Source organism: Shewanella sp. MBTL60-112-B2, assembly GCF_019655055.1.
Lineage (GTDB): Bacteria > Pseudomonadota > Gammaproteobacteria > Enterobacterales > Shewanellaceae > Shewanella.
On record NZ_BPFA01000002.1, the window covers coordinates 1 to 115343 of the forward strand.

At 44.1% G+C, this 115343-nt stretch carries 107 protein-coding genes and 10 tRNA genes (1 of these 117 running past the window's edge); 84 read left to right on the forward strand and 33 right to left on the reverse strand.

Annotated features, from left to right (window positions below; genetic code table 11):
* Window positions 1-373: 373 nt before the first annotated feature.
* From rlmC to K5Q73_RS01245, 3 genes are all read right to left on the reverse strand, one after another.
* Window positions 374-1510: a 23S rRNA (uracil(747)-C(5))-methyltransferase RlmC gene (gene rlmC, locus K5Q73_RS01235; RefSeq protein WP_220765265.1), complete on the reverse strand. Its 1137-nt coding sequence runs from the start codon at window positions 1508-1510 to the stop codon at window positions 374-376.
* 222 nt (window positions 1511-1732) lie between these two features.
* Window positions 1733-2902 carry an MFS transporter gene (locus tag K5Q73_RS01240; RefSeq protein ID WP_220765264.1) on the reverse strand — a complete coding sequence of 390 codons (1170 nt, stop codon included), beginning with the start codon at window positions 2900-2902 and terminating at the stop codon, window positions 1733-1735.
* A gap of 360 nt (window positions 2903-3262) precedes the next feature.
* Window positions 3263-4300, reverse strand: a complete 1038-nt coding sequence (locus tag K5Q73_RS01245) for a class I SAM-dependent rRNA methyltransferase (RefSeq protein ID WP_220765263.1) — start codon at window positions 4298-4300, stop codon at window positions 3263-3265.
* A gap of 239 nt (window positions 4301-4539) precedes the next feature.
* Between K5Q73_RS01245 and K5Q73_RS01250 the strand changes: the two genes are divergently transcribed.
* Window positions 4540-5115 carry a lipase gene (locus tag K5Q73_RS01250; RefSeq protein ID WP_220765262.1) on the forward strand — a complete coding sequence of 192 codons (576 nt, stop codon included), beginning with the start codon at window positions 4540-4542 and terminating at the stop codon, window positions 5113-5115.
* Between the two features lie 242 nt (window positions 5116-5357).
* On the opposite strand, the gene K5Q73_RS01255 is transcribed toward K5Q73_RS01250, so the two are convergent.
* Window positions 5358-6707 carry a HAMP domain-containing sensor histidine kinase gene (locus K5Q73_RS01255; RefSeq protein ID WP_220765261.1) on the reverse strand — a complete coding sequence of 450 codons (1350 nt, stop codon included), beginning with the start codon at window positions 6705-6707 and terminating at the stop codon, window positions 5358-5360.
* Window positions 6708-6709: 2 nt separating this feature from the next.
* Window positions 6710-7390 (reverse strand): response regulator transcription factor, encoded by a 681-nt coding sequence (locus K5Q73_RS01260; protein ID WP_220765260.1) that lies wholly within the window; start codon window positions 7388-7390, stop codon window positions 6710-6712.
* A 127-nt stretch (window positions 7391-7517) separates the two neighbouring features.
* On the opposite strand from K5Q73_RS01260, the gene K5Q73_RS01265 reads away from it, so the two are divergent.
* The 5 genes from K5Q73_RS01265 to K5Q73_RS01285 all read left to right on the forward strand — a co-directional run bounded on the left by K5Q73_RS01265 (window position 7518) and on the right by K5Q73_RS01285 (window position 13626).
* On the forward strand, window positions 7518-8555 hold the full coding sequence (locus K5Q73_RS01265) for a glycosyltransferase family 2 protein (protein WP_220765259.1): 1038 nt from the start codon (window positions 7518-7520) through the stop codon (window positions 8553-8555).
* Entirely contained in the window at window positions 8555-9973 is a 1419-nt protein-coding gene (locus K5Q73_RS01270; RefSeq protein WP_220765258.1) for a glycosyltransferase family 39 protein, read from the forward strand. The genes K5Q73_RS01265 and K5Q73_RS01270 overlap by 1 nt, the downstream gene beginning before the upstream one ends.
* Window positions 9958-10410, forward strand: a complete 453-nt coding sequence (locus tag K5Q73_RS01275; protein WP_220765257.1) for a GtrA family protein — start codon at window positions 9958-9960, stop codon at window positions 10408-10410. The genes K5Q73_RS01270 and K5Q73_RS01275 overlap by 16 nt, the downstream gene beginning before the upstream one ends.
* A 125-nt stretch (window positions 10411-10535) precedes the next feature.
* Window positions 10536-12059: an FG-GAP repeat domain-containing protein gene (locus K5Q73_RS01280; protein ID WP_374706783.1), complete on the forward strand. Its 1524-nt coding sequence runs from the start codon at window positions 10536-10538 to the stop codon at window positions 12057-12059.
* A gap of 199 nt (window positions 12060-12258) precedes the next feature.
* Window positions 12259-13626, forward strand: coding sequence for a DUF4397 domain-containing protein (locus K5Q73_RS01285; protein WP_220765256.1), 1368 nt, complete (start codon window positions 12259-12261; stop codon window positions 13624-13626).
* A 147-nt stretch (window positions 13627-13773) separates the two neighbouring features.
* On the opposite strand, the gene K5Q73_RS01290 is transcribed toward K5Q73_RS01285, so the two are convergent.
* A complete protein-coding gene (locus K5Q73_RS01290; protein ID WP_259650824.1) occupies window positions 13774-13989 on the reverse strand; it encodes a transposase in 216 nt (71 codons plus the stop codon).
* A gap of 457 nt (window positions 13990-14446) precedes the next feature.
* On the opposite strand from K5Q73_RS01290, the gene K5Q73_RS01295 reads away from it, so the two are divergent.
* Together K5Q73_RS01295 and K5Q73_RS01300 are read left to right on the forward strand one after the other, a co-directional pair.
* Window positions 14447-15121 carry an OmpA family protein gene (locus K5Q73_RS01295; protein ID WP_220765255.1) on the forward strand — a complete coding sequence of 225 codons (675 nt, stop codon included), beginning with the start codon at window positions 14447-14449 and terminating at the stop codon, window positions 15119-15121.
* Between the two features lie 253 nt (window positions 15122-15374).
* The gene (locus tag K5Q73_RS01300) at window positions 15375-16169 is read left to right on the forward strand and encodes a molybdate ABC transporter substrate-binding protein (RefSeq protein WP_374706784.1); all 795 of its coding nucleotides are present in this window, start codon (window positions 15375-15377) and stop codon (window positions 16167-16169) included.
* A gap of 186 nt (window positions 16170-16355) precedes the next feature.
* On the opposite strand, the gene mgtE is transcribed toward K5Q73_RS01300, so the two are convergent.
* The 12 genes from mgtE to K5Q73_RS01360 all read right to left on the reverse strand — a co-directional run bounded on the left by mgtE (window position 16356) and on the right by K5Q73_RS01360 (window position 25969).
* A complete protein-coding gene (mgtE, locus tag K5Q73_RS01305) occupies window positions 16356-17720 on the reverse strand; it encodes a magnesium transporter (RefSeq protein ID WP_220765253.1) in 1365 nt (454 codons plus the stop codon).
* 110 nt (window positions 17721-17830) lie between these two features.
* The gene (locus K5Q73_RS01310; RefSeq protein ID WP_220765252.1) at window positions 17831-18106 is read right to left on the reverse strand and encodes an HPr family phosphocarrier protein; all 276 of its coding nucleotides are present in this window, start codon (window positions 18104-18106) and stop codon (window positions 17831-17833) included.
* Window positions 18093-18947, reverse strand: a complete 855-nt coding sequence (gene rapZ / locus K5Q73_RS01315) for an RNase adapter RapZ (RefSeq protein WP_220765251.1) — start codon at window positions 18945-18947, stop codon at window positions 18093-18095. The genes K5Q73_RS01310 and rapZ overlap by 14 nt, the downstream gene beginning before the upstream one ends.
* A 229-nt stretch (window positions 18948-19176) precedes the next feature.
* Window positions 19177-19620, reverse strand: a complete 444-nt coding sequence (gene ptsN / locus K5Q73_RS01320) for a PTS IIA-like nitrogen regulatory protein PtsN (RefSeq protein ID WP_220765250.1) — start codon at window positions 19618-19620, stop codon at window positions 19177-19179.
* Window positions 19621-19622: 2 nt separating this feature from the next.
* Window positions 19623-19910, reverse strand: coding sequence for a ribosome hibernation promoting factor (hpf, locus tag K5Q73_RS01325; RefSeq protein WP_220765249.1), 288 nt, complete (start codon window positions 19908-19910; stop codon window positions 19623-19625).
* 30 nt (window positions 19911-19940) lie between these two features.
* On the reverse strand, window positions 19941-21404 hold the full coding sequence (locus tag K5Q73_RS01330) for an RNA polymerase factor sigma-54 (protein WP_220765248.1): 1464 nt from the start codon (window positions 21402-21404) through the stop codon (window positions 19941-19943).
* Window positions 21405-21540: 136 nt separating this feature from the next.
* Complete coding sequence (lptB, locus tag K5Q73_RS01335; protein ID WP_220765247.1) at window positions 21541-22272, reverse strand: LPS export ABC transporter ATP-binding protein; 732 nt, start codon at window positions 22270-22272, stop codon at window positions 21541-21543.
* Entirely contained in the window at window positions 22269-22808 is a 540-nt protein-coding gene (gene lptA, locus K5Q73_RS01340) for a lipopolysaccharide transport periplasmic protein LptA (protein ID WP_220765246.1), read from the reverse strand. Before lptA ends, lptB begins: the two co-directional genes overlap by 4 nt.
* Window positions 22809-22878: 70 nt before the next feature.
* On the reverse strand, window positions 22879-23436 hold the full coding sequence (gene lptC / locus K5Q73_RS01345) for an LPS export ABC transporter periplasmic protein LptC (protein ID WP_220765245.1): 558 nt from the start codon (window positions 23434-23436) through the stop codon (window positions 22879-22881).
* On the reverse strand, window positions 23433-23984 hold the full coding sequence (gene kdsC, locus K5Q73_RS01350) for a 3-deoxy-manno-octulosonate-8-phosphatase KdsC (protein ID WP_220765244.1): 552 nt from the start codon (window positions 23982-23984) through the stop codon (window positions 23433-23435). Before kdsC ends, lptC begins: the two co-directional genes overlap by 4 nt.
* A gap of 1 nt (window position 23985) precedes the next feature.
* Entirely contained in the window at window positions 23986-24963 is a 978-nt protein-coding gene (locus tag K5Q73_RS01355; RefSeq protein ID WP_220765243.1) for a KpsF/GutQ family sugar-phosphate isomerase, read from the reverse strand.
* 46 nt (window positions 24964-25009) lie between these two features.
* Window positions 25010-25969: a calcium/sodium antiporter gene (locus K5Q73_RS01360; RefSeq protein ID WP_220765242.1), complete on the reverse strand. Its 960-nt coding sequence runs from the start codon at window positions 25967-25969 to the stop codon at window positions 25010-25012.
* A 175-nt stretch (window positions 25970-26144) separates the two neighbouring features.
* Here K5Q73_RS01360 and mlaF point away from each other — a divergent pair, with 175 nt between their 5' ends.
* From mlaF to K5Q73_RS01415, 11 genes are all read left to right on the forward strand, one after another.
* A complete protein-coding gene (mlaF, locus tag K5Q73_RS01365) occupies window positions 26145-26957 on the forward strand; it encodes a phospholipid ABC transporter ATP-binding protein MlaF (RefSeq protein ID WP_220765241.1) in 813 nt (270 codons plus the stop codon).
* Window positions 26944-27729 carry a lipid asymmetry maintenance ABC transporter permease subunit MlaE gene (mlaE, locus tag K5Q73_RS01370; RefSeq protein ID WP_220765240.1) on the forward strand — a complete coding sequence of 262 codons (786 nt, stop codon included), beginning with the start codon at window positions 26944-26946 and terminating at the stop codon, window positions 27727-27729. Before mlaF ends, mlaE begins: the two co-directional genes overlap by 14 nt.
* 72 nt (window positions 27730-27801) lie before the next feature.
* The gene (gene mlaD, locus K5Q73_RS01375; protein WP_220765239.1) at window positions 27802-28272 is read left to right on the forward strand and encodes an outer membrane lipid asymmetry maintenance protein MlaD; all 471 of its coding nucleotides are present in this window, start codon (window positions 27802-27804) and stop codon (window positions 28270-28272) included.
* A gap of 32 nt (window positions 28273-28304) precedes the next feature.
* Window positions 28305-28976: a phospholipid-binding protein MlaC gene (locus K5Q73_RS01380; RefSeq protein WP_220765238.1), complete on the forward strand. Its 672-nt coding sequence runs from the start codon at window positions 28305-28307 to the stop codon at window positions 28974-28976.
* Complete coding sequence (locus tag K5Q73_RS01385) at window positions 28976-29269, forward strand: lipid asymmetry maintenance protein MlaB (protein WP_220765237.1); 294 nt, start codon at window positions 28976-28978, stop codon at window positions 29267-29269. The genes K5Q73_RS01380 and K5Q73_RS01385 overlap by 1 nt, the downstream gene beginning before the upstream one ends.
* Before the next feature lie 13 nt (window positions 29270-29282).
* Window positions 29283-29534, forward strand: coding sequence for a BolA family protein (locus tag K5Q73_RS01390; RefSeq protein WP_220765236.1), 252 nt, complete (start codon window positions 29283-29285; stop codon window positions 29532-29534).
* A 21-nt stretch (window positions 29535-29555) separates the two neighbouring features.
* Entirely contained in the window at window positions 29556-30818 is a 1263-nt protein-coding gene (gene murA, locus K5Q73_RS01395) for a UDP-N-acetylglucosamine 1-carboxyvinyltransferase (RefSeq protein WP_220765235.1), read from the forward strand.
* Window positions 30819-30961: 143 nt separating this feature from the next.
* Complete coding sequence (locus tag K5Q73_RS01400; protein ID WP_220765234.1) at window positions 30962-32359, forward strand: sensor histidine kinase; 1398 nt, start codon at window positions 30962-30964, stop codon at window positions 32357-32359.
* Window positions 32356-32994, forward strand: a complete 639-nt coding sequence (locus K5Q73_RS01405; protein WP_220765233.1) for a response regulator — start codon at window positions 32356-32358, stop codon at window positions 32992-32994. Before K5Q73_RS01400 ends, K5Q73_RS01405 begins: the two co-directional genes overlap by 4 nt.
* Before the next feature lie 190 nt (window positions 32995-33184).
* Window positions 33185-34861 (forward strand): Ig-like domain-containing protein, encoded by a 1677-nt coding sequence (locus K5Q73_RS01410; RefSeq protein WP_220765232.1) that lies wholly within the window; start codon window positions 33185-33187, stop codon window positions 34859-34861.
* A 176-nt stretch (window positions 34862-35037) separates the two neighbouring features.
* Window positions 35038-35202, forward strand: coding sequence for a hypothetical protein (locus K5Q73_RS01415; RefSeq protein WP_220765231.1), 165 nt, complete (start codon window positions 35038-35040; stop codon window positions 35200-35202).
* A 527-nt stretch (window positions 35203-35729) separates the two neighbouring features.
* On the opposite strand, the gene degS is transcribed toward K5Q73_RS01415, so the two are convergent.
* The 3 genes from degS to K5Q73_RS01430 form a co-directional block, all read right to left on the reverse strand.
* Complete coding sequence (degS, locus tag K5Q73_RS01420) at window positions 35730-36812, reverse strand: outer membrane-stress sensor serine endopeptidase DegS (protein WP_220765230.1); 1083 nt, start codon at window positions 36810-36812, stop codon at window positions 35730-35732.
* A gap of 136 nt (window positions 36813-36948) precedes the next feature.
* Complete coding sequence (locus K5Q73_RS01425) at window positions 36949-38304, reverse strand: DegQ family serine endoprotease (RefSeq protein ID WP_220765229.1); 1356 nt, start codon at window positions 38302-38304, stop codon at window positions 36949-36951.
* Window positions 38305-38520: 216 nt separating this feature from the next.
* A complete protein-coding gene (locus tag K5Q73_RS01430; protein ID WP_220765228.1) occupies window positions 38521-38880 on the reverse strand; it encodes a ZapG family protein in 360 nt (119 codons plus the stop codon).
* Window positions 38881-39171: 291 nt separating this feature from the next.
* On the opposite strand from K5Q73_RS01430, the gene zapE reads away from it, so the two are divergent.
* The 9 genes from zapE to K5Q73_RS01475 all read left to right on the forward strand — a co-directional run bounded on the left by zapE (window position 39172) and on the right by K5Q73_RS01475 (window position 49854).
* Window positions 39172-40275, forward strand: a complete 1104-nt coding sequence (gene zapE, locus K5Q73_RS01435) for a cell division protein ZapE (protein WP_220765227.1) — start codon at window positions 39172-39174, stop codon at window positions 40273-40275.
* Between the two features lie 365 nt (window positions 40276-40640).
* Window positions 40641-41072: a 50S ribosomal protein L13 gene (gene rplM / locus K5Q73_RS01440; protein WP_220765226.1), complete on the forward strand. Its 432-nt coding sequence runs from the start codon at window positions 40641-40643 to the stop codon at window positions 41070-41072.
* A 14-nt stretch (window positions 41073-41086) separates the two neighbouring features.
* Window positions 41087-41479: a 30S ribosomal protein S9 gene (gene rpsI, locus K5Q73_RS01445; protein ID WP_220765225.1), complete on the forward strand. Its 393-nt coding sequence runs from the start codon at window positions 41087-41089 to the stop codon at window positions 41477-41479.
* Window positions 41480-41917: 438 nt separating this feature from the next.
* Entirely contained in the window at window positions 41918-42106 is a 189-nt protein-coding gene (locus K5Q73_RS01450; RefSeq protein ID WP_220765224.1) for a DUF2065 domain-containing protein, read from the forward strand.
* 66 nt (window positions 42107-42172) lie between these two features.
* On the forward strand, window positions 42173-43468 hold the full coding sequence (locus K5Q73_RS01455; protein WP_220765223.1) for an adenylosuccinate synthase: 1296 nt from the start codon (window positions 42173-42175) through the stop codon (window positions 43466-43468).
* Between the two features lie 183 nt (window positions 43469-43651).
* On the forward strand, window positions 43652-44275 hold the full coding sequence (locus K5Q73_RS01460) for a tetratricopeptide repeat protein (protein ID WP_220765222.1): 624 nt from the start codon (window positions 43652-43654) through the stop codon (window positions 44273-44275).
* 42 nt (window positions 44276-44317) lie between these two features.
* A complete protein-coding gene (rnr, locus tag K5Q73_RS01465; RefSeq protein WP_220765221.1) occupies window positions 44318-46804 on the forward strand; it encodes a ribonuclease R in 2487 nt (828 codons plus the stop codon).
* Window positions 46805-47545: a 23S rRNA (guanosine(2251)-2'-O)-methyltransferase RlmB gene (rlmB, locus tag K5Q73_RS01470; protein WP_220765220.1), complete on the forward strand. Its 741-nt coding sequence runs from the start codon at window positions 46805-46807 to the stop codon at window positions 47543-47545.
* 221 nt (window positions 47546-47766) lie between these two features.
* Window positions 47767-49854, forward strand: a complete 2088-nt coding sequence (locus tag K5Q73_RS01475; RefSeq protein ID WP_220765219.1) for a prolyl oligopeptidase family protein — start codon at window positions 47767-47769, stop codon at window positions 49852-49854.
* A gap of 68 nt (window positions 49855-49922) precedes the next feature.
* Here K5Q73_RS01475 and K5Q73_RS01480 read toward each other — a convergent pair whose 3' ends face one another.
* Window positions 49923-50666 carry a YdiY family protein gene (locus K5Q73_RS01480; protein WP_220765218.1) on the reverse strand — a complete coding sequence of 248 codons (744 nt, stop codon included), beginning with the start codon at window positions 50664-50666 and terminating at the stop codon, window positions 49923-49925.
* Window positions 50667-51000: 334 nt separating this feature from the next.
* Between K5Q73_RS01480 and rpsF the strand changes: the two genes are divergently transcribed.
* From rpsF to rplI, 4 genes are read left to right on the forward strand one after another with little or no spacing between them, the layout of a single operon-like run.
* Window positions 51001-51414 carry a 30S ribosomal protein S6 gene (gene rpsF / locus K5Q73_RS01485; RefSeq protein ID WP_220765217.1) on the forward strand — a complete coding sequence of 138 codons (414 nt, stop codon included), beginning with the start codon at window positions 51001-51003 and terminating at the stop codon, window positions 51412-51414.
* Between the two features lie 6 nt (window positions 51415-51420).
* Window positions 51421-51726, forward strand: coding sequence for a primosomal replication protein N (gene priB, locus K5Q73_RS01490; RefSeq protein WP_220765216.1), 306 nt, complete (start codon window positions 51421-51423; stop codon window positions 51724-51726).
* An 11-nt stretch (window positions 51727-51737) separates the two neighbouring features.
* Window positions 51738-51965: a 30S ribosomal protein S18 gene (gene rpsR / locus K5Q73_RS01495; protein ID WP_005497284.1), complete on the forward strand. Its 228-nt coding sequence runs from the start codon at window positions 51738-51740 to the stop codon at window positions 51963-51965.
* 27 nt (window positions 51966-51992) lie between these two features.
* Complete coding sequence (gene rplI / locus K5Q73_RS01500) at window positions 51993-52445, forward strand: 50S ribosomal protein L9 (RefSeq protein ID WP_012278732.1); 453 nt, start codon at window positions 51993-51995, stop codon at window positions 52443-52445.
* Window positions 52446-52672: 227 nt separating this feature from the next.
* Here the strand turns inward: rplI and K5Q73_RS01505 are convergent, their stop codons facing one another.
* Window positions 52673-54892: a S46 family peptidase gene (locus tag K5Q73_RS01505; protein ID WP_220765215.1), complete on the reverse strand. Its 2220-nt coding sequence runs from the start codon at window positions 54890-54892 to the stop codon at window positions 52673-52675.
* 123 nt (window positions 54893-55015) lie between these two features.
* Between K5Q73_RS01505 and dnaB the strand changes: the two genes are divergently transcribed.
* From dnaB to K5Q73_RS01545, 8 genes are all read left to right on the forward strand, one after another.
* Window positions 55016-56422, forward strand: coding sequence for a replicative DNA helicase (dnaB, locus tag K5Q73_RS01510; RefSeq protein WP_220765214.1), 1407 nt, complete (start codon window positions 55016-55018; stop codon window positions 56420-56422).
* 92 nt (window positions 56423-56514) lie between these two features.
* Window positions 56515-57591, forward strand: a complete 1077-nt coding sequence (alr, locus tag K5Q73_RS01515; protein WP_220765213.1) for an alanine racemase — start codon at window positions 56515-56517, stop codon at window positions 57589-57591.
* A gap of 116 nt (window positions 57592-57707) precedes the next feature.
* On the forward strand, window positions 57708-58967 hold the full coding sequence (locus tag K5Q73_RS01520; protein ID WP_220765266.1) for a hypothetical protein: 1260 nt from the start codon (window positions 57708-57710) through the stop codon (window positions 58965-58967).
* 535 nt (window positions 58968-59502) lie between these two features.
* A complete protein-coding gene (locus K5Q73_RS01525) occupies window positions 59503-60270 on the forward strand; it encodes a helix-turn-helix transcriptional regulator (RefSeq protein ID WP_220765212.1) in 768 nt (255 codons plus the stop codon).
* Window positions 60271-60273: 3 nt separating this feature from the next.
* A complete protein-coding gene (locus tag K5Q73_RS01530) occupies window positions 60274-60948 on the forward strand; it encodes a response regulator transcription factor (RefSeq protein ID WP_220765211.1) in 675 nt (224 codons plus the stop codon).
* Entirely contained in the window at window positions 60935-62155 is a 1221-nt protein-coding gene (locus K5Q73_RS01535; RefSeq protein WP_220765210.1) for a HAMP domain-containing sensor histidine kinase, read from the forward strand. Before K5Q73_RS01530 ends, K5Q73_RS01535 begins: the two co-directional genes overlap by 14 nt.
* A gap of 426 nt (window positions 62156-62581) precedes the next feature.
* On the forward strand, window positions 62582-64258 hold the full coding sequence (locus K5Q73_RS01540; RefSeq protein ID WP_220765209.1) for an aromatic amino acid ammonia-lyase: 1677 nt from the start codon (window positions 62582-62584) through the stop codon (window positions 64256-64258).
* A gap of 193 nt (window positions 64259-64451) precedes the next feature.
* The gene (locus K5Q73_RS01545) at window positions 64452-66212 is read left to right on the forward strand and encodes a flavocytochrome c (RefSeq protein ID WP_220758916.1); all 1761 of its coding nucleotides are present in this window, start codon (window positions 64452-64454) and stop codon (window positions 66210-66212) included.
* 202 nt (window positions 66213-66414) lie between these two features.
* Here the strand turns inward: K5Q73_RS01545 and K5Q73_RS01550 are convergent, their stop codons facing one another.
* Complete coding sequence (locus tag K5Q73_RS01550; protein ID WP_220758915.1) at window positions 66415-68664, reverse strand: OmcA/MtrC family decaheme c-type cytochrome; 2250 nt, start codon at window positions 68662-68664, stop codon at window positions 66415-66417.
* Window positions 68665-69092: 428 nt separating this feature from the next.
* Here K5Q73_RS01550 and K5Q73_RS01555 point away from each other — a divergent pair, with 428 nt between their 5' ends.
* The 5 genes from K5Q73_RS01555 to K5Q73_RS01575 all read left to right on the forward strand — a co-directional run bounded on the left by K5Q73_RS01555 (window position 69093) and on the right by K5Q73_RS01575 (window position 73103).
* Window positions 69093-70058: a LysR family transcriptional regulator gene (locus K5Q73_RS01555; RefSeq protein WP_220758914.1), complete on the forward strand. Its 966-nt coding sequence runs from the start codon at window positions 69093-69095 to the stop codon at window positions 70056-70058.
* Entirely contained in the window at window positions 70055-71005 is a 951-nt protein-coding gene (locus K5Q73_RS01560; protein WP_220758913.1) for a LysR family transcriptional regulator, read from the forward strand. Before K5Q73_RS01555 ends, K5Q73_RS01560 begins: the two co-directional genes overlap by 4 nt.
* A 223-nt stretch (window positions 71006-71228) precedes the next feature.
* Window positions 71229-72215, forward strand: a complete 987-nt coding sequence (gene dusA, locus K5Q73_RS01565) for a tRNA dihydrouridine(20/20a) synthase DusA (RefSeq protein ID WP_220758912.1) — start codon at window positions 71229-71231, stop codon at window positions 72213-72215.
* Window positions 72216-72460: 245 nt separating this feature from the next.
* The gene (locus K5Q73_RS01570) at window positions 72461-72775 is read left to right on the forward strand and encodes a hypothetical protein (protein ID WP_220758911.1); all 315 of its coding nucleotides are present in this window, start codon (window positions 72461-72463) and stop codon (window positions 72773-72775) included.
* A 127-nt stretch (window positions 72776-72902) separates the two neighbouring features.
* Window positions 72903-73103 carry a PspC domain-containing protein gene (locus K5Q73_RS01575; RefSeq protein ID WP_220758910.1) on the forward strand — a complete coding sequence of 67 codons (201 nt, stop codon included), beginning with the start codon at window positions 72903-72905 and terminating at the stop codon, window positions 73101-73103.
* 193 nt (window positions 73104-73296) lie between these two features.
* Here the strand turns inward: K5Q73_RS01575 and K5Q73_RS01580 are convergent, their stop codons facing one another.
* Complete coding sequence (locus K5Q73_RS01580; RefSeq protein ID WP_220758909.1) at window positions 73297-74034, reverse strand: enoyl-CoA hydratase-related protein; 738 nt, start codon at window positions 74032-74034, stop codon at window positions 73297-73299.
* A 34-nt stretch (window positions 74035-74068) separates the two neighbouring features.
* On the opposite strand from K5Q73_RS01580, the gene K5Q73_RS01585 reads away from it, so the two are divergent.
* The 3 genes from K5Q73_RS01585 to K5Q73_RS01595 are packed head-to-tail and all read left to right on the forward strand — an operon-like array spanning window position 74069 to window position 76272.
* A complete protein-coding gene (locus tag K5Q73_RS01585) occupies window positions 74069-74548 on the forward strand; it encodes a copper chaperone PCu(A)C (RefSeq protein WP_220758908.1) in 480 nt (159 codons plus the stop codon).
* A gap of 12 nt (window positions 74549-74560) precedes the next feature.
* Complete coding sequence (locus K5Q73_RS01590) at window positions 74561-75532, forward strand: DUF2333 family protein (protein ID WP_220758907.1); 972 nt, start codon at window positions 74561-74563, stop codon at window positions 75530-75532.
* Window positions 75533-75534: 2 nt separating this feature from the next.
* The gene (locus K5Q73_RS01595; RefSeq protein ID WP_220758906.1) at window positions 75535-76272 is read left to right on the forward strand and encodes a TIGR04219 family outer membrane beta-barrel protein; all 738 of its coding nucleotides are present in this window, start codon (window positions 75535-75537) and stop codon (window positions 76270-76272) included.
* 135 nt (window positions 76273-76407) lie between these two features.
* On the opposite strand, the gene tolC is transcribed toward K5Q73_RS01595, so the two are convergent.
* A complete protein-coding gene (gene tolC, locus K5Q73_RS01600) occupies window positions 76408-77724 on the reverse strand; it encodes an outer membrane channel protein TolC (protein ID WP_220758905.1) in 1317 nt (438 codons plus the stop codon).
* A 292-nt stretch (window positions 77725-78016) separates the two neighbouring features.
* Here tolC and nudF point away from each other — a divergent pair, with 292 nt between their 5' ends.
* From nudF to parC, 7 genes are read left to right on the forward strand one after another with little or no spacing between them, the layout of a single operon-like run.
* Entirely contained in the window at window positions 78017-78628 is a 612-nt protein-coding gene (gene nudF, locus K5Q73_RS01605) for an ADP-ribose diphosphatase (protein ID WP_220758904.1), read from the forward strand.
* A gap of 52 nt (window positions 78629-78680) precedes the next feature.
* Window positions 78681-79115 carry a DUF1249 domain-containing protein gene (locus K5Q73_RS01610; RefSeq protein ID WP_220758903.1) on the forward strand — a complete coding sequence of 145 codons (435 nt, stop codon included), beginning with the start codon at window positions 78681-78683 and terminating at the stop codon, window positions 79113-79115.
* Window positions 79116-79136: 21 nt separating this feature from the next.
* Window positions 79137-79976, forward strand: a complete 840-nt coding sequence (gene cpdA, locus K5Q73_RS01615; RefSeq protein WP_220758902.1) for a 3',5'-cyclic-AMP phosphodiesterase — start codon at window positions 79137-79139, stop codon at window positions 79974-79976.
* Between the two features lie 27 nt (window positions 79977-80003).
* Window positions 80004-80576, forward strand: coding sequence for a YqiA/YcfP family alpha/beta fold hydrolase (locus K5Q73_RS01620; RefSeq protein ID WP_220758901.1), 573 nt, complete (start codon window positions 80004-80006; stop codon window positions 80574-80576).
* Between the two features lie 55 nt (window positions 80577-80631).
* Window positions 80632-82518 (forward strand): DNA topoisomerase IV subunit B, encoded by a 1887-nt coding sequence (gene parE, locus K5Q73_RS01625; protein ID WP_220758900.1) that lies wholly within the window; start codon window positions 80632-80634, stop codon window positions 82516-82518.
* Between the two features lie 38 nt (window positions 82519-82556).
* Complete coding sequence (locus K5Q73_RS01630) at window positions 82557-83699, forward strand: sorbosone dehydrogenase family protein (protein WP_220758899.1); 1143 nt, start codon at window positions 82557-82559, stop codon at window positions 83697-83699.
* Entirely contained in the window at window positions 83699-85966 is a 2268-nt protein-coding gene (gene parC, locus K5Q73_RS01635) for a DNA topoisomerase IV subunit A (RefSeq protein WP_220758898.1), read from the forward strand. Before K5Q73_RS01630 ends, parC begins: the two co-directional genes overlap by 1 nt.
* A 71-nt stretch (window positions 85967-86037) precedes the next feature.
* Here parC and K5Q73_RS01640 read toward each other — a convergent pair whose 3' ends face one another.
* Window positions 86038-86229: a bacterioferritin-associated ferredoxin gene (locus tag K5Q73_RS01640; RefSeq protein ID WP_220758897.1), complete on the reverse strand. Its 192-nt coding sequence runs from the start codon at window positions 86227-86229 to the stop codon at window positions 86038-86040.
* Between the two features lie 179 nt (window positions 86230-86408).
* Complete coding sequence (locus tag K5Q73_RS01645; RefSeq protein ID WP_220758896.1) at window positions 86409-87335, reverse strand: D-2-hydroxyacid dehydrogenase; 927 nt, start codon at window positions 87333-87335, stop codon at window positions 86409-86411.
* A 60-nt stretch (window positions 87336-87395) separates the two neighbouring features.
* Between K5Q73_RS01645 and K5Q73_RS01650 the strand changes: the two genes are divergently transcribed.
* A complete protein-coding gene (locus tag K5Q73_RS01650; RefSeq protein WP_259650672.1) occupies window positions 87396-87728 on the forward strand; it encodes a DUF3392 domain-containing protein in 333 nt (110 codons plus the stop codon).
* A gap of 83 nt (window positions 87729-87811) precedes the next feature.
* Here K5Q73_RS01650 and K5Q73_RS01655 read toward each other — a convergent pair whose 3' ends face one another.
* From K5Q73_RS01655 to rsgA, 5 genes are all read right to left on the reverse strand, one after another.
* The gene (locus K5Q73_RS01655) at window positions 87812-88507 is read right to left on the reverse strand and encodes a glycerophosphodiester phosphodiesterase family protein (RefSeq protein WP_220758894.1); all 696 of its coding nucleotides are present in this window, start codon (window positions 88505-88507) and stop codon (window positions 87812-87814) included.
* Window positions 88508-88531: 24 nt separating this feature from the next.
* On the reverse strand, window positions 88532-91720 hold the full coding sequence (locus K5Q73_RS01660; protein WP_220758893.1) for a mechanosensitive ion channel domain-containing protein: 3189 nt from the start codon (window positions 91718-91720) through the stop codon (window positions 88532-88534).
* Between the two features lie 70 nt (window positions 91721-91790).
* Entirely contained in the window at window positions 91791-92669 is an 879-nt protein-coding gene (locus K5Q73_RS01665; RefSeq protein WP_220758892.1) for a DMT family transporter, read from the reverse strand.
* A gap of 15 nt (window positions 92670-92684) precedes the next feature.
* Window positions 92685-93548 carry an archaetidylserine decarboxylase gene (asd, locus tag K5Q73_RS01670; RefSeq protein WP_220758891.1) on the reverse strand — a complete coding sequence of 288 codons (864 nt, stop codon included), beginning with the start codon at window positions 93546-93548 and terminating at the stop codon, window positions 92685-92687.
* 160 nt (window positions 93549-93708) lie between these two features.
* A complete protein-coding gene (gene rsgA, locus K5Q73_RS01675) occupies window positions 93709-94773 on the reverse strand; it encodes a small ribosomal subunit biogenesis GTPase RsgA (protein WP_220758890.1) in 1065 nt (354 codons plus the stop codon).
* Window positions 94774-94885: 112 nt separating this feature from the next.
* Between rsgA and orn the strand changes: the two genes are divergently transcribed.
* The 28 genes from orn to K5Q73_RS01815 all read left to right on the forward strand — a co-directional run.
* Window positions 94886-95431, forward strand: a complete 546-nt coding sequence (gene orn / locus K5Q73_RS01680) for an oligoribonuclease (RefSeq protein ID WP_220758889.1) — start codon at window positions 94886-94888, stop codon at window positions 95429-95431.
* Between the two features lie 114 nt (window positions 95432-95545).
* Window positions 95546-95621, forward strand: a tRNA-Gly gene (locus tag K5Q73_RS01685).
* A 48-nt stretch (window positions 95622-95669) separates the two neighbouring features.
* Window positions 95670-95765, forward strand: a tRNA-Gly gene (locus tag K5Q73_RS01690).
* 20 nt (window positions 95766-95785) lie between these two features.
* Window positions 95786-95861: transfer RNA gene (locus K5Q73_RS01695), tRNA-Gly, on the forward strand.
* Window positions 95862-95909: 48 nt separating this feature from the next.
* A tRNA-Gly gene (locus K5Q73_RS01700) sits at window positions 95910-96005 on the forward strand.
* A gap of 20 nt (window positions 96006-96025) precedes the next feature.
* Window positions 96026-96101: transfer RNA gene (locus K5Q73_RS01705), tRNA-Gly, on the forward strand.
* Between the two features lie 48 nt (window positions 96102-96149).
* A tRNA-Gly gene (locus K5Q73_RS01710) sits at window positions 96150-96245 on the forward strand.
* 20 nt (window positions 96246-96265) lie between these two features.
* Window positions 96266-96341, forward strand: a tRNA-Gly gene (locus K5Q73_RS01715).
* Between the two features lie 48 nt (window positions 96342-96389).
* A tRNA-Gly gene (locus K5Q73_RS01720) sits at window positions 96390-96465 on the forward strand.
* A gap of 13 nt (window positions 96466-96478) precedes the next feature.
* A tRNA-Gly gene (locus K5Q73_RS01725) sits at window positions 96479-96570 on the forward strand.
* A 47-nt stretch (window positions 96571-96617) separates the two neighbouring features.
* Window positions 96618-96693, forward strand: a tRNA-Gly gene (locus K5Q73_RS01730).
* Between the two features lie 541 nt (window positions 96694-97234).
* Window positions 97235-97690: a hypothetical protein gene (locus K5Q73_RS01735; RefSeq protein WP_220758888.1), complete on the forward strand. Its 456-nt coding sequence runs from the start codon at window positions 97235-97237 to the stop codon at window positions 97688-97690.
* Between the two features lie 196 nt (window positions 97691-97886).
* Window positions 97887-99365 (forward strand): NAD(P)H-hydrate dehydratase, encoded by a 1479-nt coding sequence (locus K5Q73_RS01740; RefSeq protein ID WP_220758887.1) that lies wholly within the window; start codon window positions 97887-97889, stop codon window positions 99363-99365.
* 80 nt (window positions 99366-99445) lie between these two features.
* Window positions 99446-99922, forward strand: a complete 477-nt coding sequence (gene tsaE, locus K5Q73_RS01745) for a tRNA (adenosine(37)-N6)-threonylcarbamoyltransferase complex ATPase subunit type 1 TsaE (RefSeq protein WP_220758886.1) — start codon at window positions 99446-99448, stop codon at window positions 99920-99922.
* Window positions 99906-101228: an N-acetylmuramoyl-L-alanine amidase gene (locus tag K5Q73_RS01750; RefSeq protein WP_220758885.1), complete on the forward strand. Its 1323-nt coding sequence runs from the start codon at window positions 99906-99908 to the stop codon at window positions 101226-101228. Before tsaE ends, K5Q73_RS01750 begins: the two co-directional genes overlap by 17 nt.
* Window positions 101229-101247: 19 nt before the next feature.
* Window positions 101248-103134: a DNA mismatch repair endonuclease MutL gene (gene mutL / locus K5Q73_RS01755; protein WP_220758884.1), complete on the forward strand. Its 1887-nt coding sequence runs from the start codon at window positions 101248-101250 to the stop codon at window positions 103132-103134.
* A complete protein-coding gene (gene miaA, locus K5Q73_RS01760) occupies window positions 103124-104050 on the forward strand; it encodes a tRNA (adenosine(37)-N6)-dimethylallyltransferase MiaA (protein WP_259650671.1) in 927 nt (308 codons plus the stop codon). Before mutL ends, miaA begins: the two co-directional genes overlap by 11 nt.
* A 93-nt stretch (window positions 104051-104143) precedes the next feature.
* A complete protein-coding gene (gene hfq, locus K5Q73_RS01765) occupies window positions 104144-104422 on the forward strand; it encodes an RNA chaperone Hfq (protein ID WP_028766005.1) in 279 nt (92 codons plus the stop codon).
* A 20-nt stretch (window positions 104423-104442) separates the two neighbouring features.
* Window positions 104443-105738, forward strand: coding sequence for a ribosome rescue GTPase HflX (gene hflX / locus K5Q73_RS01770; protein WP_220758883.1), 1296 nt, complete (start codon window positions 104443-104445; stop codon window positions 105736-105738).
* A 49-nt stretch (window positions 105739-105787) separates the two neighbouring features.
* Window positions 105788-106939 (forward strand): FtsH protease activity modulator HflK, encoded by a 1152-nt coding sequence (gene hflK, locus K5Q73_RS01775; protein ID WP_220758882.1) that lies wholly within the window; start codon window positions 105788-105790, stop codon window positions 106937-106939.
* A 3-nt stretch (window positions 106940-106942) separates the two neighbouring features.
* Window positions 106943-107821: a protease modulator HflC gene (gene hflC, locus K5Q73_RS01780; RefSeq protein ID WP_220758881.1), complete on the forward strand. Its 879-nt coding sequence runs from the start codon at window positions 106943-106945 to the stop codon at window positions 107819-107821.
* Window positions 107822-108665: 844 nt separating this feature from the next.
* Entirely contained in the window at window positions 108666-109256 is a 591-nt protein-coding gene (petA, locus tag K5Q73_RS01785; RefSeq protein WP_220758880.1) for a ubiquinol-cytochrome c reductase iron-sulfur subunit, read from the forward strand.
* Window positions 109256-110470, forward strand: a complete 1215-nt coding sequence (locus tag K5Q73_RS01790; RefSeq protein WP_220758879.1) for a cytochrome bc complex cytochrome b subunit — start codon at window positions 109256-109258, stop codon at window positions 110468-110470. The genes petA and K5Q73_RS01790 overlap by 1 nt, the downstream gene beginning before the upstream one ends.
* Window positions 110470-111165: a cytochrome c1 gene (locus K5Q73_RS01795; protein WP_012156732.1), complete on the forward strand. Its 696-nt coding sequence runs from the start codon at window positions 110470-110472 to the stop codon at window positions 111163-111165. The genes K5Q73_RS01790 and K5Q73_RS01795 overlap by 1 nt, the downstream gene beginning before the upstream one ends.
* 109 nt (window positions 111166-111274) lie before the next feature.
* Window positions 111275-111904: a stringent starvation protein SspA gene (sspA, locus tag K5Q73_RS01800; protein ID WP_012156731.1), complete on the forward strand. Its 630-nt coding sequence runs from the start codon at window positions 111275-111277 to the stop codon at window positions 111902-111904.
* Window positions 111904-112365, forward strand: coding sequence for a ClpXP protease specificity-enhancing factor (locus tag K5Q73_RS01805; RefSeq protein WP_220758878.1), 462 nt, complete (start codon window positions 111904-111906; stop codon window positions 112363-112365). The genes sspA and K5Q73_RS01805 overlap by 1 nt, the downstream gene beginning before the upstream one ends.
* 226 nt (window positions 112366-112591) lie before the next feature.
* Window positions 112592-113164, forward strand: coding sequence for an aminodeoxychorismate/anthranilate synthase component II (locus K5Q73_RS01810; RefSeq protein WP_220758877.1), 573 nt, complete (start codon window positions 112592-112594; stop codon window positions 113162-113164).
* Between the two features lie 378 nt (window positions 113165-113542).
* Window positions 113543-115343 carry the 5' portion of a prolyl oligopeptidase family serine peptidase gene (locus K5Q73_RS01815; RefSeq protein ID WP_220758876.1) on the forward strand. It continues 695 nt past the right edge of the window, so the window shows 1801 of its 2496 coding nt (coding positions 1-1801); it begins with the start codon at window positions 113543-113545; its stop codon lies beyond the right edge, outside the window.

A 115343-nucleotide genomic window follows, 5' to 3' on the forward strand; every position in this document is an offset into this window, starting at 1 on the left:
GCGATATCAAGACCAATTGTAGTAATGTTCATAGTGGACCCGTCCTCTTTCTGATGAGTTTAAGCAACTACATCGTGGCCCATTGCGAGGCCGATTAAAAGTGGATGGGTCCATTCCATTATCCATGTGGTTTGCAACGAGTGAAGAGCATAGTTGAACTAGGGTTAAGCTCCCTCTTGTTCATTAAGTGTCGCAGCATCAGAACCGCTAAAACTCGCCATTCTGGAGCGTTTTTGGCTGCCTACTTCTGCGTTGAATAGCTTTATAAGGGAATAACCATTATTGCAGCTATTCGCCTTGAATTAGTTTGCCAAAAATCGCTCTGAGTAGATCAAATTCTTATACTGATTGGTATAACTAGAGCTTTTAAGGATTAGCTTTGCTTGACCAGCATCACAAGGACTTCGAAGTGGTCGGTATGCGGGAACATATCGAATAGCTGTACCTTCTGAATTCGGTATCCCTGAATATGGGCTAAATCTTTGGCTAAGGTGTGTGGATTGCAGCTCGAGTACAAAATCGCCTTAGGAGCAAAAGCTGATAGCGACTGACACAAGCTTTCGCCAATTCCGCGCCTTGGTGGGTTGACTATGACCACATCAGGTTTATCGGTAGCAGCACAACCTTGGGCAAAATCGGTAGAGTCTAGTGCGGTGAAATCTACTTGAGTCAGCCCCATTGCTTCAGCTGATAGCTTGGCACAGGTGATGGCCTCGGCGGAGATCTCAATACCCGTTAAAGCTATCTCTTTCGACGCACAGTGTAGGCCAAACCCTCCTACGCCGCAGAATAGATCCCAGAGTGCATTGGGCTTAAGTTCTGCTACCCAATCTCTTGCGGTTTGGTAAAGCTTTGCGGCTATTTCAGGATGAGTCTGAAAGAAGCTCTTAGGGCGAATAAACAAAGGCACATCGTTAAATTGCTCTGATAAGCGGGTCTCTTCGGTTAAGAAGATCTCCTCCTCTCCTTCGAGAATTGCCATATGCACTGGCTGAATGTTCACCGACACCACTTTGATTTGCGGGTACTCGTTTAATAGCTTAGGTAGCTCGCGCTCTATGCGCTCGATAGACTTATGAGACTTGAGCACAAAGCGTAGTAGGTATTCGCCTTTGATTTGACTACGGGTGAGTAGGATAAATTTAAGCTCACCCTTGGCTTTATCAACATTATAAGGCGGTATGCCAGCCTGGCGCACAAACAGTTCTAGACGATGCAGCAGCTGCTGCATATCGTCTGGATACAAGTTGCAATCACATAAGCTGACAGGCTCACCTGTCGGGGTAACGATCCCGAGGATTGGCTGATGAGCGGCGCCGAGTGCGACCATTTTGGCCTTATTGCGAAAACCACTATCTGGGCCAAATACAGGCTGGTGCCATTGCTCCACGTCAAAACCACTCAGTAGTTGGCTTAGCACTTGCGATTTAGCTTCAACTTGCGCTGACATGGGTTGTTTAATATGACGGCAAGAAAGACACTGCTGCTGATCAAAGTAGGCACATTTCACTGATTGGATTCTCTAAAGCGTTGGGACGATAAGTTTGCTGATTTGGCTAGAAACGTTTTTGGCTAACGGTAATAGCTTATCTGTAATGGAAAACCATACAGGCCGTATTTTAGTGCTTTTTCACTAAAAAATCGCCCCTGTAGTCCCCAGAGATTTTTGAGCATAGTTTTTAGATAGCAAAAGCGCAGCTTTCGCTGCGCTTAGAGTGCTATTTAGTGGCGGTTAGCCAATAGCAGGGGTGTGGCCACTGCGGGTATTTTGTAGGCTTTTAATCAGCATATAAATCGACGTCGTCGTTAACACTACAGCTAAGTAAGTGATCAACGAATGCGCTGAAGTACTGCTGTGCTCCGCGATAACAGGGCCAAATACCGAACCGACACTATAGCTAAGTAGCATTAACTCTGTCGCCGCGACAATTTTCTCTAATGCCATGGTCTCACAGGCGAGGGTAATGGCAATAGGGTAAAGTGCAAAGCAACTTGCACCGAGCAAGAAATAACAAGTAGTAACAAAAGGCACTGAGGTGCCATCGGCAATACCCACGATACCGATTGTCCCTAACAAGCAAAACAGCGCCATCAATAAGCTCTTGCTGATCCGAGTCGATAAATAGCTCACCAAAGGCTGCACTAACATGCCGCCTAGAATAATGATCGCCATTAAGAATGCTGTACGCTCGTTACTGGCAAATTGGCCATTAATATAGCTTGGCATTAAACCGTAAATTGGGCCTAACAACATGCCTGACACTAAGCAGCCAATAACCGCAGGTAGGCTGATTTTCTTAACTTCACGCAAGCTGATCTTCTGGTGCGCTAATGCTTCTGGCTGGCCTTTTTTAACTAAAAGTGGTGGCAAGATAGCTAACATCAATAGGCCGATAACCCAGTAAAATGGGGTATTACCATTGACGCCTAAAGGTCCAATCGCTAGCTGACCTAATGCACTGCCACCGTAAAGTGAGGTCATATATAAGCCTAAACGCTTAGCTCTTTGCTTAGCGTTGTCAGCCATGAGTAACCAGGATTCAACGACAACAAATACACCTGCAACGGCAAAGCCTGCGATAAAGCGGGCGAGCAACCACACGGTTGATGTCGGCACGGCAAGCATGGCGACAATCGTCAGAGTTAGCATAGCTAAGAACAGCATCAAAGATATTCGGTGACCAAGTTTAGCCACGATATTTTGAATACAAGTTGTGCCAACTAAAATACCTAAATAGAAGATGCTCGCTAACCATGCGACCAATGAACTATCCATGCCAAACGATGCCAATGACAGTGGAATTAGACTCATTAAGAAGCCAGATGCAATTGCGAAAAATGATAAACCAGCAACAGGTACGAACGTACTGTTTTTGTATGGTTGGCAGGCAGAATTTTCCACCTCTATCTCCTATTGGTTGATACTTTTTAAGGTTTGATTGTTGATTTGAGGATGCGGATTTTATGCTTTTAATATAGAAAGTAAAGCTTAATTTATATACAAGATGATAAAAAACAACTTTTTATCAAATAATTGTTTTATCTCTCTAATAATAAAGGTTTTAATTTTATTTGGTGTGGCGGGGTGTGTTAAGTTTGATAGCTTGTTTTACGCTATTATTATCCAGCTTGAATTAAGCCGGTATTTTGGCTTTTTAAAATGTTTTAACTACTGGTTATAGCGGTTAGGTGGGGGGATTAGGTTGGCATGGTTAAAAATGCAGGTTTAACGCCTGCATTTTCAACGTTTTTTAAGCAGTAATTAGTTTAATTGTAGAGCCACAATTTTCAGTGGGTGGTTACCATCAAACGAAGGAAAATCTTCGTGGCAATCTAACCAGCTGTGCCCCGTGACTTTACGGCCTTGTTTTTCAACGCAGCGCACTAAGCTGTTAAACCATTCATCGCGATCAACCTTGGCAACGTTATTACAGCACACGATAGTGCCACCAGCTTTAGTTGTGAGTAGTGCAGGCTTAAATAGACCCTGATAGTCATTAACTAAGTCGACAATACCAAATGGGCTCTTGGCGTACCTTGGTGGGTCGAGAAAAACTAGGTCAAATTGAGTCGCACTCAGTTTCGGGTAGGCTGGTAATTTTTGATTTCGGCGTCCGCCGACTTTGAGTCCGGCTAGTTGCCTTAAAGCGGGAAAGGCGTCACTTTGAATAAATTCACACACATCTTCAGCTTGGTTGAGTGAGGCATTTTTACGTCCAGCAGCCAAAGCAAAAGAAGAGAAGTCGACGTTAACCACGCGTTTAGCCCCACCAACAGCGGCAGCGGTGCCGATACCACAGGTATAGGAGAACAGGTTTAATACACTCTTACCTTGGCTATTCGCTGCTACGTATTCGCGACCGATGCGCATATCAAGAAATAGCAGGGGATCTTGGCCTTCATGACGTAGCTTGCTAGTAAATAGGATGCCATTTTCTTGCATTTGCTGTTCACTCTCAGCAAAGGCTTGTTGCTCCTCTGATAATCGGTTCAGCACTCGAGAGTTTTTGTCTGAACGATCGTTATAGATCACGGCGAGTTCGGCAACTTGGGTTAGCAGCTCTGTTACCTCTTTTAATTCATCAACTGTAAGCGATTGATGGAAACTTTGAATGAGCCATGCATTGCCGTAGCGATCAATATTGAGTCCATTACAGCCTTCAACCGTACCGTGGAATATGCGATAACAGTCAGTTTGCTGGGTTGCAGAGTGCTGTAAAAAATCTGCACGCTTAGCTATGGCTTGAGTCAATGCTTGAGTAAGAGTTAAAGCTGCAGGGTCCGATTTAGTGATCGACATAAATATTGGGCTCATTTGAAATACTGTCAGAGGCGACGGCGCTAATGATAGCAAAAATGTACCAATAAATACCCTCAATCTTACTGATAAGTCGATAGGAGTAGGCTAAGACTAGAGCTAAGATTAAGGCTAGAACTACTCGCTAATCAGGGCTGATACGATTTGACTCTAGGGGATAATTGGCGCACAAATATGCACTGATAGTAAATCTTGTGTCAGCGTGTTGTTAGGAGTTGCGGATGAAAGTGGTGTTAGTGCATGGCATTTTTAATACCGGGCAAGTGATGCGCGTGCTGCAAAGGCGGCTACAGCAAGCTGGCCGCCAGTGCTTTTCACCCACGATTAGCCCCTTCGATGGTCGCCATGGCATAGAGCATGCGGCAAAAGAGTTAGGCCAACAAATTGATGCAGTCTTCGGCGTCGACGCTAACATTGTGCTGGTGGGGTTTAGCATGGGAGGCATTGTCGGGCGCTATTACATGCAGCGGCTAAATGGTGCTCGGCGAGTGAGCCAGTTTTTCAGTTTGTCGACTCCCCACAACGGCAGTTACTTAGCTTATCTACCTTATCCGTCAAAAGGCATTAAACAACTCAGGCCTAACAGTGATTTGCTTGTTGAGCTTGCGAGATCGGAAGCGGTTTTAGAAGGGGTAAAGCTTTACTCTTACTGGACGCCAATCGATTTTACTATTGTCCCCAGCTCTAGCTCAGTTTGGCGAGCCGCCGACAATAAAAGTTTTATCATTATATTGCACCTGTCGGTGATTTTTAGCCGACGCATTGCACAAGCTATCTGCGATGAGATTGATAAATAATCCTTTAATTAGATACTAAGTGACTCGCTAGGTCGTTATAGCGTTAATATGAACATGGCTCTTAGGTTGCTTATGATCCCGGATTGCTGCGGATCAAGTTGAGCAATTAGTTGATACTTTCTCTGTGGTAAATGGCCAAGAAGTGCAGGTTCACTCACCAAAGTTAGCTAGCCGTAATTGAGTTACAAAAGGGTTTAGCATCTATTGCTAAACCCTTTTGTTAGGTGTTGGCCAAGTAAGCGCTATAACTCTTCGGTTACAGGTAAAGTCAGTCGAGCACAGCAGCCCTTAGGTGCTATGTCGATAAGGCTAAATTGCCATTGATAGCGCTGGCATAGGCTATCGACAATTAGTAGACCAAGGCCGTGACCATCTTCACTTTTGTTTTCTGACGAACTCAGTCCACGCCCCATATCGATAATCTCTATCTGTTTTTTATCTACGCTAATGGTGATTTCGCCCGAGTCACTGGCATTGATGGCATTACTAATCACATTGCCAAGTAGCATCCTGAGCACGGCGGGACTGGGTTTTATTAACGGCGCTTGTTTGAAGTCGAGAATGATGTGGATATTTTTAGCATTAGCTAACAGCACTAATGGAGCGATTATCTGTTCGACCTCTTTGAGTTCAAGAGCTCTATAGTCATTACTTGCTGTGCCTTTTTCCTGTTTAACTATGCTCAGCAATGCATCGACGGTATGTTGCATCTCAAAGGCGGCACGTTGGATCCTATCTCGCTGGCGAGCCTGAAACTCAGGGGCATCATTGTGCTCTTGCAGTTTAGCGGCTCCGCTAATGACGGTAATAGGAGTACGCAGCTCGTGGCTGGCATAGCGAGCAAAGGCCTGCTCCTGTTTTATCATTCGCTCATTTTGTTGGCGATAATCATTAAGGCTATTGGCAAGCTCACTAAATTCAGCTGCTGACTGTGGTGGTACATTAAAGGTCTTGTGGGCTGATGGCGATTTTAACTGTTTACTGAGTTGCTCCACGGGCTCGACTAATCGACGGCTCAGCTTATGAATGGCGAAGCCAAAAAGTAAGAAGAGCACGCCGATAAAGCTGAGAACAAATAGATTAATCGATTGCCATTCACTATCGCTTAGCTCCACGCTCTCAGAGGGCATGATGAGGTAGAGAGGCTGCATGGTACCGTCGAGTTCAAATTCGCTGCGGTAGAGGAACAGCTCTTTGTTTACCCCAAGCGAATCACTATCTACCAAGCTAAAATTAGCAATTTCGTGCAATAGCCCACTGGCATTGCGATCGACAACCTCACCTGAGAAACCGTTTGGAAATTGGCTTAAGTCACCATAGAGCTTTGGGATAAGTTCTGCTGAATAGTAGGCCTCAACATGCAGGCCTATTCGCAAGGGTTGTTTGGCGCCCTGCTGAAATAGACTGATGGCAAAGGGAGCGCTGGACTCGAGTTCATGTTGGTTGACCTCATCTTCAATCCATTGCATTAGGCTAAGCATAGATATATAGAGAGTCAGTCCTATCATTAAGGCAATACTACTGAAATAGATCAGCAGCTTTTGCGGTAGTTTGGATGCCGATGGCACGCGGTTGAGTAAGTGCTTTAGCAAATCTATTCTCCCAGCTGTAGCCTAAAGCCAATTTTAGGTACTGTGGCAAGCATTGGCTGCTTAAAGGGTTTATCGAGCTGATTGCGAAGCTGGTACATATGACTGCGTAAAATATCGCTACTCGGCGGTGTTTGTCCCCAGATTTCTTCAATAATTTGCTCGCGTTTAACGATGTTGGGGGCGCTCTTTATCAGTAGCAACAAGATCTGGTAAGTGATGGGGGTGAGCGCAAGCTGCATATTTTGTCTTGATGCCTGGTGTTTAGCGATATTGATTTCGATATCGCCAAACTTGAGCACCCCTTGGGCGACTTGGCCGCGGTGACGCTTTATTAAAGCCTGCACTCGGGCATCGACAACATCGAGATCAAAAGGCTTACCTAGGTAGTCGTCGGCGCCACAATCAAAACCCGTAAGCAGGTCGCTTTTATTATCTAATGCCGTGAGCATTAAGATAGGCGTGCTACATCCCAAAGACCGCAAAGCTTTACACAGACTTAGTCCATCGAGTTTAGGTAGCATCAAGTCGAGAATAATTGCATCGAAGTCAAAAGCTTGCGCTAGAGAAAGGCCTAGTTCACCGTTATTAGCAAAGTCGAGTTCCATCCCTTTGGCTTCAAAGTAGTCGCCAAGGATCCCTGCTACATCGCTGTTGTCTTCAATAATCAGTAGTTTAATTGTCATTGCTTTAGGCTCATCACGGCATTTATAAGGTCGATTTTAGCATTTTTATGTGGAAAAAATGTCAATGACATTTTGTTCACTCCCACTTAGGCATACTAACTAAAAATAAGCCATTGCAGGATAAAACATGTCGTACTCCTCACCCGCTCAAACAAATGATCATACAGAGATCTGCCTGTCTGTTGTCGTGCCCTTATTTAATGAATCCAAAATGATAAAGCCGTTAATTGAACGCTTAACGGCGGTGCTTTCAAGGCTTGAAGATAGCAGTGAAATCGTGTTTGTCGATGACGGTAGTAGTGATGACTCTTGGTTACAGGTGAGTCAATTACCGCTCGTAGATAATGAATATCAGTGTATTAAGTTAAGCCGTAACTTTGGTAAAGAGGCGGCGATGTCGGCAGGGATCGAGCACGCCAGAGGTTTGGTGGTGATCATGCTGGATGCCGATTTGCAAGACCCACCAGAATTGATCCCGCAGATGTTGGCGCAGTGGCGAGCAGGGTACGATATCGTCAATATGAAGCGCAGAAAACGATTGGGAGAGACTTGGTTTAAACGTTTTTCTGCTGCTTGTTTCTATCGTTTGATGAATTGGGTATCTGACTCGCCAGTGCCTGAAAATGTTGGCGACTTCCGTTTAATGAGTCGTCAGGTGATTGACAGCATTAAAGCGCTGCCGGAGCGAAACCGTTTTATGAAGGGCCTGTTTAGTTGGCCCGGTTTTTCGCAAAAAACCTTAGAGTTTGACCGTGACCCACGTTTTATCGGGGAAACCAAGTGGAACTACGGCAAGTTGTTTGGTCTGGCGATGGATGGCATCACCTCTTTTAGCTTTAAACCTCTGAGATTGGCGACCTGGTGTGGAGTGATAACAGCATTATGCGCCTTTGGCTATGGTGGCTGGATAGTGATTCAGACCTTGATGTTTGGCGGCAGTGTTGCGGGTTACCCGTCACTGATGGTGGTGCAACTTGCCCTCGCGGGGATCCAGCTGTTAGCGCTTGGGTTGATTGGTGAGTATTTAGGGCGAGTGTTTGTAGAGGTGAAACAAAGGCCTCTGTACTTAATTGAAGAGGTTGCTCACCGAGAGTCTTTAGCACAAGTAAAGGCTAGAAATAGCGATGCAAAACTGGCTAATGTGAGCTACTTGGGGGCTAAATAATGTTGAGTATGCGCGATAGTCAAAAGGGGTTAGCGGTACTCTTGATTGTGGTTCTCACTCGGTTATTTCTATTGCCTTGGTATCCACTTATGGACACCACCGAGGCGCGATACGGCGAGATGGCGCGCCTGATGGTAGAGACGGGCAACTGGGTTACTCCACTGTTTGATTATAATGTACCGTTTTGGGGCAAGCCTCCTCTGCATACCTGGATGAGTGCAAGCTCTTTAGCTGTGTTGGGTAGCAATGAGTTTGCTGTGCGTTTTCCGCATTGGCTAGCAGCGATGTTTACCCTCGCGGTTGAGGGTTACTTTGCCAAGCGTCTACGTTTACCGGTTATGCAGGTGTTAATCATCTTGGCTTCTACTGTGGTGTTTACTATCAGTGCTGGCGCGGTAATGACGGATATGGCCCTTACCCTTGGACTCACCCTCGCTATGTGCGGATTTTATCTGTGCTGGCAAGGGGACAAGCTGTGGGGATATATTGCTTTTAGTGGACTCGCGATTGGCCTGCTTGCTAAAGGACCAGTGGCATTAGTCTTGTTCGCTATAGGCGCTGGGCTTTGGCTGAGCTGGCGCTATGGTCCGCACAAGAATGGCCCGATAAAAATGTGGCAGCTGTTATGGCAGCGAACACCGCTGGTGACGGGCACACTGCTGATGCTGGCGATTGCACTGCCTTGGTATGTGATGGCGGAGCGAGCGACTCCCGGCTTTTTAAATTACTTTATTGTGGGAGAACATTGGTCTCGTTTTGTCGATAGTGGTTGGACTGGCGATCTCTATGGTTCGGCGCATGATGAAGTTAGGGGGACGATTTGGGTGTACTTTGTTGTAGCAGCTATGCCTTGGTCACTGTTTCTACCTAGGGCAATTTATAAGCTAGTTAAACAGTCTAAAGCAGCAGCGACAGTGACCGGTAAAGGGGCGGAAGAAGGGCTGGCTAGCTACCTTATTTGCTGGATGCTAGCTCCTATGCTGCTATTTACTCTCGCGGGGAATATTCTTCCTGCTTACGTGTTGCCCGGGATCCCAGGCTTAGCTTTACTACTCGGTTTAGCATGGCGTAATAGCCGACTACCTGGGCTAAATATTATCGCCTTATGCATTCCTGCATTGTTATTGATCACCGTGGTTGTGCTGAACTTTGGGCCAGGGAAAGATAAGAGCGAGCGTTGGTTGCTGTCCCAGCGTAGCCAAGCTTTAGCGACATATTACTGGCAGAATCAACCGTTTTCGGCGCGTTTCTATAGCGCAGGTCAAGCAGATAAAATTGACCATTTAGATGAGGTGAACTCCAAGACAGACTATTACTTAGTCGCTAGCAACAGCTTACTTGCAGAGCCTAGCTTCTCTCACTGTGGTGAAGTGGCGCGAAATAAATATCGAGGGCTACTACTGTGTCATCGAGATTAGCCACTTTATCAGTACCCAGCTTGGAATCAATATGGCTTAAGCATGGGCAAGGCATACGCTTTTTACTGGTTGGTGGTGCAGTATTCGTATTTGATGCTGCGTTGTTTTATGGCTTGCTTAACGGATTTGAACTGCCCTTAATGCTTGCCCGTTGCTGTGCTTTTGTTTGTGCTGTCATCGTGTCTTGGCTGGCTAACCGCTGTTGGACTTTTGGCGAACGCAAACAAGCACCCAAATCTAAGCAGTTACTGATGTCTGTTGTCGTTTCAAGTCTAGGGGCATCGGTAAATTTAATGGTTTTCTATCTATGCTCCACGATGTTAAGCAATAGCCCGTTTAATACCTTGCTTAGTTTTAGCCTAGGCATATTGGCGGGGCTTTTCATCAATTGGTTCGGTGCTAACCGTTGGACTTTTAAGGCTGCTGCGGTTGAATAATTCTCAAAATGGCCAAGCTTATGTTACAAACTGTTAACTAGTGGTTTTACTCTTGCTCGAAAACCGCTAGTTTCACACTCTGGAGTAATAATGCTGAGGTAGTGGCTATGATGGGGTGTTTTAATATGAGATCGAGTTTAAACAGAAGCGGGGCAGCCTTGTTGGTGCTCAGTGCTATATTGCCACAGTCCGCTTTAGCGGCCTCGGAGGCAGCATTAAGTTTTACTGAGTCGACTATTGATGCGCCTTTTGAGCTGACTCACCCAATCATTGCTGCTGACTTGTTACCTGAGCCCGGTAAAGAGTTGGTGGTATTTGGTGTCGATGACTTAAGTTATCGTTGGATGGCCATTTACGCCTTTGATAAGGGACAATACCAACTGGCAATGAAGCGAGAGCTTCCTCAAGAGTTACACAGTTTCGATATCACAGAGTCTACAGCTGGTGAATTGCAGCAATTGTACTTCCTATCTCAAGATGAGCTTAAGCTCTTAGTCAGCAAGGAAAATAGCTCTGAGCTATATATTGAAACCGTGGCCAAGATTAATTCGTTATCTTTTAAAGACCGTCCCGACTTTATCAGTCGCGGTGAGTTTATTAAGGATCTTAATGGCGATAATAGTGATGACATCTTGATCCATGACTTCAATCAAGTGCATTTATTTCTAGCGGCAGAGCAAGGCTTTAAGCGTCAATCTCTGCCAATTAAGCCACAATCTCGATTATTTGATGATGGCGCCACCTATACCCAATCTAAACTCTATGTGTCAGACATCAACTTAGATGGCTTGGTGGATATCGTTAAGATAGGTGAGGGCGAGTTAGAGGTTTATAAGCAGACGCAGGCTAAAGACTTCAATCCCATTGCCGCGTTTATTTCAGTGCGTCAGCCCATTAGTGGGGTGGATTGGTGGAATAAACGCGATGCCTTTGGAGAGCAATTAGATCAGAGTGAACTGGTTTATCGTAAGGTAGAGCAGCTTAAAGATCTCAACGCCGATGGCATTACCGATATGGTGATCCGCTATACCAAAAGCAGCGGGGTGTTCGACAGGGTAAATGACTATGAGATCTATCTCGGCGAAAACAACAAGGGGTTGTTAGCTTTCCCTAAAGAGGCTAGCAGTGTGATCCGGGCTGAAGGCACTTTAACTGGGTTAGAATTTGTCGATATTGACAGTGATGATAAAGATGAAGTGATGGTCGCGGGCTTTGATATCGGTGTGTCGCAGATTATAGGTGCGTTGCTTTCGGGCAGTATCGACCAAGATGTGCACCTGTTTAAGATGGATTCTACAGGTCGTTTTAGCGACGATTCCAACGTGACAAAAGAAGTGGAGCTTAACTTTAGCTTTAGCTCGGGACAAGCTGGTAGTCCTGTGGTTAAACTTGCTGATGTAAATGGTGATGGGCTAAAAGATCTGTTGCTGTCAGAGGATGAGTCGACTTTAAAAGTCTATTTAGGTAAGCGTGGTGATTCGTTGTTTAGCCGCTCTCCCCAAGAGCATGAGCTGAAACTGCCAGTCGAAGGCGGCATGCTGAAGGCGGAGGATTTAAACGGTGATGGCAGAGAAGACCTGCTGATCAAGTATGGCCGCCAAGACGATAAAAAGCTCTCTAGGCAGTTTAAAGTGCTACTAGCCAGCTAGCTATTCCTTGCATTGAAAACTGTAAAAGCGACCCTAATCGGGTCGTTTTTTTTGAGATAAAATTATCTCTATATTTTTTTATTAACTCACACTAATTTACAAAGCTATTCATATCCTTGCCGTTAATTTCAATGTCTGACAGTTCTTGACGCAAATCACGGGTCATAAGAAGTGCGATTATTACCATTAAGGAAGATAGATGAAATTAACAACATGGCGAAATATAAGTTTGTCGGTGCTCATGTCAACACTTGTTGCTTGTAGTTCTGATGACAACGGATCCACGAGCGATAGTAGTTATATCCAATACTATAATGCCTCCCCCAATAGCACTTCAACGGTATTAGTTTTAGATGACTACGGTTACTCGGAGGTCAGCTTTTCTGATGCTTTACCTCGGTATGAATATGGAACGGGCTTGAGTGAACTTGAGATTACTGGGCTCGATGCCTCGGGTGAGGAGTTGACTCTTTATCAAGCGAGCGTAGAGCTTGCCAATACCGACAACCATCTATTTATGCTTGTGGGCGACTATAGTGAACCTGAGCTGCTTGATATTGTCTATCGCCGTAGCGAGATGGATGAGCTTAATAGTGATGAAAGTGGTGACTACAGCAAGATGCAAGTGCTCGTAGCCCATGCTGCGATGGGGGAGTCGAGCTTTGATGTATATTTTGGTAAACCAGCAGAAGGGTTTAGTTCGGCGACTATGCTGGCATCGCTCAGTTATAAAAGCTATAGCAACGAGCAGATGTTTGATACTGGCGAGTATGTACTGTATCTGACTGAGAGTGGCAAAACCGCCCCCATCTTTACCACGGCCACGCTGGAGTTGACAGCTAACACGGTATACAAGTTAATTGTCCGTAATAGCTTCGGTCCAGGAGTGCCAAAGCTTACGGTTGATAATGTCGACTCAACCGGGAGCCCTGAGCAATATAGTAATATTGATGCTAACGCCGAATACCGGCTATTTAATGGATTAACTAACACAGATATGATCAACGCTGAGCTAGTGAGCCATCAGGAGTCACAGTATCTGTATGAACTCAGTCAGAATCAACTAACAGAGTTTAAGGCGATAGGTTACAACGACTATGGGGTTAGCATTTCAGACAGTGCAACCAGTGATGTGCTAGCCAATAACCTACTGGTCACTTTCAATCAGGATGAAAGTAAGTCCATTGTGCTTTATGAGGATGAGTTAGGTGAAACAAAGGGGATGACGATTACCCATGATCATCGACCTAGAGCTTTTGAACATCAGATTAACCTTGCTAATCTAGTTGCTGACTTTGATGAACTGACCATCTATTTTGTGCGCTCGAGTGAGACTATAGAATCGGCTGAATATAAGCTTTCAGGGTTAGCCTTTACAGAGCTGGGGAATATTAGTTTACCCTCTGATGACTATGAAATAAGCGTCGTATTTAAAGACGACAATGACACGTTAACTTTAGTGTATCAATCGGATGTGGTGCCGTTTAGCCAAGCGGGGAATTACACCATGGTACTTAATAGCGACGACAGCCAACCTCTGGGTTATCGACTCACTACTTTTCAGTAGTTTGCATTGAACTCATAATGGGGTGCAGAGGCGAAATTCACATTAAGCGTATTTTATTTATATAGAGTTAGCGCGTTAATTTTTTGATTTCGTTTGGCGAAAAATAGTGTTTTCCGCCTCTGCTAACAGGGTACAGCCTGTTAATTTTTAGCGGCGACGCATTAACTGTTTTATGCGTAACCCTAGCAGTTTTGTCTGCTGAATAATGGGCAGTGAGCTTTTGATTGATTGCGGCTCGCTTTCATTGACTATCTGGTAAACCGTTTTAGTCGAAAGGCCATAATCTTTGGCTACATCTGATAATAGACGGCCTTTGTTTTTGACTTCATTAATCACTTTGAGGTTAAGGTTCATGGCATCCATCGGTATTCTCTCTATAAATTCTAATGTTTAAACATCAGTAGTTTGTACGTCTTTGAGCGTGGTGACGGATTTCCCTTGCCAGGGCGGAAAAGCTTGGCCCTGTCGTGACTCTCTGAGCATGGTTATTAATTTATTTTTATTACCAGCGAGTACTCAATAATGAGTATGCTTAAGCTGTGCCAACTTATCTATATGCATTAAATCATTATATTTCATGTGGTTAAAACCTGTAGTGCTAGCCTTTGGCTGAATTTCTCGAGAATCCTGCCCTAAAGTGGTGCACTGTGCACGATAGTGGTGCGTAGGCGGCGCGTGAAGTTGTCATCTCAGTGCTTATTTTTAAACCACTTAGAAGCTAGGCCATTGTCTAATTCACAGTGGTTTATATACTGCTAAAAAAATACAACTTATTTGTAGTCGCTTTTGTGACAGACAAAAGCAGTTAGGAGTGGTACACATGAGCGTTAAATCTAGTTCTATTCTTGCTGGTGGCCTTATCGCCGCCATGATGGTGTCTGGTTGCCAGACAACCAATCCTTATACCAACGAATCTCAAAATGGCAAAGCCACTAACGGTGCTTTGATTGGAGCTATTGCTGGTGCGGCGATAGGCGTTGCGTCATCAAGCAAAAGTGATCGCGGTAAAGGCGCCCTGATTGGTGCGGCATCTGGTGCGGCTTTAGGTGGCGGTATTGGCTATTATATGGATGTGCAGGAAGCCGAGCTTCGTAAGCAGCTGCAATCATCTGGCGTAAGCGTTACCCGTAGTGGCGATAATATTATTCTTAATATGCCAAATGACGTGACTTTTGGTGTGGATCAAACAGACTTGAGCCAACGTGCCCAGCAAGTGTTAAACAGTGTGGTGCTGGTGGCGCTTGAATATGATGAGACCAAGCTAAATGTGATGGGCCATACCGACAGCTCTGGTGCGGAGTCATATAACTTAAGATTGTCGCAAGTGCGTGCCAGTGAAGTGGCAAACTACCTAACACGTCAGAAGGTGCCTGCTCAGCGCGTGGCTTCTCATGGTATGGGCGAGTCAAAGCCAATCGCTTCTAATGAAACTAAACAAGGCCGTGCTGAAAATCGTCGTGTAGAGATTATCTTAAGCCCAATGCCAAACGCTTAACTATTTAGTTGCGCGATTCATGAAGCCACCCAAGCGTGGCTTTTTTGTTGTCCGCTTTATGAAGTTGATTGCCATGCTTTTATGAGTGGGACTATTTGTCTTTGCTATCCTTGGAGGGGGTGACTTAAGTCTCGGGGTTACTCTCTTGATACAAGCCACAGGGGTTAAGCCATTGTTATTCTTCAGCAGATGCTTTTTCATTGGGCAAAACCTTAATTCACCTGTGTGATAATAAATACTAACCATGGAAAAAATGATGAAAAAATGGATCCTCGTTTCGCTTTTAAGCCTACCTTTTGCGGTCAACGCCGAGCCTATTGAGCTGAGAGCCGCTGGCAGTTTAAAAAATGCCATGAATGATATTGTGACGGCTTACCAGCAAGCCTCAAACAAAGATGTTAATGCCGAGTTTGGGCCTTCAGGTTTGCTTCGAAAACGCATCGAGGATGGTGAAAAAGTGGGTGTGTTTGCGTCGGCAAATATGAAGCACCCACAGACATTACAGTCAGCGGGTCAAGGTGATAATGTGGTGATGTTTGCCCGCAATCAGATGTGCGCCCTTGCGCAGCCAAATGTAAAGATAGATAGTGAAGGTTTACTCGCTGTGATGCTCAATCCCGATGTGCGCGTGGGCACCTCTACACCAAAAGCTGATCCGTCTGGGGACTATGCGTGGAAAATCTTTGCTAAGGCTGACCATTTACAAGCTGGAGCCACTGGCAAGCTGGAAGCTAAAGCTTTGCAGCTCACAGGTGGCGAGAATAGTGCTAAAGCACCAAAAGGTCGTAATACCTATGGCTGGGTAATGGAGAACAAGCGTGCAGATGTTTTCCTGACTTACTGCACCAATGCTGTGCTGGCGCAAAAAGAGGTGAAAGAGCTGCAAGTTGTGCAGATGCCGGCGCCCTTGGCTGTTGGTGCTAACTATGGTTTGATTGTACTCGATGATGCTCAGCCGGATGCCTGGAAGCTGGCGATGTTTATTCTGTCTGAGCCAGGTCAGACGATCCTCGCTGATTACGGATTTGATGCACCACTTAAGCAATAGCAGATAGCAAACAGGGTACTGCAGATCACTAATGGAAGTTATATTAGAGAAACTCGATAACTTTCAAAGATAGGAATGAACCACAAAGGACACGAAGAGCCCAGTTTGTACTGGGCTCTTCGTTTTTATAATGGGGCTTGGGCTGAACTTACCGGCATTGCTAAGATAGCGGCCTTTTATACAGGTTTAGTTCATTAAGAAAATAGTCGCTAAACCAAGGAAGGCAAACAGACCAATAACATCGGTCACTGTGGTTAACACCATGCCGCCAGCGAGTGCTGGGTCGATGTTCATCTTCTTTAAAATGAGAGGAATACTGGCTCCTGCTAGTCCTGCAACTGTCATATTGATTAGCATGGCCCCCGCAATCAAGCCTCCCAAGGCGATATCACCTTTCCATATCCAAACAGCGGCAAAAACTAAAATGGACCACAGCAAGCCATTAAGGAAGCCAATGGCAAGCTCTTTACCAATCAGCCAGCGGGAGTTACTTTGGCCGATTTGACCGAGCGCAATACCCCGAATAACCAATGCCAAAGTTTGGTTACCTGCGACCCCGCCCATACTGGGCACAATCGTCATCAAAATCGCGATAGTAGCAAATTGCTCAATGGTGCCTTCGAACATATTACTAACTGAGGCCGCGAGTAAGGCTGCAAATAAGTTAACGGTTAACCAGAGTGAACGGCGGAAAGTACTTTTTAGTACCGGGCCAAAGGTATCGGTATCGTCATCCATACCTGCCATACCCATCATTGAGTGTTCGGCATCTTCACGAATAACGTCGACCACATCATCGATGGTAATACGGCCAAGCAGCTTGTCGTTTTCATCGATAACGGGAGCTGACATCCAGTCATGGCGCTCAAACAATTGCGCGACTTCACTGTCTGACATGCCTACCGGGATCGCTTCAAGATCTGACATCATGATTTCACGTACTGAAGCATTTGGGTCGCAAGTCAGAAGATCGGCAATTCGTACCCCACCTAGAACACGATCGTGTTTATCAACAACATAAAGCATATCGGTGGCATCGGGCAGTTCACCGCGAATTCTTAAATAGCGCAGTATTACATCGATATTGACGTCAGGCCGTAAGGTGACTGTATCGGTATTCATTAAACTACCAGCGGTGTCATCTGGGTATGACAGAGCTTGTTCGACTCGAACTCTGTCTTGCTTACTCATAGACTGCAGAACTTGTTTAAATACGCTATCTGGCAGGCTACGTAAAATATAGGCCAAGTCATCGGTGTCCATATTTGCGGCCGCTTTAGCGACGCGCTCAGGACTCATCTGGGTGATCAGACTATCTTTCAGCTCTTCTCCAAGTTCATCGAGAATTTCACCTGTGTGTTCTTGGTCAATCAGTTGCCATAGCACTTGACGGGTGCGAGGTGGAGAAGATTCGAGAATAAAAGCAATATCTGAAGCTGCCATATCCTGCAACATATTACGGACATGGACAAACATACCGCTGCCCAATGCTTTTGTTAGCTGATTGAGGCGTTGATCTGTTGTTTCATTGTCTAAGACTTCAATCGGCATGGCTCCCTCACAGGGTAGTTTTAAAGGCGCTTATCATAACTTAAGTGCTGGATATTGGTGTGTGATAGCTGACTTAGTAACTTAGTTAATAACTAAGGAAATAATGGTTATTAATTATCTTCGTCAAACTTAGCGTTAATTAGCTGACAAATGGCATCGAGCGCCTTTTGTGCATCGGTTCCCGTAGCAAGCAGTTGTACGGTCTTGCCCATGCCAGTTTCTAACATTAATAAGCCTAGTACACTCGTCGCTGAAGCTTGTTTTTCACCTTGGATAATGGTGACCTCTGCATCAAACTCAGAGGCTAACACAACCAGTTTGGTTGCGGCGCGAGCATGAAGGCCAAGCTTATTGCAGATGGTGACTTCACGCTTAATGGTTGGCATTAGTTAGCTCACGATGGCGGGCATTGACCTTATGCTTAGTTTTTTTGAAATGTGCCGCGAGGCGCTCAGTGATATACACCGAACGGTGCTGTCCACCTGTACAGCCAATCGCGATGGTCAGATAGCTGCGGTTATTACGTTCTAGATCAGGTAAACAGCTTTCGAGTAGCTCTTCAATTTGCTTAATAAATAGATTGACTCGAGGACGTTCGTTTAAGAAATCTTGTACTGGCTTATCTAGGCCTGTCATTGGCCGAAGATCTGGCTCCCAGTGTGGGTTTGGTAAAAAGCGCACATCAAACATAAAGTCGGCTTCAATTGGCATACCATGCTTAAAGCCAAATGACTCAAAGTTGATCATCAGTTCTTTATCAAGGTTACCTAGCAAGATCTCACGCACCTGATCGTTAAGGTCGTAGATGTTTAAGCTTGAGGTATCGATATAATGATCGACGATATTAGCAAGCGGTTCGAGCAAGCGGCCCTCTAACTCAATCGCCTCTTTTAGCGATACATTATCGTGAGATAAAGGATGCAGGCGGCGTGTTTCGTTATAGCGCTTAAGCAGCACTTCATCGGTAGAGTTGAGGAAAAAGCTTAGCAGTTCGACGCCATCAGGCAGAAAGGTAAGGTGCTTAGTCAGCTCACTCTCTTTCTCTGGAAGATTACGAATATCGACGCTGATCGCGACAAATTGAGTGTTACTCGACAACTCTTTTAGCAAAGTGCCCATCATAGGCAAAGGCAGATTATCGACACAATAGTAGCCGAGATCTTCTAGCATTCTTAATAGAACAGATTTGCCTGAGCCGGAGCGACCAGAGACTAAAACAAGCTTCATCGTATGACTACCTGATTGAGGTTAAACTAAGTGTTTGGGTTTTGTGACGATTCTGTATAAGTGTATAGATTAACTTTTTTAAGACCGAAAGCAAGAAATTGAGCAGATGATTATCAGAAATAATATTGCTGTAATAATTACTTAGGTCTTTAGAATCATCGCTGAAAAGCTAATTTCAGCGGCTATTCTAAAGACCTGAGTAAGACTCTAGTATGAACTTAGTAAGACGTTACTGGGTAATGACTTGGTATAGCTCTGATTCATTACTGGTTTTTCTCAACTGCTTAATTACTGCTTTATCGTTGAGTTTTTCAGCCATTAACGACAGTGTTGCTAAATGTTGTTCACACTGATCTGATGGCACCAATAGCGCAAATAGAATGTCGACAGGTTGTTTATCGATAGCGTCGAATGCGATTGGATCTTCACACTTAACTAAAACCGCAACTGGGCGCTCAATATTTGTCAGCCTTCCGTGAGGAATCGCTATACCGTTACCTATACCCGTGCTACCCATTTTTTCTCTCGCCAACAGACTTTCAAAAATCTCTTGTGAAGAAAGGGTAGGGTACTGGACAGCGGCAATATCACTGATTAACTCCAATACCTTTTTCTTACTGCCCGGAGTGGCGCAGGTAGTGCACTCCGGCTGCAGGATGGTACTTAGTTCCATCGTTAGTGTTTAATTAGCTTCTCTTTGTGTTTAATAACCTGACGGTCGAGCTTATCGATCAGGGAGTCAATTGCGGCATACATATCCGCATGTTCCGAAGTGGCAAATACTTCCCCTTTTTTAAGGTGAATTTTGGCTTCGGCAATCTGTTGCATTTTTTGTACATTCAAAATAACGTGCACATTATTGATCTGATCGAAATGTCGTTCAAGCTTTGTGAATTTCTCTTCCACATAACCGCGAAGTGAATCGGTAATTTCGACGTGATGTCCTGTCAGGTTGATTTGCATATATCGATCCTCCAAGTGCCTAATTTTGAGTTATAAACTCTTACGTTGGTTTGAGGGGGGGATCAGCATCGCTTCTCGATATTTAGCTATCGTACGTCTAGCAACTTTAATCCCTTGTTCTGCCAAAAGTTGCGCCATTTTGCTATCGCTTAATGGTTTCTTCTGGTTTTCAGCTGCGACTAACTTCTTAATGAATGCTCTGATTGCGGTCGATGAACACTCGCCACCATCGTCGGTTCCGACATGGCTAGAGAAGAAGTACTTTAGTTCAAAAATACCTCTCGGGGTGTGCATATACTTTTGCGTAGTAACACGCGAAATGGTCGATTCGTGCATTTCAACTGCTTCGGCAATATCGTTGAGTACCATTGGTTTCATGGCCTCTTCGCCATATTCGAAAAAACCTTGTTGGAACTTAACGATACAGTTGGTCACCTTCAACAAGGTGTCATTACGACTTTCGAGACTCTTGATAAACCACTTTGCTTCTTGCAGGTGACCACGAATAAATTGGCCATCGGCCTGATTAGTGGTGCTGCGTGCCATAGATGCATAATGTTGGTTAACATTAATCTTAGGCATGTAATCTGGATTAAGCTCAACCACCCAGCGGCCTTTTTTCTTGCAGACTGAAACGTCAGGAATAACATACTCGTCTTTACTACGAGCAATCGCTAGGCCTGGTCTTGGGTTTAGGGTTTGGATCAAGGTTATTGCATCACGAAGCTCATCTTCTTTGAGCTTAGTCTTACGCATTAACTGCCTAAAATCGCGACCTGCGATAAGATCTAAATAGTCTTTGATCAGCAATCTTGCGTTTTCAATATGCGGCGTATCGGCGGCATATTGCGCTAGCTGGATCAGTAAACATTCACTGAGGTTACGCGCGGCAACTCCAATAGGGTCAAAATGCTGGATACGCTTTAATACTGCTTCGACTTCGTCAAGCTCAGTTTCAGGATCGCCCATAGCCTCTAAAATATCGTCGCAACTTTGGGTTAGGTAGCCACGTTCGTCGATGGCGTCGATAATCGCAGTAGCGATTGCAAGATCGTTATCTGAAAACGGTGTGAGGTTCTTCTGCCACTCTAAATGCTCGTATAAGCCTTCGCTGGTTTCACCTTGAAATGGCATATCGTCTTCACGACTGACTCCAGAGCTGGAGTTTGATGAAACGGTATAAACTTCATCCCAGGTGGTGTCCATTGGTAACTCATCTGGCATGGAGTCTTGGGTGAGGGCATCGGAGGTTTCAACGCTAGCGCTATCTTGGATGAGTTCACTATTGGTATCGTTTGATGATTGGTCTTCGTTGTCGCCTAAATCACCGTCCGACTGCTCTTCATCTAATTCCAGCAGCGGATTAGAATCTAATGCTTGTTGGATCTCTTGTTGCAGCTCTAAAGAAGACAGTTGCAACAGGCGAATAGCTTGTTGTAACTGTGGAGTCATGGTGAGCTGTTGACCCATTTTGAGCTGGAGTGACGCTTTCATTTTACCGCTATTCCCTACACTGTAGTTAAACGTTAAAGCTCGCTGAACTGGCGAAAGAAGCTTGAAAACTCAACACGTTGATTTTATTTGGAAGTAAATCCATATTGAGTTTATAAGCTTCCATACTGTGAATTAACTATAGCCTGAATTGTTCACCTAAGTACACTGCTCGAACCTGTTGGTTGTCTAAGATTTCAGCAGGTGTACCTTCGGCAATGAGATTTCCGTGGCTTACGATATAAGCGTGCTCACAAACGTCTAATGTTTCGCGAACATTGTGATCTGTGATCAGTACGCCTAGGCCGCGGCTCTTAAGTTGCTCAATAATCTTTTTAATATCGATAACTGAAATCGGATCGACACCGGCGAACGGCTCATCTAATAAAATAAACTTTGGATTAGCCGCCAGTGCTCTGGCAATTTCAACTCGGCGTCGTTCACCACCGGATAATGCCATACCTTGGCTGTCGCGAATGTGGGTGATGTGGAATTCTTCGAGTAAGTGTTCTAGTTGCTCTTCACGTTGCTCGTTATTGATATCGTTACGGGTTTGTAATACCGCCATGATATTGTCACGCACCGACAGTTTTCTAAAAATACTGGCTTCTTGCGGCAAGTAGCCAATACCTTTACGGGCGCGAAGATGCATGGGATCTAGGGTGAGATCGTCGTCATCGATAAAGATCTTACCTTTATCACTCTGTACTAGGCCGACCACCATGTAAAAGGTTGTTGTTTTACCTGCACCGTTAGGGCCGAGTAGACCAACAATTTGTCCAGTCTTTACGGTAAGGCTAACATCTTGTACTACGGCACGGTTTTTATAGCTTTTAGCAAGATTAGCCGCTTTTAAGGTAATTTGGGTCATTGCTGTTCCTGCTTATTCACTGGCGCGTCAGGCTTATCTTCTTGGTAGGCTTCAGGTTGAATAATAGTGATAACTCTGTCATCGCCCTTACCAGTACTTTCAGCAATAAGCTGTTGCAGGCTAATGTTGTACTTAATGCGGTTACCTGTGACTTGGCTGCCGTCTTGCTCAAGAGTTGCATCACCCACTAAGGTGAGTGTGCGGGTTGCAAGTTCATAGCGGATCTCTTTTGCGCTAGCGGTTGCTGGACGACCATCTTCCATCATTTGGGTATAGGTGGCAGGGTTACCCGTTGCGACAAGTGTTTTACCGCTCTTATCTGCTTTTGAAAATACACGTAATTCATCGGCATTCATCTTAATTGAGCCCTGAGTCACTTCAACCGGGCCAAAAAAGATAACCTGATTATTTTTTATGTCGGCTTCTTGGCTTGCCGCTGCAATTTTCACTTCTTGCAATAAATCATCGACTTTAGCGACAGAGCTGAAACTTAGCAGGCAAAAAAGGCCTGCAAGGATAGATTGATTGTATTTCATAGTGTCCTTCTACTCAGCTAGGGTAATTCGTCTAGATAGCATGAGTGTAAAAATGTTCAATTTATGAGTGTTATTTAGCTTCGTAGATGCCTTCAACTTGGCTTACAAGCTTAACACTCTGGGCATTCAGGTCGGCGTATAAGCCTAAACCTTGAATGACGAATTCATTGCCTTTAACGTGGATCATTTCATCAGAGGTCATGATCATGGTATTCAAATCTAGCTCTAAATAGCTGGTGCTTAACGTCTGAATAGGCTCTTCAGGGCTTATTGAGTCGATCATAACATTGTTTTCTAAACTGACTTTGCCAGTGATATTATTATGGCTGCCTTTGGCGCTTTGTAGGCGCCATTGGGCCTGTCCGTCATCAGGATAGATAAGGTAAACAGGCTCAGTAAAATAGGTCATATTGATGCTATCAAAATGCTCCATGTGTTTAGCTGATACCTTGCTGTTGACTAACCCTAACTCGTTATATTCGATACTGCGTAGATCATCGATGATATAGTCGGGTCGTTGGCTCATATCGATATCCAGCTCTTGTTCGCTTTTTTTAGACTGTACCTGCCAATAAAGCAGAAGTGCAGTGCCAAAAAAAGCGATAATCGCTAGGGTAACGCGGTTCATATACTCATCCCATGGGCAGAGTCAAACTTGTCTTGGCTTAACAGCAGTAAGTCGGTTAGCTCTCTAAGGGCACCGTGACCACCTCTAATATAAGTCGTCATTTTAGCGTGTTGTTTCACGTAAGGGTGGCCATCTGCAACGCATACCGATAAACCCACCTGCTGCATAACCGGTAAGTCCACCATGTCATCACCAATATAGGCGACTTCTTCAGGGCTGACATTATAAAGTGCCAGTAACTCCTGATAGGGAGCCAGCTTATTGTCGACTCCTTGATAGATATGAGTGACGCCAAGCGCGGTAAATCTGTCTTCGACTATCTGCGATTTACGGCCAGTAATAATCGCTACCTGTATGCCGCTAGTGAGTACCGAGCGCACACCATAACCATCACGTGTATGGAAGGTTTTAAGCTCTTCACCGCTATTACTCATGTACACTAAGCCGTCAGAAAAAACGCCGTCAACATCGCAAACCAGTAGTTTGATCTTGCTTGCCGCTTGCCAAACATCATCGCTAATGGGTCCGTAGAAGCCTTGGTGAGACATATTAAATTACTCCCGCTTTGACCATATCGAGCATGTTTAATGCGCCAACAGGTTGCTGTTTGTCATTAATGACCACCAAACCGTTAATGCTCTTGGTATCCATGACTTTTAACGCTTCTGCCGCCAATACGTTTTCGGTAATGGTCACGCAACCTTTAGTCATCACATCGGCAATCGGTGTGGTTCTTAAATTAACATCTGCATCGATAACCCGGCGTAGATCGCCATCGGTAAAAATGCCGACTAAGGTGTTATCTGTGTCAACGACAGCAGTCATGCCTAAGCCTTTCTTAGAGATCTCGTATAAGGCATCTGTGATGCAGATATCATCTTGTACACTCGGTAGCTCATCGCCTTTATGCATCACATCACTTACTTTTAGCAGTAACTTACGACCTAGGCTACCGCCAGGGTGTGACAGTGCGAAGTCGTCTTGAGTAAAGCCGCGCGCTTGCAGTAATGCAACAGCAAGAGCATCGCCCATCACTAAGGTTGCCGTAGTGCTTGACGTTGGTGCTAATCCTAATGGACAAGCCTCCTCAGGCACTTCGATGCAAAGGTGTAGTTGTGCGAGCTTGGCCATATTGGAATCTGGCTTACCCGTTACCGAGATCATAGGTAATCCCATGCGCTTAATTACCGGCATCAGGGTTAAGATTTCGCTCGATTCGCCAGAGTTCGAAATCGCAAGTACGATATCATTTTCACTGAGTACGCCAAGATCGCCATGGCTAGCTTCACCAGGGTGAACAAAAAATGCAGGCGTACCTGTACTGGCTAATGTGGCAGAGATCTTATTGCCGATATGACCTGACTTACCCATGCCCATCACGATAACTTTACCAGTACATTGCAATATTAATTGGCAAGCCTGGGCAAATTCTGAAGAGTCGATGTACTGGTACAGATTATCGAGTGCTTGTTTCTCGATATCGATAACCTTAGTACCCCATTGGCGTAGTTGATTCTCATCTACCATTTCTTGGTCTCTCTTTAAATTTCTGCTTAACGTACCGCACCCACAGCTAAGATAGGAAAAGTAATGCTTGGTATGCGATAAATGTAATAAGTAATACTACGCCATGCCAGGGTTTTAACTGTCTAGCACGGCCAGATAATAAGATCAGTATTGCCAGTGCACTGCTAGTGGCAAGCACCATGTAAAAGTCCCGAGTACTCGCCGCTGCATCGACTGCCCCTGGCGCTATGATGCCAGGTATAGCAAGTACCGCGAGTATATTGAATAAGTTTGAACCAACTATGTTACCGATCGCAAGGTCGTCTTCCTTTTTTAAGACTCCGGCTACACAAGCCGCAAGCTCTGGTAAGCTGGTACCTACGGCAATAATGGTTAGGCCAATCACAAGATCTGATAAGTGATATGCCTTGGCTATCCCAACAGCACCTTGAACCATCCAATCAGCCGATAACGGTAACAATACCATGCCGACCACAAGCCATAAAATCGCTTTAGCTGTAGGCACATCTGCAGGGATCTCATTTTCAGCATCTACTGCTAAGGCATCACGATTTTTACTGAGAAATCCGTGCCAAATCAGATAGCCCATTAAGCCGATAAACAACACTAATAAGCTGATACCTTCGATACGGGTTAAAAAGCCATCGTGTAAGAAATAACCTACAATTACGGTGGCCACTAGCATTAATGGGATCTCTCGTTTCAGCGTCTGTGAACTGACTGAAATCGCTCCAAGTAATGCTGTAATACCTAAGATTAGTGTGATGTTAGCTATGTTAGAGCCGAGTACGTTACCGATTGCGGTATCTGTCATGCCTTCGAGCGATGCGGTGGCCGCAACAAACATCTCTGGAGCTGAGCTACCCATGGCGACAATCGTTAGACCAATTAACATTGGCGGTAAGCCAAGGTTACGAGCAAAGGCTGCTGCACCGTAAACAAACTTATCAGCGCTCCAAACGAGAGCCCCTAAGCCTGCGACTAACATAAAAATATTAAATAACATCGATTCTTAGTATTTTTGGGTATAGCCGGCTATTTTCGCTGTAATTGAAGAAAAATGAAAGTATTGAGGCGAGATAGTATCGATTTGGTTGTGCCTCTGTGGTCAATTACGTACAATTTCTCCCTTTCCGGTACGGAAAATGGAAGTTTCCATAATTTAGCTGCAGGGTGCGTGTATGACTCAACCCCAGAAAACACTGGTTAAAACCCAAAATATGGCATTTAGCCGTGGTGAGCATGTTATTTTTGAAGATGTGACCCTGTCTATTCCTCAAGGGAAAGTTACTGCGATTATGGGGCCAAGTGGTATCGGAAAAACGACCTTGCTTAAGCTTATTGGCGGCCAATTAACTCCCGACAGTGGCTCGGTATTATTCGATGGTATCAATGTTCATACTTGTAGCCGTAATGAGCTGTTTACGCTGCGTAAGCGTATGAGTATGTTATTTCAAAGTGGCGCCCTATTTACCGACATGAATGTGTTCGATAATGTCGCTTTCGCCCTAAGAGAACATTCAGGCCTTCCCGAAGCGATTATTCGAAGAATCGTTTTGATGAAGCTAGAGGCCGTAGGCCTACGAGGCGCGGCGCAATTGATGCCAACAGAGCTTTCGGGCGGAATGCAGCGCCGCGCCGCTCTTGCCAGAGCAATAGCATTAGAGCCTGAGATGGTACTTTATGATGAGCCTTTTGCTGGACAGGATCCTATCTCTATGGGGGTACTGGTAAAGCTTATTCGTGAACTTTCCGATGCGCTAAACCTTACATCGGTCGTCGTTTCTCACGATGTGGCAGAAGTGCTTGGCATTGCAGATTATGTTTATGTATTAGCTGACAAACGTATTATTGCTCATGGTACACCGGAAGAGCTGCGCTTATCGGATAATCCGCAGTTAAAGCAATTTATTGGTGGTGAACCAGACGGTCCGGTCCCCTTCCATTATCCAGCACAAGATTACAAGAAGGAACTTCTCCGTGAGCTTGATTGATCAAATTGCTCGACTTGGTAGAGCTGCAATTGAGTTAGTTATAGGGTTAGGACAAGCAGGTCTAATGCTGTGGGGCGCCATTGCACATCGTCCTAGATTTCGTAAAGGCACGCCGCTACTGCTAAAGCAGTTGTATGTGGTGGGCGTACAGTCGATGGTGATTATCTTAGTGTCGGGGCTGTTTATCGGCATGGTACTGGCGCTACAGGGCTATAATATTTTAGTAGGCTTTGGCACCGAAGAAAGCTTAGGCCCTATGGTTGCCTTGAGCTTATTGCGAGAATTGGGTCCTGTGGTTACCGCATTGCTATTTGCTGGTCGAGCAGGTTCGGCATTAACAGCTGAGCTCGGCCTAATGAAAAGTACCGAGCAGTTATCGAGTCTAGAGATGATGGCTATTGACCCATTAAGACAGATTATTGCACCGCGCTTTTGGGCGGGCGTTATCAGTTTGCCCTTATTAGCACTGATGTTTACTGCCGTCGGGATCTACGGTGGTCACATTGTCGGTGTCGAGTGGAAAGGCATTGATAGCGGTAGTTTTTGGTCAATACTTCAGGCTTCTGTTGAGTGGCGAGAAGATATCGTTAACTGCATTATCAAGAGTTTGTTATTTGCGGTAGTGGTAACTTGGATTGCGCTTTATAGAGGCTATCACGTGATCCCAAACCCTGAAGGGATTAGCAGAGCAACAACCCAAACCGTAGTGCAGTCGAGCTTAGCTGTTTTAGCATTGGACTTCTTATTAACGGCAGTAATGTTTGGTAGTTAATTAATACGACGAGTGTATATTTCTAGTTGTTAATTATTATTTAGATTTATTGAATAGAGTGGTAAATGAGTTATGTTGACAAGGAAAATTGAGATTCTAGTCGGTCTATTCTTATTGTCCGGATTGGCAGCTTTTCTAGTGTTAGTGTTTAACATTGCCAATGTTGAGGTCAAGTCCGGTGATAGTAGTTATACCCTGCATGCAAAGTTTAGTAATATTGGCGGCCTTAAAGTTCGCTCGCCAGTTAAAGTCGGCGGTGTAGTCGTTGGTCGTGTTAGTGCAATTAATTTAGACCCTGAAAAACTAGTACCGGTCGTCACCATTGCTATGGACAAGCGCTATCACTATTTTCCTGAAACAAGCACTTTGTCGATTTTAACTTCAGGCTTGTTAGGCGAACAATTTTTAGGTTTAACACCTGGTTTTATGGACGATGATATTGAGCTATTGACTGATGGTGACAGTATTCACGACACAAATTCTGCTTTGGTGCTAGAAGAGTTGATCGGGCAATTTCTGTATAGCACGGGTTCAAAGGATTAACCTCTTAGGGTAAGTAGTTGGAGTATTTAAAAATGTTTAAAGGTTTCTATCGCAGTGTCATGTTAGCCATTATTACGCTGTTAAGTGTTAGTTTTAGTGTTAGCGCTGATGCAGAGGCAAGTACAGATATCGATCAAACCAACCCTTTTACCTTAGTAGAGGCTGTTGCTAACAAGACCTTTGCGCGTTTCCATCAAGATGAACAGCTTATTGCCGATAACCCCGACCACCTAAAGGTTATCGTGACGGAAGAGTTGATGCCTTATGTAGATTATAAGTACGCCTCCTATAAGGTTTTGGGTCAATATCTACGTGATACCACTAAAGATCAGCGTGATCGTTTCGTTGAAGCTTTTAGGGGGTATTTGATTTCAACTTACGCCCAAGCATTTACAGAATATACCGATCAGACGGTACAATACGCCAAAGCAGGTGACTTTGCTGACGAGAAGTTTGTTAACGTCAATGTGCAAATCATCGAGCAGGGACGACCTGCCATTAAGTTGCAATTTAAAGCTCGCCGTTTAAAAAATGGCAATTGGAAAGCATTTGACTTAATTGCCGAAGGCGTTAGCTTGTTATCATCTAAGCAGTCTGAAATCACAAATCTTGTACGTCAACAAGGTATCGAGTCGGTGATTACTATGCTCAATGAGCGCACAAATCAACATATTGATTTAGATGCGAACGAGAAAAAGAGCTAGTGGTTTCATTTAAACAACAAGGGATTAATTGTGCCGTATCTGGGTGTTTAGACCAAGAGGCGGTGCGCAGTCTATGGAATGGACGCAGTAGTATTTTAGACCCAGACACCGCATTTTTGTGGCTTTCTGAAATTGAATATTGTGATAGTGCTGGCGTGGCATTTTTACTTGAGTTAGTCAGTACTTTTGCTGCCAAAGGCGCAAGCTTAAAGCTTGTATCGCCTTCAGAGCAGCTTAAGAAATTTATTGTATTATACGATTTAAACGACTTCTTTATCGAAGAAGCTAAGTAAGGTGAACTGTTCCATGGAATGTAAAGAAATTGAAACCATCCTTTTAAACGAGCTTTCTTTAGAGGAAGTTAAAGTGACTCAAGAAGGGACACACTACAAGATTGTTGCTGTAGGTGAATGCTTTGACGGTATGGGACGAGTTAAACAACAGCAAACAATTTACGGCCCATTAATGGCTCACATTACTAGCGGTGAGTTACACGCTATTACGATTAACGCATTCACGCCTACCCAATGGAAGCGTGAAAAAGTCTTTAATATGTAATTGCGGATTTAGAGAGTTAAAGTGGATAAATTAAAAATTGAAGCAAGTGGTGCACTTGCTGGAAACGTGGTTATCTCTGGCGCTAAAAATGCCGCTTTGCCTATTTTAATGGCGGGTGTGCTGGCCGAGACGGACTTCAATGTTTCTAACGTACCAAATCTAAGAGATGTGAATACCAGCTGCGAATTACTGCGCTGTTTAGGTGCCGAAGTGACTCGCTCAGGTACTGATAAGGTGTGCATCTCTACGACTAACCTTAATGAGTTTTGTGCACCGTATGAGTTGGTTAAAACCATGCGCGCATCGATTCTTATTTTAGGGCCTTTATTAGCTCGATATGGCACAGCCGATGTATCTTTGCCTGGTGGCTGCGCTATTGGTGCTCGTCCTGTAAACCTGCACTTGCAAGGTCTTGAGCAGATGGGCGCACAAATTGAAGTGCAAGAAGGCTACATTAAGGCTCGTGTTGACGGCCGTTTGAAAGGCGCGCATATCTTTATGGATATGATTAGCGTTGGCGCGACAGAAAACTTGTTAATGGCAGCATCTTTAGCGGATGGCGAAACCATTATCGAAAACGCTGCACGTGAACCTGAAGTGGTTGATTTGGCTAACTGCTTAATTGCAATGGGTGCAAAAATTGAAGGTGCGGGTACCGATACCGTACGTATTCAAGGTGTAGAGTCACTTAAAGGTTGCGATTACCGAGTGATGCCAGATCGTATCGAAACCGGTAGCTTCTTAGTGGCTGCAGCGGTGACGCGCGGTAAAATCCGTTGTACTCAGGCAGACCCTAAGTCGCTTGAAGCGGTATTAGCAAAGCTTGAAGATGCTGGTGCAAACATCACCACGGGTGATGACTGGATTGAGCTAGATATGCAGGGCAAACGCCCTAAAGCAGTAAACATCAAGACCGTGGCATACCCAGGTTTCCCAACTGATATGCAAGCGCAGTTTTGTGTACTTAACGCATTAGCTGAAGGTACGGCTACGATCACCGAAACCATTTTCGAAAACCGCTTTATGCATGTACCAGAACTTAGCCGCATGGGTGCAACCATGGAGCTGGAAGGCAATACTTGCATCATTCATGGTATTGAAAAGTTAAATGGTGCGCAGGTAATGGCAACAGATCTTCGTGCGTCAGCAAGCCTTGTGATAGCGGGTTTAGTTGCAGAAGGCACAACCATTGTCGATCGTATTTATCATTTAGATCGTGGTTACGAACATATCGAAGACAAGTTTAAAGGCTTAGGCGGACACGTTGAACGTGTGAAGTCGTAACCTTTAAAGTCTTACTAATAAAAAGCCACTTAAGTGTATTCACCTAAGTGGCTTTTTTGTTTTATGACTTAGCGCAAGTTTCGTTTCGATGAAATAAGAAGCAGATCAAACCAAGCTTAACTCTTGGGTGTTATGTTTGTGTAATGCCTGTATTTGTCACGTTTAACATCTACCTTTTCTACGGCCTCGTTTTTTTCTCGATGGGCTGCGCTGTAGTGTTTCGAAACTTTCGCTATAGCCAATTAAAGGTAGCTCCGACACTTTGGGCACTGGCAATATTTGGTTTTTCCCATGCCTTTCATGAATGGTCAGAGCTTTATGTTCTTATCTTTTCTGACCATATAGCCCCTCAATATCGCTTAATAACTCAGTGGCTCTGCTTGGTAAAGTTATTCTTATCCTACGCCGCATTAATGGTATTTGCGTGGCAGATATTAACCATTAGCAATAAACGTTTGGCGTATATTGGTCATGGACTGATTATCGCTCTACTTTTGAGTTACGGCTATCTAGTGATCCCTGACTTACATCATCTTGCAGTGAACAAAACCGGTTTTGAAGAAGCTAGTCGTTATACACGTAGTTTGATCGGATTTGGTTCCGCGGCCTTAGCGGGGATCGGTATGGTATTTTATGGCAATAGTTTACGCCAAGAGGAGCATGGGTATGGCTTGTACTTTTCTCTTTCTGGTATTGGCTTAATGATTTACGGCGTGCTGTCAGGCTTAGTTCCGACAGAGTCTCACCATAGCGTACCCGTTTTAAGAACTTTTGCTGGAGGCCTTATTTTAATTGCACTGTTTAAGGCGCTAAAGGTCTTTGATTTAGAAAAGGAGCAGGCCACAGAGGCAAAACTTAAGCGAGCGATTGAAGCAGATAAATATAAAGCGATAGGCCAGCTTGCTATGGGGGTGGCCCACGAGATCAATAATCCATTGGCATCATCTAGCTTGGCGCTCGATCTATGGGAGCGAAAGCATCCTGAGATCTCGAGCTCTGAAAGCAATTACCTCAGTCGTGTTCGCCTTGGTATAGAGCGTGCCTCGTCTATTAGTAAAGAGTTGCTTAACTACGCAAGGCCTGCATCGGCTAGGCGCAGTTTCGTTGCGCTTAGAGATATTTTAGACTCTGGCATAAAGTTGTTGTCGCATCGAACCAAGCAAAACCGTGTTCAGCTCGATTGTAGTGACTGTATTATTTTATATGGCGAGAGAATTAAGTTAGAAGAGCTGTTTATTAATCTAGTCTGCAATGCCATAGACGCATCTGTACCTAATAGCTTGATACTTGTGCGTGCAACTCAGGATGAACATAAGGTGTTTGTGATCGTTGAAGATTATGGTTGCGGCATGAGTGAAGAGGAATTAGCTCGGTCCACAGAGTTATTTTATTCCACCAAGGCGGTTGGGCAGGGAACTGGGCTAGGTCTGGCGATTTGTGAGCAGATAGTGTCACTGCATAATGGGAAAATGAATATTGTGAGTAGCGAAGGGAAAGGTACGCGAGTAGAGCTAACATTTTATCGGGAGCATCAATCATGACTGCAATCTTGTTAGCTGAGGACGATATAGAGCTTAGCCAAAATATGGTTGAAATACTTGAGCTTGAAGGTTTTAGCGTGACGGCTGTTGAAAGCGCGGAGGAGGCAATCCTTGCAAGTGAAAAGCAGCACTTTGATATTGCGTTGCTAGACTTATTGATGTCAGGTATGACCGGGGTTGAAGCCATTTCTAACCTGAGGCAAAACCAGCCCTTAATTGCCGTCATTATTATCACCGCCTACGCCACGGTCGATACAGCAGTGGATGCGATGAAAAAAGGGGCTGATAGCGTGATGACTAAGCCTTTTAAAAGTCAGGAGCTCATAGTCACCATAAGGCGAAGCTTAGCGGAGAAGCAACTGTTTAAGAGCCGTAGCGACCTAGATCCTGATTTAGTTTATAGCGCTTTAGCTAATCCCTATCGCCGCAAGGCTCTAAAAGTACTGGCAGTACATAAAGCACTTAAGTTTATGGATCTATGCCGTTTGGTTGAAATTGAGGACCATACTAAGTTTAATTTCCATCTGAGACAGCTCAAGAAGGCTGGGCTTGTTACGCAAAATGAGAGTAAGATCTACATTTTGACAAACACTGGTCAATTTGTGGTAACAAATCACAACATCTCCAGTGAGTAAAACATTATATTAAATAGTTAGTTATATGAAGGTTGATAACTATAGTTCACAACTATTTAATCTCCGTGAACTCTAGTTATCTATCTCTTTAGTGGTAACTCTTCAATACTTGTTTCATGCCCAAAGAGGCATATCAGTCGCCATTCCCTGCAACGTTGGCGATATGAATAGCAATGTTGAGGATGAACTTATGAACGCACAAATCCCCTGTAAAAAATTACTACTCGCTAGCATGATTACCATGTTGGTTGCTTGTGGTAGTGACAATGATGACGATACTAATTTACCTGTTGAAAATACCCCGCCAGTAGCTGTAGCAGATTTTGCTAATGTCTTAGCGCAAGACGTGGTGACAATTGATGTGCTTGCAAATGATACTGATGCCGATGGAGATACGTTATCTATCGTGTCAGTAGATTCAGAGAGCGCAGTGATTAAAGATGGCAAGGTTGACTTTACAGCTGGTACTGAAGCTGGCGAAGTGAAGTTTAATTACACTATCACCGACGGTACCGATGAAGCATCGGCGATAGTGACGGTAACTGTTGAGGCACAGCCAGTGCCCGAGCCGCTAACTTATGTTGGCAGCGCCGCTTGTGCAGGCTGTCATAGCGGTCAACATGAAACCTTTAGTAAGACAGGCCATAACTTTAAGATCCAAAAGATCGAAAATGGTGAGCAACCTACTTTCCCCTATACACCTGAAGCAACCATTACTGGTGCTATCGACTTGTTACAGTTTGCTGGACCGAATGGCGACGGTACGACAAATAATGCGCTAGGTGCGCCAACCAGCTACGATGATGTGACTTACGTTGTTGGTGGTTACCGCTGGAAGATGCGCTGGTTAGATGCTGATGGTTATATAGTCACTGGCACTAACGTGCAATATAACATTCGTAATAGTGCTGGTGAGTTGAACATCCCTGAAAATCACCTTAATGATCCTGATGTGATGGGTAATTATAAAACCGGTGACATGAACTATCAGTATAAGTGTGGTAACTGCCATACAACGGGGTGGAAGCGCACAACTACCGATGATAGCGATGTAAGAAATCTGGATAGACAGGATGATTTACCTGGAATGGGCGGCACCTTTGCCGAGCAAGGTGTGCAATGTGAAGCCTGTCATGGCGCAGGTAGTGACCATATTAAGGCGCCTTCAAAAGCTAACATCACTAAAATCGCTACGGCTCGTACCACAGACGACTTCCTCGCAGAAGATATGGCATTTGGTAAAGCGGTGACTTGTGCTGAATGTCATACTCGTGATGGCGAGAAGGATTATCCAACGTATGTGAGCGCCTATAATGCTGCCTTCCCTGATGGCAGCCAAGTGGGTGGACGCATTATTTCTAGTAGCGGTCTATCTAAGCATCACCAGACAGCCGATGAAATACTTGGTGTGGTTCCTGAAGCCCACGGTAGCCATCAAGCGGGTGACGAGATTGGTCCTAAGCGTAATATGAGCTGTACCACTTGTCATGACTCTCACAAGTCGACGGTCAATCAAGATAGTGCCGATGGCCTACATGCTGGAGCAGTGAAAGCCTGTACTGATTGTCACGATAAAGAGTTCACCGACGGTGGTGGTTCATTTGGTCATGCAAATATGGCTGAATGTACAACATGTCATATGCCAAAGCTTGCAAAGAGTGCAGTGACTCATCTAGGTAAAGACGGCACAACAGCTTTCGGTGATGTGAAGTCTCATCTATTTACTATCGACTTAGACCCAGCGGCCAAGCAGTTCACTGAAGATGGTAAGTTCCAGATGCCTTGGTCAACTGCGCAGTACTCTTGTGGTGAATGTCATGCAGATTATGCAGACAAAGCTGCGGCATTGCCTAAAATCCATAAATAACAATAAGCTCATCATTATTTAGTCCTGCCGACAAGCCGCGCTAATGTATTTAGCGTGGCTTTTATGTTCGAAGCACAGGTTTACTCTGGGGGCGTGTTAATTAAGTTTAATCTGAAATAGCTGAGTGATTGCAAGATGTTTGCTAGTGTTAGTCTAAATTAGCAACGGAGAGCATTATGGTATTATGGATGAGACTGACTATTTTAGCCGCCTTGATTAGCGCAGCGATAGGCTGTTATGCGGCGGGAATAGTACAAGGGGCGACGGGATTAGTTGTGATAGGCGTACTATTTGAGTTGGCATTTTGGGTCGGCCTGTTCAAGCAAGATCGAAGATGTTAGGAAAGGCAGAGAAAGGTCCTAGGTCCTAGGAAAAACAGGAAAGCTGAGACGGTATGGCTGAGTCGGTAAGGCTAAGACGCTAAGGCTGAGACGGTAAGGCTGAGACGGTAAGGCTGAGACGGTAAGGCTGAGACGGTAAGGCTGAGACGGTAAGGCTGAGACGGTAAGGCTGAGACGGTAAGGCTAAGACGGTAAGGCTGAGACGGTAAGGCTAAGACGGTATGGCTAAGACGGTAAGGCTGAGAGGATGAAGCGGGTAACAGAGGCCGTCGTTTTAGTAAAAAAGTCGAATGAAATGAAAAAGGCAAAACAGCTGATACTGTTTTGCCTTTTCGCGTTTTATGTTTTGCTAGCAGCTAGAATCAACTAACACTCGTACCTAGCACCGAGAACGCTTCGCGGCTAGAGCGGACAGCGTCTTGGGATACAATCAAAAGCGGTGCTCAGCTCTTATCTTTCAGCCTTTGATTTTCCGTCTTTACCGTCTTATCTTGTATCGTCTTTTTCGTCTCAGCTTTTCCTAAAACCTAATTATAATGAACCGGCTTCTCGGCTATAACTACAGGTACTTCGTAAGACTTACCATCTCGAATAACTGTAATCATGACCTTTTTTCCTGGTGTGGTTTCAGCAATTCTATCCATCAGCATTTCGACACCAGGAATAGACTCACCTTCATACTTGGTGATCACATCACGGGGTTGAAGCTTAGCCTGCGCAGCCGGGCCATTACGGTCAATGCTAGTAATAACCACGCCAGTTAGGTCTGGTAGGTTTAAAATCTGCGCCATAACAGGGCCTACGGGCTCACCGCCAATACCAAGGGCACCACGAATAACACGGCCATTCTTGATTAGTTTACCCATGATGCTATGGGCCAACTTAATTGGAATCGCGAAGTTAATACCGTGACCACCACCTTCACCGCCAATTTGAAAAGCTGCAGTGTTAATGCCAATAAGCTGGCCTGTGGTATCGATTAGTGCGCCACCCGAGTTACCAGCATTAATTGCTGCATCGGTCTGTAGGAAGTCTAAGTAACCAGAACTTAAGCCGTTGCGGCCCGTCGCACTGATTATGCCTTGGGTTATGGTTTGGCCAAGGTTGTATGGATTACCAATAGCTAGAACGACATCACCAACACGCGCGGGGATCTCTAAGCTGACAGGCACAACGGGAAGGTTATCACCTTCAACTTTGAGCACGGCTAAGTCGGTTTCGGGATCGGAACCCACAACTTCAGAGGTGAACTTACGGCCATCTTGTAGAGCGACGACAATTTCATCGGCCTTCTTAATAACGTGATAGTTGGTAAGAATGTAACCCTCTTTACTCATTATCACGCCTGAACCTAGTCCTTGAAGGGAACCTGGGTTTAACGGTTTAGATTGATCTATGCTCAAGCTATAGATGTTGACTACAGCTGGTGCAGCTCTGCGCACAGCTTTAGAGAAAGAGAGCTCGCTGCTACTTGTCGAAACTCGGCTAGTGATGCCATTGGTTAAGCTCTGGCCGGTAATAAGTGGCAAAACAAAAATAATAACTGCAGCCATGATAAGGCCAAATAGAATGGCTTTACCGACATATATGAGAGTGTCTTTAATGATCATGTCTGAGAATAAATACTGAAAAGATGAAATATATTAACATGATTGTACTAGCTTGTACGCAATCATGATAAAGCGCTTTAAATCCTAAAAGAGAGCCGAGCAAATAGCTCGGCTCTTTAGTTAACTATTGCAGTGCTTACCTAAGGATTAAATACAAGCTAGTGTTATCACGCTTAATCTTTAGCGCCACAGAGCCTTTTTGATCTTCAAGCGCAGATTTAAGAGCTTTAAGACTTTTTACCTTAGTGCGGTTAACACCAACAATTATGTCCCCTTTTATTAAGCCACTTGCAGCAGCAGGAGAGCCTTGAGCAACATCGGTGATTTCAACTCCTGACGAGCTTGCCGTTTCCAGTTTTGCTCCTTGTAACATAGGGTGTACTGCGCCCGCTGCCGCTTCAGCAGCTTGGGTCGACTCACCTAGTACCGCGGTAACCGTTTCTTCGTCACCATCACGGATTAAACCAAATTCCACTTTACTACCCGCGCCCATAGTCGCGACTTTTGCACGTAGCTCCTGGAAGCTCTTAATGCTGCGCCCATTAACGCTAACAATAATATCACCGACTTTTATTCCTGCTTTAGCTGCGGCGCTGTCAGGCATCACTTCGTTGATAAAGCCACCATGTTGGGTTTCGATACCGAAACCTTTGGCGAGTTCGCTGGTAAGATCTTGACCCATTACACCAAGCACGCCGCGGCGTACTTCACCGTGTTCGATGATTTGCTGCACAAGGTTGTTGGCCATATTGGCCGGTATCGCGAAGCCTATGCCGACGTTACCACCTCCTGGCGCCACAATCGCTGTGTTAATACCGATTAGCTCACCGTTTAGGTTAACTAGCGCACCACCAGAGTTACCGCTGTTGATCGCAGCATCGGTTTGAATAAAGTTCTCTAGCATTTCAATGCCAAGGCCACTACGGCCCATGGCACTGACGATACCAGAGGTAACTGTTTGGCCAAGGCCGAATGGATTACCAATGGCTACAGCAAAGTCACCGACTTGGAGTTTATCTGAGTCGGCACGTTTCAATGCGGTTAAGTTCTTGGCTTTTATCTGTAATAAAGCAATATCAGATTCTGCATCTGCACCAATCAGTTTTGCTTCGACTTCTCGGCCATCATGGAGACCAATAAGTATTTCATCAGCCCCTTCAATCACATGGTTGTTGGTGACGATATAACCTTCGTCGGCATCAATAATAACCCCTGAACCCAGTCCTTTAAATGGACGCTCCTGTACTTGTTCTCGAGGCGCGTTAGGACCGAAGAAGTAACGAAATGCGTCAGGCACTTTTTGCTTTGATACGTGAGTACCTGAGACGGCAACCGCAACCACAGCAGGTGTAGTTTTTTGAAGCATGGGTGCTAGGCTTGGTAACTCTTGACCATCAACAGCCAAAGGAATCGCGGCTTGAGAGGCCACTGGAGCGAGTGTCAGGGTTGCAGTTAATATCGCTGCAGAAAGTAAGGATAATTTAGTCTTCATCTATAATGCTCCATTTTCAAAACCTAATTTTTCAAATCTAATAATTAAAATCTAAGTTTTAAAACCAAAATTGTAAAAACGATGAGAATGGCTACTTATAGCCATTTCGCTAGATACTGAGGATCAGTACGTGGTTTCATTCAATAATGATTCGGACTCAAGTGAGTATCAAAAAGTTCATCAATTATTAACAAAGGTTAATTTATCCCCATACATCTATACAGCAACCAGCTTTTGTTCCTCATGAGACTCAGGTTGTTCATGACACTTTTCTGCTGTATTTTGAACGCCTAATTCAGGTAGTTGCTTATCAGTTATTGGCGATGTAAATAAGCTGGCTGATGCATTCCACTGTTGATTGACCCTATTTAACTGGGCAGTGAGTTCTGCCAACTGCTTATAATGGTCATCGAAATGGTCTGACACTTCTTGTTTATATTGACTGAGCTCTAATTGCGTTTGCTCTAACTGTTCATTGTTGCTTTTGTGGCGATTGTTTTTAGCTAATAAAGTATGGCCCACATAGCCAAATACGCCACCAATCACAAATGCGGCAAAGGTTAATGCCCACTCCATATAGACTCCTAAATTTACTTATATGATGCTGATTGAACCAAATATACATCGCGAATTTCTGCCGCGGTACTGTTTACTTCAAAATATACCCGCAAATGGCTTAAATTGCGCTGAACTGTATTTATCCTTTACAAAAATTGAATGATCTATGTATCAGACTTGCTGATGTATTGTGGGTTTCTAGCGTGATACCATTGACTTATAATGATTAAAAAAACCTCGTCAAATGGTCCTATCTTTAGTTTAAGTGGGCTGATTTGTGTATTCCCCTACATATAGAGAATGGTTTACGTGTCGCAATTAACCCCATGGCAGCATTATCAGCAAGATTTAACTCGAGATGACTTTTCACATGACGCCGCTCAAGAGTTGGCCGTAAAACAGTTACAGCGGGTCTATGATGATCTGATAGCGTTAAATGCAGATCAGAGTAAGGGCTTATTTTCGTTATTTAGCAAAAAGCGTAAACAAGGCGTTCAAGGTTTATATTTATGGGGTGGGGTAGGTCGCGGTAAGACCTATCTAATGGACACTTTCTTCGATGCCTTACCCGGTGATAAAAAGCTGCGTGCACACTTTCATCGTTTTATGCATCAACTGCATATCGATCTAGCTGAGTTACAAGGACAAAGAGATCCACTAATTGTGATTGCGAAGAAAATGGCTACACAATATCAGGTGATCTGTTTTGACGAGTTCTTTGTATCTGATATTACTGATGCCATGTTGCTCGGCACCTTGTTTGAGTCACTCTTTGCCGAAGGGGTAGCATTGGTTGCAACCTCTAATATCATTCCAGATGAGCTTTATCGTAATGGGCTGCAGCGTGCGCGCTTCTTGCCAGCGATAGCTGCAATTAATAAACACTGCGAGATTTTGAATGTCGACTCTGGTGTTGACTATCGTTTAAGAACCCTAGAGCAGGCTGAGATTTTCCATTCACCTTTGGACACCAAGGCTGAGCAAAATTTACAAGAATACTTTCAGAAGCTAGCACCAGAGTCAGAGGTCTCGACCCAAGGCTTAGAAATCGATAATCGAATCATCAATATTCGTCAGCAGGCGCAAGGGGTGTTACTCATCGATTTTAGAGCTTTATGCGATGGCCCTAGAAGTCAGCGAGATTATATGGAAGTGGCAAGGTTATACCATACGGTGCTATTGAGTAATGTAGAGCAGATGGGCGAGCATTTAACTGGAGATGATATCGCGCGTCGCTTCCTAGCTATGGTGGATGAGTTTTACGAGCGCAATGTAAAGCTGATTATCTCATCGGCGGTTCCTCTTGAGGATATCTATACTGAAGGCTTATTAAGCTTCGAGTTTAGACGCTGCCGCTCTAGGTTAATTGAGATGCAATCACATGATTATCTCGCTTTGGAGCATATTCCGTAGATTTTCTGTTTAAAATTAATAGAAAACTGCAGCAGGATCGCTTATTGTTCGCGGCCAAAAATGTCTGTAGCGACATTAAAGAGCCTTACTAGAAGGATCTTTCACCAGTTTGCTTGGTATTTTTTGCAATGAGTGCATAAAAGGCGGCGGAATAAATTAAAACTGATAAGAATTAATCTAAAAAATTAGGTGATTTTTAACTCAGCTTTGTCTATAATCCGCAACCTGCCCTCGTTATCCACCAATTAGGTGGAAGTTGTAAAGCTTATTCTTTGCTCGAAGGGGCGGGGAATGGCACTTTTTGTGTTTTTGCCAATGATGGCATAAACATGTGAGACAGAATTTTAACATTGGGTTTTTGTAAAATGAAGACTACTTTTACTGCTACACCAGAAACAGTCACTCGTGATTGGTTCGTCGTTGACGCCGAAGGTAAAACTTTGGGTCGTATCTCTACTGAAATCGCTGCTCGCCTACGTGGTAAGCACAAGCCTGAGTATACGCCTCATGTAGATACTGGTGACTACATCATCGTTATTAACGCTGATAAAGTTGCTGTGACTGGTAACAAAGCTAAAGGCAAAGTTTACTACTCACATTCAGGTTTCATCGGTGGCATTAAGCAGATCACTTTTGAGAAGCTACAAGCTCATAAGCCTGAAATGATTATCGAAAAGGCTGTTAAGGGTATGCTACCTAAAGGTCCATTGGGCCGTGCCATGTTCCGTAAGCTTAAAGTTTACGCTGGTACAGAGCATAACCACGCTGCACAACAACCTCAAGTTCTTGATATCTAAACGGGATTATAGCAATGGCTGCAACTCAATACTACGGCACTGGCCGTCGCAAAACATCTACTGCTCGCGTATTCGCTAAAGTAGGTACTGGTAACATTATCGTTAACAAGCTACCTCTAGACGAATACTTCGGTCGTGAAACTTCTCGCATGGTTGTTCGTCAGCCTCTAGAGCTAGTTGAAATGACTGAGAAGTTAGACATCATGGTAACTGTAAAGGGTGGTGGTAACACTGGCCAAGCAGGTGCAATCCGTCACGGTATTACCCGTGCGTTGATGGAACTTGACGAGTCTCTACGTCCTACTCTACGTGCTGCTGGTTTCGTTACCCGTGATGCTCGTAAAGTTGAGCGTAAGAAAGTTGGTCTACGTAAAGCACGTCGTAAGCCACAATTCTCAAAGCGTTAATTTTCGCTTTCAGAGTTCAAAAAACCCAGCTATATGCTGGGTTTTTTATTATCTAAAATCTGCTATGTTGTATTAATACCAACCAGTATAAAAATTTGTTCGCCATTTGGAGCGTTTTGGGCTGCCTACTTCTGCGTTGAACAGCTTCACAAGTGCACAACCATTCTTTCAGTTATTCCCTTTGAATTAGTTTACCAAAAAACGCTCTGAGTAGATCTGAGTAGATCAGCTTCTTATACTGATTGGTATAATCCCGAGACTCTGCTAATCGATTTGAATTAGTCTTTCAAAAAACACTCTGAGTAGATCGACTTCTTATACTAATTAGTATTAATTTGTGAGCCATAATAGCGAGACTCGGTCGCATCGCTTTGAGCTGCTTAAGTTCAGATTTTAGGTTTTATTCGCTAGATTGTTCACCTACAGGAACACAATGTTATGTCATTTGAGTTAATCATGCTGTCATTAGGTTTGGTCTTAATAATTGAAGGAATTGGTCCTCTTTTGTTTCCAAATCGTTGGCGGGCCTATCTAAAAGAAATTTCCAATCAAAATCAGCAGCTTTTGCAAAGACTTGGTGGTTCCTTAGTCACTGTTGGCATAGTGTTGGTGATTATTTTTTCATAAATTACTTGCCTATAGCCCCCATAGATCTGCTAAAATCCCGTTTTAACCACTACCGTGCAGCAAATAATGGGCAAAAACGTTGTAGTTCTCGGCACCCAATGGGGTGACGAAGGAAAGGGTAAGATAGTCGATCTTCTTACCGAACAGGCTAAATATGTCGTTCGTTACCAAGGTGGCCACAATGCGGGTCATACTCTAGTAATTGATGGCGACAAAACCGTTCTTCATCTTATTCCATCAGGGATCTTACGCGATAATGTTAAGTGCATTATTGGTAACGGCGTGGTGCTAGCACCTGACGCGCTGATGACAGAAATTAACATGCTTAAAGAGCGTGGCGTACCTGTAGAGGAACGTTTATTAATTTCTGAAGCATGTCCTCTAATCCTACCATTCCACTGTGCTCTTGATATTGCTCGCGAAAAAGCGCGCGGCAACAATGCAATTGGTACAACGGGTCGTGGTATTGGTCCAGCATACGAAGATAAAGTTTCTCGTCGCGGTTTACGTGTAGGCGATCTGTTTGATGCAGAATTGTTTGCAGTAAAACTTAAAGAAGTAATGGCTTACCATAACTTCATGCTGACTGAGTACTACAAGTGTGATGCTGTTGATTACGAAGAGACATTGAAAGATGCTCTAGCAATCGCTGACTACTTGAAGAGCATGTGCACTGACGTTTCTGAACTTCTTGATCAGGCGCGTAAAGCAGGTGAACCAATTCTATTTGAAGGTGCTCAAGGCACGTTACTAGATATTGACCACGGTACTTATCCGTTCGTAACCTCTTCTAATACTACCGCAGGTGGTGTTGCAACAGGTTCAGGATTTGGTCCACGTCATCTAGACTACGTTTTGGGTATCATGAAGGCATACACCACACGTGTTGGTGCAGGTCCTTTCCCAACAGAATTGAAAAACGAAATCGGCGACTACTTAGGTACTAAGGGTCACGAATTCGGTGCAACTACTGGTCGTAAGCGTCGTCCAGGTTGGTTAGACATCGTCGCTATGAAGCGTGCGGTTCAAATCAACAGTGTTAGCGGTTTCTGCTTAACTAAACTAGACGTTCTAGACGGCCTAGAAGAAGTTAAGATCTGTGTTGGCTACCAGTATCCTGATGGAACTGTAGCGACAACAACTCCTCTAGCGGCTGAAGGTTACGAGAAGGTTACTCCTGTTCTTGAAACTATGCCTGGTTGGAGCGAGTCAACTTTCGGCGCAACTTCTGTTGAGCAATTGCCACAAGCGGCATTGAACTACATTAAGCGTCTAGAAGAGTTGCTAGAAACGCCAATCGATATTATCTCAACGGGTCCGGATAGAAACGAGACCATGATTCTAGTGAATCCGTTCAGTTAATAGAAAAGGCCGCAATTAGCGGCCTTTTTAATGTCTTGCTGTAAGAGCAGTATCAGTTCTAGCTGGACTCAAGAAATACGTTATACTGCCGATGACATTAATAGAGTATATTCAAGTTATCCTTTATTATTGGTAGCTTGATGAAACGGCTATTAGATTAACCCACTGTCATTGAGAATCCTTATGCTGCGTTATGTATTGATTACAATCTTGTCGATATTGTCTCTACCAAGTTTTGCTATGCCTAAAGCAGTTGATGTCTATACTCAGGAGCAATTGGTTGACCTGATTCGAACAAAACGTTATTTGACGCAAGTTAAAGGCGATGACTGCCAGATAGTGCAGGATATTGAAGCAAGGGCTGAGGTGCTAAAGCAGCCTTTGTATCAGTATCTTTGGGCGGAAATGCTCAATTATGGCATCTGCGTTAAGGCGAATCCGCCGCGCGGGATTGCTATGTTAAAAACCTCTGCTGAGCAGGGGAGTGCTGAAGCCATGGTTAGAATGGCTGAGTATTATCACGATGGTAAGTTTGTCATCGAAGATAAACAACGCGCTGTGCAATATACATTGCCAGCTGCCGCGACAGGTGATTTGCCTGCTCGCATGATGTTGGTTCGGTTATTTGGTGAGGGCTATGGTAGTCCTCGAGATTACGAAGTGGGTTTTCATTGGCTATACAATGAAGTGTTTAGTGATGAAACCACCCAAGCCGAAGCAATTAACTTGTTAAAGGTGTTAGAGGCAAAGATGCCGCCCAGCGCAGTTGCTAGGGCAAAGAAAGAACACCTTAGAACGCCACAATAAGCATGTCCTAGAACGTGGGCATGTCAATAATTTGGAAAATGAATGATACAAGATCCGCATATTAAGCGTGAGCAAGAAAAATACGAAAACCCAATTCCAAGCCGTGAGTATATTTTAGATTACTTGCGCTCACAAAAGTCCCCGTTAACCAGAGAGCATATTGCTACCGCCCTAAAAATTGAAGGTGAAGAGCAATTAGAAGCTATTCGTCGTCGCCTGCGTGCGATGGAGCGTGATGGTGAGTTAGTCTTCACCCGCGGTCAGTCCTATGGCTTGCCAGAGAGAATGGACTTATTAACCGGTACCGTGATTGGTCACCGAGATGGCTTTGGCTTCCTGAAATTAGAAGAGGGCGGCGACGACCTCTACATCAATAACCGTGACATGCTGATGTATTTCCACGGTGACAAAGTGCTAGCGCAAAAAGCCGGTGTAGACCGTAAGGGTCGCCGCGAAGCACGTATTGTACGTCTAGTTGAAGAGCGCAGCGCAGCATTGGTTGGCCGTTTTCACTTAGATGCAGGTATGGGCTTTGTGATTGCCGATGACCGCCGTATTACTCAAGAGATCCTGATCCCTGAAGAAGATCGCAAAGGCGCACGCCAAGGCGACATCGTCGTGCTTGAGCTAACTCGTCGACCAGGCCGCTACGTAAAAGCTGCGGGCAAGGTTACTGAAGTTCTTGGTAAAGAGATGGCACCAGGGATGGAGATTGAAATTGCGCTGCGTAATTACGATCTACCGCACACTTGGTCAGGCCTAATTGAGAAGAAACTACGTAAAATCCCAGACGAAGTAACCGAAGCCGATAAAGCGGGCCGCGTTGACTTACGTAACTTACCATTAGTAACGATTGATGGTGAAGATGCTCGTGACTTTGATGACGCGGTTTACGCTGAAAAGAAAAAGTCAGGTGGTTGGCGCTTATGGGTAGCGATTGCTGATGTGAGCCATTACGTTCGCACAGAGTCTGCACTCGATAAAGAAGCGCGCGCTCGTGGTAACTCGGTATACTTCCCATCGCAAGTGATCCCTATGCTGCCAGAGAAGATCTCTAATGGTCTATGCTCGTTAATGCCTAAGGTTGATCGCCTATGTATGGTTGCTGAGATGACTATTTCAGCGGCAGGTAAATTATCAGGTTATAAGTTTTATCCTGCAGTGATGCATTCACATGCACGTTTAACCTATACCCAAGTGGCTGACATGCTAGAAGGTGGAGAGGTGAGCGAAGAGCTCAAGCCTATTTATCCTCATCTAGAGACATTGCAGTCGCTATACCTGACATTAGAAGAGACTCGCGCTGAACGTGGTGCGATTGCGTTTGAAACTACTGAAACGCAATTTATTTTCAATGAGCAGCGTAAGATCGACAAGATTGTGCCGCGTAACCGTAACCAAGCACACAAGATCATTGAAGAATGTATGATTTTGGCTAACGTTGCGTCAGCTAAATTTGTTAAAAAGCACAAAGGTGAAGTGTTATACCGTGTGCATGAGGCGCCTTCAGAGCAAAAGCTAACCAACTTTAAGGATTTCCTTAAAGAGCGCGGCTTAACGATGGAAGGGGGCTTAGAGCCAGAGCCTAAAGATTACCAAGCGGTAATGGAGCAGATTGCTGATAGACCAGACGCTGAGCTTATTCAGGTGATGTTGCTACGCTCAATGCGTCAAGCAACGTATACCCCGGATAACGAAGGTCACTTTGGTTTGGCATTAGAGGAGTATTCACACTTCACATCGCCAATCCGTCGTTACCCAGATTTGATTTTGCACCGGGTGATCCGTTATTTACTTGCTAAGCAAGAAGGTAACTTAACCGAACAATGGACTGCCGATGGCGGTTTCAACTATAAGATTGAAGAGCTAGATCAGCTTGGCGAAGAGTGTTCAACCACTGAGCGCCGTGCAGATGAAGCAACTCGTGATGTAAACGACTGGCTCAAATGTGAGTTTATGCAAGATCATGTGGGTGACACCTTTGAAGCGGTAATTGCTTCTGTGACTCACTTTGGCATGTTTGTGCGTCTTAATGACCTATTTATTGATGGTCTTGTGCATATCTCAAGCTTAGGCAGCGACTATTACCAATATGATAATATGCGCCAGCGCTTAGTAGGTGAAGCATCGGGTCAGGTATACCAAATCGGTGATACGGTAACGGTCAAGGTTGCAGGTGTTAATCTTGATGATCGTCAAATTGACTTGATGATGGAAGGTGACTCTGCTGGCGGTAAGCGCCGCAGACCAACCAAGCCATTGACTGCTCGTGAGCGAGTGAATCGCGAAGGGGCCAAACTAGGTAATCGACGTGACTCTTCACATGGTCAGAGTGCTGAAGCGGGCTCAGATTCAGAATCTGGTGCAAAGCGTAAGCCTAGCAAGAGTCGTTCTGGCGGTAAGTCGAGCGGCGGTAAATATAAGAGCGGCAGCAGCGCTGCAGCTAAAAAGACAAAGACAAAAGCTTCGGCCAAAAAATCTTCAGCGAGTAAAGCTAAGTCAGCCAAGCGTAAAGCGAGTAAGAAATAGATGAAAAAGCAAGATATGACCTTTGGTTTACACGCTGTTGAAGCGGTGCTTAAAAACAATCCTGAGCGTGTGATTGAGATGTGGGTGCTCCAAGGTCGTGATGACGCGAGACTGACACCCATTCTTGAAATCGCTGCTGAGTGGGGCGTCTCAGTACAGTATGCTTCTCGTAAAGCGTTAGATGAAAAGTCTGATGGCGGTCAACACCAAGGTGTAGTTGCTAAAGTTAAGCCAGCAAAAATTCTTAACGATAACGATTTAGCTGCAATGCTTGAAAAGACTGAAGTGCCATTCTTACTGATTTTAGATGGTGTGACCGATCCGCATAACTTAGGCGCATGCCTACGTAATGCTGACGCTGCAGGTGTTCACGGCGTTATCGTACCTAAAGATAACTCTGTTGGCTTAACGCCAGTGGTGAGTAAAGTAGCTTGTGGCGCAGCAGAAGTGGTACCACTATACCAAGTGACTAACCTTGCGCGCACCATGCGTAGCCTGCAAGAGAAAGGCATTTGGATTATTGGCGCAGCCGGTGAAGCTGATTGTGAGCTATACCAAGCTAGCCTAACTGGCCCGTTAGCTATCGCAATGGGCGCAGAAGGCAAGGGTCTTCGCCGTTTATCACGTGAGAGCTGTGACACTTTAGTGTCTATCCCAATGGCGGGTAGCGTATCAAGCTTAAACGTGTCGGTAGCAACCGGTGTTTGCTTATTTGAAGCCGTGCGTCAGAGACTAGCGTAACGTAAGAGTCTGTTGTTTTGACTTAGGCTCAGATTTTAAATGCCGATAAGGTTAATGCTTTATCGGCATTTTTGTGTCTGCAACTTCTCAATTAATGTCTACAAAACGCCGAAGGAAACCCCTTGTTACACCTTAGCCTGCACAGTATTTATAGGCTCTATTCAATTGCCGGGCAATATAAAGTAGCTTAAGGTCACAAATTCTAATAACAGGATGTTTACATGCGTAATCCACTTTTATCTTTGTGTGTTCTGGGCGCGATGACTGCCGCGCCGGTTTGCGCAGAAGAGGATAACTACCTTTGGCTAGAAGATGTCGAAGGGGCAAAGCAGATGGAATGGGTTAAACAGCAAAATGCTGTTTCAGCCAAAGAAATTAAGGCATTCGAAAACTTTGATGATTTAGTGAGTAATAGTCTGGCCATCCTCAACGACAAAGAGCGCATCCCATACGCGAGTCGTATTGGCGATTACTTATATAACTTCTGGAAAGACGAGAATCACGTTAGAGGGATCTACCGCAGAACCACAATGGAGGAGTATAAGAAGGCTTCGCCTAAGTGGCAAACCGTACTCGATATCGATAAGCTAGGTAAAGATGAGGGGGTTAACTGGGTCTATAAAGGATTTAACTGCCGCTACCCTGAAAATGATCGTTGCTTCGTATCCCTTTCTCGTGGCGGCGCAGATGCTACTGAGGTGCGAGAGTTTGATCTCAATACGCTCGCCTTTGTTGATAGTAAACAGCAAGCATTTTTTCTAGAAGAAGCTAAGTCTAGCTTGAGCTGGATTGATAAGAATAACGTCTTTGTTGGCACTGATTTTGGTGACAATAGCATGACGGATTCTGGCTATCCGAAAATTGTAAAACAGTGGCAGCGTGGTACGCCTTTATCGAGCGCTAAAACTGTGTTTAGCGGTGATCAGAGCTCAGTTGCTGTATCTGGCTATGTATTATTTGATGGTGATAACTCGCTTGAAATCGTTACCGAGTCATTAACGTTTTATACCGCGGATCATTACGTATATCGTGATGGCAAACTGGTACAGCTACCTTTGCCAAAAGATGCAGAGTTAAAGGGCTACTTTAACGGTCAACTATATGTCGAGTTAAAAAGCGACTTAGCGCAAGGCGCTAAGCAGTTTAAGCAAGGCAGTATCATTTATACGCCGATTGAGCAATTGATTGCACAACAGCCAACATTTACCACTTTAGTTGAGCCATCGGCCACAGCGTCTATTTCACAAGTGAGCTTTACTAAAAGCGCTATTTTAGTGACTTGGTTAGACAATGTTAAAGGTAAGCTTGTACGTTATACCCAAGCGAAAGATGGCCAATGGAAAAGTATGCAAGCACCGTTTGATGCTAATGGCACCATAAGCGTATTTGATGTTGAACGTGACAGCGATGAGTTCTTTGTTAATTTCACCAGCTTCTTGGAGCCTTCAAGCTTATACAGCTTTAATGCTGTGACCATGAAGGCTGAAAAAGTGAAAGGCATGAAGCAGCAGTTTGCTGCTGATAAGTTTGAAACTAAGCAGTACTTTGCCACCTCTAAAGATGGCACTAAAGTGCCTTATTTTGTGGTGATGGCAAAAGATCTAAAGCGTGACGGTACTAGCCCTACTTTGCTTTATGGTTATGGTGGCTTTGAGGTTTCGCTACGTCCTTATTACTCGGCAACGATTGGTAAGAACTGGTTAGAGCAAGGCGGGGTGTATGTTTTGGCTAATATCCGTGGTGGTGGCGAATATGGCCCAGCTTGGCATCAGGCAGCATTGAAGCAAAATCGTCACAAGGCTTATGAAGATTTTGAAGCTATCGCAGAAGACTTAATTGCTAAAAAAATCACCTCAAGTGAGCATTTGGGCATTCAAGGTGGCAGTAACGGTGGCCTGTTAATGGGCGCTGCGTTTACTCGTAAACCAGAGCTCTATGGCGCAGTCGTGTGTCAGGTGCCATTGCTGGATATGAAACGCTACAATAAATTACTGGCTGGAGCGAGTTGGATGGGGGAGTACGGCGATCCGGATATTCCAGCTGAGTGGGATTATATTAAGACGTTTTCGCCATACCATAATCTAAAAGCTGATACCGCTTATCCAAAGGTGTTTTTCACCACCTCGACCCGTGATGACAGGGTTCATCCTGCTCATGCGCGTAAGATGGTTGCCAAAATGGAAGGTATGGGCATTGATGTTTTGTATTATGAGAATATCGAAGGTGGTCACGCAGGCGCTGCCGATAATAACCAAGCGGCAGAGCTTAAATCTATGGTTTACGCTTATCTAATGCAACAACTTAGGTAATCATTCGCTGTATTGATCATGAAGGGCAGGCTCTGCAGAGTTTGCCCTTATTATTTTGACCCAACCGATTATTGAAAGGTATAGAGCAGATTGAAGGTAGTGATAGTATCTGTTTGCTTTGACCCTTCAGGTACTACTGAGGTGTACTTTACGTTTACGCCGATCTTAAATGCCCAGTCTTGGAATAGGGTATTTTTATAGCTCATATCCAGCGTTAATGTATTGTTGTCTTCGCCAGTCTCTGCTGTCAGGTCGGCGTTAAGGCTAGTGTATTCCTGCAGCTTCATCTCAAATTTTGCTGCAGTACGTAGAATAATGTCTTTATTGGCTTTAGGGAGCAAATCGTCATCTGTTGCAATCGGCAGGTTATAGCGATAACCCGGACCGACTTCTAAACTGAGGTTCGTCTTTGAGGTGCTAACTGCGTCAAAACCATAACCACCAGACACCGTAGCGATGCGAGTGTAACTACCAAACTTATCCCAGGTGAAATCACCACGTCCAAAAAAGTAACCACCGCTAATCTTATAGTTAGACTGAAGTTGCAGGTCATACTTCTCAGCTGTTGTTTTCTCATTGTCGGCGGCAAAGTAGGCTTTAACTGTACCTTCTTGTTTAGTCTGAGTGGTGTCGTAAACCAATTTGGTTCTACCATTAAAGCTACTCGATTCAGTATTACCTGTATTGAGCTGAAAACCGGCCTCAATTTCGGCAGTGAGGTCGCTCGGAGGCTCTTGATAATCAGGGGGCACCAGAGCAAAGGCCGCTGGAGGGCACAAAAGACCAAATACAGTGCAGAGAGTTTTTAGCATTATTCTTATTCTTGATGTTGTTTGGAGGGTTTATCATCACTTTGTCGTAGCAACATAATACCTAGAATCAGCTTAGGCGCAAACTGATTGTATTAGCTTTTCAGCCTATAAGACGGAGAACGTGACCTAAGCACTGAAGTAACAGTTTGGCCAGTTGTCTTCCGCAATTCATTGGTGAGAAAAAGACATTCGCAAAGTGGTTAATAATTGCTTGAATTTTTGCTTTGGTTTATGTAATATTCCGCGGCTTAATTCAGTCACTTTAATTAGTTCCTTGCCTCTATTAGGTTTGACTGAGCCAACAACGAGGCTAGATAACCGTAAGGAGCAAAAAATGCGTCATTATGAAATCGTATTTTTAGTTCACCCTGATCAGAGTGAACAAGTGCCAGGTATGATCGAACGTTACACGGGTATTCTTACCCAAGCTGGCGGTCAAATCCACCGTTTAGAAGACTGGGGCCGTCGTCAATTGGCTTACCCAATCATCGAATTGCATAAAGCTCACTATGTTCTATTGAACGTAGAGACTACTGCAGAAGCGGTTGAAGAACTTGAAACAGCTTTCCGTTTCAACGACGCTGTTTTGCGTAGCATGGTTATGCGTACTAAAGCTGCCATCACTGAAGCATCTCCAATGGCTAAAGCTAAAGACGAGCGCGACACACGTCGTTCATCTGAAGAGCGTGCACCTCGTGCAGAAGCTGCTGAAGAAGTAGAAGAAAGCGCTGAAAACAACGCTGAGTAAGTTTTTTTGACCACGAACAATCTGGTATTAGCAGGAACCATTACGCGTTCTAGGCAGTTTGATAGCCCAGCAGGCATTGCCCATACGGTAATAATGTTGGAACACAAATCGCAGCGTTATGAAGCAGAAATGCTCCGCAACGTTTATTGCCAAATCCAAGTTGTATTAAGTGGTGAACGCTTTAATAGCGTTGCAAAAAACTTAACAGCCGGCGTTGAAATACAAGTCGAAGGCTTCATTAATCTGCAACAGAGCAGAAATGGTCAAAATCGCTTGGTTTTACACGCTGAAAATGTCGAATTGAAAACTTAGGAGACTGTCACATGGCACGTTATTTCCGTCGTCGCAAGTTCTGCCGTTTCACTGCAGAAGGCGTTACCGAGATCGATTACAAAGATATCGTAACTTTGAAGAACTACATCACTGAAAGTGGTAAAATTGTTCCTAGTCGTATCACTGGTACAAATGCTAAATATCAACGTCAACTAGCTCGCGCTATCAAGCGTGCTCGTTATCTTTCTCTACTGCCGTACACTGATTTACATCAGTAATACTGCATTAATTTAGAGGAATATAAAATGAACGTTATTTTACTTGATAAAATCGCTAACCTAGGCAACTTGGGTGACCAAGTTTCAGTAAAAGCTGGTTACGCACGTAACTTCCTTTTACCACAAGGTAAAGCTGTTGTTGCTAATGCTGCTAACACTGAAGTTTTTGAAGCACGTCGTGCTGATCTAGAAGCTAAGTTAGCTGCTGACCTAGCTGCTGCTACTCAACGCGCTGAGAAAATCTCTGCACTTGAGTCTGTTGTTATCGCTTCTAAAGCTGGTGACGAAGGCAAGCTATTCGGTTCAATTGGCAACCGTGATATCGCTGATGCAGTTACAGCTGCTGGTGTTGAACTAGCTAAGAGCGAAGTTCGTCTTCCACTAGGTGCTATCCGCACTACTGGTGAATTCGAAGTTGAAGTTCAAGTTCACACTGAAGTTAAAGCAATCGTTAAACTATCTGTAGTTGCAGAAGCTTAATAATTTGCGCTAAGCAAATGCTTTAATTTGAAACGCCGTATTAATTTATTAGTACGGCGTTTTTTTATGCCTGAAAAGCAGGAAAAGCAGGAAAAGCAGGAAAAGCAGGAAAAGCAGGAAAAGCAGGAAAAGCAGGAAAAGCAGAAGGTAGAGTATGAATGGCTATACAAATAAAAAAGGCATATGAGCGTGGTTCATATGCCTTTTTTGGTTTGTATTGAACCGGATTAGTTATTCACTAAATCTAACTCTTCAATAAGGTTTTGGGCGTTATCGACTTCGTCCATCATCCATAAAATGTAACGGATATCCACGTGTACGGCGCGGGTGATGGTTGGGTTAAAGAACCAGTCTTTAGTGATGGCTTCGTAAGTCGAGTCGAAGTTTAGACCCACTAATTCGCCTTTACCGTTAAATACTGGCGAGCCCGAGTTACCACCTGTGGTGTCAACGCTCGATAAGAAGTTAACGGGTACAGAACCAAACTCCTCAGGCTTATCTAGACAAGAGAATAAGCGGCATAACCAAGATGCAGGATCTTGATAAACGCTTTCAACTGCATGAGTACCATAACGCTTGGCTTCAATGGCTTCTAATAGCTTAGCTGGTGCGTTAAATGGCTCAACGCCTGTGTGCTTAGCCGTAATACCTTCTAAGCGAGTAAAGGGCTGCTTATAAAGCGCATCAGTTGACTGATAACCATCTACCATACCGTAAGTAATACGTAGCGTGCCGTTAGCGTCTGGATAGACTGGCCAGCCATTGGCTTTGTTGTAGGCTATAATCGCTTTCATGTAGTCAGGGCGAGCTTTAGACAGCTTACCAGCTAGCGTCTTAGCATCTTTCTCTGCCTGCATATTTTGTGGGTAAAGCGCTACGGCAAGGCGAATGAAAGGGTCGGCACTGGTTTCAAAAGCGTTAGCGTCTGCATCCATCCAAGCAAGACGCTTGTCTTTATCAGTTAGTGAGCTTAATGCATACAGTGCATCAAGTTTTTCACTTAGGCCGACATCGTTATCGCCCTCACTTAACATGGCATCGAGCTGAGCAACACGGTTGTCTTGAGCAAGATAAGCCTCTAAGTCTTGCATCCATAGCGTTTTATCGACGCTAATGGCAAAGCTTGAATTTAGACGCTTAAGACGAGCTTTAAACATCTTCATGTCACGCTGTTGATAACCTTCCTCTCGCTCAGCATCTGGTTTTTGCTTTTCTTTAGCTAAGCGATAAAGCTTGTTAGCCGTAGATAGCAGTGCACTGCTTTGAGCGTTTTCAAAATAGTAGCGACCTTGACGCTGCTGGCGTTGTTCAACCAACAAGGTTTCTAGTTCATCGAACTGAGCTTGGAATGATTGATACTCGGGATCTTTTGCAAGCCACGCACTAAAATCATCTTCACGGCTTTGCTTAATACCTGCAATATCGGTGGCCTTAAAACCAGCGAGCAAACCGTTGTACTTTTTCATGCGGTTTGCCATGCCAGCCAAAGTGCCTGCATATTTAATTTTAACGTCTTTATCGTTAGCGCTCATGGCTTCGATAGTATCGATACGCAGCTGGTAACGTGTGGCAAGTGTTGGATATAACCAGTCGCTAGCAAACTCAAGCTCACTGGTTAAACGGTAGCGGCTGGTTGAGCCTGGGTAACCAGCTACAAATACACCGTCACCAGCTTTTACGCCATCGGCATTAACTTTTAAGTAGCTTTTAGGCACGTAAGGTACGTTGCCTTCGGCAAAGGCTGCTGGCTTACCATCTTTACCAACATAAGCGCGCAGGAAGGTAAAGTCTGCTGAGTGACGTGGGTACTCATAGTTATCAATATCGCCACCAAATGCACCGGCACTTTCAGGTGGCGCATATACCAAGCGTACATCGCGGATAATCAGCTGCTTGATAAGGTAATACTCAAGGCCATTATGGAAGCTTCTTACTGAGCAGCGGTAGTTATCATCGCTTTCACACTCTTTTATCAGTGCTTTGCGATTAGCTTGAATATTTTCATAGCGCTTTAGTGGATCTTCACCGATATCTTTTTTAACTTGCTTTGATACATCGGTAACCGCTTCAGTGATATAAAGGCGTTCATTTGGGCCCGCTGTTGGCTCTTTGTCTTTAGTGGTCGCTAAAAAGCCATCTGCTAGATAGTTATGCTCTTTTTTGCTGTTATATTGAATGGCACGGTAGGCGCAATGATGGTTTGTCACAACTAAGCCTTGGGGCGAAACAAAACTGGCGGTACAATAGCCCAGTCCAACTACTGCGTTCATTGGGTAGCTGGTTAAGTCGGCTAGCTGTTTAGCTGGAATATCGATACCACGTTCGCTGAGCTTATCGGCGATAGATGGCATTTGGTAGGGTTGCCATTGTCCTTCATCGGCCAATGCTACGGCTGATGGCAGCATCCCTGTCGAAAGGGCAACGGCAGCAATCAATGCATTGCGCATGTTCTTTCCTTAATATTGTTATAGTTTATTTTTAGGTGCAGGTGGTTAGATGTTAAATGCCTGCTTTGCTTGACCCCAGTTTTATACCACATTTTGCTTAATCGTTGGAATTTTGGAGATTTAATGTCACAACAACGCGCCTTTAAGGGCAAAGAGAAACCAAGAGATCTTCAGATGGACGCGCTGAAGATGCCGCCGCATTCAATTGAAGCTGAGCAATCGGTTCTCGGTGGTTTGATGTTGGACTCTGACGCTTGGGACAGAGTGGCTGAAGCTGTCGTAAAAGAAGATTTCTATTCCCGTGCCCACGGCACCATTTTTACGGCGATGGAATCTTTGATCAGTGCGGGTCAGCCAATCGACTTGATTACTGTATCTGAGCAACTTGAGCTTGAAGATCAGCTTGAAGATGTTGGCGGCTTTGCTTATATCGGTGAAATTGCTAAAAACACCCCTAGCGCGGGTAACATTCACTCCTACGCCAACATCGTGCGTGAGCGTGCAGTTGTTCGCGATATGATTAAAGTGGCTAATGAGATTGCCGATGCTGGTTTTAACCCTGAAGGGCGTAACTCGAGCGAACTGCTTGATTTAGCCGAAACCAAAGTGTTTAAAATTGCCGAGCAGCGCGCCAATGCCAACGAAGGCCCTGAAGGCATTAAAGCGATTCTTGAAAAGACCGTCGATAAGATTGAAGAGCTGTATAACAACCCAACCAGTGGTGTAACTGGAGTGTCGAGCGGCTTTGGCGACTTAGATAAAATGACCGCAGGCTTCCAGTCTGGTGACTTGATTATTGTGGCAGCGCGTCCATCTATGGGTAAAACCACCTTTGCGATGAACTTGTGTGAGCAGGCGGCGCTACACGAAGACAAACCCGTGCTTATTTTCAGCTTGGAGATGCCTTCAGAACAGATCATGATGCGTATGTTGGCCTCACTTGGCCGCGTAGATCAAACCAAAATTCGTACTGGTCAGCTAGATGATGACGATTGGGCGCGCGTATCTTCAACCATGGGCATTATGCTTGAGCAAGGTAAGATGTACATCGATGATGGCTCAGGTCTAACACCGACTGAAGTTCGAAGCCGTGCCAGGCGTATCGCGCGTGAATATGGCGGTCTGTCGATGATTATGATCGATTACCTTCAGTTAATGCAGGTACCAGCACTTAAAGATAACCGTACCTTGGAGATCTCGGAGATTTCACGCTCGCTTAAGGCCTTGGCGAAAGAGCTGGAAATTCCGGTGGTTGCACTGTCACAGCTTAACCGCTCGCTTGAGCAACGTGCTGATAAACGCCCGGTTAACTCGGATTTGCGTGAATCAGGCGCGATTGAGCAGGATGCCGATTTGATCATGTTTATTTATCGTGATGAAGTGTATAACAACGATTCTGAAGATAAAGGTACCGCAGAGATCATTATTGGTAAGCAACGTAACGGCCCAATCGGGCGTGTGCGTTTAACCTTCCAAGGCCAATTCTCACGTTTTGATAACTACGCCGGTCCACAATTCGAAGAGGATTAATTATTGTCCATAAAGCCATTTACGGACCATGATTAATTACAATAGAGCCTCATAGAGGCTCTTACTTTTTAATAGAGATAACAAGGTTACTTGTGAAACCATTTCCACGAGCAGAGATCAGTCGCCAAGCATTGAAGAATAATCTGGCTCGGCTGCATGAATTAGCCCCATCAAGCAAGGTGATGGCGGTTGTAAAAGCCAATGGCTATGGCCATGGCTTGCTTAATGTCGCTCAATGTTTAGATAATGCCGACGGTTTTGGCTTAGCGCGTTTAGAAGAGGCATTAGCGCTACGTGCCGGTGGGGTTAACGCTAAGCTTTTACTATTAGAAGGCTTTTTTAGGCCAACTGATTTAGTGACTTTAGTTGAGCATGATATTGAAACCGTAGTGCATCACGAGTCACAAATTGAGATGCTGGAGCAAGCAGAACTCGATAAGCCTGTGAACGTGTGGATGAAAATAGACTCTGGTATGCATCGCTTAGGTTTTGTGCCAGATGAGTTTGATGCGGTTTATCAGCGCTTAGTGGCGTGTAAGAACATAGCTAAACCGATTAATTTGATGACCCATTTTGCTTGTGCCGATGAGCCTGATAATAATTACACTGCCACCCAATTAGCGACATTTGAGCAGTTAACCAAAGACTTACCTGGAGAGCGCACCTTAGCGAACTCAGCTGGCGCGCTGTTTTGGCAACAAAGCCAAGCCAATTGGATCCGCCCAGGGATCGCGCTTTATGGTGTATCGCCAGTTGTAGGCGATCTTGGCATTAAGCACGGACTTGTTCCAGCCATGGAGCTAGTTTCGCAACTCATTGCGATACGTGATCATAAAGCCGGTCAACCGGTGGGCTATGGTAGTCACTGGGTAGCAGATAAAGATACTAAGCTAGGTGTGGTTGCCATAGGTTATGGCGATGGTTATCCACGTAATGCACCACTAGGCACACCTGTATTAATTAATGGTCGTTTAGCGCCGATTGTTGGCCGAGTGTCGATGGACATGTTAACTGTCGATCTTGGTGCTGATGCGAGTGATAATGTGGGCGATAAAGCCGTACTTTGGGGTAAAGACCTTCCAGTAGAGGAGGTGGCAGAGCACATTGGCACTATCGCGTACGAGCTTGTAACTAAATTGACTCCACGAGTCGCTGTTTGCCTAGATTGAGCAAATAAACAACTTATTTATGTTGATACTGCAATTTGAGGCGGGATGCCCGTTGCAGTTGAAGATGTCTTAAATTGAAAATAAATCCATTAACTATATTTGTCGCTTTGGGCTTAATGTCTCCCTTTGCGAGTGTAGAATCAACAGCAGAGCAACTAGATGGTAAGCCCTCTGGTGAAGAGCAAGTCATTATTGAATCAGTTGAGTCTAGTGCTAACAAGCAGAAAAAAAACAACGATAACCAACTGCCCGATTATGAGTCTGAATTTGTTGCTGTGCCTTTTGCGTTTTCAAGTGAGAGCTTAAGTACTGCTTTTGGTGGCGCAGGTGTGCTTAAGCATGCAGGGCAAATTCAATCCTCTATATTGGGTATTGGCGTGTATAGCACCAATAATAGTTGGGTTAGCTATTTGCGTTTTAACGACTATCAAATACCTACTCTTGATCAATGGTTGTTCTCAATCGAAACCTATAACGCTCGCTTTAAAGAAGGCGTTTATTATGTGTCTAATCAGGCTGAAATTAATGGTGACGGCCAGCGAGTGGTAACTTTAGGCGATGAGTCTTTTACCAAGTTTCATGCTCGATACGTATTACCTTTTGGCCGTGGCAGTCAAGGGGCGGCTCGCAGCTTAGGCCGTGCGCGAACGGATATTAGTTGGAATCCGCTAGAGTCAGGTGTTACCAGTGTTAAATTTAGTCCTTTTACTCAGAGTAGAGAGCTCGAAGGCTTTGAGTTTTTAGAGGATGAAGCCAAAGGTTTAGCTGTTGAGCTTGAGTGGGATAACCGCGATAACGGTAAAAACAGTACTCAAGGTGGGCAAACAAGCTTTAAGGTCACCCGTGACTTTGGTAACGCGAGCCGTAATAGTTGGACGACCTGGGAGTTTGACCAAAGCACGTTTGTTTCTATCGACTCTAATGAATGGTTCGGTCAGCAAATTTTAGCGTTTAACTTTTATTTAGCCGATACACCAACTTGGACATCAGGTTCAGATGATAACTTGCATCAACCGCCAAGTTTTGCAGGTGTGAGTTTAGGTGGCTTCGAGCGTTTGCGCGGTTATAGCAGTAAGCGTTTTACTGGTCGTTCGGCCGTGCTGTATAGCGCTGAGTATCGTGTACAACCTAGATGGCAACCATTACAAGAATGGCCAGTGTTTAACTTATACGACATTCCGTGGTGGCAGTGGGTAGCTTTTGCTGAAGCTGGGCAAGTCAGTGATGAGTTTAGTGCTAGTGCATTGCATGATGACCTGAAATGGTCGGCGGGTATTGGTGCGCGCTTTGAAGTTGAAAGCGTAGTGGTGCGCGCTGAGCTAGCATTCAGTGAAGAGTCAAATCAGTTCTGGATCATGGTTAATCAGCCATTCTAAGCAGCTTTTATTTTTAATCCTTGTGGCGAGGGGCTGTTGTCAAAACAGCCTCAAGACTTGCCACTCTTGACTTGAATGACCTTGAGGGAAAACTGTCGTTCGAGGGAGCTGGGAGCAGCGTTCAAGGATGGGTCATGCTTTGACGAGAGTTTCAATTCTATTAATGAAAATGCTTGTTCGCGGCTTGGTTTTGCTAAAGTGCTAATTGATATAGATGCGAGTCAGAGGATTGTTTAGAAATTACTGGACCAGAATAAGTAGCGAGACTCTTAATAACCCATTATTTAGTTAAAGCTTATACTCAGCAATTGATTTTATTTCTGGTAAATTAAAATAATTATAGATTAGGCAACGTCAAAATTGCGTCAAAATAACCAGTCTCTAAATTAAATTTTATGTTTCTGTTGTATGGGTAGAAAATCTCCATCAAGGATGTGTATCCGTTAATACTATTTGAGTAAAGTGAATTTATAGGCTTTACCTGGTGTAGTTTGGCCGCTTGTAACCACGAATAGTTTTGATTGGGTGTAGAGTGATGGAACAGATAAATAGCAGTACATGGTCAATAGATAAAAGTGACTTTGATCTCCCCCCTCTAGCTGATGATATCCTCAATACTATTAAATCCCCAATTGCAGAGCTAGGCTTTGGCGGCTTTTGGTTTCAGGGCATAGCTAATAGCGCTTATCAATCCTATTTAGGCAACAATCGTAAGAGTCTGTTGACACGTAAAGTTTTAAGAAGCTGTGGCGGTGTCATCGCTTCTTCACCTACGGTGAAATTGTTACATCAACAATATGTAACGCGTGTGGCATCTACCGATATAAACTTTGCTGAGGCATTGAAGCTTGACTCTCCTTATCACTATATTCTCAGCAAAGATGGTCACGGGACTAAAGTACAAAAACTCTTTAATAGCCATGGTATCAATACTGTCCTTAGTTGGCCGTTAAAGAATTTTGCGTCGGATACTTGGTGTGGCCGATTTACCTTATTGTCAAAATCTCCATATGAAGAACTCAACATTGCAGAATTAGAGCAGACGTTAAAACAAGCTCAAATGACAATATTTGAACATTTTCATCATGAAATAAATCCTTACCGCCAATATAACCTATTTAATAAGACAGCAATTAGTGCGCTGAAAATGGCTGCTACTGGGCTGCATAACCACGAGATCTCTGAGCAACTGGACATAACCGTTCGTGGAGTTGAATATCATCTTGAATCTTTAAGAAGTAAATTGTCAGCAAGTAATAGGGCCAATTTAGTTCATATCGCTCATCAATTGGAAATTATATAGAAGATGTTGGTTCTCCTTGTCGAAGATAACCGCCTGTTGGCGAAAAATATCATTCAGTATCTCGAGCTCAATGAGATTGAATGTGACTATGCGGAGACTCTAGAGCGTGCTGAGGAAAGAATATTTAACAGCACTTTTGATGCAATAATCTTAGATCTTAATTTACCCGATGGTGATGGTATTACTGCATGCCAGAAGTGGAAAGAGCAATGTATTATGGCTCCAATCATTATGCTGACAGCTCGAAGTAATTTACAAGATAGACTCTCGGGCTTTGAGGCTGGAGCCGACGACTATTTGGTTAAACCTTTTGCACTGGCGGAGTTAGTTGCACGGCTTAAGGTTGTATCTCAACGGCGTCCATCACCTAAACGACTTGCTATCGGTGATCTCGAGTTTGATTTTGGTGCTCATCAGGTATATCGCCAAGGTCAGGAGCTTATTTTGTCTCGTACGGGGTGGCAGATCCTCTCTTTCCTAGCAAGGAGAAGCCCTGAAACTGTTGAGCGTGAAGAAATAGAGCGCGTACTCTGGCCCGATAGCCTACCCGATAGCGACAGCCTAAGAAGTCATATGCATCTGTTACGAAAAGTCGTCGACAAACCCTTTGAGCAGAATCTTATTCATACTATTCGCGGTGTTGGTTTGTGTTTAAGAGTTGAGCATGATGAAGCCTAAACTGAGTTTGAAGCGTGTATATCAGGTTTATGGCTTATGTTTCCTAGCAATTACTCTGATTATAAACTTCCTTATTCCCCTATGCATGATGTGCGCGGGAATGTTAAGCATGCATGAAATTACCATGAGAAATGCAGCCCAAGCTGCAGAAAACTATGCAAGTGCTAACCAAAATGTGATTGAAACTGAAAACATCACTGTGTACACCCGTTGGGAGCTAGTACCAGATCAAGTTAAGGCGATCAATGGTGGCTTGCCGCCAGACCAGGCGCTAGATGTTAAACATCAGCATTCAGATGGGGAGTTTATTGATGGTCTGATGCGCTACTCTACTGATAAGGGGCAGGACTATTATGTCTGGTTGCATTATAACGCCACTCACGCATTAGAATTTGCTCCGAAGAACATGGCAGCAATTCTTTTGTTAGTCATCATGACATTTTCGGTAAACGCCATACTTGCCTGGTATCTGCAGCGCCGGGTGATCTTACCGGTTCATCAGATCAGCGCTGCTATTAAGCAACACGATTGGCAGGGGATGCAGCAGCTTAGATTCCCAAATCAATGTTACGCAGAGCTGCAATCTATTGTCGATGCGCTGGACAGCTCGATTAAGCAGCTTAAAGAGGCTCAGCAAAGAGAGCTATCTTTCCTACGTTTTGCCAGTCATGAGCTAAGAACACCGATTGCAATATGCCAGTCATCATTTGAAATTTTATCTCTGCAGCAAGGGGAACTTACTGGGCCAACCTTGCATGCTAGCCAAGCGACAACTCAGATGAAATCAATCACAGAGACGCTGCTTTGGTTAATGAGTTCAGACTGTAGTCCAATGAATTGCTGTGATGTGAAGTTGTCACATTTACTGGCGAGCATAGTCGATGATCAAAAGTATGCCCAAGGTAGTGATATTAATGTTGACTTGATCTGCGATGAAACCGAGCTTTACGTGCTTAAAGAGCCTCTGACGATTGTGTTGAATAACTTGATCCGAAATAGTTTAGAGCACGGTGCTAAGGGGATTGTCATTGAGCAAGCTGGGAACCGAATTGATATCGTTAATCCGTTATCAAAACATAATAGCAGCGGTTTTGGTTTAGGTTTGATGTTGGTTGAAAGGCTAACTAAGCAGCTCAATTGGGATTACTCAACAGTAAATGATGATAATTACTTTAGGGCAACAATCATTATCCACACTCGTCAGTAGAGTAAGTGGATAAATAATATTGTGATCAGGATAAGTATTGTGGTCGTTATTTGATACTTGTCAGAATTATATTGTTAAATGTGGTTTAGATATTTGAAGTGGTAATTATTTACCATACATTTTGTGACGTATAACTTATTGTTAAAGATAAATGCTGATGTGCCAATAGCAATTGCATTGGGTATTAAATGTGTGCTTTTTCTCATAGCGGTTCATTTATTGAACTTAAATTGGGTTATTTATTAAAACTACTGCTCATTACCACACTGTTTTGAATCAACGAAATATTATAGTGACCAATGTCACTTCATAATCTTTGTTATAGGTTAATCTTTGTTTAGGTTTTAAATAAAAACTTTCGTCATTGTTCTTACTCAAATTTTATGTGGGCTAGTGTGCATCACACAGTTATATAAAGGAATGGAAATGATTAATAAACATAAGTTGAAACTAAGCTCTTTGGCTGTAGCCTTAAGCTGTGCAATTGTTCCTATGGCTTCTTTCAGCGCTATGGCTGAAACAATTAGTCTAACAGGTAAAGATCTTACTATTGAGCAATTGCTTAAAGTTCAGAGTGGCGAAGCCGATGTCACTGTCAGCAAAAAAGGCAAGCAGAACATCCAAGACAGTTTTGATCTTTTAATGGACTCTGCTCGCCAAGGCACTCCTGTTTATGGTCTAACCGTTGGTGTGGGCAAGAACAAGGACACTGAAGTTTTTGGTAAAGACGGTAAGATGTCTGATGAGGCGGTAAAGCTGTCTGAAGACTTCAACCGCGACATGCTATTCACTCATGCTGCAGCGTCGGGCGAACCAATTGACCAAGCCGTTGTGCGTATGGCGATGACTATTCGTCTAAACCAGATTGCTACTGGCCATGTTGGCGTGCAACCAGACGTTGCTCGCTTGTACGAGCAGTTCGTTAATAAGAACATTATTCCAGTTGTGCCATCTGATGGTTCAGTAGGTTTGTCTGACATTCTACTTGCTTCGCACATTGGCGCAGCGATGATGGGTGAGCATGAAGTTTTCTACAAAGGCGAACGTATGCCTGCTGCTAAGGCATTAAAAGCAGCCGGTGTTAAGCCTTTAGTTCCTTTCGGAAAAGATGGATTATCTATTCTTTCGAATAACGCGCTATCAACTGCGCAGTTAGTTCATGCTATGGGGCAAGCAGAACAGTTAATCGAATTCTCTCCAAAGCTTATTGCAGCAGGTCTAGAGTCTATTAATGGCAACATCAGCCCAATCTTACCGCATACGCTAGATGCTCGTCCTATGCCACACGTGCAAGACGTAGGTAATGACATTCTTAAAAATCTTGAAGGCGGCTATTTGTTTGAGCGTGATGAAAAGCGCCCGTTACAAGATAGTTTATCGTTCCGCGGAGCGCACTGGCCTGTAGCCAATGCTATTAGCCAATACGATAGTCTTGAAGAGTTGGTACATATTCAAATTAACAGCTCTGACGATAACCCAACGGTATACTTGAATGCTAAGCAATCACGCTTCAACAAGTATCCTCAAGTTGAGCAGTACTTCACTGATGGCAAGGTATCGGGCGCGATTAACTCGTCAGCTAACTTCGATACTATTCAGCTAGCGACGACAACTGAAGCGTTCAGCATCGCAATGGCTCAGCTAGGTAAGTATTCATCTAATCGTCAAATTAAGATGATTGACCCATATTTTACTGGTTTACCACGTGCGCTTGTGAACCCTGACGACACTAACGGCCAGAGCTTCTATACGCTACAAAATGGCTTCACAGCATTGTTTGTTGATATCGCTCACGCATCTAACCCTGTGTCTTTCTATGGCCAGGCTAACCAAGGTGGTATCGAAGATAACTTCAGTAACTTCCACCAGGCTTCTAAGAACCTAACCACAGTTGTTGATGGTGTTTCTTACATCTACGCATTTGAGTTAATGACTTATGGCCAAGCGTTAGATCTGCAGAAGAAAGTGCATGACCGTGACTTGTCTGATGCAAACAAGACGTTATTAAAAGACTTACGTGAAACAGTTAAATTCTATGCTGATGATACACGTACTTTCACTGTAGATATCGAAGCATCACAAAAATTCTTAATGAAATACTAAAGATAAATAAATTATTTTCTAAATAAATTATTAGTCATTTAGAAAACTAAAAATACGAAAAAATAAGTAATTAAAAAATAAGACTGAATAAATGACATCAAGCTTTTAGCTTGATGTCATTTACCTATGAAAATTTTTAATAAAACCGTAATTAATTGTTCTGTGAACACTCATTACTTTTAAAGAGACCCCTATGAATTTCAAATTAAAAAAGTCAGCGCTAGGCGTAGCAATTGCCCTGCCTGTAATATTAGTTGGTTGTGCAGTAACAAGCGAAATGATCAAATCACAAGGTACGGCTAAAGGTCGACATGGTGATATTACTGTAGAAACAACGTTCGAAAATGGCCAAATCACAGCAATTGATATTGTAAAACAAAAAGAGAATAAAGTTTTATCTGCAGCTGTTTATAAAGACGTAAAGCAAGCAATTATTGATAACAATAGTGTCAATGTTGATGGGATCTCTGGGGCAACGGCCACTTCTGATGGTTTCAAGAAAGCGGTTGCTCAGTCGGCTGAACTTGCAGGCATAACACTGGTTGCGACTGCAGCAATCAATGGTAAAAAAGTTGATGCGCAGCCATCAGAATACACTTATGACGTTGTGGTAATTGGTGCTGGTGGTGCAGGTTTCTCTGCAGGCATCGAAGCGGTTGAGGCTGGCGTATCTGCTGTTATTATCGAAAAGCAGCCAATCATTGGTGGTAACTCACTTATCTCTGGCGCTGAAATGAACGTGGCGGGGAGTTGGGTTCAAAAAGGAATGGGCATCACTGATAGCAAAGAGTCGTTTATTGAAGATACGTTAAAGGGCGGCGACTATAAAGGTGATCCAGAGATGGTGCGCGTAATGGTCGATAATGCTGTTGAAGCGGCCGAATGGTTACGCGATGACATCAAAGTAGATTTCTATAAAGACCAAATCTTCCAGTTTGGTGGTCACTCAGTAAAACGTGCAGTAATCCCTAAAGGACACACTGGCGCAGAAGTATTAAGCAAGTTTGCTGTAAAGGCTGAAGAGATTGGTCTACCTGTTCACTTGAACACAACAGCAAAGAATCTTATCCAAGATGAGACTGGTCGCGTTGTCGGTGTTAAGGCGATGAAGAACGGTAAAGTTATTACTTACTACGCTAAGAAAGCCGTTGTAATGGCTGCGGGTGGTTTCGGTGCAAATATCGAAATGCGTAAGAAGTTTAACCCTGAATACGATGAACGTTACGGTACAACTAACCACTCTGGTGCTACGGGTGACGGTATCCTAATGTCTGAAGCGGTTAATGCTAAGACAGCTAACTTAGGCGAGATCCAAGCGTACCCAATTTGTAACCCTGAAACAGGTGCTATCGCGTTAATCGCCGATGCGCGTTTCTTTGGTGCAATTCTTGTTAACCAAGAAGGTAAGCGTTTTGTTGAAGAGCTAGAACGTCGTGATGTTATTTCTAACGCCATTCTGAATCAAACGGGCCAATACACTTATGTAATTTGGAACCAAAAAATCGATGATCTTGCGAAGACAATTGATATGCACCCGGGTGAATTCAGCGACCTACATTCTCGTGGTTTAATGTTTGAAGTTGACAGTATCGAAGAAGCCGCAGCTAAATTTAATATCCCATTAGCAGCTCTGCAAAGCACTATCAGCGATGTTAATCAATATGCGGCAACAGGCAAAGATTTAGCGTTTAACAACCGTGCAGGTCTTGTCGATATGTCTGAAGGTAAGTACTGGATCTTAAAGGCAACACCATCTGTGCACCACACTATGGGCGGTGTTGCGACAACGACTAAAGCAGAAGTATTAGACAACAGCGGTAAAATCATCAAAGGTTTATATGCTGCTGGTGAAGTGACTGGTTTGACTCATGGTTCTAACCGTCTTGGCGGTAATGCTTATACCGATATCATCGTCTTCGGTCGTATTGCAGGGCAACAGGCTGCTAAGCAATAATAAAAACATAATAAAGTAAGCCGATCACTGATGTGGTCGGCTTTTTTGTTTGTTCTACCTTCTTCAGGAATGTGTAATTGAATTCCTTAGAGAGACAATTCATGCAAAAAAGGCACCTTTCGGTGCCTTTGACTTTTGCAGGGGATGGAACTTATTGGGGGGCTAGGGACTAATTAACACCTCAGTTTTTTACATGGAAAAGCTATAAGCTAAAACCGTGATGCTGCATGACTTTCTGTGGGCTATGACAGGTTGCACAAGCTTCCTTGGCATCCTTAGCTGATTGCTTATCTTCACCGAAGTAAGCACCATTTAGCTCCATATGTGACATAGCAGCATCAGACAGGTACTTCTGGTGACAACTCATACATGCCGCAGCATCAGAAGAGGCGTACCAAGTTTGAACAGGATTTACCGTAGGGTCATTACCTTCGCTAGCAATAAAACTAGGTATTGCATGGGCTTGACCTGCGTTGCGACCTAGTTCGAAACCATACTTCAAGCCACCATAACCTTCGGTTGCAGAGTGACAAGTCGTACAATCTGTCTTAAGGATAGTGCCGCTGCCACCGTGGCCATTATCGTGCCCTTTAGCTTTGTGAGCCTTGTACATGAAGTTGGTTGACTTCTTTTCGCCCCAAGGTACTGGTTTACGATCCTGACCTGTAACATCTTTCAAACTCTTGTCGTTGGTATGGCAAGCAATACAGTTGACCCCATTTGAATCATGGTAGAACTCTTTGCTGTGACAGCCAAAACAGCTTGCTGTATCTACGATAGAACGGCGTTCGGCAACCTCTGCATCAGCATCGCTAAGTATGGCGCGATAAGCATCGGTCTGTACATATGCAGGGTAGGCATTGTCTGCATCACAAGTAGTACGCGTTGTGGTGCCGTCTTGGAAGCACACTTTAAGTACTGGCAAGATTTCTAAAGAACGAGTAGTTATATCGGTAGGAAGCTCTAATGTATAGGTCTTATCTACAGTAGTGTTTTCATCAATCTTATTAGGCTTGATTTTCTGTGTTGTAACGTGGAAAACACCATTAGCATAGGTAGTCGAACCATCACCCTTCAAGCTGAAGCGTCTATGATCGTATGTAGAACCAGTAGTTTCAGTATCAGAATCAGTCGACTTTGCATACTCAGGGTAGTCTTTTTCTACATCCCAGCTTACAACCATATAGGGATTGCTATAGCCTTTTTGATAGATTTCAGTATCTGTGACTACATTACCTTCGGGATCGGTAATTCTTACATCGAACTCCAATAGATTTTGGGCATTAATGACGACGTTTGAAACTGTTACATCGTAATTCTCTGCGGCTTCATAAGGTTTCTTATGATCGGTATGAACCGCTGCGCTGTGACAATCGGTACAGACAAGATCAGGGTTCTTATCTGACTTATGTTGTGCCGGTGAGTCAGTATGGCAACCCGTACAAGCATTAGCGTTGGCATTCGCCTGCCACAGATCTTTGTCTGCAAGTGTTTCATCTTCTACGTGACACGTCGCGCAATCCATAAAGGGCTTAGTTGGAAACGCTGGATAGTCGAAGGCGTGATCGCCGCCATAGCCAGCAATGGTATAAGGCATAGGCACTACATTACCTTCGGCGTTCTTGCCTTCACGGTTTGGTCCCATATGAATCGCATGCACCATATGGCCTAATTCAACCGATACCGCATTGGGATCTGACACTATACCGTTATGGCAAGACTGACAGTTTTCCATATCTAAGCGACGGCCACCGTGGGCCTTAAGGCTATCTGGTTGGTGACAGGTGTAGCAGGTTTCAAGGGTGACCAGATCGCGGGTTTCTACGCCTTCAGTCGTATTAGTTGCTGGGATCCAATCGTAATGGGCGTTTTCTGCAAGCTCATGACCCGAGTCATATTCAAACTGCATTTCAATGGCAATTCGTTGGGTTAAGGCGGAATCGAATACTATGCCGGCAGGATCGGTTGCACTGGTTAGGTTGGTGCTGAATGTATAGGTATAAGTGCCGTCTTTATGATCGACTAAACAGTCTGCACAATCTTTAATTTTCTCGAAACCTTGCTCAAATGTCGTTCCTGCGTCATTTGTCGTCTCATTAAGTAATGAAATCCATTGTTTTAGCTCGGAACCTTCATTAGTTTTTAGCTGAGCCAAAGAGAAACGGAAGTCGTGGAATTCGTTTTCTGCACTTAAGCCATGCAGGCCCACGCCTTGTTTATTTTCCAGTTCGAAATCGACTGTAATAATACCATCGGCATAACTGGCATTGTTGATATTAGCAATGGCTTCGCTTGCCATATCGATGTGTAAGCCTGAAGTACCTGGTTCACCACCGCCACCTGGTTGGCCGTCTTCACCGTTTTTTCCATCCTCACCATCTGAACAGCCAGAGATTAGAATTGCAGAACTAATCAATAGGGCTAACGATGTTTTTCTTTTCATTATCATCATCATACGTTCCTTTAAAGGGAAACCAATCTTGGTTGATGAAATGTTAGTAATCTTGTGTGGTTTTTGATATGAGATTGATCACCTTTACCGTGTGATACCTATTTAGTTGTATATCTTGTTACGGTGTTGGTGGGTAGTAATTTATTTTGTGTTGATGCGGTTGTTTTGGTGTTTAGCTTTGCGGGTGGGTGCTGCTTTAGACGTATGTGGCTGTTTTTAATATCTGGAAATGTAAATTTCAAATTTTGCAAATCTAAAAAATAGTGTTTTTTAGGGGCTGTAAATACTATGCATGAGTCACAAAATTGAGTATTTGCTAATGTTAGGTTCACGAAAGTTGATGTCGTATATAACTAAGCTTAGAGGATTGGTCTAAATTATTGGTTAATGACTTGAGAGTTTAATCTAAGATTTTGATTTGAGGGCGAATGAATAAGATAAGCGTTAATAACCTGTTCGATATTCAAGTATTCGTTTTACTGTATGAATCACTTAATGCTACCTCTGTGAGCCAAACTTTAGGGGTGCCTAGCTCTAAGGTTAGTCGAAGCTTGAAGTCGCTTAGGCATTCACTGAATGCTCCGCTGTTTATACGTAAGCAGCAGGGCTTTGAACGCAGTGATTTGGCGAATGATATCTATCCTAGAATGAAGCGCATCGTCGATTTAGCTAAACAGTGTGAACATATGGACACCCACGCTCAAGGCGCTCGAAAGCGGGAGCTGGTGATAGCTTGCCCCTCTTCTTTGTCGTTAAACCTATTGAGCAAGCTTCAGCAAAAATCAGCAGAACAAGATCAAAGCTATATATTTCACCTTAAACCCTGTAGCAGCAATGTCGTAGAGTTACTAAAGCAGCAACATGTTGATATCGCAGTTACATCGAGTGCCTATAACACTGAGCAGTTGTCTTCGAGTTTAATCACTAAGTCAGACACTTATGTGCTGGTGGCTAGGCGTGAACACCCATTGTTCAGTTGTAATAAATCACTGGCTATTGACGACATTTGTGATTTTCCCTATATCAGTTTTTCTAATCACGAGCTTAATGATGCTATTGACCCTATTGAGTCCTACGCCTTAGATACAGAGCGAGATTTACACTTGGTGTTGAAGGTCTGCTTCTTGGCTGACCTTATGCTAGAGCTGGAGCAGAGTGATGCGGTTTCACTGTTAAATCACTCAGATGCAATAGCATTTCTCTGTCAGCGTGGAAATATATCTGCTTTGAGGTTGGATGATGATTTGAGTCGGCAGATTAACCTCAGGAGTGGTCAGTGTCATTACTATCTGACACAAATGCGCAGTGACCGCAGCTATCCGGATTGGGTGGGCGATGAGGTTGAGCGTTATATAAGGGCAAATGTTATCTCAAAAGCAGGAGGTCACTCTTGAAGAAGTTAGCGAGTATTCATCTCAGCACTATTGAGGTTTTCTGCCAGTTATACCTTAAAAATAGTACTAAGGATGTAGCGACTAGCTTAGGCTTATCACAGCCTAAAGTCAGTCGTGCACTAAATGGGTTAAGGGATGTATTTAATGACCCCTTGTTTGTTCGTAAGAATAATAAGTTGGTCCCGACTGAACTCACTCATACCCTATACGATGCATTCGCTGAAATCTTGTCTTGTGCGAACTCGATAGAAAATGATGCTATTAACAGTGTTGTTATCCCTGAGCCTCCCATCGTTATTAGTACCGTTCCTCAATTAGAGGTTGGCTTAGCTCAGCAAGTCATTGAGGAGGCTGAGCACAGTAGCGTGAATCCCAACCTTGCTATCTCTACGGTGGCTTGGTCTGAAAGAAGTGAGCAGCAGTTGATTGATGGAGAGATCGACGCTGCAATTTGCTTTAAACCTTCAACTAGAAAAGAGTTATTATCTAAATCGGTTATTCAGCACCGAGGTGGTCATCTTATTGCTCGTGCTGAGCATCCAATTTGGAGTTGCCCTAGCATAGACAAGATGATTGATTACCCTGCGGTCAAACTGGTAACTATGCCATTTCCTGCCAATAAATCTCCCATTGGAGTTTATGCAAAGGCGCAGGGTAAGCCAATGCAGGTTTATGCAACAGCGCCAGATCTGGGTAGTGCGGCGAGTAGTCTGTTAAATTCAGATGCATTGATGATCATCGGAGTCCAAGGAGCGGTAGATTTTTTATCGAGTATTAATGGCTTACGGGCGCGAAAGATGGATTACTCAGAAGATAGGTATTTACTGGAAGGCTTTTCTTATCCAACTGTGTACCTGTGGCTTAAGCGTTCATTAGATGGAAAAGTATTGGCGCCCTTGTGGCTTCAGCAAACCTTAGAGTCCTATATCGTCAATGCTCATAAGTAGCTGAATGGTTTAAGCTAAGCTAAACATTACTTCAGAGCTTTCTCCTCCTAGCTGATGTAGTGCTATAATGCGCGATTATTGCACTTCACCGATATATCTTCCTTCGATGTAGATAATGCTAACCACCATTTTGTGGTTTAGGCAAAGAGTCGGGCATTTTTCAGGTAGACACTTAAGCCTATAGGGCAATAACTGTCTTTATTTAAAGTTGGATAATTAGTTTATGTCAGTTAGACAAATCAATCGCACCTTCTCAATTGCTCCCATGCTGGATTGGACCGATAAGCATTACCGCTATTTTGCGCGGCTTATGTCTTCTCAGACCCTGCTATATACAGAGATGGTGACAACGGGCGCGATTTTACATGGACGAGGTGATTACCTAGCTTATAACCAAGAAGAGCACCCGTTAGCATTGCAGCTTGGTGGATCGAATCCAGTCGATCTTGCAGCTTGTGCCAAGCTCGCAGCCGAGCGCGGTTACGATGAGATTAACCTTAACGTCGGCTGCCCATCGGATAGAGTGCAGAATGGTCGCTTTGGTGCTTGTTTGATGGCTGAACCTGAGCTGGTGGCCGAATGTGTGACGGCCATGAAACAAGTGGTGGATATACCGGTCACAGTTAAGACCCGTATCGGTATCGATGAGCAAGATAGCTATGAGTTTTTGACTCAGTTTATCGATACAGTTAAAGCGGCAGGCTGTGAAGAGTTTATCATCCATGCACGTAAGGCTTGGCTTCAAGGCTTAAGTCCGAAAGAGAATCGTGAAATCCCGCCATTAGATTATGAGCGTGTATACCAGCTTAAGCGTGATTACCCTGAGTTAAATATCTCGATTAACGGTGGTGTAAAGACGTTAGAGGAGTGTCAGACTCATTTGCAGCACCTTGACGGGGTAATGGTGGGCCGCGAAGCCTATCAAAATCCGTATATTCTAGCTGAAGTCGATCAGAAGTTATGTGGTATCGATGCACCAGTGATCAGTCGAGATGCTGTTTTAGAGAAACTACTTCCTTATATAGAGAAACATCTGCAGCAAGGTGGGCGCCTTAACCATATTTCTCGCCATATTATTGGTCTTTTCCAAGGTGAGGTTGGCTCGCGTGTATGGCGCCGATATATAAGCGAAAATGCTCATAAGCAAGGTGCTGGCATTGAGGTTATAACTCAGGCAAGAGCCGAGATGGACTCGGTTGTAAGCCTTTAATGACTCTCTATTAGTGAAATTGGCCAGAGCATGGTCAGTTTCACTAATTTCTTTTTATGTTTAAATATCACTCAGCTGCTAATCAATCCTTCCAATATAAAATTACAAAGCAAAACATGATCTTAATGATTTTTTGAAAAGTTGGCACACCACTTGTATTAGTTATCTTGTAATTAAGAATTCTTTAATTAACAACTTTTTATTTATAACAATGCAATTAGGCGAAACTCGAAAAGGAATCCATTATGTTTAACTCTACTGTATTAAAAACCGTTAAAGCTTCAGTATTTACTGCTCTACTTCTTGGTGTAAGTGCTACGACTTCTGCCCATGCAGAAACCTCTTTAGTTAGCGATGTGGCTAACAATATAGAGCAAAATATCTCTGCTCAGATGCAGGATATGATGGCAAAAGCTCAGACTGAGCTAAGTCTATCCATTCAAGCCCAGATGTCTGAAATGTTGTTTGATATTGAAAGCGAGCAGCAAGTCACTAGTGAGCAACTAGCAGCGGAAAATAAAGAACAGCCATTAGTGACAAGTGCGGTAGCTAAGGATTAATCATGTTGTTCTTAGCTCAGTTTATGATGCTGCTACTACTGCCGGTTATTAGTTTAGTGATGTTTGCTTGTTTGGTGTGCTCGTTAGAGTGGCATAAGTTGGAAGATTAATCGAAAGGGAGTTAGAAATGATGGATTTTGTAGAACGTTTAAAAGACCCTAGTTCATTGGTATGTGGTGTTTCCGCCGCGATGGCTGATAAGTTTGACTGGTCTTGCATGTGGACTCGTGTTGTTTGTGCAGTGGCTATATTCTGCAATCCAGCGATGGGATTATTGACCTATTTTGTATTGGCCTTAGTGTTACCTAAATGGGAAAAGCCTTATTAAGGCTGGCGCTTTAAAATAATGAGTAAAGAGGATATTTAAATGAGAGTACTCACTCCTTTGAAATACGTCACCTCAAGTCGTTATCAAGCGCATCATCATGCCGTGGTAATCGCAACAAAATGCGGATGCTAAATCACAACGTCTAGCATCCGCACTCAATGTCCTGCATAAGACTGTATTTAACAAGACTGCGCTAACGCTTTAAAAATGCAGCAAACCTTGCTTTAGCTTCATCACTTGCCAGCCTAGCCCCAAATTCGATAAGTTCTTTGTTCATCTGTGCTCGCACTTCTTCTTTGTTATAGCGAACTAACTTCTTGGTTGTTTGTAGCGAGATTGGTGGCAGCGCTGCTAATTGATGTGCCCGACTTAAAGCGTACTCAAAAATAGTATCACTGGTTATAACATCATTAATGAGACCATAGCTTTGGGCTTGAACAGCATTAAAGCTTTCACCTAACATTAATAGTTCGCTAGCTTTTGCCTGACCAACAACTTGAGGTAGTAATAGGCTTGCTCCAGCTTCAGGGACTAATGCAAGCTGCACGAATGGCAGTTGAAACTTGGCGCTTTGGTCTGCATAAACTAAATCACAATGCAGTAGCATAGTCGTGCCGATACCGACTGCGGCACCTGTGACGGCTGCTACGACAGGCTTTTGTAGATCTAATAGGCAGAAGAGAAAACGAAAAGCAGGATGTTCGGCACCTAAGCCACTATTTTGTAAGAAGTCCGCGACATCATTACCCGAAGTAAAACAATCAGCTTGGCCACGAAACATAAAGGCTCGAATTTCATTGTCCGACTCACCTTGGATAAGGTATTCTGTTAGCTGTGTATACATTTGTAGGTTAAGCGCATTGCGTTTATCCGGACGATTAAACGTAATTACCCTTACACCATTGTCGTCCCTAACTTGAATCGTGCTCATTCGTTATGTCCTCATTGTGCGAATTGGGTTTTACATGGAGTTTATGACATTGAAGCGAATATTCAAACAACTGTTTAACATCGGCTTGTTAAGTTGCCTTTCGTTCACGGCTATGGCGCAGGTAGTACTTGTTGATGGTTATGTCCGAGCGATGCCTGCAACTGTGCCAAACAGCGCCGCTTATATCACAATTGAAAACCATGGTGATGCCACCCGCTTGGTGGCTGTCGAGGCCCCTTTTGCTAAAGAAGCGCAGCTACACACTCTAATTGAAGAAAATGGCATGATAAAGATGCGCCAAGTTGAGGGTTTTGACATAGACTCTCATGGGAGCTTAGTGCTGTCTGAGTCGGGAAATCATATTATGCTCATGGGATTAACGTCACCTTTAGTCATCGACTCTACAGTTGATATGACACTAAAATTTGCCGATGGCACGACACAAAAAATTAGCCTGCAGGTTAAGAAACAAGCAGAGCAAAGCGATGGTGCACACCACCATCATCACCACTAAGGAGTCAGCACAATGCAGGTGACATGGAAGAAAGTCTTAGCAGCCGCGATTATTGTTTTCTTTATCGGCTATCTAGTTAGTGTTTGGTGGAGTGTAGAGCCGGATCCTATCGAGCAGAATATTTATAGTCAGGAAAATAGCAATAATGTTGTTGGTTATGCCACGACAACCTCGCTGATCCTAACTGTTGAAGCGCTACTGAATAAATCGGGCGGCTGGTTATCTAATGATGTTACACCTCCGTCTATCTTCATGGATAACATGCCTGCATTTGAGTTCGGAGCCATTGAACAGGCGCGAGACTTAGCGCTGATTATGCGCAAAGAGTTTAGTCGTTCGCAATCGCAATCTACCGCCGATAAAGATCTTCTCGCCGCGCATTCAAAACTCAATATTGAACACACTAGCTGGCTAGTGCCAAGTGCTGAAAGTGAGTACCGTGACGCGATTAAGCTACTTAAGCTTTATCGTGCACGCATGATGGCAACAGAAAACCAAGATGCACAGTTTTATGCTCGCGCCGATAACCTCAATGAATGGCTTAAAGAGGTGCAAAAGCGCTTGGGAAGTATGTCGCAACGCCTATCGGCGAGTGTGGGGCAGGAGCGTCTAAATACCGATTTATCTGGCGACAGTTCTGCAAGACAATCTACCCCTAGCTATGGCGCGCAAGAGATAAAAACCAGCTGGTGGAAAATTGATGATGTCTTTTATGAGACTCGTGGTGCAACTTGGGCACTACTGAATTTTATGAAGGCGATTGAAGTCGATTTTGCCGATGTATTACAAAAGAAAAATGCTCAGGTTAGTCTACGTCAGATTATTCGTGAGCTAGAAGAAACACAACAACCCGTTTGGAGCCCGATGATTTTAAATGGTTCAGGTTTTGGGGTTGTCGCTAATCACTCTTTGGTGATGGCAAACTACATCTCCCGCGCAAATGCTGCGGTTATCGATCTAACTAACTTATTGACTCAAGGTTAACTATGAAAAAGACGTTATTGGCGTGTGCACTATTAACTTCATTAGTGGGCACTTCTGCTCAAGCTGCTACCGTTGTTGGTTTTAAAATTGGCGGTGACTACTGGAAAGCTGATACCAATGGTACTTTTGCTGAAAAGGGTCAGCCACAGCAAGAGTTTAACTATAATTCATCTTCTCAAGGCAGTATCTGGGTTGCTGTTGAGCATCCAATTCCGCTAATTCCAAATGTTAAGATTAGACAAAACAGCTTAGAAGCCGATGGTAAGATGAGCGGTGCCGATTTTAATTATAATGGTCATAATTTTAAAGGTGACGTAAACAGCACTAGCGATCTTAGTAATACCGACTTCGTTCTTTATTACGAGATCTTAGATAACGATATCGTAGCGCTTGATCTTGGTGCGGCTTATAAGAAGATGGATGGTAAGTTCCGTGTTGCTGATGCGGGTCATCCAGAGACTAAAGATCTCGATAGCGGTATCGTGATGGGTTATGTCGATGCGCAGGTTGGTGTTCCAGGTCTTGGCCTATACGGTTTCGCTGACATCATGATGGGCGTCGATGAGTCTAGTGTTTATGACTACTCATTGGGTCTTGGTTGGAACTTCGATGGTGCGGCTCTAGACTACCGAATTCGTGCGGGCTACCGTGACTTTAAGTTTGACGTTAACGGCTTTGATGGCGTGACCGCTGATATGCAGTTTAAAGGTTACTTCGCTGGTGTTGAACTGGTCTTCTAAGAATTTAGTCTTTTACTAAGCCAGACTTTAAGAATCTAGGCTTTAATAATTTAGACTTTGAATTCCAGTTTAAACAACATAAAAAAACCGCCATTTGGCGGTTTTTTTTATTTTTACAGTATTAACAATAGGGATTTAGTTAGCCGTTGGAGCGACAAGACCATTGTTAATTGAGGCAACATCATCTTCGTTCAAGGTACCCGCAGCTTGCTTAAGCGCTAGGATTGAATTGATGTAGCCATAACGTGCATCAGACAGCTTACGTTTTGAATCGTATAAGTCACGTGTACGGTTTAATACATCAACGATGGTACGTGTACCCACTTCGAAACCAGCCTGAGTTGCTTTCAATGCACTCTCTGAAGAGATTACTGACTGCTCATAAGCACGGATTGAACTGATAGATGCACCGACGTTGTTAAAGTTATTACGAACATTTTTAACAACTTGGCGATGAGTCTGTTCAAGCTTCTCGCTTGCTTCTACGTATTGGTATTGAGCTTGGTTTACACGAGAAGAAACTTTGAAGCCTTCGAAAATTGGAATGCTTAGGGTTACACCCACAGTGCCGTTATCGAAATCAGGCTTGCTAATATCGCCTTGCTCTTGCTCGATACCTTTCTGGTAACCAGCGTTTAAGCTTAGCGATGGCATGTGACCCGCTTTATAAAGCGTGATGGTCTCTTCGGCGATATCTTTACCGATACGCGTAGTCATCAAGTCAACGCTGTTAGTTTCAGCCATCTTGATCCACTCAGATGAAGACGCTGGCGCAACCGATGTTGCTGAGAAACGGTTAGTATCAAGGATATTGATGCTCTTGTGATCGATACCTGTGATTTCACGTAATGCTTCGTAGCTGTTTGCTAGAGTGTTTTCAGCTAAGATTTCAGTCGCGTTAGCCAAGTCATATTGCGCTTGTGCTTCATGTACGTCGGTAATCGCAGTAAGACCTACAGCAAAACGTTGCTTAGTCTGTTCAAGCTGACGCTCAATTGCGCGTTTTTCAGAGCCTTGGAACTCGTAGTTATCTTTGGCCGTTAGTACGTCAAAGTAAGCATTAGTTACACGAATAATCAGGCTTTGTAACGCAGAGGCGTATGCCGAGTCTGCTTGAGAAGCGGCTTTTTCCGCTAGGCTTAAGCCAACCCATGCGCTGTGATCGTAAATGACTTGATTTAGAGTAACGCCACCAACAATACCGCTGCTGTCATCACTTGGGTCATTCCATGCTTTATCGTAACCGATATTGGCACTGATAGTAGGCAGTAGTGGAGCGCGATTTTCTTCAATCTGTTCATACAAGGCATCGCGTTGAGCTTTAGCTTGTAGCGCAATAGGATCGCTGGTCAATGCTTGTTGATATATTTGTAGAAGGTCATCGGCGTGAGCTACTTGCGTTGTTGCTGCAAGGGTTAATGCGGCACATAGAGAACGGATCTTGAATTTCATTTGCTGTCCTTTTAGACAAAATTCTCCATTGAGGAGCTAATTTAACTTGTTATGTTTAGCCTTGCCTTACAATTTCTCATAGGCAGTAAGGCGGTTTGCGCTTCCCGACGCTTCCCAATACATCTAAACTTAGTGGGTTAAATATTAAAAATGTACAAATTCTAAGTCAACTAAGAAGTGTAACAGTTTTTTTTGCTTATGATTAGTACTGCTTTCATCATAGTATTAATATTTTTGTTTGGCTTTATTGTGCCATTAATACCTTTATAAACAAGTATGTTTAGGACGAGAAATGAACAACACATTTAATCGTAATGATGTCGAGTTATTGGGTAAGAAGACCCTGTATAAAGGCTTCTTTAAAATGGACGAGTATCGCTTTAAGCATCGCTTATTTAACGGTGGCTGGAGTGAAGAAGTTTGTCGTGAAGTATTTGAGCGTGGCCATGCTGTAGTGGTACTGCCCTACGATCCCATAACGGATCAGGTTGTATTGATAGAACAGATCCGTATAGCTGTACTTGAAAGCGGCAAAAGCCCTTGGTTACTGGAGTTGGTTGCGGGCATGATCGATAGTGGCCAGACGTCAGCCGAGGCCGCTTGCCGTGAACTACAAGAAGAAGCGGGCTTGGTTGCTCAAGAGTTGACCAAAGTAAATGAATTCTTTTCAAGTCCGGGCGGAACCAGTGAGCGTTTTGACTTTTACTGGGCTAAAGTTTGCGCCGCACAGGCAAAGGGAGTTCATGGGTTAGAGGATGAGCAGGAAGATATTCGAGTGCATGTATTACCACGAGAGCTGGCTTACCAGATGGTAGCAACGGGGCGAATTGATAATGCCTCCACGGTCATAGGCTTGTTATGGCTGCAATTAAATTATCAAGAAATCAGTAAGCGGAACGCTTAACGCTAAGCAGCCCTTGTGGTGAATTGAAGTTAGAGAGAGTTAGGATAGAGTTGTGTCAAACCTTGAGTACGCCAAAAAAAATAAGTATCAGCCTAATGTCAGCCAGTTCTTGGCACTTTGTGGCCGCAATTATATGCATATTCAAAGGTGGCTGACTCTTGAGCCCTGCGAAGGTATGCAATGGCGAGTCAAAGGAGAGTTCGGTCAATTAGATGTTTGCCTGCTAGAAAACACTAGATATACCCAGTTAGTGCAGATTTCTCGCTGCGTTGGGGAGAATGAGTGGCTAACAACTCCAAAAGTTTCGGTACGCATTTACCATGATGCTAAATTAGCAGAAGTGTTAACTAGTCAACAGATTTACCAATTGCGACCAGTGTATGATTATCCAAATATGCATATGCATCATCGGGATGAAAAGTACCAAGTCAATGCTTTTCTAGAAGAGTTATTGAAGATAGATAACTTAACTAAGTTCGTCAGTTAATCTGATTATTAGGTAATTAATTTGTTGAAAGCGGCTATCTCTTATTCAATTTCTGAAGTTGAGAGTGTGAGAATTGTGCAAGTCACAGATCCTCACTTGTTTGCCGATCCCGAAGCCCAGCTATTAGGGGTCAATACAGCCCAAAGTCTTGGTGCTGTGCTAAATACCATTTCTGCGGTTAATTACCCCGCACACTTAATGCTAGCCACTGGTGATATTAGCCAGGATTACTCAAACGAGTCATATCACAGCTTCGTTAAAGCGATAGAGCCTGTAAATTTACCTTGTCATTACCTCCCGGGTAACCATGACGACCCACGCATTATGAGTTTACATATGCAAGGGCCTAAGATTTTTGCTCAAAAGCGTATTTTGGCGGGAAATTGGCAGATCATTATGTTGGACTCTACCGTAAGGGAGCGTCCAGGCGGGCATATGTCTGATTCTGAGCTAGAACTTATCGACAGTGCGATAAAAGCTGAGCCCGATCGCCATGTACTGCTAGTGATGCACCACAACCCGATTTTGACTGGGTGTAATTGGCTAGATCAGCATTGCATGGATAATGGTCAAAGCTTTATAGCAAGAGTCGAGCATTACCCGCAAGTAAAGGGATTACTCTGGGGCCATGTTCACCAAAGCATAGACACTAAGCATATGGGACCACATGGACCGCTACATTTGATGGCAACACCGTCAACCTGTATTCAGTTTAAGCCTAAGTCGCCCTATTTTGCACTAGACGCACTGCAGCCAGGCTATCGTTTGCTGGAGCTTAAGTCTGATGGTAGCATTCTTACTAATGTTTACCGGGTGCCTGGTGAATCATTTTCACCAGATAAAAATGCAGGCGGTTATTAGCTAAGAGAAACCGCAGTGTGAGGAAGTATGCTGCTATATATACATGGATTTAATAGTTCTCCCCTTTCAGATAAAGGTTTAGTGACCGCCCGATTTATGGCGCAGAACTATCCAAATTTACATTTTCAACAACCGCAACTACCCAGTGAGCCACTCGAAGCGATGGCACTGCTGATTGGTATTGTTGAAAAGGCAAAAAAAGAGGGGCAGCCTCTTACCTATATTGGCTCTTCCTTAGGTGGTTATTTCGCAAGTTATTTGGCGGAAACATATGGTGGCCGCGCAGTTTTAATCAATCCTGCGGTAAAACCTTTCGAACTGTTTGATGAATTCATTGGCACTCAGTACAATCCCTATACGGATGAAACCTACCAAGTTGTTGCTGAACACAAGCAGGACGTGGCGCGATACAATACGCCCGCAATAATCAATCCCGATCGCTTTTATGTGCTGTTACAGACAGGCGATGAAGTGCTCGACTATAAACAGGCCGTGCAGAAATATCACTGTTGTAAGCTCTTAATAGAACCCGGTGGAGACCATAGCTTTATAGGTTATGACACCCAGCTCGCTTCTATCTGTGAATATCTGTTTTCTTGACAAATAGACCCGTAGGGCCGCAACATGGCCTGAATAACAAAATAAAATGTGTGCCATGACAAACCAATACACTTCAGATGCTATTGAAGTCCTAAATGGACTCGACCCTGTTAAACGTCGCCCCGGTATGTATACCGATACTTCGCGCCCAAACCACTTAGGACAGGAAGTCATAGATAATAGTGTCGACGAGGCATTGGCCGGCCATGCCAGTCGTATCGACGTTATTTTACATGCCGACAACTCATTAGAAGTTATCGATGACGGCCGTGGTATGCCTGTCGATATTCACCCTGAAGAGGGGATCCCTGGTGTCGAGCTTATTCTGACTAAGCTGCATGCGGGTGGTAAATTTTCCAATAAAAACTATCAGTTCTCGGGTGGTCTTCACGGTGTGGGGATCTCAGTGGTCAACGCGCTTTCGAGCCGTGTTGAAATCACCGTTCGCCGTAATGCTGAAGTGTATGAGATGGCCTTTGAGCATGGTGAGAAAGTCGAAGACTTGCATGTAACTGGCACCTGTGGTCGTCGCAATACCGGCACAAGCGTTCACTTTTGGCCTGATGCGAGTTATTTTGACTCGGGTAATTTCTCGATCAGCAAGCTGACCTATTTACTTAAAGCCAAGGCAGTACTTTGCCCCGGTCTACGGATTAAATTTGTTAATAAGCAGACCAATGAAACCCAAGAGTGGTTTTATGAAAGTGGCTTAGAAGATTACTTAAGATCGTCATTTAAAGGGGTGCCAACCCTACCAGAAGTGCCATTCGTTGGCAGTTTCGCTGGTAACTTAGAAGCCGCAGATTGGGCGATAACTTGGCTACCCGAAGGCGGTGAGTATCTTAACGAAAGTTATGTAAACCTTATTCCTACACCACTTGGTGGTACTCACGTTAATGGATTTAGACAGGGCTTGCTCGAGTCTATGCGTGAATTCTGTGAGTTTAGAAACTTAATGCCGCGTGGTATCAAGTTAACCCCTGAAGATATCTGGGACCGCAGTACCTTTATTTTATCGATCAAGATGCAAGATCCGCAGTTTGCAGGGCAAACAAAAGAGAAACTTTCAAGCAGACAGTGTGCGGCGTTTGTGTCGGGCATCGTACGCGATGCGTTTAGTCTTTGGTTAAACACCAATACAGAGCAAGCCGAAGCCTTAGCCGATATGTGTATTAACAATGCACAAAAACGTTTAAAGGCGGCTAAGAAGGTGGCGCGTAAACGCATTACTTCGGGCCCAGCTCTACCTGGTAAATTAACCGACTGTAGCGGACAAGATCCTATGCGTGGCGAGCTATTCCTAGTGGAGGGTGACTCTGCTGGTGGTAGTGCTAAGCAGGCTCGCGATCGTGAATTCCAGGCGATTATGCCGCTACGTGGTAAGATTTTGAATACTTGGGAAGTTGATGCCTCTCAGGTGTTAGCCTCGCAAGAAGTGCATGATATCTCGGTAGCCATTGGTTGTGACCCAGATAGCAGCGATATCTCTGAATTGAGATATGGCAAAATCTGTATCCTCGCCGATGCGGACTCGGATGGTTTGCATATTGCGACCTTGTTATGCGCCTTGTTTATGAAACATTACCGAGTGTTAGTGGAGCAAGGGCATATCTATGTTGCTATGCCGCCACTGTTCCGTGTTGATATCGGTAAAGATGTATTTTACGCCCTAGATGAGGCTGAAAAAAACGGTATTCTTGATAGAATAACCGCAGAAAAACGAAAAGGAAAAGTCCAGGTTACACGATTTAAGGGATTGGGTGAGATGAATCCATTGCAACTACGTGAAACTACGATGGACCCCAATACGCGTCGACTAGTGCAACTTACCATCGATGACGCCGAGGATACTTTGGCGCTTATGGATATGCTTTTAGCCAAGAAACGTTCTGGTGACAGAAAGACTTGGCTAGAGACTAAGGGTGATCTCGCCCAGCTCTAGTCGGCAATAAAAGATTATAATCAGACAAAAGAATAATAATGACGTTTGAAAACTATCGAAATCAATTAGCCGTTGGGATATCGCTACTTTGCGCGAACTTTATCTTAAGTTGTAGCGCATTTGCAGCCGAACCTGTGATGATCACTGTATCGAAAGGCTTTGGCTTAACCTTATATGCCTCTGCTCTAGGTGACGCTAAACAGCTGGCGGTCGGTGACAATGGCACTCTGTTTGTTGGCTCATATCGAGACGGTAGTATTACCGCCTTAGTTGATGATAACAATGATGGCCGGGTTGATAAGCGTTATGTGATTGCCAAAGGTTTAGATTACCCTGAAGCAATCGCGTTTCATGATGGTGCTTTATACGTCGCAGAACAGGAGCGTATCTTACGCTTCAATCAAATCGAGTCTCGTCTACGTAGGCCGGGACGCCCGAAAGAGGTTTACGACCGATTACCGGGCAATAGTAAGAAAAGTCGCCGCGCGATGCAGTTTGGTCCCGATGGGCTGTTATATATTGCTATCGGTGCGCCATGTAATGTTTGTGAGACTGAGGTGCCATATAGCAGCATCGTAGCAATAGATGTTGAAACCGGTGACAGCGAGCAGATAGTTAGCGGTGTGCGCAAGGTATTGGCTTTTGACTGGGCTGTCGAAGATAACACCCTGTGGTTTGCCGATCTTGGCCGTGATTGGATGGGCGATAACTTACCTCCAGATGAGATTAACAAAGTCGAGCGTAAGGGAAGTCACTTTGGTTTCCCTTATATTCATGCCACTGACATTGTTGAGCCGGCTTACGATAAACCCCTAAACCTAAAAGTGGTGCCTCCAACTTATGAGTTACCCGCTCATGTTGGTGCCAAGGGACTACATTTTTACCGCGGTACCCAGTTTCCAGAGCGTTTCCATAACCAGATGTTCGTTGCCGAAAACGGCTCTTGGAACCGTTCGAGTAAGGTCGGCTATCAAGTCGTGATGTTAGAGATTGAAAATGGCCAAGTAGCCAAAAGAAGTACTGTAGTGAGTTTTCTAGACGGAGAGTTTCCCGTCGCTAGACCATATGCATTGGTCACAGCACCCGATGGTGCTATGTATATTTCTGATGATCTAAAGGGCAACGTCTACCGTTTGTTCTATAAAGAGTCAGCAAAAAATCAGTCACAGGATAATGATTAATGAGTGATGCGATAGATTTAAGCCTTGATGGCGTCGAGCAAATGCCTCTACGCCGCTTCACGGAAGAGGCATATCTGAACTATTCCATGTACGTAATCATGGATCGTGCATTGCCGCATATTGGTGATGGACTCAAGCCAGTTCAGAGACGTATTGTCTATGCCATGAGTGAGCTAGGCTTATCGGCTCAATCCAAACATAAGAAATCAGCGCGTACCGTCGGTGACGTGTTAGGTAAATATCACCCTCACGGTGACAGTGCCTGTTATGAAGCCATGGTATTAATGGCGCAGCCATTCTCGTATCGCTATCCACTGGTTGATGGTCAAGGTAACTGGGGTGCTCCCGACGACCCTAAGTCGTTTGCGGCAATGCGTTATACCGAAGCTAGACTGTCTAAGTTCTCGGAAGTTTTACTTAGCGAGCTAGGTCAAGGTACCGTGGATTGGGGCGTTAACTTCGACGGTACCATGAAAGAGCCGTTAGTATTGCCAGCGCGATTACCGCATATCTTACTTAATGGTATTACTGGCATCGCGGTCGGTATGGCAACAGATGTACCACCTCATAATGCTAAAGAGTTAGTGGGCGCCTGTGTTGAGCTTTTGGATAACCCAAAGGCAGACTTGCCACGTCTGATGGAATTTGTTCCAGGGCCAGACTATCCAACCGAAGCTGAGATTATCACTCCAGCAGCCGATATCGCTAAAATTTACCAAACTGGCCGAGGTTCGATTAAGGCCCGCGCGGTTTATACCGTTGAAAATGGTGAAGTTGTTATTACTGCGCTGCCGCATCAAGCCAGTAGCGGTAAGATTTTAGAGCAGATAGCCAGCCAGATGCAGGCAAAGAAGTTACCTATGGTAACGGATTTGCGTGATGAATCGGATCATGAAAGCCCTGTTCGCATGGTGATTGTGCCTCGCTCTAATCGCGTCGATTGCGACCAGATGATGGCGCATCTCTTTGCGACAACAGATTTACAGAAAAGCTACCGAGTAAACTTAAACGTACTTGGACTAAATGGCCGTCCGCAAGTAAAAGGCTTACTAGAGCTATTAACTGAATGGCTGACGTTCAGAATGACTACGGTTAAGCGTCGTCTAGAGTATCGATTAGACAAGATTTTATCGAGACTGCATATTCTAGATGCCTTGATGGTTGCGTTTCTGAATATCGACGAAGTGATTGAGATTATTCGTTATAACGATGATCCAAAAGCGGAGTTAATTTCTCGATTTGATTTATCTGATAAGCAAGCTGATGCGATCTTAGATCTTAAGTTACGCCACTTAGCCAAGCTTGAAGAGTTTAAGATTAAAGCAGAGCAGAGCGAGCTTGAAGAAGAGCGAGATAAGTTACAATTACTGCTAAGTTCTGAACGTCGTATGAAGACGCTGATCAAGAAAGAGTTGATTAGAGATGGTGAAGACTATGGCGACGAACGTCGCTCACCACTGGTTGAACGTACTGAGTCTAGAGCGTTAACAGAGCAAGAGTTAGTACCTGTTGAATCAGTGACTGTTGTTTTATCAGAGAAAGGCTGGGTGCGTTGCGCTAAAGGCCATGAGGTTGATGGCAAGAGTTTGTCATATAAGGCGGGTGATAGCTTCTTGCGATCGGCTCAAGGGCGCAGTAATCAACCGAGCGTGTTTATTGACACCTCAGGTCGAGCGTTCGCCACAGAAACCCATACCTTGCCGTCAGCTCGTTCTCAGGGAGAACCTATTACCACTCGCTTCAATCTAGCTTCTGGAGCAACCATGGAGCACTTGTTACTGTCTGATGAGGAGCAGTGTTATTTATTAGCTTCTGATGCCGGTTACGGCTTTATATGCGCTAATAAGGACATGGTATCGCGTAACAAGGCTGGTAAGGCACTGCTGAGCCTACCAGCTAATGCTAAGGTGTTGTTGCCGCAGAGAGTCGATAAGTCAAAGGCTCAATCGATTTTAGCTATTACTAATGAAGGTCGAATGTTGCTGTTTTCTCTCGATGCGCTGCCGCAGTTGTCGAAGGGTAAGGGTAATAAGATCATCGGTATTCCTGGCGAGCGTGCTAAGAACCGTGAAGAGTTATTGCTGCATTTGAATGTGATCCCAGAAGACACCTCAGTTACCCTGTGGGCGGGTAAGCGTAAGCTAACCTTGAAACCGAGTGACTTAGAACATTATCGAGGTGAGCGCGGCCGTCGTGGTGCTAAGTTACCACGTGGTTTGCAGCGTGTAGACAGTGTAGAGCTCGGTGACGGTGAACCAGTACTTTAGTCGCTGAATTATCGCGTAGATAAAAAAATGCAGCCATTTGGCTGCATTTTTTATTTCTACGAGTTGAGCAATTATGCTACTTCGTAGAAGTTAGGTTCGATATCGACTTGTCTCTGGATGATCTGGGTCGCCATCTTGGCACATTTTCCACATTGATCCGCTACACCTAGGCGCTTTTTAACATCGGCTAACGACATATCACCTTGGCTAACGGCTTCTTTGATCTGTGTATCTGTGATTGCGTGGCAAAGACAAACGTACATGAAATATCATCTCTAAATCGAACATGGCACGAAGTATAAATACAAATGATTCTCAGTGCTAATAACTCTTGGCTATATTTATTAGTGATATCGATTATGCGAGTTATTAAAAAGCGTGCCTAAGTCACATTATTTTGCCGATTGTTATTGAGCTCATATTTTGTGCATGACCTTTAGTTTTAGTAACCACGCTCGAAGTGCACTCTATGGGAGAGTTTTTCTCCTTTAATCCATTTATGAAAGTTCTCTGCAAAAATTTCGACCACTTGCTCAGGAAAGCTCGGCGCAGCGATATGCGGCGTAATAACGACATTGTCTAGCGACCAAATTGGGTGCTCTTCAGGTAAAGGCTCTTGGTTAAACACGTCTAAAATTGCTTGCTGCTCTGGGTGTTTGATTAATTGTTGGTAGAGCGCATCTAAATCGAGAACGTCGCCGCGGCCTAGGTTGAACAAGACTACCTCTTCTTTCAGAAGTGACAGGGTCTGCTTATTAAGGGCACCTTGGGTGTCCGGGGTGCTAGGCAGGATGCTGGCGACCGCATCGGCTTGAGGTAGGTAGCGAGCAAGATTGGCCAAGGTATCGATTTCATCGAAGCCTCTAGTGGGCTTGGCACCGCGATTGATCCCGATAACATGCATACCAAAGTGCTTTGCAGTTTGAGCAATATGTTTGGCAATTGAGCCAGTGCCTAGTAGCAGTAAAGTTTGCCCCTGTAGGGTCTTAAAGCTACCCGGTAACCAAATTTTTTGATCTTGCTGAGTACGGTATTTTCTATGTTCTCTTTGGTAAGCGAGTAGATAACCAAATAAGTATTCACTCATTAAAGGGCCGAAAATCCCCCTAACATTAGTGAGCTCGTAGTCTTTACGCTGCCTAGGCTTAACCAAGGCATCGACGCCTGCAAAAGTTGACTGCATCCACTTTAAGTTTGCGGCATGGGGTAGCAAAGGTGCTGCAAGTTTAGGTTCGGCTAACCAGATATCAGCATTAAAAATCCCTTTAGGGTCATCGTCCAAAATGATGGTATTAGGTAGATGGCACGAATTTAAAAGTTGACGATATCGCTCATTTTCTCTGGTGAGTAATAGTAGCTTGTGTCCCATACTAACTCCCTATATTCTACATTCACCTCGATTTAAACCTGCTTGGTGATGTGTAATACAATGTCTAAGGTTATTGAATTTTTTAACTATTTAGGGTCATTTATTTACCCTTGGCTACCAGAAGTTTCGACAGCAATCGTTGCTTGTTGTCTGGTGGTTTTTGGAGCCGATATTAATCGTTTTCTACGTCGCTATTTTGCGGGACGCTCTTTTTTGCTGCGCACTCTGATTTTCGTCATGGTGAATGCGTTTGGCTATGGGCTTATGATTATCCATTTAAGCCCTTTATTAGCGCAAAATATGGCTAAGATCCCATCTCACTGGTTATTTGTTCTGGTTATCGCTATTTTCTTTGCGATAGGTAGCTGGGCGCAGCGCAACAGACAAGTTTAAGTTATTAATTTTAGTGTAGATTATTTTCATTAATTTAGGCAACTTGCCAGTATTTGCTGCGCTGTGGATGGCTTTATTTCATCTCAATTTAGACCGAGATGGCTAATCGCTCGGTCAGGATAGTTAGTAAATACACCATCAACCCCCATCAGCTTTAACATGTCGAGATCCTCAAGGTTATCTACGGTATAGACATACACCTTAGCACCCCGTTTATGCGCGTCATCAACCATTTCCAGAGTGGTAAAGCTAAGTCCTAAATGAATGGAGTAAGCATCCAGCTGACTGACAACATTGGTAAGATCTAGTGGTACACCTTCAATTAAAGGGGCTACTAACGCGTTAGGGCATTGCTGTTTCAAGCAAGCCAAGAACGGGTGGTTAAACGATGAAATTAGTAGTTTGCTACTGTCGTATTTAAGCTCGCTGATAAGCTTAGGGTAGAGGTCGATAAAAGCCTCTAGGCAGCCAAGCCCTTTCAGCTCAATGTTGACTAAGGTGTTGTGAGGTTTTAGTAATTTTAATACTTGCACTAAGGTTGGAATAGGCTCACCGTCGATAGTGATAAGACTCAAGGCCTGCTTAGTGTATTGTTCAATAAGGCCAACCCCTGTGCTTTTGGGGTCAAGGCGCCTATCGTGAAACACGTACAGTTCATCTTCGACTAAGTGGATATCAAGCTCTACCGCAGTCGCTCCGAGTTCAACAGCCTTTGCAAAAGCGGCTAGGCTGTTTTCAGCCAGATAACCACTGGCTCCTCTATGGGCAAATATCATCATAATGGCATCTCAACCGTCTTTAATTTAAGTTCTTAATAAACTCTGTACCTCTTTATTCTGGCTAGCAGAAAGGTGCACTTCAAGTTGCGGGTAAGCAAGTTCTAGGTTGTTTTCACGCAGCTTCTTGCTGATCTGTTTATGTAGCTTGTGCCTTAGAGGCCAGCGAGTGCCCATATCTTTTGCATAAGCACGTACTTCGAAGTCTTGGGTATGTTGACCAAAACCGGCAAACCATACTTCAGGCTCAGGCGAGAGTAGTGCATCGTCACACTCTTGTACGGCTTGGTAAAGCGCTGCTTCTACTCGTGCAGGATCTGAGTCGCGAGCAACAGACACATAGATTATCACTCGCGTGATAGGATCTGATAGTGACCAGTTAATCAGCTGTTCGGTGATAAATGCCTTGTTTGGGACGATGATCTCTTTTCTATCCCAATCGATAATCGTGGTAGCACGAATTTGGATTTTACTCACAGTGCCCGTGAGGTCACGGATAGTGACGGTATCGCCAATACGAACAGGTTTCTCAAATAGAATGATCAAACCTGAAATAAAGTTGGCAAAGATCTCTTGTAAGCCGAAACCTAAACCAACCGAGAGGGCGGCAACTAGCCACTGTAGCTTTGACCATTCCATGCCTAAAGTGGAGAAGCCTGCCAGCACACCAAACATCACCACTAAATAGCGGCTGACAGTGGTTAAAGCAAAGCCTGTGCCTTGGCTGAGATCGAGCCTTTGTAAAATCGTAAGCTCGATAAGGCCGGGCAAGTTGGTTGCTATCATCATCGAGAAACCAACAATAATCAGCGATAAAAGCAGAGACTTAAGGGTTATTGGCAGCTGTTGGTCAATACCATTGACTGTGGTGTTGCTCGACCACAAGGTGACTCCGTCGAGTAGCGAGAATAGTGCGGTGTGGGTCTGAGTCCATAACCCGACGATACTGGCTAAAAATGCCAGCAATAACAGTGAGCGTACTAATCCTAAAGACTGGCTAGAGATAGTTTCAAGATCGACGATTGGTTCTTCGTAGGTATCGGCTTGGTCGTTGACATTCAGCTCACCTTTTTCACGTTGTGCGAGTACTTCAGCACGCTTGGCCTTGGCTCGTTCAAAGGCGATGCGACGACGCTCTATTAACATCCAACGCTTGATTAAGTTGAATAGCAACAAGAAACCTAAACCAAATATCAATGATAACTGCAACTGCAGGAACATCTGGAATGCGGTGTAGTAGTAGCCTTGGAATGCCAACACGGCGCAGGCAAGGGGCATGATGATTAGCATGGCCCACAATAGCTTCTGTAATAGTTTTTTATTCTTACTGTGCTCGGCAGTATTTTCTTTGTTAGATAGGCTGAGCATGTCCTTATAGAACCAAAACAGCATCAGGCAGAAAATAATAAATGCACCACGACCTAGGCTATTTCTAACCAGAGAGGTGTCTATTACTTCGGTAAAGGCCATGATGGCTAGAAAAGGTGTTGCCATAATGGTGAACTTTCTAAAACGTGCCTGACCGGAGCGCACCATGCTTTTTGGTGCTTTAAAGTGATTGATCAATAAGCCTCTGTCTAACGCCAGTAGGTAGATGAAGCGGTAAAGTTGATAGAGTAGACCTAAGGCCATGATCCCCATACCGATGGCGGAAACAAAGTTGTGGCTCGACTGGTAGAAGATACCGCCAGCGAACACAATAGGTAGCGGCTTGAGTAGGCTGTAACCCAAGGAGTTGATCAGTACATGAAAGGTATAGATGAACTTATCTTGAGTCACATTGCCGACAAAAGGTAGTTCTCGGCGCATCGCCGATTTAAATTTCGGTGTCAAAATATCTTGGGTGATAATACTGATGACAAACAGAATTAGCCACAACGACCATAGGGTGCTTTGCTCATCGAAGGAACTTTGCATCTGTCCCCAAGGAGCCTGTTGTAGCATCCATTGAATACTCTGGTGTAAATCAGTTATCCATAAACCACCTATGCTGTTAGCATTCGGAACCCAGAACAGGTGGTCATTGAGCGTGCTTTTAAGCGTCAGATATTGCTGGTTTAGTTGCTCATAACTGACCCTAAGATCGGCTAGCTCACTTAGGTATTGATCATAACTCTGTAGTAGCTGCTGCAGTAGCAAGCCTTGTGAAGAAAGCAGCTTGGCCTGCAATGAGTTATCGGCGCCAATTGATGTCACTTGCTGACTATTTAGGGTTTGCGCTTGCTCAATTTGATATCGAGCAAGTCGAGTGTTGGCTATTTCACTTTGAAGCGGCTCCTGATTTGGCGGTTTAGGCAAGGCTTGCAGCATTTGTAAGAAGCGTTCACCAAAGGCTGAATTAAGCTTAATCCAGCCAATTTGCTGTTGTATTGTTGTTAGCTGTTTGGCTTGAGCTTGGTACTGGGCTTCAGCCTTTTCTTGCCGAGTCAGAGTTAGGCTGATTTTTTGATTCAGCTTTTTTAAATTCTCACCGTAAACTAAATTGCTATCGCTGAGCTCTTGGGCAATAGGATCGTGGCTATTGTCATCTGGCAATAAACTTCCTGCAATGGTTGCTTCTGTACGAGCTTCTCTTTGCAAGACAATTTTTTGGTTTAAGCGCTCGATAAGCAGCTCTTGCTGAGCCAATTGCTCACGCACTAACTTTAACTGTAGCTGATTTAAGTCGATCTCTTTTTGGCTGCTAGCTAATACTGCTTCGAGTGTTTTAACATCTTGCTCATAGAGCCTCCCTTGGGCGACGATAAGCTGATTATTAATGGTTTGCTCTTTGCCGATGCGGATTTTTTTGTGTTTTTGTAATGCCGCTCTAGCTTTAACTAAGGCATCAGGCAGTTCGCTGTGAGACTTTATTAACGCATTGATTTTTTGCCCTAAGCTGATTTCAACATCTTTGAGTTCCGATAGGCGCAGATAGGCGAGCGAGGCCTGCTGATTGATATCCTGCTGATCTGAGTCGTTTAATGTTTTTTGTGCATCTTGAATTTGGTTAAGCAAGTTTTGCTTATGCTTGGCATAGTTATTTAAGAGCTCGCGAGCACTATTTTCGGTGAGGACGAGTTCATGGATCTTGTCTTCTAGGAGACTTAATTGTTCCTGCGGAGTTAACTCAGTACTTTTAGAGGAGAGCCCTAGGCGTTTTTCAATTTGAAGAGGCGAGTTAGCGCTAGCCGATAAGGCGAATAGGCACAGTAGAAGCAATAAAAAACGATGCATGATAAGAGTATAAATAAGGCAAAAAAAGACACAGTAATAGTAGCCAAGTTGAGCTGATAAATAAATCGTTCTAAACAGTCTTTTTTATCCTATTCGATCTGTGACTTTGCTGAGTTTCAAAAAGTGCAGTGGCGACGACTAAGGTTCCGCCAATAACAGTTTTTAGCGCTAAGTCTTCTCCGAGTAGGATTAGTGCCAACATGGCACCATAAAAGGGTTGCAAACAGGAGACCAAGCCAACGGTTTTTGCGCTCAGAAGCCTTAATGCTGAGGTAAATAGTGCATGGGGCGCAGCGGTAAACACTACTCCGAGTAAAATAATCAACCACCATACATTTTGTTCTATGCTGCTCAGTTCTACGCTTAGCCATGGCGCTAAAAAGAAAACGGCGACAGAGGTCTGATAGAACATGGCTTGCTTGCCGCTGTATGCGCTGAAATAACGTTTATGCAGTAGGTTGCGGGCAGTAAAGAAGGCGGCAGATAAAATACCAATAGCAATTCCAAGAGTGACGTCATTACCTAGGCTTGCTTCTGGGATCAACAAAGACACACCAATGAGCACGACTATGCCACTGATCACATCTGCTAATTTGAGTTTAGTTTTAGTGACTATGGGTTCGACTAATACCGTCATCACTGGATAGGTAAAAAACGCAATCATGCCGATGGCGACCGATGATAATTGCATTGAGGCAAAGTAGGTCACCCAGTGCAGACTGACGATGATACCAAGCCCTATTGCGATGAAATAGTCTTTGTTGGCGTTTAAGGATAGACGTTGCTTGCTGAGTTTGACGATTAGCGCAAGCACAGTGGCTGCAACGACACAGCGTAGCAGAGTAATGTCGAGTGCGCTAAGGGGGATAAGCTTGGAAAACAGTGCGGTACCACCAAAAAGTAATACCGCGAAGTGTAGTTCTAACAGCCCTGTTTTTTTATTGTCCATGCTTACCTTTAGAAATTAGTCTTCGATTTTTGCAAAGGCTTGACCCATACGTGTCACGCTCTTTGGTTCTACTCCATCTGCAAATTTATCGAGGGCGTCTTTGGCGAACAACATCACAACAGTGCTACCTAGTTTGAAACGACCCATTTCGGCCCCTTTCTCAAGTGTCAGCGCATTAGGGCCTTCAGTTGGATAATCCCAAGTGAATACTTTCTTTCCTGTTGGTGGTGTTACTGTACCAGCCCAAACCGTTTCAATGCTGGCTACGATTGTTGCACCGACTAGAACCATTGCCATTGGGCCAATTTCGGTCTCAAAAATTGCTACAACACGTTCATTGCGAGCAAATAGGCCTGGTACGTTTTCAGCCGTTAACGGATTAACGGAGAAGAGTTCACCTGGAACATAGGTCATCTTAGACAAGGTGCCTTTAATCGGCATATGAATGCGATGATAGTCCTTTGGCGCAAGGTAAATTGTGGCAAAATCACCACCCTCAAAACGCTTAGCATCATCGGCTTGATCGCCTAGTAGCGCAAGTGAAGAATAATCATGTCCTTTGGCCTGAAAAATACGGCCTTCTTTAATTGGACCTAGTTGGCTAACTGCACCATCTACAGGATGCACAATGTAGTCATTGTCTTCACAAAGTGGACGCATGCCAGGTTTTAATGCGCGGGTGAAGAAATCATTAAAAGTACGGTAAGCCGTTGCTTCTGACTCTGCAGCTTCGCTCATATCAATTTTATATTGTTTAATGAACCAGTTAATAGCTGCAGTTGTTACTGAGCCCATTTCTGCCGCTGCAAGTTTGCCAACAAGGCGAGAAAGCAAATGCTTAGGCATAATATATTGCAGAGCAATTTTTACTTTATCCAATTTAAATATCCTTAAATCTTTAACCTAACGTATAGGTGCTATCTGTTGTTTTATGTTGCGGTACTCTCTCGATTCAAACTCTTTGCTATTTGGTGCAATGTTTATTTGAGGTCGATGGTGCACTACTTAACCTAAGTTGAAACCTTATTTGCAAGACAGACTATTCGTCTGGACCTGCTCTAAAGTGACGAGCGTGTCTCTGCTCATCAAGACTCGCAATAATGCGATGATAATTATTGTATCTGTCTTCAGTGATCTCACCGGCTTTGAACGCTTCGGTAATTGAACACCCAGGATCGTTTAGGTGTTTGCAGTCTCTAAACTTACAGGTCCCTAAATAATCTCTAAACTCAACAAAGCACCAACCCACGCGATCTGCAGGCAAGTGCCATAATGCAAACTCACGCACACCTGGAGAGTCAATTAAATCTCCGCCAGTAGCGATATGCAGCAGTTTTGCGGTGGTAGTGGTATGTTGGCCAAGGCCTGAGTTTTCAGAAATATCACCGGTAATGAGCTCAGCATCAGGCATCATGGCGTTGATCATCGATGACTTACCTACACCAGACTGGCCAACAAAGACGTTTACTTTGTCGTTCATCAGGGCATGTAGCTGTTCAACACCTTCACCCGTTTTGCTACTCACCCGATATACTCGATAGCCTATGCTCTTGTATCGCTCAAGCGCTGCATCGATCTCTGGCGCCTCTTCTGGCGTAATCAAGTCGACTTTATTCAAGATGATGACCGGCTCGATGCCAGTATCTTCAGCCGCGACCAGATAACGATCGATGATTTGGGTCGTAAAAGCCGGCTGTGTTGAGGTGACAATCAAAATCTGATCGATATTTGATGCAATGATTTTCACGCCGTCATAAAGGTCAGGGCGCGAAAGCTGTGAATGCCTAGGATGCACGGCTTCGACAATACCTTCGATACGACTAGCCCCTGACTCACTGGTCAGTGCCAAACGAACGATAACTTTATCACCAGTCACTAGGCTTTTAATATTACGGCGAATATTACAGCGAGCAAGGTGGCCAGAGTCCGTCTCGACGTCAGCGTGTTGGCCGAAGCGTGAAATAATGGTGCCTTGTTGCTCAGGACCTAACATACTGTCTTGTAAGTCAGTAGTTTCGCCAGCATCACGGCTCTGTAATTTCTTTTTTTGGTTGGTCCGCATTCTGCGTAATTGACCATGGCTTAGCGGTTTCTTTTTACTCACGTATTAGTCTTCAATGATAAAGGTGATTTTGTGTTGCTTAAAAAAGCAGTATGATACACGGTCTTAAACAAAAAAGCCTGAATTTAGGCTAACAGGAATAACGGGTCGCATTATGGCTATAGATGAGAACAATCTGATTTGGGTCGATTTAGAAATGACAGGACTAGAGCCTGCCGTTGATAAGATTATAGAAATGGCCACAATAGTGACAGATAAAGAGCTAAATATTATTGCGCAAGGCCCTGTTATTGCGATTCATCAATCTGATGAACAATTAGCGCTAATGGACGATTGGAATCAAAAACACCATGGTGAATCAGGTCTAGTTGATCGCGTTAGAGCGAGTACGGTAAATGAAGAACAAGCAATTGCAGAGACTATCGCGTTTTTATCGCAATATGTGCCAGCAGGTGCTTCACCTATGTGTGGTAATAGTATTGGTCAAGATCGTCGCTTTCTAAATCGCTATATGCCAGAGCTTGAAGATTACTTTCATTACCGTAATATCGATGTGAGCACGATTAAAGAGTTGGTTCGTCGCTGGGAACCAACAGCAATGGAAGGCTTTAAGAAAAAGAATACTCACCAAGCATTGCAAGATATCGAAGAATCTATCGCCGAATTGCAGTTTTATCGAGCTAAAGTATTTACTATTTAACCAATCAGTCAGATTATTTAAAAGAAAGGGTTGCAGAGTAGGGAAATTTTCATATAATGCGGCCTCAACTTTTCGCTAAGCACCAACTTAGTGATTATTGATAAAAGTTGAAATGCGACATTAGCTCAGTTGGTAGAGCGATACCTTGCCAAGGTATAGGTCATCGGTTCGAACCCGATATGTCGCTCCAAATTAAAACTTATGGGAACACCAAGTCCGGTAAGTAAACAAGATTTATGCGACATTAGCTCAGTTGACTCTTTATAAGAGCAAAAGGGCGATACCTTGCCAAGGTATAAGTCATCGGTTTTTGTTTTGAATCCGATATGTCGTTTCAATCAAGTAAAGATTTATGCGACATTAGCTCAGTTGGTAGAGCGATACCTTGCCAAGGTATAGGTCATCGGTTCGAACCCGATATGTCGCTCCAAATTAAAACTTATGGGAACACCAAGTCCGGTAAGTGAAAAAGATTTATGCGACATTAGCTCAGCTGACTCTTTATAAGAGCAAAAGGGCGATACCTTGCCAAGGTATCAGTCATCGGTTTTTGTTTTGAATCCGATATGTCGTTTCAATCAAGTAAAGTTTTATGCGACATTAGCTCAGTTGGTAGAGCGATACCTTGCCAAGGTATAGGTCATCGGTTCGAACCCGATATGTCGCTCCAATTTAAAACTTATGGGAACACCAAGTCCGGTAAGTGAAAAAGATTTATGCGACATTAGCTCAGTTGACTCTTTATAAGAGCAAAAGGGCGATACCTTGCCAAGGTATCAGACATCGGTTTTTGATTTGAATCCGATATGTCGTTTCAATCAAGTAAAGTTTTATGCGACATTAGCTCAGTTGGTAGAGCGATACCTTGCCAAGGTATAGGTCATCGGTTCGAACCCGATATGTCGCTCCAATTTAAAGCTTATGGGAACACTAAGTCCGGTAAGTGAAAAAGATTTATGCGACATTAGCTCAGTTGGTAGAGCGATACCTTGCCAAGGTATAGGTCATCGGTTCGAACCCGATATGTCGCTCCAATTTAAAGATTATGCGACATTAGCTCAGTTGACTCTTTATGAGAGCAGAAGGGCGATACCTTGCCAAGGTATAGGTCATCGGTTCGAACCCGATATGTCGCTCCAATTTAAAGCTTATGGGAACACCAAGTCCGGTAAGTAAAAAGATTTATGCGACATTAGCTCAGTTGGTAGAGCGATACCTTGCCAAGGTATAGGTCATCGGTTCGAACCCGATATGTCGCTCCAATCTTCTCCTCTTCTACAAAATCCTAAAGAAATAAATTCAAAACTTAGTAAAACCAAATTTTTTATACAGCATTAGCTCAGTTGTGCTCGTAGAAAATGTTGATACCCTTTTTTGCCAAGGTATAGGCCTGCTTGTATAAACAGCCGGTTCGAACCCACTCTCGATAAGATCAAAAGCTCGCTCCAATCTTCCTCTTCGTATCATTCCGTTTAAACTCCAAACCAAACCAAACCAAACCAAACCAAACCAAACCAAACCAAACCAAACCAAACCAAACCAAACCAAACCAAACTAAACTAAAGAAGATAGTCATAGACCTTGTTGATACATCATTAGCTCTGTTTGTTACTTATCGTTTTAGCCTTGCTTGAGCGATTACGTGATCGAACGCTTGTTTCTTTCATAATCTCTAAAGTAAGCGGGTTTTGCTTTGCTAAAGTTTGACTGTGCTCAAATATTAAGTCGGTTTTTCATACCATAATTAAAAATGACTAATATTTGGGCGTGTCACTTTTATGTGGCGGACTAAGGAGAGGAAAAATGCGTATTCAACAACTCAGTGAGCTTTTAGATTATGTGGCGAGATGCCGCATAGAGATGGCGCAACTCTATAGCCGCTTACATGCACATGCTGACTCTTCTAGAGTGAAGTTGATGTTAGAGTATTTTCAGCAACATGAGCGTAATACCGCTGAAAAACTAGAGGACTATATTGATGAAGCGCCGAAAAAGATTCTAGATACTTGGTATAAAGACATTGTTTTTGAAGACTTTATTGGTCAATGCCAGAAGTTAACTTTGCCTGCCAATATGACTGAAGATGATGTGCTAGAACTGCATCTAAAATTGGATAACAGCTTAATCGGGCTATTAGAGAAGACCGCTAACTCTTCTGCGACAGCAGAAACGAAGGGCGCACTAGAAGATCTTGTTAGGGTTAAGAAAATCCAACAACAACGCCTTGTACACAGCAGTATTCGAATGGATGACATCTAAGTTTGCACCAAGCTTAGCTAACGAAGGCACCGGTAGGTGCCTTTTTTAATTAAATATTGCGGCGATGTGAGCCGTTATAATTGTGATAGATCAAACTTAGGTTATCTAAGGCCCTTTAGGATTCATTTGCACTTAAGCCTAAGTCTTTAAGCTACTACATTAATTAATATCTCTCCCCACTTCTAGGAACCGTGATATGAGCCAAGCACACTTATTACCGACATCCCTGTTTCTAACCGAGCAAGTTAGAGCCGCCGAATTGAGTGCGGTAAAGAGTGGTTGCGTCAGTCTATATCAATTGGTTGAAAAAGCCGGAGCAGCAGCCTTTGAGCTAATAAAAGAAAGGCTGGCTGATACTAAGGAAGTAGTGGTATTGGCAGGGCATGGTAACAATGGCGCCGATGCGTATGTGACAGCCTCATTGTTACTAGAAGCGGGCTTTGACGTTACATTACAAGCAAGTACGCCCAGCAACCCGAGTGATGAGCTTACAAGTGCTATTCGTCAGTTCTTAGAGTCTGGAGGAGAAGTTGTTGAGTTTTGTCATTCTCAGATTTTAGAGGCTGGAGTCATTATTGATGGCTTGCTAGGCACAGGGATCTCTGGTGAATTAAGCGCTGAACTTAGCAGGGTTATCGATGCAGCAAACAAAAGCAGTGCCTGGGTGCTAAGTCTTGATGTGCCATCTGGGCTGAATCCTGATACTGGAAGCTACGCAACAATAGCGATTGAAGCTGATGTTACTTTGACTTTTGGCGCATTGAAGCAAGGTTTGTTAACGGGAAAGGCTCGTCATAATTGTGGTGAGATCTTGATTGCCGAGTTGGGCCTAACGGGTTATTTACCTAAACCAAGTGCAACGCGGATTGTTAGTAGTCAGTATATTAAGGCTTTTTCCCCTCGTAAAAGAGATGCTCACAAAGGAAACTGCGGTAAGGTCTCTGTTATAGGCGGCGATTACGGCATGGCTGGTGCGGTGAGGCTAGCTGCAGAAGGTTGTCTGCGAAGTGGTGCTGGACTTGTTACAGTTATATCAAGACCTGAGCACCAACTAATTGTTAGTGCCACTCGTCCTGAATTGATGTTTTGGGGCTGCGAGTTGGTTGATATGGAAGTGTATTTAAAGCTTGGATGGGCTACAGCATTAGTGATAGGTCCTGGATTAGGCACTGATGATTGGGGATATAACTTACTCAAAGCGGTGGATCTAAGTGATAAGCCCTGCGTGATCGATGCTGACGGCCTTAACTTGCTGAAAGAAATGCCAATGAGGCAAAAATATTGGATATTAACCCCTCATCCGGGTGAAGCGGCGAGGCTTCTCAATATAAGTATCGAGGAGGTTGAGCAAGACAGATTCAAAGCCATTAGGCTGCTGCATCAGGAATATGGTGGGGTGATTGTGCTTAAAGGGGCTGGAACCCTTATTTTTGATGGTAATCAATGCGTAGTGGCGCCAGTTGGTAACCCTGGTCTTGCAAGTGGAGGCTGCGGTGATGTGCTTGCAGGAGTGATTGGTGGGCTAGTCGCTCAAGGATACTCGAGTATGGAGGCTGCTTGCTTAGCGGTAGTGATCCATGGTGATGCGGCAGATTTGGCAGCTCGGGCGGGTGAGCGAGGAATGCTAGCGAGTGACCTAATGCCCTATATTCGCCAGTTAGTTAATGAAATCTAGTTTAGAAAGCTAGGTGATTAGGTTAAAGTAATGCATTCTACGCACGATTTTATTAGGACGCTTTTCAATTCGAAATGAGTATGCAAGCAATTACATTAAATTTAAATGACGAGCAAGACACGGTTAACCTAGGTACTAAGTTAGCAGGCTTGATTACGCCTCCATTAACTGTTTATTTAAGTGGTGACCTAGGTGCAGGTAAGACGACTTTTAGTCGCGGTCTTATTCAAAGTCTTGGCCATCAAGGGGCGGTAAAAAGTCCAACTTATACTTTAGTTGAGCCCTACGAGCTCGATGGGCTAGATGTGTACCATTTCGACCTATATCGTTTATATGATCCAGAAGAGTTAGAGTTTATGGGCATACGCGATTATTTTACTGAACGTAGCCTTTGCATTGTAGAGTGGCCAGATCGCGGTCATGGTTTATTACCTACTGCTGATATACATATCCATATTAAGTATGTTAATACTGGACGAGAAGTTGAGTTACAGGCACTTTCGGTAGAAGGTGAAAATATATTGGCGGCTCTAAACAATAATGATAATAAACAGTAATATATTTAGATTATTTATACTCCTTTTTACGTTTGGTGCTTCATTCTTTGCGCAGAGTGCTAATACGCTCGAAAGCGTAAGGATTTGGGCTGCGCCAGACTCGACTCGTCTTGTTTTCGATTTGAGTCAGTCTCCAGACTATAGCTATTTTACTCTTACGAATCCTTACCGCTTAGTGGTGGATTTGAAGAAGTCCTCTAATAAAGTCGATCTCAATAAGATTAAAAATAACAGTAAGCTGGTTAAGAAAGTACGTAAGAGTAGCCCGCCGGAGAAAGGCACGTTACGCCTGGTTATCGATCTGGTTAAGCCTGTAAAAGCGAGTTTGTTTGCACTGCCTCCAACTGCACCATACGGTAATCGTTTGGTGGTTGATTTAGATAGCGCAGGTTCGACGGCGAAAAAAACTGCCGTCACGAAACCCAAAACTCAATTAAGAGATGTGGTGATCGCCATCGATGCGGGTCACGGCGGTGAGGATCCTGGTTCTATAGGACCTACGGGCATCTATGAGAAAAAACTTGTATTAGAGATATCAAAAAAAGTCGCTCAAAAGATTAATGCCACACCGGGTATGAGGGCGGTAATGACACGAACTGGCGATTATTTTGTCAATTTGAATAAACGCTCTGACATTGCCCGTAACAGCAAGGCCGACCTTCTAATCTCTATCCATGCGGATGCTTTTACTTCCCCACAACCTAGGGGCGCCTCTGTATGGGTATTATCCATGCGCCGTGCAAACAGTGAAATTGGTCGCTGGTTAGAGCAAAAAGAAAAACATTCAGAACTGCTCGGCGGGGCGGGAGAGATTATTCAAAATACTGATAATGAACAGTATCTTGCGATGACACTGCTGGATATGTCTATGGATCGCTCTATGGCGATTAGCCATAATATTGCAGGAGACGTGCTCTCCAATCTTGGACGCGTGACTAAATTGCATAAGCATAAACCTGAGTCAGCCAGTTTTGCTGTACTCAAGTCGCCAGATATTCCATCGATTTTGGTTGAAACAGGCTTTATCTCAAACCCTAAGGAAGAACGGCTATTATCCCAGCGTGACCATCAGAATAATGTTGCTAAAGCCATCCATAAAGGAGTGGTTAAGTACTTTGAGGCTAACCCTCCGGTGAACTCACTACTGGCGAGTAAGAGCAGTGTTGAACATAAGGTTCGAAGTGGAGAGTCGTTATCGGTTATTGCGCATCGTTACCAGATCTCTATAAGCAGTTTGAAAAAGGCAAATAACCTTAAATCAAATAGCCTACGAATAGGTCAGAAATTAAAGATCCCGAGCGCGTAAGAGCTTTTGAGAGTACACAATGGCAATAGAAAAGTTACCGCCACAATTAGCTAACCAGATCGCTGCAGGTGAGGTAGTTGAACGCCCTGCATCTGTGATTAAAGAGCTGGTTGAAAACAGTCTCGATGCAGGGGCTACACGCGTCGATATTGAGATTGAAAAGGGCGGCGCTAAACTTATTCGTATCCGCGATAATGGCTCGGGGATCCCAAAAGAGGACCTGAGTCTAGCCTTGTCTCGACATGCCACGTCAAAGCTTAAATCGTTAGATGATTTAGAGGCAATCTTGAGTTTTGGCTTTCGCGGCGAAGCGTTAGCGAGTATCAGTTCTGTTTCGCGGCTTATCTTAACCTCACGTACAGCCGAGCAAACTGAGGCCTGGCAAGCACATGCTGAAGGCACCGAGATGGCCGTTAAGGTATTGCCTGCAGCTCACCCTGTTGGGTCAACGGTCGAAGCGGTGGATTTGTTTTTTAATACCCCTGCAAGGCGTCGTTTTTTAAAGAGTGACAAGACAGAGTTCACCCATATTGATGAGTGGCTGAAGCGTATCGCCTTGGCTAGACGTGATATTCATTTCACCTTAAAACATAACGGTAAGACGGTACGTAATTATCGGCCTGCTAATACCGAAATTCAGTATATCCAGCGCCTCGGGCAAATTTGCGGCAAAGCGTTTGCAGAAACCTGTTTGCGAATTGAGTGTCAGCATAATGATTTGAACCTAAGTGGTTACTTGCAATCACCAAACGCAGCGAGTGGCTACAGTGAGACCCAGTATTTCTATGTCAATGGCCGCCTTGTAAAAGATCGGCTGGTTAATCACGCGGTTCGTCAGGCATTTGCACAATATGCCGAGGGGATTTCGCCTGGTTACGTGCTGATGCTAGAACTTGATCCCCATCAAGTGGATGTGAACGTGCACCCGGCAAAACACGAGGTACGTTTTCACCAAAGCCGTTATGTGCATGACTATATTTTACAAGCTCTGCAATCGGCTATGGCACAATCGACTCAACTTAGCGTTGATATTGAACCTGAATCAGAGCAGGCGTCAGCATGGCAAACAAGCCCTACGCGAGGGGCGGTAACACCGTCTCGCTACGTTGACGAATCGAAGAGCAAGTCATCGACATCGTTTGATGTACGAGAAAGACACTCAAGCGCCAGTCAAGCGCCTTACTCGGGTGGTAGCACAAGTTATAGAAGTCAGCTTAAACCGGCTTCTAGAAACTCAGATGTTAGCTTGCCCTCGCAGACGAGTATTCGTGCTTACGGTGAGCTCTTAAGTACCGATACAGCTGAAACTCAAAATGCTAGCGGGTCTTTGCGTCCAGTCGCTCATCAAGCCGGCATGTCGAAAAGTACTCATGCAGCGGTAAGTATGCCACCAGTCATCGCTGGTCAATACTGGGTGCTAGTAAAAGAGGATAAAATATCTCTGCTGAATATTGCTACGGTAGCAAAGGCGGCATTGAAAGCTGAAGTTGCGGCCAAGTTTGCACAAGGCTTAATTGGCCAACCTTTGTTGATGCCAGTGGCGATCAGCGTTGATGATGACTGGCCTGAGATTATAGAAAATCGTGAGCAGTTAATACGCAAGTTGGGAATTGAGCTTTCTATTCGTCTCGGGCAGTTGATTATTAAGAAAGTGCCCCCATATCTAAGGGATAGCCAATTGGCAGCTTTAATCCCTGAATTACTGCAGTGGATTAGATTAGAATTACCCAGCGATGAAGCTATTATAAAGTGGCTTGCTGAGCAAGCTGCAAACCGATTTACCAGCGCGAATGAGGCGTGGTTTGCCTTCAATGCATTGCCCGATGATGTGCAGTGTGAGCTTTATAATCACTCTCAAGAATTACCTTGGGAGCAATGGATGAAAGAAAATCAGAGTGACCGATAAAAAATCACAGAAAGTTATTACTTTGATGGGGCCAACAGCCTCAGGTAAAACCGCATTAGCTATTGAGCTTGTTAAGCAGTATGACTGTGAGATCATCTCTGTGGATTCAGCATTGATCTACAAAGATATGGATATTGGTACCGCTAAGCCTGATGCTGCAGAGCAAGCTGCAGCGCCACATAAACTCATCGATATTATTGATCCCGCACAAAGCTACTCTGCGGCGGACTTTAGGCGTGACGCCTTGGCTCAGATAGAAGATATTTTGAGTCGTGGTAAGACGCCTTTGTTAGTCGGTGGCACCATGATGTACTTTAAGGCGTTGTTAGAGGGACTATCACCGCTACCAAGCGCAGATGAAGCGATAAGAGAGCAGATTGCTGCCGAAGCAGAAGCGCAAGGTTGGCAAGCTTTGCATGACCAGTTACGCGAAATCGATCCTGTTTCGGCTGAGCGAATTCACCCTAATGATCCGCAGCGATTGGCGCGAGCATTAGAGGTTTACCGGATCAGTGGTCAATCCCTTACTGAGCTAACTAAGACAAAATCTGACGCATTCCCTTACGATGTGGTGCAATTTGCGATTGCACCAAGTGACAGAAAGGTGTTACATAAGGCTATAGAAACTCGATTTAAAGCCATGCTTACACTAGGGTTTACTAGTGAAGTTGAGCGTTTGAAGGCTCGAACGGATTTACATTTAGACCTGCCATCTATGCGCTGTGTCGGATATAGGCAGTGTTGGCAGTATTTAGATGGTGAAATTGACTATGAAACTATGGTCGAAAAAGCGGTTGTTGCTACTAGGCAATTAGCTAAACGTCAATTAACATGGTTACGTGGTTGGCCGGATTTAATCTGGCTAGAAAGCGGGGCTGAAAATAATCTAGCAACAGTAATGCGACATAGTCGCTAGCTTAATAGCTGCTGCTATATAATACTAAAACCAAAGATAAAGTTTTATTGTATTAAAATAACTATTAATTTTAATTAAAAAGGAAATTAGAAAATGGCAAAGGGGCAATCTTTACAAGACCCGTTTTTGAACGCATTGCGTCGTGAACGCGTTCCAGTATCTATTTATCTTGTTAACGGCATTAAGCTTCAGGGACAAGTTGAGTCTTTCGACCAGTTTGTTATTTTGCTTAAAAATACAGTAAGCCAGATGGTTTACAAGCATGCCATTTCTACAGTGGTGCCTTCACGTCCATTTAACGTGAGCAACCACCAAGCGACAAACGCTCAAGCTGGCTATAACGCACAGCATGACGATGGCGACGACAAGTAATTTGTTAAGGAGATTGCTTTTTGTTTGATCGTTATGAGGCGGGAGAGAAAGCGGTACTTGTCCATATCGACTTTGCTGACGAAAACAACCGAGAAGACTTAGATGAGCTAAAGCTATTAGTTGACTCGGCTGGTGCTCAGTCAATTGGTGTGATCTCTGGAAGTCGTCGTTCACCGGACCGCAAATTTTTTGTTGGCTCGGGTAAGGCAGAAGAATTGGCTGCGATGGTTGCGGCAACTGATGCCAATGTGGTGATTTTTAATCACGCATTAAGTCCAGCTCAAGAACGAAATCTTGAGCAGTTGTGTGAGTGCCGTGTACTTGACAGAACGACTTTGATCTTGGATATCTTCGCCCAAAGAGCGCGGACATTCGAAGGTAAGTTACAGGTGGAGCTAGCGCAATTGCGCCACATGTCGACTCGCTTGATTAGAGGCTGGACACATTTAGAACGTCAAAAGGGCGGTATTGGCCTTCGCGGGCCAGGTGAAACTCAGCTAGAGACCGATAGGCGTCTACTGAGGGGCCGGATCAGCACGATCAACCGCCGTTTAGCAAAAGTGGATAAGCAACGCGATCAGAGTCGTAGAGCTAGGCAGCGCAGTGAGATGTCAACCGTGTCATTGGTGGGATACACCAACGCCGGTAAATCGACACTGTTTAATGGTTTAACAACCTCTGATGTTTATGCTGCGGATCAGCTTTTTGCAACATTGGATCCAACGTTACGTAAGTTAGACTTGCCTGATGGTGATGTCATCCTAGCTGATACCGTTGGATTTATTAGGCATTTGCCACATGATTTAGTTGCCGCATTTAAGGCAACGCTGCAAGAAACACGACAGGCAGATCTACTGCTGCATGTTGTCGATAGTGCAGATGAAAAGATGGCTGATAACTTTGAGCAAGTTCAAAAAGTGCTTAAAGAGATCGATGCGATAGACATTCCACAGTTGATCGTTTGTAATAAAATCGATCTATTGGATGAGGTGAACCCACGCATTGACTACGATGACGAGGGGACACCGATTAGAGTCTGGGTTTCTGCTCAGCAGCAAAAAGGCTTGGAATTAGTCGAAGATGCGATTAACCAAATTGTTGGTAAAGCCATCCAAGAACTAACCTTGCAAATCCCAGCTTCGGCAGGGCATTATCTCGGCCAGTTTTATAAATTGGATGTAATACAGCAGAAAGAGTATGACGATCTGGGGAACTGTATGATCTCTGTGCGCTTATTGGATGCCGATTGGCGCCGATTAGTAAAACAGAGCCAAGGTGAAATAGAGACTTTTGTGGTCGACCCAGTCGTCGCATAATTAAGTATTTTAGTAATCTCGTTTATTTCATACACTTATGGAGTACTAAATGGCTTGGAACGAGCCCGGTAACAAGGGTCAAGACCCTTGGGGAAATGGCAATAAAGGTGGTAACGATAAAGGACCACCAGATTTAGATGAAGTTTTTCGTAACCTTTCTAAGCGCTTTGGCGGCAAGGGGAATGGTTCAGGTGGCAACATTAGTGCGGCCAGCTTAATTATTGTTCTCGTTATCGCAATAGTTGTGTGGGGACTTTCTGGTTTCTATACAGTTAAAGAAGCGGAGAAAGGTGTTGCACTGCGTTTTGGTGCGTATATCGGTGAAGTGGACCCAGGTCTTCAATGGAAAGCCACCTTTATTGACGAAGTAACGCCAGTAAACGTACAGACAGTTCGTTCTATTCCAGCTTCTGGAAGTATGTTAACAGCTGATGAAAACGTGGTTTTAGTACAACTTGACGTACAGTACCGTGTTAGTAACGCAGAAAATTATCTTTATAGCGTCGTAGACGCTGATGCTAGCTTACGTGAAGCAACTGATAGTGCACTTCGTTATGTTATTGGCCATAACACTATGGATGATATTTTGACCACAGGTCGAGATAAGATCCGTCGTGATACTTGGGATGAAATCGAACGTATTATTAAGCCATATAAGCTTGGTATTACAGTGGTTGACGTTAACTTCTTGCCAGCTCGTCCGCCAGAAGAGGTTAAAGATGCCTTTGATGACGCAATTGCAGCACAAGAAGATGAGCAACGTTTCATCCGTGAAGCTGAAGCATACTCACGCCAGTTAGAGCCTCAGGTTCGTGGTACTGTTGAACGTATGGATCAACAAGCAATTGCTTATAGGCAAAGAGTGACCTTAGAGGCTAAAGGTAAAGTAGCTCGTTTTGAGCAACTACTACCAGAGTATCAAGCCGCACCTGAAGTGACTCGCGAGCGTATGTATTTCGATACGATGCAAGAAGTGATGAGCGGAACAAGTAAAGTTCTTATCGATGCTAAGAACAATGGCAATTTAATGTATCTTCCTTTAGATAAGTTGATGCAACATAGCCAATCTAATAAGTCTGCTAAGTCTCAGAGCAAACCGGCAACACCTGTTATGTCAGTTAATAGTACAACTCATAATAACAGCAATATGCCGCTTGATGGTCGCCCATCACGTGGTGATCGTTCGTCGGGGAGGAACTAAGAGATGGGTAGATTTACAGCGATAATCGTAGCAATACTTATTGCAATCTCTTTGTCTTCACTGCTTGTAGTGAATGAAGGTGAACGCGCTATTGTTTCTCGGTTTGGTAAAGTTCTTAAAGATGACGGCGTAACACGTGTTTACAGTCCAGGTCTTCACTTAAAGATCCCAATGCTTGATAAGATTAAGTATATGGATTCACGAGTGCAGACACTTGATGGCGCTGCGGACCGTTTTGTTACTTCTGAAAAGAAAGATTTGATGGTCGATTCATACGTGAAATGGCGCATTAAAGACTTTGAACGTTATTACTTGTCTACCAATGGTGGTATCAAGGCTAACGCTGAGACGTTACTACAGCGTAAGATCAACAACGATCTTCGTACTGAGTTTGGTCGCCGTACCATTAAAGAGATTGTTTCTGGTAGCCGTGATGAGCTGCAGTCTGATGCACTTAAAAATGCAGCAGAAAGTGCAGAAGACTTAGGTGTTGAAGTTGTTGATGTACGAGTTAAGCAAATTAACCTACCAGCAAACGTCAGTACCAGTATTTACCAGCGTATGCGTGCAGAACGTCAGGCTGTGGCTAAAGAGCATCGCGCTCAAGGTCAAGAGCAAGCAGAAATTATTCGTGCTAAGACTGATGCTAGTGTCACTATTCAAACCGCTGAAGCAGAGCGTAAAGCCCTGACTACACGAGGTGAAGGTGATGCTCAAGCTGCTAAGATTTATGCTGATGCATACACTAAAGATCCTGAGTTCTTTAGCTTTATGCGAAGCTTAGATGCTTATAAAGCAAGTTTCTCTGGCGAAAATGATGTCATGGTACTTGAGCCTAACAGCGAGTTCTTTAGATATATGAACAGCTCTACAGGCAAGTAGTTCCAATATAGTTTATGTAAAGGCCTAACGTCAGTTAGGCCTTTTTTATGCGTGTCCAAAAGCCATAATCAGTATGGAGAGTTTTAACGGCTCCGATGCTGTGACTCTATAAGGAACAAGAGGGAGCTTAACAGTGTATAGACCGGAGACATAACTATGCTTTTCACTCGTTGCAAACCACCTTGTCTTGCATGCTACCGACATACATAAGATATTCCTCCATCCTTGTAGGTCAGATGTGGTGAATGTCATTAATGCACGACTATATGGATATAGGAGGTACGAGACCAAGGCTGGTCGAAGTTAGAATAATATAAGAGCTATTATCGAGGGTAACGCAGGAGCAGTTACCGAGTAGCATTTAATGACCTTGCCTCATAACCGCTAAATACCGGCTGAGCGAGTAAATCTTTATACTGATTGGTATTACTCGGATTTCTCCAGCTTTGCCTAACATACTCAGTTCAGCTCATCTTCTTATACAAAAGTAGACAATGTTAACGACTAAAAGCAATTCCTACCAATTAAGTCAACTATTGCATTGTAGTTGGTAAAAAAATCATTAATAACAGCTAAGTTGCTAATTTAGTGGGTAATGAATGAAAGTTTTTAGAATGTTCTGCTAATAAAAATTAGCGCTTTTGTTGGCTTGAGTGCCTTCTTTTTATGCAGAATTAGCACTAAAACTAACATAGTTAACTTAGTTGAGTGTTTTAACTATGATCTGGTTCTAATTTTTGGCTATAATGAGCCGCGCTTCAAGTTTAGATTCCGATTTTTATTCGGATCAGCTTAGAAGAAGACAGATAAAACAAAAATTCCAACACTCTCTGGAGACAAGTGGATGAGCAATGCGCCAGTCGATACCGGACGTCGCAGATTTCTGACCGCAGCCACCGCCGTAGTTGGTGGTGCTGGTGCCGCTGCTGTAGCGGTTCCGTTTATAAAGTCATGGAATCCGAGTGCCAAAGCGAAAGCAGCAGGCGCGCCGGTTGAAGTAAATATAAGTAAAGTAGAGCCAGGTCAACTTATTCGAGTTGAATGGCGTGGTAAACCTGTATGGGTTGTTCGTCGTACGCAGGAGATCTTGGATGGTCTACCGGCAATCGATGCTCAGCTTCGAGATCCTGACTCTGTTGAACCGCAGCAGCCTAGCTATGCACAGAACCCTGAGCGTTCAATTAAGGCTGAGTTCTTCATTGCTGTAGGTCTTTGTACTCACTTAGGCTGTTCACCAACTTATTTACCAGATACATTCGGTGAGCAAGTTGAAGGTGTTGCATCAGGCTTCTTCTGTCCATGTCACGGTTCAAAGTTCGATATGGCTGGTCGTGTATTCCAAGGTGTACCTGCGCCGTTGAACCTAGTCATTCCTCCACATCAATATCTTGATGATAGCACCGTGCTTATCGGTGTTGATAAAGGAGCTGCGTAATGGTTAAGAATATTATCAGCTGGATTGATGAGCGCATTCCAATGACCGCTACGTATAACCGTCATGTAGGTCAATATGCGACACCAACCAACTTCAACTTCTGGTACTTCTTTGGCTCACTAGCCATGTTGGTACTGGTTAACCAGTTACTAACAGGTATCTGGTTAACAATGAACTACGTACCAACAGCCGAAGGTGCGTTTGCTTCTATTGAATACATCATGCGTGATGTTGAATACGGTTGGTTGCTGAGGTATATGCACTCCACCGGGGCCTCGGCCTTCTTTGTGGTGATCTATCTGCATATGTTCCGTGGTCTTATCTACGGCTCATACCAAAAGCCAAGAGAGCTATTGTGGCTATTTGGTATGCTGATCTTCCTGGTGTTGATGGCTGAAGCATTTATGGGTTACCTGCTACCTTGGGGACAGATGTCTTACTGGGGTGCACAGGTAATTATCTCATTGTTTGGTGCAATCCCTGTGATTGGTGATGACCTAACATTGTGGATCCGAGGTGACTTTGTTGTTTCGGGTGCAACTCTAAACCGCTTCTTCGCATTGCATGTTATTGCTCTGCCACTTGTGCTTGTTGTTTTAGTGTTCTTACACTTAATCGCACTGCATGAAGTAGGCTCTAACAACCCTGACGGTATCGAGATTAAGCAGAACAAAGATGAGAATGGCTGGCCAAAAGATGGTATTCCATTCCACCCATACTACACAGTTAAAGACATCATGGGCGTCGCTGGCTTCCTAATAGTCTTCTGTTATGTATTGTTCTTTATGCCTGAAGGTGGTGGTTACTTCCTTGAGAAGCCGAACTTTGAAGCGGCTAACCCAATGAAGACACCTGAGCATATTGCACCGGTTTGGTACTTCACACCTTTCTATGCAATTTTACGTGCTATCCCAGACAAGTTGATGGGTGTTATCGGCATGGGCTTAGCTATTGCAGTGCTATTTGTATTGCCATGGTTAGATCGTTGTAAGGTTAAGTCAATTCGTTACCGTAGCATGATCCATAAGGTGAATATTTCTCAGTTTGCTGTTTCATTCTTAGTACTGGGTTACTTAGGTGCGGTACCTGCAACGCCTGCACTAACAATTGCGGCACGTATCTTCACTCTAACTTACTTTGGTTTCTTCTTATTCCTATGGATTTACAGTAAGAATGAAAAGACTAAGCCAGTACCAGAGAGGTTGACACACTAATGAAAAAATTACTGATTGCATTAGTTGCATTGGTGCCAACTCTGGCTATCGCAGCCGGAGGTGGAGCACCTCTAGAGAAGGCCAATATTGATCTAAATGACAAAGAGTCTCTTCAGCGTGGATTGGATTTATTCCAAAACAACTGTGCAGGCTGTCATAGTACTCAGTATCAACGCTATGAGCGTGTTGCGACTGACTTAGGTATCCCATTAGATGAGATGCGCATTAAGTACTTACCAGAAGGTGCCAAGATTGGTGAGTTAATGGAGAACGCTATCCCTGATGCTGATGCAGCTAAGTGGTTCGGTGCATCGCCTCCTGACTTAACATTGGTTGCCCGAGTGCGTGGTGAAGATTGGATATACTCATACCTTCACGGTTTTTATAAAGATGAAAGCCGTCCATTTGGTGTGAATAACACAATCTTCCCATTGGTAGGTATGCCGCATGTGCTTGAAGGCCTTCAAGGTCTTCCTATCAAGCAAGAAGATGGAACATTGGTTGCGACCGGTGGTGCCTTATCTGCTGAAGAGTACGATCAAGTGGTTCGTGATATCACAGGATTCTTGGTTTACTCTGGCGACCCAGTCAAACTTGAGCGTGAAACTCTAGGTTGGTGGGTGATGGGCTTCTTGTTCATTTTCTTTATTGTGGCCTACCTCTTAAAGAAAGAGTACTGGAAAGATGTACACTAACCCCAAATAAAGGTTAGAATGTATTATCCGCAAATTGTAAACGGGGAGCCTTGCTCCTCGTTTGCGTTTGCATTTTTTGCTTTTGATTTGTGAATCCCGGAGGGTATCAATGGCTGTTGCTGCCAATAAACGCTCAATCATGACCCTGTATTCAGGTGCAGACGACCTTTATAGCCATCAAGTTCGTATCGTTCTTGCTGAAAAAGGTGTCACGGTTGATGTACTACAGGTTGATCCAAATGAGATCCCTGAAGACTTGATCGAGCTAAACCCGTACAACACAGTGCCAACTTTGGTAGACAGAGAGCTAGTTCTTTATAACTCTCGTATCATTATGGAATATCTAGATGAGCGTTTCCCTCATCCTCCACTAATGCCTGTTTATCCGGTTTCACGTGGTCAAACACGTCTTTGGATGCACCGCATCGAAGAAGACTGGTATGCCCTTGTAGAACGTATTCGCAAAGGTGACCGCGCTGATGCGGCTCGTAAAGAGCTTCAGGAAGGTCTAACTGCTATTGCACCAATTTTCGGTGAAGTTCCTTACTTCATGAGCGAAGAGTTTGGTTTAGCAGATTGCTATCTTGGTCCACTATTGTGGCGTCTGCCAGTACTAGGTATCGAACTTGATAGCCGTACTGCTAAAGATATCAAAGCTTACATGACACGTTTATTTGATCGTGAATCATTTAAAGCTTCTCTAACTGAGACTGAGCGCGAAATGCGCATGGGTATCTAATGAAAGAGCTAACCCCGAACCGTCCATACTTGCTGCGGGCTTATTACGACTGGTTGATGGATAACCAGTTAACGCCCCATGTTGTTGTTGATGCTTATGTGCCTGGCACACAGGTACCACAGCAATATGTTAAAGATGGTCAAATTGTACTTAATATTACCGAAAGTGCTGTAGGTGGACTGCAGATCACTAATGAGTTTATTGAGTTCAGTGCGCGTTTTGGCGGTGTTCCTCAGCAGGTGCTATTGCCTATGGCCTCTATCGTTGCTATCTATGCCAGAGAGAACGGTGCTGGTACCGTCTTCGAACTCGAAGAAGCCTATCAGCTAGATGATGATTTCGAAGAGGAAGCAGGACTTTCAGTTGTGAAGGAGCCTGTCGTTGAAACTAGCGAATCTGAAGCCGAACAAGTTGAGGCTAAAGAGCCAAAACGACGCGGCCATTTAACCTTGGTTAAATAAGTTGATATAGCCAGTTTCAAGCGAATGAAAAGCCAGTCTAACGACTGGTTTTTTTGTGGGTGTAATAATGTGTTGGGAAGGCGATTTATTGCTTAGGTGATCAGATTGGCACTCTGTGGTAGCATCTGCGCCCAAATCATCCATATTTAGTTTTCTTGCTCTACCATGGCAACTGATCTTTTAGGTAGAAACAAATAAAACAAGCAACATAGGTTCTTGGATCTTTATGATCTTAATGATCGACAATTACGACTCATTCACTTTCAATCTGGTACAGTATTTCCAGCAGCTTGGACAAGAAGTTGTGGTTAAGCGAAATGATGAAATTAGTCTTCAAGATATCGAGTCTCTAGCGCCCAGCCATATTGTTATTTCCCCTGGCCCATGTACGCCTAACGAGGCTGGATTGTCGCTGTCTATCATCGAGCACTTTACTGGCAGACTGCCTATTCTGGGGGTTTGTTTAGGCCATCAAGCGATAGCACAAGTGTTTGGTGCTAATGTTATTCGAGCAAAACGGGTAATGCATGGCAAAACCAGTACGATAGCGCACAGCAATAGTGGCTTATTTAGTGGCTTGAATAATCCTCTGACTGTTACTCGATATCACTCCCTGCTAGTGGATGCTATCCCAGATGGGTTTATTATGGATGCCTGGTTTGACGACCCTGTTCATGGACGCGAGCTCATGGCCATGAGTATGCCGACTAAAAAAATCTATGGTGTACAGTTTCACCCTGAGTCCATTTTGACCGAGCAAGGCCATGAGCTGTTAGCGAACTTTATAAACGTCAGCTAGCCCGTGACTACCTGAGGCGGGGCTTTCAGGAAGAGAATATAGCCTGCAGTTTCACTCTCACTCTCAGATCTATCTTGACTGAGCAGGGTCATGAGCTGTTAGCGAACTTTATAAACATCATCTAGGTGAGACTAGGGCCGCGACTAGGGCCAAACGCTGGGAATATGCATGAGAGGCTAGCAGCTGGCTGTTTCACTCTGCGCTACTTGCGTCGACTTAGCTAATCCTTATCAAGCAAGGCCATTAGTGATAGCTAACTTTATCAAGAATAGTTAAAGCGCTACCATCTGTTACAAATTTAACAGCATTTTCAAGTAATCCCGTTGCCAAAATGTGGTATAAAAGTCCGCAAAAATACCAATAATAATAGGGATGGATATGAAAAGCGTCATTCGTCATGTCGGCTTTAGTGCACTTTCACTGGCAGTATTAGCGGGTTGTGGTGTAACCACTGTTTCTTCTGAGCAAGCTCAAGCGACTAATCAAACAGCGAGTCAAACAGCTCAAGTAGCCTTATCGGCACCTCCACAAGTTAACCAAGCATTAACCTTGAATCAAATTATGGCTAACCCTGATTGGATGGGGTTATTTGCCCAAGGCGCGTACTGGAGCGACGACAGCCAGTCTATCTACTTTGCAAGGCAAGCTCACGGCGCACCTACTAAAACCTATTATCAGCAAAATATTGATGGCACAGCAGCGAGCGAGCTGGCATTAAATCAGCTACATAGTGCGGATCAACGTCGTGGTGTGTTTAGCAATGACAAGACGCGTAAAGCTTATATCTATCAAGGCAACTTATTCGTCAAAGATCTCAGCAGCGGTAAGTTGGTTCAACTTACACGCCAAAACACAGCTATTGATGGTGTGCGCTTTTTAAATAATGGCGACATAGCTTACTGGCAAGGCGATAATATTTTCAAGATCCATCAGGATTCAGGCTTGTTAGAAGAAATCGCTAACATCAAGATGGCAGCTGAGCCTAAAGGTGTACAGGATCCATCAAGTTATATTGCCAAGCAGCAACATAGATTGATCCAGTATGTTGCTATGCAGCAAGATAATGCCAAAGCAAAACAAGACTATAAAGCAGAGCTGGCCAAAGCAGACCCAACTATGTCGGCAAAGACTTGGTACCTAGGTGATGCCGAGGTTGTGACCAATTTAAGCCTATCACCAGATGGTCGCTACGTGATTGTGGCGCTAAAAGATAAAGATTATAGCTGGCGTGGCGAACACGACATTATGCCTAACTACTTAGGTAAAGATGGTTATGTCGATGCTGTTCCTGCTCGTGCTCGCGTGGCAGAGGACAAAAATCCAGGCGAACGCTTAGTGTTACTGGATTTAAATAGTCACACCAAGAAAGATATTACTATCGAAGGCTTAACCGGCTTTGATGAAGATGTGTTAGCGGCAGTAAAAGCTGAAAATGCCAAAGCAAAAGGCGAAAGTTATAAAAGCGAAAAATCGCCACGTAACCTGCAGTTGATGCAAGATTGGGGCTGGTCGCAAAGTGCTATTCAGTGGTCAGAGTCTGGCGACAAAGTCGCGGTGATGCTTGAAGCGGTTGATAACAAGGACCGCTGGATAGCGACGGTTAACTTAGATAAAGGAAGCTTAACCACTCAGCACCGTCTGCATGATGACGCTTGGGTTAACTACAACTTTAATCAATATGGTTGGTTGCCAAATAGCGACAGCTTATATTACCTATCGGAAGAAACTGGTTTTTCACATATTTACCTTAAACAGCAAGGCGTGAAAGCCAAGGCGCTAACGAAAGGTAAATTCGTGGTGAGTGATATCACCTTAGGCCCTAAAGCTGAGTTTATTTACTACAAAGCCAATAAGACCCACCCAGGTATTGATAATGTTTATCGTGTAGAAATTGCTACCGGTAAAGATCAGCAGTTAACCGAGTGGCAAGGTCAGCTTGATTACACTTTAAGCCCTGATGGCAGTGCGCTGCTATTAAATGCATCAACACGTATTCAACCTGCTGAATTGTTTGTGCAGCCAATTGGTGGTGAGCTTAGGCAGTTAACTCACTACACCAGTGACGCATTTAAAAACTATGCATGGCAAGCTCCAGAGGTAGTTGCTGTGCCATCAAGCCACGGCGCGGGTGAGGTCTATGCTCGAGTCTATGTGCCGCAAGGTTACAGTAAAGACAACG

What these genes read in the sequence shown, in the direction of transcription:
- K5Q73_RS01245 (WP_220765263.1), bottom strand. Translation starts at nt 4,300, where the DNA reads ATGTCGATCACTAAATCGGACCCTGCAGCTTTAACTCTTACTCAAGCA.
- K5Q73_RS01250 (WP_220765262.1), top strand. Translation starts at nt 4,540, where the DNA reads ATGAAAGTGGTGTTAGTGCATGGCATTTTTAATACCGGGCAAGTGATG.
- K5Q73_RS01260 (WP_220765260.1), bottom strand. Translation starts at nt 7,390, where the DNA reads ATGACAATTAAACTACTGATTATTGAAGACAACAGCGATGTAGCAGGG.
- K5Q73_RS01265 (WP_220765259.1), top strand. Translation starts at nt 7,518, where the DNA reads ATGTCGTACTCCTCACCCGCTCAAACAAATGATCATACAGAGATCTGC.
- K5Q73_RS01270 (WP_220765258.1), top strand. Translation starts at nt 8,555, where the DNA reads ATGTTGAGTATGCGCGATAGTCAAAAGGGGTTAGCGGTACTCTTGATT.
- K5Q73_RS01280 (WP_374706783.1), top strand. Translation starts at nt 10,536, where the DNA reads ATGAGATCGAGTTTAAACAGAAGCGGGGCAGCCTTGTTGGTGCTCAGT.
- K5Q73_RS01285 (WP_220765256.1), top strand. Translation starts at nt 12,259, where the DNA reads ATGAAATTAACAACATGGCGAAATATAAGTTTGTCGGTGCTCATGTCA.
- K5Q73_RS01290 (WP_259650824.1), bottom strand. Translation starts at nt 13,989, where the DNA reads ATGGATGCCATGAACCTTAACCTCAAAGTGATTAATGAAGTCAAAAAC.
- K5Q73_RS01295 (WP_220765255.1), top strand. Translation starts at nt 14,447, where the DNA reads ATGAGCGTTAAATCTAGTTCTATTCTTGCTGGTGGCCTTATCGCCGCC.
- K5Q73_RS01300 (WP_374706784.1), top strand. Translation starts at nt 15,375, where the DNA reads ATGATGAAAAAATGGATCCTCGTTTCGCTTTTAAGCCTACCTTTTGCG.
- mgtE (WP_220765253.1), bottom strand. Translation starts at nt 17,720, where the DNA reads ATGCCGATTGAAGTCTTAGACAATGAAACAACAGATCAACGCCTCAAT.
- K5Q73_RS01310 (WP_220765252.1), bottom strand. Translation starts at nt 18,106, where the DNA reads ATGCCAACCATTAAGCGTGAAGTCACCATCTGCAATAAGCTTGGCCTT.
- rapZ (WP_220765251.1), bottom strand. Translation starts at nt 18,947, where the DNA reads ATGAAGCTTGTTTTAGTCTCTGGTCGCTCCGGCTCAGGCAAATCTGTT.
- ptsN (WP_220765250.1), bottom strand. Translation starts at nt 19,620, where the DNA reads ATGGAACTAAGTACCATCCTGCAGCCGGAGTGCACTACCTGCGCCACT.
- hpf (WP_220765249.1), bottom strand. Translation starts at nt 19,910, where the DNA reads ATGCAAATCAACCTGACAGGACATCACGTCGAAATTACCGATTCACTT.
- K5Q73_RS01330 (WP_220765248.1), bottom strand. Translation starts at nt 21,404, where the DNA reads ATGAAAGCGTCACTCCAGCTCAAAATGGGTCAACAGCTCACCATGACT.
- lptB (WP_220765247.1), bottom strand. Translation starts at nt 22,272, where the DNA reads ATGACCCAAATTACCTTAAAAGCGGCTAATCTTGCTAAAAGCTATAAA.
- lptA (WP_220765246.1), bottom strand. Translation starts at nt 22,808, where the DNA reads ATGAAATACAATCAATCTATCCTTGCAGGCCTTTTTTGCCTGCTAAGT.
- lptC (WP_220765245.1), bottom strand. Translation starts at nt 23,436, where the DNA reads ATGAACCGCGTTACCCTAGCGATTATCGCTTTTTTTGGCACTGCACTT.
- kdsC (WP_220765244.1), bottom strand. Translation starts at nt 23,984, where the DNA reads ATGTCTCACCAAGGCTTCTACGGACCCATTAGCGATGATGTTTGGCAA.
- K5Q73_RS01355 (WP_220765243.1), bottom strand. Translation starts at nt 24,963, where the DNA reads ATGGTAGATGAGAATCAACTACGCCAATGGGGTACTAAGGTTATCGAT.
- K5Q73_RS01360 (WP_220765242.1), bottom strand. Translation starts at nt 25,969, where the DNA reads ATGTTATTTAATATTTTTATGTTAGTCGCAGGCTTAGGGGCTCTCGTT.
- mlaF (WP_220765241.1), top strand. Translation starts at nt 26,145, where the DNA reads ATGACTCAACCCCAGAAAACACTGGTTAAAACCCAAAATATGGCATTT.
- mlaD (WP_220765239.1), top strand. Translation starts at nt 27,802, where the DNA reads ATGTTGACAAGGAAAATTGAGATTCTAGTCGGTCTATTCTTATTGTCC.
- K5Q73_RS01380 (WP_220765238.1), top strand. Translation starts at nt 28,305, where the DNA reads ATGTTTAAAGGTTTCTATCGCAGTGTCATGTTAGCCATTATTACGCTG.
- K5Q73_RS01390 (WP_220765236.1), top strand. Translation starts at nt 29,283, where the DNA reads ATGGAATGTAAAGAAATTGAAACCATCCTTTTAAACGAGCTTTCTTTA.
- K5Q73_RS01400 (WP_220765234.1), top strand. Translation starts at nt 30,962, where the DNA reads ATGCCTGTATTTGTCACGTTTAACATCTACCTTTTCTACGGCCTCGTT.
- K5Q73_RS01405 (WP_220765233.1), top strand. Translation starts at nt 32,356, where the DNA reads ATGACTGCAATCTTGTTAGCTGAGGACGATATAGAGCTTAGCCAAAAT.
- K5Q73_RS01410 (WP_220765232.1), top strand. Translation starts at nt 33,185, where the DNA reads ATGAACGCACAAATCCCCTGTAAAAAATTACTACTCGCTAGCATGATT.
- K5Q73_RS01415 (WP_220765231.1), top strand. Translation starts at nt 35,038, where the DNA reads ATGGTATTATGGATGAGACTGACTATTTTAGCCGCCTTGATTAGCGCA.
- degS (WP_220765230.1), bottom strand. Translation starts at nt 36,812, where the DNA reads ATGATCATTAAAGACACTCTCATATATGTCGGTAAAGCCATTCTATTT.
- K5Q73_RS01425 (WP_220765229.1), bottom strand. Translation starts at nt 38,304, where the DNA reads ATGAAGACTAAATTATCCTTACTTTCTGCAGCGATATTAACTGCAACC.
- K5Q73_RS01430 (WP_220765228.1), bottom strand. Translation starts at nt 38,880, where the DNA reads ATGGAGTGGGCATTAACCTTTGCCGCATTTGTGATTGGTGGCGTATTT.
- rplM (WP_220765226.1), top strand. Translation starts at nt 40,641, where the DNA reads ATGAAGACTACTTTTACTGCTACACCAGAAACAGTCACTCGTGATTGG.
- rpsI (WP_220765225.1), top strand. Translation starts at nt 41,087, where the DNA reads ATGGCTGCAACTCAATACTACGGCACTGGCCGTCGCAAAACATCTACT.
- K5Q73_RS01450 (WP_220765224.1), top strand. Translation starts at nt 41,918, where the DNA reads ATGTCATTTGAGTTAATCATGCTGTCATTAGGTTTGGTCTTAATAATT.
- K5Q73_RS01455 (WP_220765223.1), top strand. Translation starts at nt 42,173, where the DNA reads ATGGGCAAAAACGTTGTAGTTCTCGGCACCCAATGGGGTGACGAAGGA.
- K5Q73_RS01460 (WP_220765222.1), top strand. Translation starts at nt 43,652, where the DNA reads ATGCTGCGTTATGTATTGATTACAATCTTGTCGATATTGTCTCTACCA.
- rnr (WP_220765221.1), top strand. Translation starts at nt 44,318, where the DNA reads ATGATACAAGATCCGCATATTAAGCGTGAGCAAGAAAAATACGAAAAC.
- rlmB (WP_220765220.1), top strand. Translation starts at nt 46,805, where the DNA reads ATGAAAAAGCAAGATATGACCTTTGGTTTACACGCTGTTGAAGCGGTG.
- K5Q73_RS01475 (WP_220765219.1), top strand. Translation starts at nt 47,767, where the DNA reads ATGCGTAATCCACTTTTATCTTTGTGTGTTCTGGGCGCGATGACTGCC.
- K5Q73_RS01480 (WP_220765218.1), bottom strand. Translation starts at nt 50,666, where the DNA reads ATGCTAAAAACTCTCTGCACTGTATTTGGTCTTTTGTGCCCTCCAGCG.
- rpsF (WP_220765217.1), top strand. Translation starts at nt 51,001, where the DNA reads ATGCGTCATTATGAAATCGTATTTTTAGTTCACCCTGATCAGAGTGAA.
- rpsR (WP_005497284.1), top strand. Translation starts at nt 51,738, where the DNA reads ATGGCACGTTATTTCCGTCGTCGCAAGTTCTGCCGTTTCACTGCAGAA.
- rplI (WP_012278732.1), top strand. Translation starts at nt 51,993, where the DNA reads ATGAACGTTATTTTACTTGATAAAATCGCTAACCTAGGCAACTTGGGT.
- K5Q73_RS01505 (WP_220765215.1), bottom strand. Translation starts at nt 54,892, where the DNA reads ATGCGCAATGCATTGATTGCTGCCGTTGCCCTTTCGACAGGGATGCTG.
- dnaB (WP_220765214.1), top strand. Translation starts at nt 55,016, where the DNA reads ATGTCACAACAACGCGCCTTTAAGGGCAAAGAGAAACCAAGAGATCTT.
- K5Q73_RS01520 (WP_220765266.1), top strand. Translation starts at nt 57,708, where the DNA reads ATGTCTCCCTTTGCGAGTGTAGAATCAACAGCAGAGCAACTAGATGGT.
- K5Q73_RS01525 (WP_220765212.1), top strand. Translation starts at nt 59,503, where the DNA reads ATGGAACAGATAAATAGCAGTACATGGTCAATAGATAAAAGTGACTTT.
- K5Q73_RS01530 (WP_220765211.1), top strand. Translation starts at nt 60,274, where the DNA reads ATGTTGGTTCTCCTTGTCGAAGATAACCGCCTGTTGGCGAAAAATATC.
- K5Q73_RS01535 (WP_220765210.1), top strand. Translation starts at nt 60,935, where the DNA reads ATGATGAAGCCTAAACTGAGTTTGAAGCGTGTATATCAGGTTTATGGC.
- K5Q73_RS01540 (WP_220765209.1), top strand. Translation starts at nt 62,582, where the DNA reads ATGATTAATAAACATAAGTTGAAACTAAGCTCTTTGGCTGTAGCCTTA.
- K5Q73_RS01545 (WP_220758916.1), top strand. Translation starts at nt 64,452, where the DNA reads ATGAATTTCAAATTAAAAAAGTCAGCGCTAGGCGTAGCAATTGCCCTG.
- K5Q73_RS01550 (WP_220758915.1), bottom strand. Translation starts at nt 68,664, where the DNA reads ATGATGATAATGAAAAGAAAAACATCGTTAGCCCTATTGATTAGTTCT.
- K5Q73_RS01555 (WP_220758914.1), top strand. Translation starts at nt 69,093, where the DNA reads ATGAATAAGATAAGCGTTAATAACCTGTTCGATATTCAAGTATTCGTT.
- dusA (WP_220758912.1), top strand. Translation starts at nt 71,229, where the DNA reads ATGTCAGTTAGACAAATCAATCGCACCTTCTCAATTGCTCCCATGCTG.
- K5Q73_RS01570 (WP_220758911.1), top strand. Translation starts at nt 72,461, where the DNA reads ATGTTTAACTCTACTGTATTAAAAACCGTTAAAGCTTCAGTATTTACT.
- K5Q73_RS01575 (WP_220758910.1), top strand. Translation starts at nt 72,903, where the DNA reads ATGATGGATTTTGTAGAACGTTTAAAAGACCCTAGTTCATTGGTATGT.
- K5Q73_RS01580 (WP_220758909.1), bottom strand. Translation starts at nt 74,034, where the DNA reads ATGAGCACGATTCAAGTTAGGGACGACAATGGTGTAAGGGTAATTACG.
- K5Q73_RS01585 (WP_220758908.1), top strand. Translation starts at nt 74,069, where the DNA reads ATGGAGTTTATGACATTGAAGCGAATATTCAAACAACTGTTTAACATC.
- K5Q73_RS01590 (WP_220758907.1), top strand. Translation starts at nt 74,561, where the DNA reads ATGCAGGTGACATGGAAGAAAGTCTTAGCAGCCGCGATTATTGTTTTC.
- K5Q73_RS01595 (WP_220758906.1), top strand. Translation starts at nt 75,535, where the DNA reads ATGAAAAAGACGTTATTGGCGTGTGCACTATTAACTTCATTAGTGGGC.
- tolC (WP_220758905.1), bottom strand. Translation starts at nt 77,724, where the DNA reads ATGAAATTCAAGATCCGTTCTCTATGTGCCGCATTAACCCTTGCAGCA.
- nudF (WP_220758904.1), top strand. Translation starts at nt 78,017, where the DNA reads ATGAACAACACATTTAATCGTAATGATGTCGAGTTATTGGGTAAGAAG.
- K5Q73_RS01620 (WP_220758901.1), top strand. Translation starts at nt 80,004, where the DNA reads ATGCTGCTATATATACATGGATTTAATAGTTCTCCCCTTTCAGATAAA.
- parE (WP_220758900.1), top strand. Translation starts at nt 80,632, where the DNA reads ATGACAAACCAATACACTTCAGATGCTATTGAAGTCCTAAATGGACTC.
- K5Q73_RS01630 (WP_220758899.1), top strand. Translation starts at nt 82,557, where the DNA reads ATGACGTTTGAAAACTATCGAAATCAATTAGCCGTTGGGATATCGCTA.
- parC (WP_220758898.1), top strand. Translation starts at nt 83,699, where the DNA reads ATGAGTGATGCGATAGATTTAAGCCTTGATGGCGTCGAGCAAATGCCT.
- K5Q73_RS01640 (WP_220758897.1), bottom strand. Translation starts at nt 86,229, where the DNA reads ATGTACGTTTGTCTTTGCCACGCAATCACAGATACACAGATCAAAGAA.
- K5Q73_RS01645 (WP_220758896.1), bottom strand. Translation starts at nt 87,335, where the DNA reads ATGGGACACAAGCTACTATTACTCACCAGAGAAAATGAGCGATATCGT.
- K5Q73_RS01650 (WP_259650672.1), top strand. Translation starts at nt 87,396, where the DNA reads ATGTCTAAGGTTATTGAATTTTTTAACTATTTAGGGTCATTTATTTAC.
- K5Q73_RS01655 (WP_220758894.1), bottom strand. Translation starts at nt 88,507, where the DNA reads ATGATGATATTTGCCCATAGAGGAGCCAGTGGTTATCTGGCTGAAAAC.
- K5Q73_RS01660 (WP_220758893.1), bottom strand. Translation starts at nt 91,720, where the DNA reads ATGCATCGTTTTTTATTGCTTCTACTGTGCCTATTCGCCTTATCGGCT.
- K5Q73_RS01665 (WP_220758892.1), bottom strand. Translation starts at nt 92,669, where the DNA reads ATGGACAATAAAAAAACAGGGCTGTTAGAACTACACTTCGCGGTATTA.
- orn (WP_220758889.1), top strand. Translation starts at nt 94,886, where the DNA reads ATGGCTATAGATGAGAACAATCTGATTTGGGTCGATTTAGAAATGACA.
- K5Q73_RS01735 (WP_220758888.1), top strand. Translation starts at nt 97,235, where the DNA reads ATGCGTATTCAACAACTCAGTGAGCTTTTAGATTATGTGGCGAGATGC.
- K5Q73_RS01740 (WP_220758887.1), top strand. Translation starts at nt 97,887, where the DNA reads ATGAGCCAAGCACACTTATTACCGACATCCCTGTTTCTAACCGAGCAA.
- tsaE (WP_220758886.1), top strand. Translation starts at nt 99,446, where the DNA reads ATGCAAGCAATTACATTAAATTTAAATGACGAGCAAGACACGGTTAAC.
- K5Q73_RS01750 (WP_220758885.1), top strand. Translation starts at nt 99,906, where the DNA reads ATGATAATAAACAGTAATATATTTAGATTATTTATACTCCTTTTTACG.
- mutL (WP_220758884.1), top strand. Translation starts at nt 101,248, where the DNA reads ATGGCAATAGAAAAGTTACCGCCACAATTAGCTAACCAGATCGCTGCA.
- hfq (WP_028766005.1), top strand. Translation starts at nt 104,144, where the DNA reads ATGGCAAAGGGGCAATCTTTACAAGACCCGTTTTTGAACGCATTGCGT.
- hflK (WP_220758882.1), top strand. Translation starts at nt 105,788, where the DNA reads ATGGCTTGGAACGAGCCCGGTAACAAGGGTCAAGACCCTTGGGGAAAT.
- hflC (WP_220758881.1), top strand. Translation starts at nt 106,943, where the DNA reads ATGGGTAGATTTACAGCGATAATCGTAGCAATACTTATTGCAATCTCT.
- petA (WP_220758880.1), top strand. Translation starts at nt 108,666, where the DNA reads ATGAGCAATGCGCCAGTCGATACCGGACGTCGCAGATTTCTGACCGCA.
- K5Q73_RS01790 (WP_220758879.1), top strand. Translation starts at nt 109,256, where the DNA reads ATGGTTAAGAATATTATCAGCTGGATTGATGAGCGCATTCCAATGACC.
- K5Q73_RS01795 (WP_012156732.1), top strand. Translation starts at nt 110,470, where the DNA reads ATGAAAAAATTACTGATTGCATTAGTTGCATTGGTGCCAACTCTGGCT.
- sspA (WP_012156731.1), top strand. Translation starts at nt 111,275, where the DNA reads ATGGCTGTTGCTGCCAATAAACGCTCAATCATGACCCTGTATTCAGGT.
- K5Q73_RS01805 (WP_220758878.1), top strand. Translation starts at nt 111,904, where the DNA reads ATGAAAGAGCTAACCCCGAACCGTCCATACTTGCTGCGGGCTTATTAC.
- K5Q73_RS01810 (WP_220758877.1), top strand. Translation starts at nt 112,592, where the DNA reads ATGATCTTAATGATCGACAATTACGACTCATTCACTTTCAATCTGGTA.